This is a genomic window from Epilithonimonas caeni DSM 17710, assembly GCF_000426465.1.
GTDB classification, from domain to species: Bacteria; Bacteroidota; Bacteroidia; order Flavobacteriales; family Weeksellaceae; genus Epilithonimonas; species Epilithonimonas caeni.
Genome location: NZ_AUFK01000014.1, coordinates 173,015 through 288,357, shown reverse-complemented (window position 1 = coordinate 288,357; position 115,343 = coordinate 173,015). Strand labels below are relative to the sequence as shown.

Genomic DNA, 115,343 nt, shown 5'->3' with positions numbered 1-115,343 from the left:
TATCCTACATACAAATTGTCCTGAAAATCGTTTATCAAGGTCAGTCTGCCGGCATTGCCCTGTGAGATGCCGGCCGAACTACCTACTGATTCCCAAACCTGCGCTCTTACATTATTCATCAATAAGAAGAGCAAGCAAGAAAAAATAAATAATTGTCTTTTCATAAAGTTACTTTAAAATTTGAATTAATTTGACTTGACTGCCATTACAAATGTAGAAGCAGTAATACAATTTTTACCAAAAGTAACTACATCATTGCTTACTTTTGAAATAAAGTAACCTACACAACAGATACTTCGTCTTGATAATCAGTTAGTTAAAATGACTTAAAAATTTGTGTTAAACCAATTATAAATATCGACAGATTGTGGGATGTTCAGACGTTTCCGGATTCGGTACTTTTTATTTTGGACGGTTCGTGGTTCTATGAAAGTAATTTTTGCGATATCCTTGGTTGAAAGATTGAGCTTAAGAAGTGCACAGAACTCTATTTCTGACTTCTGAAGCTCCGGGTTGATTTTTAAAAGTTTTTCGGAAAAATTTGGAAAAACTTGCTCAAAAGTGAACATAAAGGCAGGGTCACTATTTCTGGCCAATTCTGTAAGCATCGAGTAAGATTCGTTCAGAGTGCGGGGAATAACCTTTGGCTTGTTTTTTTTTAAAATGTAAAAAATAAAAACGCCAGCCACAATTACAATAATGAGAAGTATATAAATCCATTTAAAATTATTATGACTCTTGGTCTTCTCATCTACTTCAATAACCTTCTGCAAAGAATTATACTTGCTTTCCAGAATGGAGATTTCCAACTGCTTCAGCTTATTTTCATAAATAATGGCACTGTCTTTTTTATTACTTTTTTTGTACAGTTCTACCAATGAATTATAGACCTTCTTTTTGTTGAGCTCGGTTCCTGTTTTTTCACTGGTTATGAGAGCTTTATGGAAGTACTTCATTGCCTCTTCAATATTGCCTGACTTCTCGTAAGCTTGTCCTAATATGAAATAATTGAGCATCATGATAGAATCATCATCCTTACCCAGAGGCTTTAGCACAACCGATTTCAATGCAAAATATCGGGCAGAATCAATATTATAATCGGCGTAGATGCTGGCCAAGTTAGAATAGTTGACATATTGAAATTGATCAATTTCCTTGTCATTCTTTAATTCGTTATAGCTCTTTATCACTTCGCGTAGTTTTTGCACGGCTTTTCTAGGTTCTCCTTTATCAGAATAGATATTGCCATAACTTATAAGCACATTGGCTTTTGCAAAGAATATTTTTTTCTGACCGCTATTGTCGGCCTTCAGTATAGAATATGCTTTGTCTAGATAGCTTAGGGCTCTGTCATTCAATCCATTGATGGAAAAGGCTTCTGCAAGATAGATGTTAGCCATTCCTTGATAATAACTATCATTATATAAGAGGGATTTTGAATCCAATTCTTCTGCAGATTCAATCAGATCATCAATTTTGTTCTTACTGTAGAAATATCTGCATTTTCTATCTAATAGTGTTAACTCAGCAGAATAATTCTTTTGCTCCCTTGAGATTTTCAAAAGTCCGTCAATCTCACGAAATGCCTTGTCAAGATTCTCATTAAAGAGAACGCCGTTTTGCTTGATATCATTTTTTAGTTTAGCCGATTTTTGAGCATAGAGTGATTGTGAATAGCTTATGCAAAGAAATAAAAGTATAGTGTTGAAAGTAATTTTTAATGCCGTAATCATTCTTCAAATTTATTAAGAATATTTTGCGAAATGACTTTTTGCGATAAAAATAATTAACAAGTTTTTATTGAAAGTAATTGATATTGAATTTAGATAAGCATACTAAGGCTGATTTAACTTCAATTAATGCTTAAGCGAGGTTTTATTAGGAAAATTTTCAGGATCAAACTAAATTAATTAGGGGATATTCCCCGTTACAGTCTTTTGGTGCACTGATTATTTGGCAGGATTGGTTTCCTCAGATGACGATGAGAACGTCACCCTTTTTTTATGATGGAAATGTTTTGGAGCGGGTTCCGGACAAAAAAGAAACGCTGCTTCAATAAAGATGCAGCGTTTCAGAAATTTTCAGGTCTTTTTTATTTCGCGTGATTCATCGCATTAGCGTCAATGTTGACTCCAAGTCCTTGTGCGACTCTCATTCCTAGTTCAATATTTGCTCGGAAAAAATGGCAAAGCTGACGGTTGATAATTTCGTCTCTCTTTGGTCCATCGATTCCGCTCATATGACCAACGATGTTGTTGACCAAAGCTGTTCTTGCTTCTTGATTCAAAGCTTTTGTATAGAATAACCCAGGTTGTGTGTAATGGTCATCATCATTTTGATTTCTATCGTAATTGGCAACATGAGTATTGTCTAGATCGTATTCCAGATTTTTGTAAGATTCTGTTGGTTCTACATCGCTAAAGCTGTTTGGATAGTAATTCGGTTTGTCGCCATAATCAGAATCATCCGCCATAAAGCCGCCTCTTTGGAAATTATTGACAGCAAAAGGACATCTGTTAACTTCAAGTTGGTGAGAATTGACGCCCACTCTGTATCTGTGTGCATCGGCATAGGAAAATAATCTTCCCTGCAGCATTTTGTCCGGAGAGAAGCTAATGCCATCGATCAGATGACTTGGCGCAAAAGCCGATTGTTCTACGTGAACGAAATAATTTCTGGGAACTTCATTAAGTTCCATTACACCAACTTCTTGTAACGGAAATTCATCCTGGAACCACACTTTTGTTACATCGAATGGATTCCAACGCCATTCTTTGGCCTGTTGCTCGGTCATTGTCTGGATGTAAAGTTTCCATTTCGGGAAATCACCTTTTTCAATAGAGTTGACCAGATCTTCCTGAGAAAAATCCGGATTTTCGCCTTTCATTTTTGTGGCTTCGTCATCAGAAAAATTCTTGATGCCTTGTTGTGTTTTGAAATGAAATTTAACCCAAGTTCTCTCATTATTTTCATTGATCATGGAAAAGGTATGAGAACCGAAACCATGCATATGTCTGTAACCATAAGGTGTTCCTCTGTCAGACATCAGAATTAAGACCTGATGAAGAGATTCCGGATTAAGAGACCAGAAATCCCACATCATTGTCTTGCTTTTCAGATTGGTTTTCGGGACACGTTTCTGAGTGTGGATGAAATCCGGGAATTTTTTTGCATCCTTGATAAAGAAAACCGGTGTGTTATTTCCTACCAGATCCCAGTTTCCGTCTTCGGTATAGAATTTCAAGGCAAAACCTCTCGGGTCTCTTTCTGTATCGGCACTTCCCATTTCTCCGCCGACTGTAGAGAACCGGGCAAACATTTTACAGGAATTCCCAACTTTGGAAAAGAGCCTGGCTCTGGTATATTGACTAATATCGTGCGTCACCGTAAAAGTTCCATATGCACCAGAACCTTTTGCGTGAACAATTCTTTCAGGGATCCTTTCTCTTACAAAGTGGGCAAGATTCTCCTGAAGAACAAAATCCTGTAACAAAACCGGGCCTCTTGGTCCGACAGTTTGCGAATCCTGATGCTCGTAATATGGTGAGCCAACGGAATTTGTGAGTTTTTTCTTGTTTTCCATATTTCAGATTTTATGATTTAATTCATTTATTGAGATGCTAAATTCGATAAAAAAACTTATTTATGAAACAAATTAATAATTATATTTGTAATAGATAAAATTAATTAGAAATCGTGAATATCCAACAACTAGAATATCTGATTGCAGTAGATAAATATAAACATTTTGGTAAAGCTGCACAAGCTTGTTTTATCACTCAGCCAACACTCAGTGCAATGATTCAGAAATTTGAAGATGAGCTTGATGTGAAGGTTTTTGACAGGACAACGCACCCGATCAGAACGACAGATGCAGGAGCAGAAATCATCAAGGAAGCTCAGAAAGTCATCGATTCTGTAAATGAACTGAAGAATAAAGCTAATTTCCTAAACAATATCCTTGCAGGTAAACTGAATCTCGGGATCATCCCCACAGTTTCAAGTTATATTCTTCCAAACGAGATCTTCAGATTCCTTCAAAATAATCCACAGATCGAGTTGAATATCAAGGAAATGACTACTGAAAGTATCATCAAGTCCCTGAAATCCGGAGAGTTGGATGCCGGAATTATTTCTACACCATATTCTGCAGCAGACGAATTCTATCAGGACTTTCTTTTCAATGAGGAATTAATGCTCTATTCAGCAAATCAGGAAGCAGGTGTTAAAAAAGACTGTTTTGTTGTTCCGGAAGACATTGACGTGGACAAAGTTTGGCTTTTGGAGGAAGGGAATTGTCTTAGAACCCAGTTCGAGAATATCTGTCACCTGAAAGAGAATTCTTTGAAACCAAATAACTTAGAGTTTTTGGCCTCCAACATCAATACATTAATTCAGATGGTTGATAAAGTGGGGGGAATTACCATTCTTCCGGAAATGGGAGTTGAGCAATTGTCTTACGAACAGAAACAAAAAGTTTCCAGATTTATCAAACCGTTTCCTTTCAGAGAGATTAGTCTGATATATTATAAGCCAACTTATAAACAAAAGATCATTGATGAATTAATTTCAGAAATCAGAGGATCGATGTCTCAAAGGCTTAATTATTATAAGGATTCTGAAAATTATGTCAGTATCAAACCTGAATAAATTCATACTTGATCAATAGGAATTGATTTTGAAATCTAAAAAATAGTATGTATTTTTGCGGTCGAATTTTGAATAAAGGAGGAAAACTTTGACTGATTGCAACCTCAATAAAAAATGCTAAAACAGATTTTTCTCTTTTAGTTCCTTTTTACAATCGTCATTTTTTAGACTTCGAAATATAAAATACAAAAGGAATAATTTATGTCTTATTTATTTACGTCCGAATCAGTTTCTGAAGGACATCCGGATAAAATCGCAGATCAGATCTCTGATGCGCTTATCGATCATTTCTTAGCATACGATAAAAACTCGAAAGTAGCTTGCGAAACTTTGGTTACAACTGGTCAGGTTGTTTTGGCAGGTGAGGTAAAATCTGAGGCTTATCTAGATGTTCAGCATATCGCAAGGAATGTGATCAACAAGATCGGTTACACGAAAAGCGAATATATGTTCAACGGTGATTCTTGTGGTGTCATTTCTGCGATCCATGAGCAATCTCCGGATATCAATCAAGGTGTGGACAGAACATTGGACGAAACCGATTTCGAAACCAGGGCTAATGCTCAAGGAGCCGGAGACCAGGGAATGATGTTCGGTTATGCAACCAACGAAACAGAGAATTATATGCCTTTGGCTTTGGACCTTGCACATCAGATCCTGAAAGAATTGGCGGATCTAAGACGAGAAGGGAATGCTATTCCTTACCTTCGTCCAGATGCAAAATCTCAGGTGACAATAGAATATTCCGACGATCACAAGCCGGTAAGGATCGATAGCATTGTAGTTTCCACACAGCACGATGATTTCGGGAGTGAAGATGCCATGTTGGCGAAGATCCAAAAAGATATTATAGAGATCTTGATTCCTAAGGTGAAAGCTAAACAAAAACCGGAGATTCAGGAATTGTTCAATGGTGATATCAAATATCATATCAATCCGACCGGAAAATTCGTGATCGGTGGTCCTCATGGTGATACAGGTTTGACGGGAAGAAAGATCATCGTTGATACTTACGGAGGAAAAGGTGCTCACGGAGGTGGTGCATTCTCTGGAAAAGACCCTTCAAAAGTGGATAGGAGTGCAGCTTATGCAACAAGACATATTGCGAAAAACCTAGTTGCAGCTGGTGTCGCAGATGAGGTTTTGGTACAGGTTTCCTATGCGATCGGTGTTGCCGAGCCTTGTGGACTTTATATCAATACATATGGAACTTCAAAAGTTGGGATCAATGATGGGGAATTGGCTAAGAAGGTTCAGCAATTGTTTGATCTACGGCCTTATGCTGTCGAGAAAAACCTTAAATTGAGAAATCCTATCTATTTGGAGACTGCAGCTTACGGACATATGGGCAAAGATTATTACGTAGCTGATAAAACCTTCAACAAAGGACAGAAAAATGAATTAACTTTGAAAGATCTGGAATTCTTCACTTGGGAGAAACTTGATCGAGTAGATGATATTAAGAAAGAATTCGGGTTGTAAGACCCAAAATTTTAGAAATCTTGAAACTGCTTTGTCTTTGGATGAAGCAGTTTTTTTAAATTTGAACTTTAAGATCCAAACAGAATGAAATCAATTATTTATTCTATACTTTTTGTGCTCCTATTTTCTAGTACAATGAAATCGCAATTGACGATGCACAAATTCATAAACGTAGGCTATGTCTATCAAAACCAAAGTTTTGGAGAGGTCGGAGGGAAGCTGCTTTTCTTGAAGACTGATGATGTGCTTTTTAGAGTTGGGGCTTCAGCTTTGATGGGTTCCTCTAACAATGAGTTCGTAATAATGCCAAAGGTGAACGCAGATCTTTTACTGAATTTTCAGAAGAACGTCGATTTTTATCATGCCCACTATTTTATTTTGGGAGCAGAAGCAACGAATAAATATATTGCACCAAAGGCTGGTTTTAGCCTTTTTGGAATTTTGGACCTGACCGGCGGATATGGATTTTCAATTGATAAAGATGGAATAAACGGTAAGGAACTGAAAGGGCTTAATGTCAATTTCACAATAAATATCCCTTTGGTTGTGATAAAATGATTTAACTTTTTGGAATTATTTGAATCAAATTAAAGAAAAATGAAAGTTTAACAATTCATTAACATTTCGTTTTAAGTTTTTTATTATTTTTACAAACCTAAATTAAAGCGTATAGAATAAATTTACTTCAGAAAAATAAAATAGATTGAATCTCTCCAAATTAATTATCTCTATAATTAATATCTGGTCTGGTTCTATACTTAATGAAGTAAAGTTATGAAAACGCAAACTGATAGCCAGCTGATTCTACAATATCAAAACGGTGATGAAAACTCACTTTCTTATTTGATAAACAGGCACAAGAAAGATCTTTTCAATTTTATCTATTACAAATTGATGGATGAGGACCTTGCAAATGACATCTTTCAAGACACGTTCATGAAAATAATCGTAACTCTTAAAGAGAGACGCTACAAAGAAGAAAACAAATTCATCCTTTGGGCAAAAAGAATTGCCCATAATTTGATAATTGACCATTACAGGTTGCAGTCTAAAAACATCAAGATCTCTGAAACGTCTTTTGAGAATGAAGAGTTCTCTATTTTTGATATCATAAAAGAACCTGAAAATAATATTGAGGACAAGTTAATTGATAATCAAATTAATGAAGACCTTTTAAAGATGCTGGTAATGCTACCAGATAACCAGCAGGAGGTTATCAAATTGAGATTTTTTGACGGGCTAAGCTTCAAGGAGATTGCGGATCATACAGATACAAGTATCAATACCACTTTGGGCAGAGTGAGATATGCGCTGATCAATCTTAGAAAAATAATGGAGGAGCATAAAATTATTTTGACAAAATAATAATAAAGTTTTTTTTTTGGCGTTATTCTTGTAAAAGTCTGCCTATGAAAAAAAACGACACTTTAACTAAAAAAGCTTTGATGCCTAAAAAAGAAATAATTGATTTTTTGTTGAATTATTCCAAGAATATTCACACACTCAAAACTAAAAACAGAAAAGCTATTTTGGTTTCGAAAAATTAAAGTTTTTTAGATTTTAATAATTGATTTATGATTTGAACTTTCCTACGTGGATCAGAAAATGATTAGATTTGTGCCTTATGAAAAACATAAGGCACATTTTTTTTGATCTGGACAATACACTTTGGGACCACCGCAAAAATGCATATTTAACAATCAGGGAGTTATTCGGTCAGCAGAAAATTGCTGAAACCTATAAAATCGATTTCGAAGAATTTCACCGTACTTATCATATCATCAATGAGAGACTTTGGGAGCAGATCAGAGATGAGGAAATTGATAAAGAATATCTTAGGAAACATCGTTTCTATGATACATTTTTGAAATTTGGAATTGACGATCGGATTCTTGCCGACTACTTTGAACATCATTTTTTAGACGAAATTCTAAAGTATAATGAACTGGTTGACGGAGCATTGGACCTACTCAATTATTTGAAATCAAAGAATTACAAGATGCATATCATTTCCAATGGTTTCCAGGAAGTAACCGAAAGAAAATGTATTTTGTCCGGAATTGCTGATTTCTTTGAGACGATTACCAGTGCGGATTCTGTCAACATCAGAAAACCAAGACCAGAGATTTTTGACTATTCCTTAAATCTTGCAAAAGCTAAAAAAGAAGAAAGTATATTAATTGGAGATGATTGGATCGCAGATGTGAAAGGAGCCCAAAACTTTGGAATTGATGTCATTTTCTTTGATGTTTTAGACGAAAACCCTCAAGAAGAAAGTTTGACGTTTATCAAGCATTTGTCAGAAATCAAAGAGTATTTATAAAAGAAAGCCCTTTCAAGATCTTGAAAGGGCTTCTATATGATTAAAAGTTTGAATCAAATTCCCAAACTTTCTCTGACTCTTTTTATGGTTTGAGTGGCAATAACTCTGGTTTTTTCTGCACCTTCCTGTAATTTAATTTCCAGCTCATCAAGATTGTTCATGTAGTAATTAAAAGTTTCTCTTTCTTTCGCAAACTTTACTAAGATCAAATCCAGAAGTTCCTTTTTCGCATGACCGTAGCCATAATTTCCAGCCAGATATTTTGCTCTCAATTCTTCGGTTTGTTCAGGTGTCGCGACCAATTCATAGATTGCAAAGGTCTTATCCGTTGAAGGGTCTTTTGGCTCCTCCAAAGTTTTGGAGTCAGTTTCAATGGACATAACCTGCTTCTTCAATTCTTTTTCCGGTAAGAAGATATTGATGATATTTCCTCTGGATTTAGACATTTTATGCCCGTCGATTCCCGGAACATATTTGGTGTCCTCCTGCAGTTCTGCTTGCGGCAAAACCAAAACTTCGCCCATCTGATTATTGAACCTCGAAGCAACATCACGTGCAATTTCCAAATGTTGAAGCTGGTCTTTCCCAACAGGAACAATCTCTGCATCATATAATAAGATATCTGCGGCCATCAGTATCGGGTAAGTGAAAAGTCCTGCGTTTACGTCCTGCAGTCTGTCCGCTTTGTCTTTGAAAGAATGCGCCAACGTCAACCTCTGGTAAGGGAAAAAGCACGACAAATGCCAGGATAACTCACAAGTTTCCGGGATGTCACTTTGTCTGTAAAAAAAAGTTTTTTCTGTGTCTAGTCCACAGGCAAGCCAAGCCGCAGCAATCTCGTAAGTGTTTTGTTTCAGTTCTTTCGCATCTTTGATCTGAGTTAAAGAATGCAGATTGGCGATGAAAAGAAAGGATTCGTTCCCTGCTTTTTTTGATAATTCGATCGCTGGGATTATTGCTCCCAAAAGATTTCCCAAATGTGGGGTTCCGGTGGCTTGTATTCCGGTAAGGATTCTAGACATTTTTTAATTATAATTTGTACAAAAATAGACAAAATTTAGATTTTATCTTGTTTTTAGACGCATTAAGAAATTAATATCAGAAATTAAATTCCATAGATCTCTTTGAATAGAACGGCTTGCCTGCGGGAGATTTCCACTTGATTATCATAAGGGAGTTTTATCATCAAGTTGCCACTGAACCAATTCTCGATATTCTCTATATAATTGATATTGAAAATGGTATTTCTGTTGGCGCGGAAATATTTTTCCTGAGGAAGTTTCCTTTCAATGAGATTCAGAGAACGGTTTAAAACGGCTTTTTCATTACGAAAAAATACCTTCGTATAGTTGCCTTCTACTTCGAAAAGGTAGATTTCGGACATTTTTACCATCCAGCATTTTTCACCATCTTTAATGAAGATCTGATCGTCAAAATCAAGTTTTTTATCTTGCTTTTCTGTAGTATCGGCAAGTTTTTGTTTTACTTTTTCGATGGCTAATGAAAGTCTTTTCGGATTAATGGGTTTCAAAAGATAATCCAGAGTGTTGTACTCAAAAGACTTTATGGCAAATTCATCAAAAGCGGTTGTGAAAATGACCATCGGAACATTTTCCAGCATTTCCAGAAGCTGAAACCCATCTTTTTCAGGCAACTGAATATCCAGAAAGATCAGATCCGGTTGATGGGAGTTGACCAATTCAAAAGCGACATCGGCATTCTCTGCTTCGGCAAGAATTTCGATTTCAGAGATATCATTCAATAAATCCTTCAATTCGTTCCGTGCAAGTCTGGAATCTTCTACGATGATAGCATTGATCTTCTTCATTTGTCAAATTTAAATATTAATATTTCCCGAATTGATGCTGATCTCTGCAATCACTTCATCATTGTTTTCGGATAATTTGAACGTAGCGTTCTCATCATAAAGAAGCTTCAGACGTTCTTCGATGTTTTGTAGGCCTATTTTTGTTGAACCTTCAATTTGAGAGATCTTGCCCGTATTTTTTACAATAATTTGAAGGTCATTCTTATCCAAATAGGTTTTTATCAAAATATTACCACCGTTTTTCAATGTAGAGATTCCATGTTTTACGGCATTTTCTACCAACATCTGCAAGATCATCGGCGGGATCTGGATGCTTTTTGTTTTGTCCAAAATATCAAACTGAAAACTTAATCTATCTTCATACTGGATCTTAGAGATCTCCAAAAAATTCTCAACCGTTTCCATTTCTTGTTCTACGGTTACAAAATTGGTTTTTCCCAAAAGTAAAGACGATCGCAGCAATTCTGAAAGTCTTGTGATCATTTCTTTTGATTTCAAAGGGTCTTCCTGTACCAATCCTCGGATATTGTTGAGACTGTTGAAAATAAAGTGCGGATTGATCTGCCCTTTCAAGGTGTTGAGATGGGCATCTTTCAGATTTTTTTCAATAGATAATTTTTGTTTTAAATCCTCCTGTTTGCTTTTATAGATCTTGTAGGCACAGATAAAGACAAGCCAATTGATTGTGATAAAGAGAAAATAAAAATAATTAACAATTCTTTTGTCAAAAGTCTGATCGGCTGTATACTCAAACCGGGCCTCGGATTCTACTAAGAAATTTTGTGCATAGATCAGAAAAGGCCAAAGCATTATTTGGAAAATAACGTGTAATATCAATACAATACCGATGATCAATGCTATGTTTCTAAAACTGAAAAGTTGTTTTAATGAAAAAAGTTCAATAAAATAGATAACAATATTTGAAATGATATAAAGTAAAAATGTGACAAAGAATAATTCGAAGATGTAAAGGCTTAAATGTTTTTTTGAGTATAGTTCTGTATAGATCAATTTTTTGAATGTCAAAAAAAAGAAAATTGTACTTAAAAGATAAGTTATTGTAAAAACGTGATATTTCCAGTTTTTAAGTAAGGTCACAATGATATTTTGTTGATTGATTCTACGAATTTACTTTAAACTTTATTTAGAAAACTGCTTTTTGTTTTTAAACTTAAGTAATTTATAAATTAAAATAATTGAGTGAAAAAGTCGATAATTCTAAAGACGATCTCGAGAACAAATGTTACCATAATTATATAGTTTTTGATGATTTTCTTAAACAAATATAGAAGACAAAAAATAAAAAGCCCATCAAAATATGACGGGCGGTAAATTGTAAACATTGAAAGGTTTTTTCTAAGGAATTAAGATTTTCTCTCCGCCGAATTTCGGTTCTACATGGAACCAAATATCCAGATAGGCTTTGGCTTTTGCAAGATATTCACGGAGATTGGTTTTCAGTCCCGCATATTTGTCCACATCTTTAGCATTGTAGCCAAAAGCTTCTATTCCATGATTTTTAGCGAGAAAAACAGCCCGTTCGTTATGGAATTTCTGAGAGATGAAAATGACTTTGTTTTGTCCAAAGATTTCTTTAGCCCTTACAACGGAATCCAATGTCCTGAATCCGGCGAAATCTTCGTAGATCTTTTCTGCCGGGATCCCGTTTGCTATGAGGTCTAGTTTCATCTGTTCCGGTTCATTGTAACCTTTTACAGAATTATCGCCACTTACAATGATGGTTTGTATTTTGCCGGATCTGTACAGTTCCGTAGCAGCATCTATTCTGTATTTGAAATATGGATTAGGTCCCCCGTTGCTCAGACTTTTGTTTGTTCCCAAAACGACGGCGGTTTTTACCTTCGGAATTTCAGAAATCGCATACGAAATAAAAGGATCACTTTCTTTCGTGATAGAGTAATTGGCAAAAACGATAAAAAGAAATCCTGCTACGAAGAGCAGCAGGAATATTTTGATCAAGTTCTTAATTATTTTCATTTGTGTATTTTGATCTTATTTCTAAAAATCTAATCCGTTTGGAAAAGCTTTTTTCCTAAAAATGTAAAGGAACAATGCACCGATCGTGATAGAACTATCGGCAACATTGAAGATATATTTGAAAAACTCGATTCTGTTTCCTCCAAGAACCGGAATCCACTCTGGCCAGGTTGTATCTACCAGAGGAAAATGCAGCATATCTACCACGCAGCCTTTCATGAGGTCAGAATAGCCGTGACCGAATTGCGTGAGTTTGGAAATTCCGCTATAATCGATCCATGTTCCAGATTCTGCATCATAGAAAGTTCCACTGTCAAAAATGACACCGTAGAATACGCCATCAAAAACATTTCCGATAGCACCTGCAAATATCATTGCCATTGGAATGATGAGGTAGTTGGAAGCACCTTCTTTCAGCCATTTCTTAAAAAGCATTATCATACCGATTGCCAGGACTATTCTCAGTATAATCAAAGCATATTTCCCCCACAATCCACCGAAATGTAATCCGTAGGCCATCCCAGGGTTTTCAACAAAGGTCATCTTGAACCAGCTAAGTCCAAAAACATTTACACTTTCACCAAGTTGGAAATGGGTTTTGACATATATTTTGGAAAATTGATCAATGAGAAGAATCAAGAATGTGATCGCAACTATTTTCTTCATTACAGTCCTTTTGGTTTTGGTGTTCTGGTGATTTTTTTATCTTTTCTGTCGCTGATCTTTTGGATGGTTTTCTTATTATGAAAATTGTTTTTTGTGTGAAATTTTTCAAACTCGATATTCATGTCCTTCAGCACGCTTTTCAGTGCGGTAAGCTCCATAGAGTTTTTGGTGTGTACAATTATAGATTCCATTTTTTTTGATTTTTTTGAGACTGATCTTTCTTCAAAAGGTTTTGCAAATGTAATTCAAATTACTTATTTCTTGGATAATTCGTCCAGCCTTTTACGTTCTTTTTCGGTAAGGTCGTTCAAGCCGTTTTTTCCGATCTTGCTGAGGAGTTCATCGATCTCATCCTGTCGTTCTTTACGTTTTGCATTATACTCGTCATCGATGGTGTGGTATTTCTGCTCAGGTTTAAAAATGTTTTTGACCGACTGGCTTCTGCTAAGGGCAAAACCAATTACAGCGATCAAAAGTAAAATAATAGTCAATATCATCATTATAAGAAAAAAGCCCCAATTCCCAATCTTTAGAATCGGAAATTCGGACTTTGTATTTTGAAGATCAGTTCTTTATCTCTGCATGTTCTTAGCCTCGATACTAAGTGTTGCGTGTGGAACAGCTCTCAGCCTTTCCTTTGGGATTAGCTTTCCGGTTACTCTACAAATACCGTAAGTCTTGTTCTGGATACGGATCAATGCATGTTTCAGGTCACGGACAAATTTTTCCTGTCTCGATGCCAAGATCGCATTTTGTTCTTTGCTGAGTGTTTCTGCGCCTTCTTCAAAAGCCTTGAAGGTTGGCGAAGTGTCGTCCGTCCCGTTATTTTGATTATTGATAAAACTTTCTTTTATAAGACCAAGGTCATTTTCTGCTTTTGCAATTTTTTCTTGGATCAATTGCTTGAATTCTTGCAGCTCAGCATCGCTATATCTTAATTTTTCGTCTGCCATTTCCATCGTTGTTAATTGTTCAAATTTTTATTTTTTTAGCTTATTATTAGCAGCTACGCATTTTTTAATTAACAAGAATAAAGATAAAATTTGAAATATTTCAATAATGATGTTTAATTAACAAATCCTTAATGATAATCAATTAGTGCTATTTATTTCTCAATTTTCACCTTGAATTTTTCTTCATCTATCTCTATTTCTTCGAAATTTGAAAGTGAATTTACAAATTCTATTTTATCCGACAATACTTCTGCAGAAATATATGCATGATTGTTGATAAATTCTTGTTTGAAAGGGCAGGATTCTTCCAATTGGATTGATATTCTGTCCGTTAATTCAAAATCTTTTTCTTTTCTCAGATTCTGAACCCTGTTGATGAACTCTCTTGCTACACCTTCCGCCTTCAATTCATCCGTCAATACCAAATCTAATGCCACAGTTGTTTTTCCTTCACTTGCAACTGTCCAGCCCGGGATATCTTTTGTGGAGATTTCCACATCTTCGATTGTTATTTCGTATCCGGCAACGGTTGCTTTTCCTGTTTTTTCCAGTTCAGCAATTTGTTCGGTTGTGAAGTTTGAGATCTCTCCGGCAACCGTTTTCATGTCTTTTCCTAGTCTTGCGCCAAGGGTTTTGAAATTCGGTTTTATTTGTTTTACAATAAGATGTGAGGCTTCTTCTGCGTTTATCAATTGTAATTCCTTAACATTAACTTCTTGTTTGATCAATTCTGAAACAGCCAAAATTTGCTCCTCGGTTTTCTTATCTAAAACAGGAATCATCACTTTTTGCAAAGGCTGACGAACTTTTATGTTTTCTTTTTTTCTCAATGAAAAAACCATAGAAGTAATTTGTTGCGCGAGATGTGTTTTTTCAACCAGATCTTGGTCAATCAATGATCCATCCGCAACAGGGAAATCTGTCAAGTGAACAGAATTTACCAATTCTTTACCTGTTACTTTGTTCAAATCCTGGAACAATTGGTCCATAAAGAATGGCGCAATTGGTGCTGAAAGTTTCGCAACAATTTCCAGACAAGTATAAAGAGTTTGGTAAGCTGAGATCTTGTCATCGCTGTAATCGCCTTTCCAGAAACGTCTTCTACACAATCTCACATACCAGTTGGACAAGTTGTCATTTACAAAGGTATTGATGGCTCTTGCCGCTTTTGTCGGTTCGTAATCTTCGTAGAAAGACTTAACTTCTTTGATGAGAAGATTCAATTCAGATAAAATCCAACGGTCGATTTCCGGACGATTTTCAACGTTGCTCTCAAGGTATTTGAATCCGTCAACATTCGCATACAAAGCAAAGAAAGAATAAGTATTATAAAGCGTTCCGAAGAATTTCCTTCTCACTTCATCAATTCCTTCAATATCGAATTTCAGGTTTTCCCAAGGATTCGCATTGGAAATCATATACCAACGCGTTGCATCTGGGCCATAAACCGCTAGAGTTTCAAATGGGTCAACTGCGTTGCCAAGACGTTTGGACATTTTTTGTCCGTTTTTATCAAGAACAAGACCATTGGAAACAACATTTTTATAAGCTACAGAATCGAAAACCGCTGTTCCGATAGCATGCAAAGTATAGAACCAGCCACGAGTCTGATCAACACCTTCCGCAATAAAATCTGCAGGGAAAGCATTGTTGTTATCAACTAATTCTTTGTTTTCGAAAGGATAATGCAGTTGAGCATAAGGCATTGAACCTGAATCGAACCAAACATCGATAAGGTCGCTCTCACGTTTCATTTCTTTTCCTGAATCAGAAACCAAAATGATTTTGTCAACCACATTTTTGTGAAGGTCAATCAAGTCATAATTTTCCTCAGACATATTGCCTATTTTGAATCCTTTGAACGGGTTTTCTTTTAGGAAACCTGCTTTTATGGATTTCTCGATTTCGTTATATAATTCCTCAACAGAACCGATGATCTTTTCTTCTTTTTTGTCGTCCGTTCTCCAAATTGGCAATGGAATTCCCCAATATCTTGAACGGGAAAGATTCCAGTCGTTGGCATTTTTCAGCCAGTTTCCGAAACGGCCTTCCCCGGTTGATTTTGGTTTCCAGTTAATGGTTTCGTTAAGGTCGAACATCCTGTCCTTCAAATCCGTCATTTTGATGAACCAGGAATCCAATGGATAATACAACAACGGCTCATCTGTTCTCCAGCTGTGCGGGTAGCTATGGACATATTTCTCAACTTTGAAGGCTTTGTTTTCCTTTCTCAGTTTCAAAGCAATTCTTTCATCTACAGATAAATAAACCTTTAGATCCGAAATTATTGATTTTAATTTCTCCTTCTGAATGTTAAATTCAGCTGCTTTTTCTTCATCATTCAGATATTCAGCCTTCACGTATTCATTCGCAAAACCGTACGTTTCATCATTGATGATTGATAAAAATCTACCCTGCAGATCCACCAAGGGAACCGGATTTTCATATTCATCCAGAACCAACATTGGCGGAACTTCTGGCGACGCTTCTTTCGCCACTTTCGCATCATCAGCACCAAAAGTCGGCGCGGTGTGTACAATCCCGGTTCCGTCTTCTGTTGTTACAAAATCTCCTGAAATCACTCGGAAAGCGTTTTCCGGATTTTGGTAAGGTTTTGCGTAATCTAAAAGTTGCTCATATCGGATTCCAACCAGATCAGCACCTTTGAATTCTGCTAAGATTTGATAAGGAATTGTTTTGCTTTCAGAAGTATAATTTGTAAAATCGTCATCAGTCCCTTCAGTATATCTCTTCCCGAATTGTTTTCCAGTTAAAGCTTTCGCCAAAACAATATTGATCGGCTCAAAAGTATATTGGTTGAAAGTCTTAATCAAAACATAATCGATTTTTGGACCAACTGTCAAAGCTGTGTTGGAAGGTAAAGTCCAAGGTGTAGTCGTCCAGGCCAAGAAATGTACATCGCCAAAACCTTGTAAAAACGAAGGCAAAGTTTCCGGCAACGATTTGAACTGAGCAACAACCGTTGTGTCGGAAACATCACGATAAGCGCCTGGTTGATTAACCTCGTGAGAAGATAATCCTGTTCCTGCTTTTGGAGAATAAGGCTGGATGGTGTAACCTTTATAAATCAAACCTTTGTCATAGATTTGTTTCAAAAGCCACCAAACCGTTTCCATATATTTTGGTTTGTAAGTGATGTAAGGATTATCCAGATCCACCCAATATCCGATTTTCTCGGTCATATCATTCCAAACATCGGTGTAACGCATTACGGCATTTTTACATGCCTCGTTGTATTCTTCGATCGTGATTTTTTTTCCGATATCTTCCTTAGTAATTCCGAGTTCTTTTTCAACGCCTAATTCTACAGGAAGTCCGTGCGTGTCCCAGCCAGCTTTACGAAAAACCTGCTTCCCATTCTGAGTCTGGAAACGACAGAAAATATCCTTGATAGCTCTTGCCATAACGTGATGGATCCCCGGCATTCCGTTTGCGGAAGGTGGTCCTTCATAAAAAACAAACTCCGGTTGTCCTTCTCGGATCTCTACGGATTTTTTGAAAGTATTGTTGTTTTTCCAGAATTCTGCAACGTTCTTTGCAGTTTCAGTAAGGCTAAGGCTTTTATATTCAGTGAACTTGCTCATTTTCAAACTCTAAAATCTGTTTCTGATGGATTAAGTTTGCGAATTTAGTGATTTTTGTCGATTTTTAAAGCATATTTTATAGCGTTTCTGAATGATAAAAACTTCAAATTCAGAATTATAAAATTTATAAATTTGTGCAAAAGATTAAAACCACAAAAGTCACAAAAGAATTGTTTGGTTTAAACACTTAAGCCACTTTAGAAAATCTATTATTATCAAAGTTGAAGTTCACTTTAGATAAAACCGAAGATTTTAAAACTTAGGTGCTCATAAGCAAACTATTTTATACTTTTTTATTAAACTTAAGTGCATAAAAAACTTTTTGTGGTTAATGTAATTTGAATTAAAAACCATTATCCTTGGAACTATACCCAAAAATTGAAACATCCAGCCGAGATACTATCAAACAATTTCAGGAATCGAAACTGAAAGAGCTTTTGATTTACCTGCAAGATCATTCACCTTTTTATCAGAGATTATTCAAAGAAAACAATCTCGATATTAATGATATCAAGACTTTGGAAGATCTACAGAAAATCCCGACGACTTCTAAAAATGATTTGCAACAACATAATCACAATTTTTTCTGCGTTCCATTTGATAAGATTGTAGATTATAGCACAACTTCCGGAACTTTAGGCGACCCTGTAACTTTTGGATTGTCTGATAATGACCTTGAAAGATTGGCTTATAACGAAGCAATTTCTTTCGCTTGTGCAGGGGTTCAAAAAGGCGATGTTGTACAGATGATTACAACGATTGACAAAAGATTTATGGCAGGTTTGGCCTATTTTCTTGGGCTTAGGAAAATGGGAGCAAGTGTTGTGAGAATGGGACCCGGGATTCCGGAATTGCAGTGGGATTCGATTTTCAGATATAAACCGAAATATCTGATCACAGTTCCTTCGTTTCTTTTGAAAATGATAGATTATGCTGAGAAACACGGGTTAGATTACAAAAATTCCAGTGTTTATGGGGCGATTTGTATTGGGGAAGGACTTAAAAATCAAGATTTCGCAGATAATATTCTTTCAAAAAAAATCAAAGAGAAATGGGATATTCAACTTTTCTCAACTTACGCTTCTACCGAAATGAGCACGGCTTTCACAGAATGCGAATTTCAAGTTGGCGGACATCAGCATCCTGAACTCATTATTACAGAAATCCTTGATGAAAATGAAAATCCAGTACAAGAAGGTGAAAGTGGAGAATTGACAATCACAACTTTAGGCGTTGAAGCAATTCCTCTGTTAAGGTTCAAAACCGGAGATCTGGTAAAAGCACATTATGAACCTTGCCAATGTGGACGAAATACAATGAGATTGAGCCCTGTTATCGGACGCAAACAGCAGATGATAAAGTATAAAGGGACGACACTTTATCCGCCGGCGATGGGTGATATCCTGAATGATTTTAATAATATTTTGTGTTATCAGATCGTTATTCAGTCGGATGAAATCGGCTTGGATGAAATCATTATCAAACTAAGTACAGACAATGAGAATGAGAATTTTGTAAACGAAGTGCGGGATCATTTCCGGGCAAAACTGAGAGTCGGACCAAAAATTGAAATTGTAGATTTTGATATTTTATCAAAAATCGTCTTTAATCCAATTAGTAGAAAACCGATTAATTTTATAGATTTACGAGCTTAAAATTTTAATTAATAACTAATGAAAAAAATACTATTAATGTTTTTTGTGGCAATTACAACAACTGTGTTTGCTCAAAAGCTTAAAATTGAATCAGGTAATTTTGATTTTTTAAAGGACCAAACGCAAGTAAGTGTTGAACTGAAATTTGATAATGTGTTGTTCTTGAAAGAAAAAATGACTGAGTCTCAATATCTAGAAAACAGAAAGCAAGAGCTTTTGTCAAATCCAAAACGAAGTGAAGCCGGATGGAAAAAGTGGAGCGATGAATGGGAAAAATATAAGTCTGTTTATCTGGATGATTTTTTAAAAGCGCTAAATAATTCAAAAAAAATAGAATTTAAAAAAGATATTAATTCAAAATATAACCTTGTTGTTGATGCGAAATGGATATCTCCTGGATGGCACGGAGGATTTGTAATGCAACCAGCAATATTGTCTGCTAATATAAGATTTGTTGAAACAGATAATCCAGCAGTTACTTTACTTGACATAAGTGCTAATGAAGTGGTTGGAAAGTTGCCAGCAGGAATGAGCGGAGATGTGATGGAATATGATAGGATTTCGGCTGCATACGAAAAATTAGGGAGGCTGTTGCTGAGAGAAATTAATAAAGAAATTAAATGAAAAGACCGCAGTTTGCGGTCTTTTTTTATTGTTGTTGTTCCAGTTTTTCCACTTTGATGTAATTTGCAAGATTGATAACTGCGGAATCATGCAATCTCACAAACGGATTTTTCTTGTTCCATACATAGCCTGCCAAGACAGCACATATCTTTCTTTTTACATCGGGATTTTCTGGCTGGTGGAAAAATAATTCCTGAAGATTTCCCGTGTACCATTCTTTTACATAGGTTGTGAAAACATTGACGCCATATAAAATATGATCAGAATATTCTTTTTGCCAATCGATGGTTTCTCCGTTGAGTTGTCTTAACGCTAATTTTGCGGCTAACATTCCGGATTCTGTGGCGAATGCCATTCCTGATGAGAAAACCGGGTCAAGGAATTCTGAAGCATTTCCTGTTAAAGCAAATCCGTCTCCGAATAAACTTTTTACCGAACAAGAATAATCTTTCAGATGTCTTGGTTCAAACAAAAATTCTACATCACCAAAACGTTTGACATAATAATCGGAAAGTGAGATCGCTTTTCTTAATGCATCGGCCGTGTCTCCGTTTTCAATCAGTTTTTCAATATATTCAGTTGGACCAACAATCCCTAAACTTGTATTCCCGTTTGAGAAGGGAATGACCCAAAGGCAGACTTCGGTCTCAATAATATCAAATGAGATCAACGTTCCTTCTACGCCTTCTTCTCTGTTGATATCATCAACATGAGAGAATATTGCTGAATGGGGAGATAATTTTGAAGGTTTTTCCAGATTCAATAATCTTGGTAAAACCCGTCCGTAACCACTGGAATCAATCACAAATTTGGCGTGGATCTCTTTCGTTTCTCCGTCTTTATTTTTTACAGTTGTGACAGAATCTGTCCCATTGAATTCGATTCCGATAACTTCGGTTTCAAATTCGAGGTCGATTCCTTTATTTATAACTTCTTGAGCTAAGGTGTTGTCGAAATCTGCTCTAGGAACTTGCCAGGTCCAGTCCCAGCCTTCTCCGAATTTGTTGCTGAAATCGAAAATACAGACTTCATCACCTCGCATAAAACGTGCTCCCAGTTTCTTTTCAAATCCCATTTTGTCCAAAGCTGGGAAAAGACCGGCTTCGTCAAAATGGTCCATTACTCTTGGAATTAAGCTTTCGCCAACAACAATTCTTGGGAATTTTGTTTTTTCAACAACTTTTACATTGATGTTATTATTTTTTAGGAAAGCAGAGGAAACACAACCCGAAGGTCCGGCACCAATGACTAGAACATCAACAAATTCTTTACTCATTTGTTTAATAAAACTTTTATCTTTGCGCAAAATTAATGACAAATATTCAATTATATAAGAAATTTGTATTTTATCACTATAATTAATGAAAATTAGCAACCATTTAAACATTCAGGATTTTCAAAAAATAATAATTGGAAACCAAAAAATAGAGCTGGATGAAGAACTATTACAAAGAGTGGATAAAAGTTTCCAGTTCCTGAAAGAATTTTCAAAAAATAAAGTCATCTATGGTGTGAACACGGGTTTCGGACCAATGGCGCAATTCAAGATCAATGATAATGATACACATCAGTTACAATATAATCTGATAAGAAGCCATTCTTCGGGAATCGGAAATCCTTTGCTGGCATCAGAAGTTAAGGCTTGTATGTTAGCAAGGTTGAACACGTTGTCTCTTGGGAATTCCGGTGTTCACAATTCGGTCGTTAATTTGCTTAAAGAATTAATTAACAGAGATATTACGCCGTTGATATTCGAACATGGCGGCGTTGGTGCAAGTGGAGATCTGGTTCAGTTGGCGCATCTGGCTTTGGTGCTTATTGGCGAAGGTGAAGTTTTCTATAAAGGTGACAGAAAATCAACAAAAGAAGTTTTCGAAATTGAAGGACTTGAACCGATCAATGTTGAGATCCGTGAAGGTTTGGCTCTTATGAACGGAACTTCTGTGATGTCCGGAATTGGTATTGTAAACGCTTACAAAGCCAGTCAGTTAACAGAAATTTCACTTAAGCTTTCCTGTGCGATCAATGAGATTGTTCAGGCTTATGACGACCATTTGTCCGAAGCTCTCAATGGAACAAAACTTCACGCAGGCCAGCAAAAAATTGCAGCAAAAATGCGAGCTCATTTGTCTGACAGCAAATTGGTAAGAAAAAGAGCTGACCATTTGTACACCCATTTTGAAGAGCAAGATAAAGTCTTTAAAGAAAAAGTTCAGGAATATTATTCCATCAGATGTGTTCCGCAGATTTTGGGACCTGTTTTGGATACTCTGGAGTACACAGAAAAAGTGTTGGAAAACGAAATCAATTCGGCTAATGATAACCCAATCATCAATGTTGAGGATCAACACGTCTATCACGGCGGAAACTTCCACGGCGATTATATTTCTCTCGAGATGGACAAGCTGAAGATCGTTGTTACAAAGCTGACAATGCTTGCCGAAAGACAATTAAATTACCTTCTGAATTCTAAGATCAACGAAATCCTTCCTCCATTTGTAAATCTGGGGAAATTAGGTTTCAATTTTGGGATGCAGGGTGTTCAGTTCACGGCAACTTCTACAACGGCGGAAAGCCAGATGTTGTCCAACCCGATGTATGTTCACAGTATTCCTAATAATAATGATAATCAGGATATTGTGAGTATGGGAACCAATGCAGCTGTGATTTGTAGAAAAGTTATCGAAAATGCTTTCGAAGTTTTATCAATTGAATTAATTACAATTGTTCAGGCGATTGAATATCTTGGTTTTCAGGATAAGATTTCGTCATCAACTAAGGAGTTGTATGATGAGGTCAGAAAAATAATTCCTGCTTTTTCCGATGATATGGTGATGTATCCGTATTTGGAGAAAGTGAAACAGTATTTGAAAAAATAATAATATCAATTGACGAACCCAAAGGGTTCAATGTTAATAGCCGTAGGTGAAACCTATGGAAAAAAATGATTAAACATCAAAGAACCCGAAGGGTTCAATATCAATAACCGTAGATAAAAACCTATGGAATAACGAATAAAACATAACCAAATGAAATGTGCAATTATAACAGGCGGTTCCAGGGGAATTGGTAGGGCTATTTGTCTAAAATTGGCAGAAGAAAAAAACTATCATATTTTAATCAATTATACATCTAATCAATCTGCTGCGGAAGAAACTCTTGCTAAAGTTCAGGAATTGGGTTCTACGGGCGAAATTCTTAAATTTGATGTAGGAAACTCTGAAGAAACGCAAAAAGTTCTTGGCGATTGGCAGGAGAAAAATCCTGATTCTGTAGTAGAAGTCATTGTAAATAACGCTGGCATTACACGAGACGGATTGTTTATGTGGATGAAACACGAGGACTGGAACAATGTTATCAATACAAGTCTGAACGGATTTTTCAATGTGACCAATTTCTTTATTCAGAAGTTGTTGCGTAACAAATATGGCAGGATCATCAATATGGTTTCTGTTTCCGGCGTGAAAGGAACGGCAGGACAAACCAATTATTCTGCCGCAAAAGCAGCCGTGATCGGAGCGACTAAAGCTTTGGCTCAGGAAATTGCTAAAAGAAATATTACAGTGAATGCTGTTGCGCCGGGATTCATCAAAACCGATATGACCCAGGATTTTAATGAAGATGAGTTGAAAGCAATGATTCCGGCAAACCGTTTTGGCGAAGCGGAAGAAGTGGCAGATCTGGTAGCATTTTTGGCATCAAAAAAATCATCTTACATCACAGGTGAAGTGATTAATATTAACGGAGGAATTTATTCATAAAATAATCTGGCAATGTAAAAATTTAACAATATGCCAATGTGTTTAGATTTTAAATTGCTAAATTGTTATATTTTCAAAAATGGAAAATAGAGTTGTAATTACCGGAATGGGAATTTATTCCTGCATTGGGATTTCTTTGGATGAGGTCAAAGAATCGCTTTACGAAGGAAGATCCGGAATAGTCCTGGACCAGGATAGAAAGGAATTTGGATACAGGTCTGGACTTACAGGTCGTGTTCCAAAACCGGAATTGAAAAGTCTTCTCAACAGAAGACAGCGCATTAGTATGGGTGAAGAAAGCGAATATGCTTACTTGGCTACAATCGATGCTTTAAAACAAGCTGGAATAGAGCAGGATTTCTTAGATAAGAATGAAGTCGGGATTTTATATGGAAACGATAGTGTTTCACAGGCAGTTATAGAAGCTACGGATATTGTCAGAGAGAAAAAAGATACACAGTTGATGGGTTCCGGTGCGATTTTCAAATCGATGAACTCCACTGTCACAATGAACCTTTCCACGATTTTTAAACTAAGAGGGATCAATCTTACGATCAGTGCTGCCTGCGCAAGTGGCTCGCATTCGTTGGGATTAGCTTATTTATTGATTAAAAATGGATTGCAAGATATGGTAGTTTGTGGAGGAGCTCAGGAAACCAACAAATTTTCAATGGCAAGTTTCGATGGATTAGGCGTTTTTTCTGCAAGAGAAGATGACCCGACGAAAGCTTCCAGACCATTTGATTCCGCAAGAGATGGATTGATTCCAAGTGGAGGCGCAGCAACTTTGATTGTTGAAAGTCTGGAATCTGCACAAAAACGAGGCGCCAATATTATTGCGGAGATTGCTGGTTACGGCTTCTCGTCCAACGGAGGACATATTTCTACGCCCAATGTTGACGGACCGGCTTTGGCAATGGAAAGGTCTTTGAATCAAGCTGGATTAACGGCGAAAGACATCGATTATATCAATGCTCACGCCACTTCCACACCTTTAGGAGATGCCAACGAAGCAAAAGCGATTTACGAGATTTTCGGAAACGAGGTTCCTGTAAGTTCTACCAAATCTATGACCGGCCACGAGTGCTGGATGGCTGGTGCAAGCGAAATTATCTATTCTATCCTCATGATGCAGAATGATTTTGTAGCTCCAAACATCAATCTGGAAAATCCGGATGAGGACTCGAAAAAGATAAATCTCATAACAGAAACAAAAAATCAAAAAATTGACGTATTTTTGTCGAATTCTTTTGGTTTTGGAGGAACCAATTCAGCACTAATTGTTAAGAAATTTGTTTAAATAAAATTATGGAAAAAGATAAAATTATTACGATTGTTAATGATTTTCTTGTCAACGAATTTGAGGTGGATAGAGATGATATCGCAAACGACGCCAACCTCAAACAAACGCTAGGCCTAGACAGTCTGGATTACATCGATATGGTTGTCATTATCGAGTCCAATTTTGGTGTGAAGTTAGGAGAAGCTGATTTCAAACAGATTGTGACGTTCGATGATTTCTATGATACGATAGAGCAAAAAATTTCTGAAAAAACGGCATAACCCGAGAAGATGTTATTAGTCTAATATCTAGTATCTAAAATCTAACATCTGCGCTATGAACAAATGGAAAGGCAAATCCAAAGGAACGATCTTAGGTTATCAGATTTTCGTTTGGTGCATTAAGAATCTCGGCGTTCGCAGTTCCTATTTTGTTCTTTATTTTGTTGCGACTTACTATTTCATTTTCGAGAAGAAGAGCAATCAATACATTTCATATTATTTCAAAAAAAGATTAGCTTACAGTTCTTGGAAATCGAAGTTGTCTGTTTTCAGAAGTTACTTTGTTTTTGGTAAGATTTTGATTGATAAAACAGCTATTTCTGTAGGATTGCGCAATCGATTTACTTACGAATTTGACGGGATAGAAAACCTCAAAAACCTTTTAGCTCAAAAAAAAGGAGGCGTTTTGATTAGCGCACATATCGGAAATTTTGAAATCGCAGAACACTTTTTTGCCGACATCGATTTTGATGCTCAGATCAATTTGGTAACTACAGACCAAGAAGTTACGGTTATTCGGGAATATATGGAAAGTATTGCCGTTAAGAAAAGCAATATCAAATTTATCTACGTCAAAGACGATATGTCCCACATTTTTGAGATCAATGAAGCATTGTCCAAAAACGAACTGATCTGTTTCACGGGCGATCGCTATTTCGAAGGCTCCAAATTCCTTGAAACTGAATTGCTTGGTAAATCTGCGAAGTTTCCCGCTGGGCCATTTCTGATTGCTTCCAGGTTGGGCGTTCCCGTGGTCTATGTTTATGTGATGAAGGAAAAAAATCTCCACTATCATCTCTATGCAAGAGTTGCTCAGAACATCAAAAAACGTGATTCTCAGGGCTTACTCAATTCTTACGTTCACAATCTGGAATCGATGATAAAAAGATATCCGCTCCAATGGTTCAATTACTTTGACTTTTGGGACGATATTGATTAATTTTCAATATTTTTATGGCAGCTTAATCCACCTGTAGTTTATCCTGAGCGAAGTCGAAGGACTCCCAATCTTTTTTGCAGACGATTTCAGTTTAAATAGAATTGAAGTTTACACAAAAAGGATTTCCGCTCAAGCCGGGCTGCGAGCGATTCAACGTTTAAAGCATACTTTTTAATCTAACATCTAAAGTCTAACATCTCACTTCTGTAAAAATTGGAAAAAGAATACGACATATTGGTTATCGGAAGCGGTTTGGGAGGACTTGTTTCGGCCCTCGTTTTGGCGAAAGAAGGTCTTAAAGTATGCGTTCTGGAAAAGAATAATCAATACGGCGGAAACCTCCAGACCTTTTCCAGAAACAAATTGATTTTCGATACAGGCGTACATTATTTAGGGGGACTTTCCGAAGGACAGAACCTTAATCAGTATTTTACCTATCTTGGAATAATGCAGGATCTGAATCTAAAGAAACTGGATGAAAATGGTTTTGACAGGATCACATTCGATAATGATGAAATTGAATATCCACATTCCCAGGGTTATGAAAATTTCGTGGAACAACTGTCCAAAATATTTCCCGACGAAAGAGATAACTTAACCAAATATATTCAGGAAATTCAAAATATTTGTAATGAGTTTCCACGGTATAATCTTGTTGGAAAAGGAAAATATAATGATGATATTCTCTACATCAATGCTCAGAAATTTATAGAATCCGTCACGCCTAATAAAAAACTTCAGGCTGTGCTTTCCGGTTCTAATTTCTTATATGCTGGTGTTGCTAACAAAACACCTTTGTATGTTCACGCGCTGACGGTTAATTCCTATATCCAGAGTTCTTACAAATGTATCAATGGCGGAAGTCAGATCTCAAGATTGATCATAAAAGAACTCCGAAAATATGGTGCGGAAGTTTATAAACATTCTGAGGTTAATGAATTTGTTTTCGATGACGAGAATATTCTGAGATCGGTCAAGACCAAAGTTGGTAAAGAATTCTTTGCCAAGAAATTCATCTCGAATATTGAGATCAGGACAACTTTGGATCTGGTGGGACAAGAGCGATACAAAAAGTCATTTACAAAAAGGATCTATGACCTTGAACCGATCAGTTCGTGTTTCAGTGTTTATATTGTTTTGAAACCTAATGCCTTTAAACATTTTAATCATAATTATTACCATTACAGGTCAGAAGATATTGTTTGGGAAAAGTCTTTGCCGGAAACGGTAAAATGGCCGGAATGTTATATGCTTTCGTCTTGTTCTTCAAACCAAGATCCGGAATTTTCTGAAAGCCTGACTGCCATTACCTATATGGATTATGATGAGGTCAAAGAATGGGAAAACTCTTTTAATACAGTTGCGGAACATTACGAAAGAGGATCGGGATACGAAGATTTCAAGCAAAAAAAAGCCGAACAATTCATTGCCGAAATAGAGAAGAAATTTCCTGATTTACGTTCTTATATAGAGGCGGTCTATACTTCGTCGCCATTGTCTTACAGAGATTACATCGGCGGTTACAAAGGCAATATGTATGGTTATGTGAAAGATTCCAGCAACCCTCTGAAAACCATTATTTCTCCAAAAACTAAGATTGGTAATTTGTTTTTAACCGGGCAAAGTATCAATATGCATGGTATTCTTGGCGTTACGATCGGGGCATTTGTTACTTGTTCGGAGATTCTTGGAAAAGAAGTTATCGATGAAAGATTAATGGAAGTCATAAACAAGAATTGATGAAAAAAGTTTTGCTTTACTTTTTATTGATTGTAAGTCTTGTGTCTTGTGGGATCTCAAAATCGGTTCATCATGTTCCGGAAGTTGGTCAATACTCACTTGAAATTCCAAAAGTTGATAAAATCAATGACTCAACTTTTAGCTTTGATCAAAATTATCTAACTAAGAACAAACAGCAGCTTTGGGAACTTTATATCAAGGGAAATCCACTGCAGTTGGGTTATAACAATGGTGCCTTGACACAAGATCTGATGCAGAAACAGGAAGACATCTTCTTTTCCAAGATAGAAGGTTTTGTTCCGTCAAAATTCAAACAAAAATTATTAAGAAGTTTTCTGAAATGGTATAACCGGAAAATGTACTTGAATGTCCGTGAAGATTTTCAGGCAGAATTATTCGGGTTATCTCAGTACTCATCGGATAAATATGATTTTATTGCACCGAAATATCTTAGAAGCTTGTATTTGCACGGCGCTCACGACATTGGTCACGCGATGCAGGATCTGATGATGGTTGGCTGTTCTTCTTTGGCCGTTTGGAATGAAAATACGGAAGATGGCAATCTGTTGATCGGGCGGAACTTCGATTTTTATGTTGGAGACGATTTTGCTAAAAATAAGCTAATCGAATTTGTAGAACCGGAAAGCGGAATCCCGTATATGTCCGTAAGCTGGCCGGGAATGATTGGCGTAGTTTCCGGAATGAATAAAGAAGGAATTACGGTTACAATCAACGCTGGAAAATCTAAAATTCCTTTGACTGCAAAAACGCCGATTTCCTTTGTAACAAGAGAGATTCTTCAGTTTGCAAAAAATATTGACGAAGCGATTGCGATTGCGAAAAAGAGAAAAGTATTCGTTTCGGAATCGATTCTGGTGGGAAGTGCAAATGATAAAAATGCAGTGATTATAGAGGTTTCTCCGGATAATTTTGGTGTTTACAAAGTTGAAAATTCAAGTATGGTTGTTTGTACCAATCATTTTCAGTCGGAGGCTTACAAAAATAATAAACGAAATCAAAAACAGATTTTAGAAAGTCATTCGGAGTATCGATATGAAAAACTTCAGGAACTTTTAAAAGAGAATCCAAAGCTCAACCCTGAAAAAATGGCTTCAATCTTAAGAGATCGATCGGGTTTGAAGGGAGAAAAAATCGGTTATGGAAATGAGAAAGCGCTTAATCAGCTTTTGGCGCATCACGCTGTGATTTTTTCGCCTCAGAAAAAACTGGTTTGGGTTTCTTCCAATCCTTATCAGTTAGGAGAATTTGTCTGTTATGACCTGAATGACATTTTCTCAGATAACCGATTGAAAACAGGAGAGTTTGCAAAGTCAGAATTGAATATTGCTAAAGACCCTTTTATAGATTCTCAGAAGTTCAAGAATTATGAAGAATACAAAAAATTAAGTTCTAAATTTGATCATAGTGAAATTCTCTCAGATGAATTTATCATTCATTATCAATCTCTGAATCCGGATTTTTGGTGGGGCTATTATCAATCCGGGAAATATTATTATAAAATTAAAGACTATTATAAAGCAAAAATTGAATTCGAAAAAGCTTTGACCAAAGAAATCACAACTGTTCCGGATAAAGAAAATGTTGAAAGATATCTTAAGAAAACCTTGAAAAAATTAAAGTGATTTAGCTAGGGCAAACGCATTTAAAAATTAAAAATGATAAAAATATTGATTATCAGTATAATATGGATTTTGATTTTTAGCACTCTCGCAGATTTTGCAAATTTGGCAGATGATTTCTCAAAAATCTGCTTAATCTTTAAAATCTGCGAGATTCAAATATTAATAAAAGAGAATTATGATGCATATTCCCCGGCTTTAGCCGTTTTTCGGATCTATCTTTTTCAAAAGTACATAAGACCCAATTCCAATAATTAAAGAAGCTGATGTTGCCAAGATAAAACTTCCAATGATGTATTGAAGGAGATTGGTTTTAACCAATTCAAAATTCAGGTCCTGATTTAAAAAATTACTTTCGCCGCTTACAAACGGAGCTCCAATAAATAATGAGCCAGCAATAATAAACGGAATAAAAGGCGGCAAACTGATATTTGAGGCAACAAATGCCAAAACCTTATTCAGCTTAAAAAGGATTGACAGGGAAATTACAATCGCAGTCTGAAATCCCCAAAACGGAGAAAGTCCGAAAAAAATCCCCAGAGCGATAGAAAAAGCTTTGTTACGATTGCTGCCATCGCTTTCCAGGACATCTTCTTTTATAAACTTTCTAAGACTTTTTTTTTTGAAATTCCTGATGAAGTTTCTAGGAATTATGTAGGTCAAGGTTATGAAAACCAGTATTGTATTCAGAATACTGATCCTGGTGAAATCCCGAAACGGGCGGAAATGAGAAACACGTTCAGCCGGGTCGTACAAGACTTTCACCGGAACATTCTTCACAGGAATATGCTTCCACGCTGTTCTTACGATGATCTCGATCTCAAACTCAAATTTTGGTGTGAAATATTTTTTCGGAATCTTTCTCAAAGGATAAAGCCTATAACCTGATTGCGTGTCTTCCAACTTAATGCCGGTCTCGAACCAAAACCAAAAATTAGAGAACTTGTTTCCGAAACTGCTTTTTTTGGGAATGCCGTTCTGCGACATATTCCGGTTTCCGATCAGAAGGACATCTTTTTTCTCGGCAAGTAAAGCTTCTACAAAAACCGGGATGTCATCAGGGTAATGTTGTCCGTCAGAATCTATTGTAACGGCATAATTGTAATCCAATTCCTTTGCCTTTCTGAAGCCGGTTTTAAGTGCATTTCCTTTTCCCTTGTTTTCGGGTAAAGAAACAATTGTGATCTCATGATAACTATTAAGGATCTCTGTTGTAGAATCTGTTGAACCATCATTTACCACAATAATGTTTGCGGTGTAAGTCAATACACCGTCAATCACTCTTTTTAAAGTTTTTTCATTATTGTAAGTAGGAATTAAAATACAGATTTTCTTTTCAGAAACTGCATTTTTTACTTCTTGGATGATCATTGTTTTATTTTAATATTGCTTTTTCTGTGTTAGAAAAAGTTTTGGACTGACTGGCAAATTCCTTAATATAATTTTTCAGCTCTTCATTTTGCTTGTTGTAATTGCTTATCAGGAATGCTTTGTCCTCTTTCAGATTCTTGGAGTAACCAACGACTTTGGGAATATTTTCCTGAACGCTCATTCTTATGACCCGCAACTCTGAGTTATTAGGATTATTTCTAATGATCTCTTCCAAACTGAGTGCTCCTGTTTTTACGAGTGCCTTTTTCTTTCCTATTCCGGAAGTTATTTTCGCTTCCAGTATTTTTGCAGCCGCCTTGTAAGCAGAAATTATAGGACCGGAAGACGTTTTCTTTTCCGCGGTTTTGATAAACTTCTCCGCATTTTCTTTGGATAGGTTGGCGACAGCATAACTGCTCCTCAAAGCTTCCAGATCCGAAGATTGAAAGAACATAACGAAAGCTGCAAATATTGATAGCATCAGTTTCATAACTATATTTTTTTATAGGTAACTGAAAGTTTCAATGCAATAGTTTCGCCAAAGGTGGTGGTGTTTTTTACTTTTATTTCGTCTTCGTTTTCGTTGATGTCCAATTCTAAAATCAAGTCAGGCGTTTCAAATGGATTGATGATTGCCATAAACTTAACGTTTGAAGCTGTTTTCAGAAACAATTTTGAACCAGTGAATTCTTCTGTCAGGTCTTTCACGATCTGCATCATACAAACGCCGGGTGTTACGGGATTTCCCGGAAAATGGCCTTTAAAAATATTATGGTCTTTGTTCAACAGTATATTGGCCGAGAAATTTCCGTTATCGGTCTTTTCATAAGACTGTAAGGTGTAAAAATCTGTAAGCATGGTTTTCATGGTTATTCTGTTTCTTGTTCTGTTTCAGTAATTTGATTCAGTTTGATATTGATCTTAAAATCTTTGTGCTGAAGATTGATCGTTTCTGCAAAAGTAGTTTTTTTCGCATCAAAAGTGAAATCGATTTTTTCTCTGTTGTTTTTGGTGTAAATGATCTGCGTGAGATTATCACTTTTCTTATCAAAAAACAGATAGTAGATCTTTTCATCGATCTTAGAAATATCAATGATAGATTCGCTGTTCTCAAACCTTTCAGAAACAGGATAATTTTTTCTTAGTAATTCCTGGAAATCATTTTTAAGGAAATTGATAACCATTTTTTTGTCCAAATCTGCCAAAACGTAGTTGAGTTTGAAATAATCATTTTCACCAATCTCAAAATCGATCATTTTGTTTCCAAAATCAGAGGTCATCACAATACGATGCGTGGTTTCAGATATTTTTTTGATGATGAGAATTCCGCTGATGTCATTACCATAGACTTCCATCTGGCATTTATAAACATAGTCCTGAGATGAAGTGAAGTATAGATTTTCAGAAGGCTTTTGATTTCTTGAAAGAGATAGTGGTTCTACATTTTCCAACTTGTAGGTTTTACAAGAAGCCAATAGCAAAAAAAGCAGACTATAAAGAAAACTCTGAAGCAGAAATCGGCGCATTGATCTTTGTGTTTTTGAAAACAATATTGGTTGTATCTCCCGAAGCTTCCGTCATATTGACCTGAGAAACCGTCGATTCGTTTTTCGGGAATTGCAATTCGATTTGTTTGATATATTTCAATAATTGAGCAGATTTCGGAGTGAATTTAGCGATGTTGAAGTTCGCATTTTTGAAATAACTTACAGAAAATTCTGGGTCATTGAACATTTGTCCATTGGAACTTCCGACAATCAGTTTATTGATTTTTTCAAAAGTTTTACTTTTTGCATCAACAGAAGATTTTTTTCCTTGGTCATTGATAAAGATTTTGTTGTCCTTGAAAACAATGCTGTATTGATAAGGTTTTGTGTATTTCCAACTCAACATATTCGGAGATCTTAAAGACATTTTTCCGTAAGTTACGATGCTTTTATCCAGAAAATCCATTTTTTTTGTTTGGGTAAAATCTGCCTGTAAGGTTTTGATCTCCTTTGTTTCAGCTGAAACTTTGGTCACGAATGCTTTAGATTCTGCAGAAGACATTGTGGTATTTTGTGCAAAGACGAAACCTGAGATCAACAAAACTGCGCCTAAAACTATATTTTTAATCATTATTTGTAGAATTAATTATTGAATCCATTGTGAAAGTCGAATACTTTTCACGTTCCAAAAATAGCAATAAATCTACCAAAACGTTGCAGGTTTTCTCCGAAGTGTCATGTAGAAGCACAATACTTCCCGGTTTCAGATTTTTGGTAATTCTATTATAAATTTTCTTTTCGTTTTCAATAACTGTATCTAATGAGCGTACGTTCCAGCCGATACTTTTTTTCCGAGTTTTTTTGATGGCTTTTGCTATATTCGGATTGGTTACTCCGAAAGGCGGACGATACAAATCGGTTTTAATATTCCCGATTTTAGAAATTACTTCATCACATTTTTTGATTTCCTCAATCATTTTCGAACTCGATAAAAATCCGGTGTTCTTGGAATGAGAATAAGTATGATTCCCTATTGTGTGGCCTTCAGCAATAATTCTTTGAAACGCTTCGGGATATTTTTCAATTTGCTTTCCGATGCAGAAAAATGTCGCTTTGATGTTTTTTTCTTTTAATAAATCTAAAAATTTCGGAGTAAATTCAGTAGGACCGTCATCAAAAGTCAATGCAACTTCCTTGATCTTCGTTCTTTTTTGAGTGGTGGAATCAATGAAATATTTTAATTGAATATCAAACGAACCCCAAACCACAGTTACTGAAAAGAGAATGAAGCAGAAGATATACATCCAGACACTTCCGTTGAAGACATAAATAAAGACGTTCCAGAAAAGATAAAATAGAATAAATAAATAATGTTTCATCTTTATTCTTGAATTTGATTCAAATATTCAGTTGCATTAAGACGGAATAATACAGAGTGTGTTAAGCTTCTCCCAACAAAACCAGACTATGGTCTTTTCCTCCAAGATGATTATACAAAAGAATGCTTTTAATTGCTGATTTCTTTGCGGAATTAACCATCATCACTTCCGGGATCTCTTGTTTTTTTAAAATATGACAAGCCATAAACGTAGAAAATCCACTCGTTGTATTGAATTCGCCACTCAAATGCTTGTAATATAATAACATAGAGTCTTGGAAGAGATCCATTGCTTTTTTATAATACACATCAGATTTTGAATCTCCACTGAAACCTAAAATCACAGCGTCAACATCATTGTTTGATAAATTATTTTTAGCCAAAAATTCTTCGATAAATTGCCGAGTTTCTGCTAAATCTAAAGTACTATTTATTTTAATATCTTTCAATTGGGCATAAGAATTTTCCGTTTTATCTTTTCCTAAAACAAAAAAACTTGCTCCTTCTCCCCAGATTACACCGTCAGTAACTGAGTTTAGATAATCAACGGGAAGATTTTCTTCTTTTTTAATGGTTTTGTTTAATTTATACAATTCCATTGTTCGGTCGGTTTGTTCATCTGTTGAACCTACCAGAACGTTTTCTGCTTCGCCATCATTAATCTGCAGTTTTGCATCCAAAAATGAGAATTCCAGCGACGACGAAGTGTTTACGTAAGTGAAATTGTACGCATGACACTGCAAACCTAAAGCGATTTGTCCTGCCACAGTATTGTGAGTGGATTGAATAAAAAATGTAGGAGTCAGGAACTCTTCATTATTATCAATCACATTTTTTAAAAATTTTTCAGAATCCTGGGAGCATCCCATTCCTGTTCCTACAATGATGGCGTCAGGATTTTCGATTCCGGCTTCCTTTAAAGCATATTGTGATGCTACGGAGCTCATTTTTACCGTTTTAGACATTCTTCTGCTCGCTGCGGGCGGAATGAATTCTTTGTAATTGGGTTCTATTGCTTTTAAAACCTGAGTCGAATTTTCAGGTTGTAAATTTTGGAAAAAATTTTCATTTAAAGTGTCCTGAACCGAGATGCAGGCTGCACTGTTGATGTAAACTACACTCATGGTTTTGAGAAAATTAAGGTTGAACAATTTCCTCCAAAACCAAATGAATTGGAAAGAACATGGTTAATATTTTTCTCTTTGAGTTCTGTCACAGGTGTCAAATCAAATTCTTCCATTTTTGTTTTAAAATTCAAATTTGGGAAAATGATATTATTTTGAATGGCTAATAAGGAATACACCGCTTCAATTCCCGCCGCAGCCGCCAAAGTATGGCCAGTAAAGGCTTTCGTAGAGCTGAATTCCGGCACATTGTTTTCTCCAAAAATTCGAATCATGGCAATTCCTTCAGACAAATCATTATTCGGAGTTGCAGTTCCATGAACGTTGATATAATCGATTTGTTCTTTATCTAAACCAGAAACTTTCAACGCTTTTTCCATCGCTAAATAGGCACCTTGTCCGTTTTCCGAAGAAGCGGTCTGGTGATGCGCATCATTTGCATTTCCATATCCTGAAAGATAACCTAAGACTTTTTTATTTTCTTTTTTCACGACTTCATCAGATTCCAAAACGATGAAAGCAGCTGCTTCACCCAAGTTCAGTCCTTTTCTGTCGTTGTCAAACGGCGTATTGTAAGAATCAGTAAGAATCATCAACGTGTTGAAACCATTCAAAGTAAATTTTGAAAGAGAATCTGTTCCGCCGACAATTACCCTGTCTAAAACACCGTTTTTAATGAGTTTTGCCCCCATCATAATTGCGTTGGCTGCAGACGAACAGGCTGTACTGATGGTCGAAACCATACCTTTTAAACCCAAATAATCAGCAATCAGCAATGATGAGTTTCCCGCATCGTGAGCGTCAATATATTTTTGCTTTTCAGGGAAATCTTCGTAGGTGTAGAAATATTTTTCGGTGATATCCATTCCGCCAACGCTGGTTGAGGAAATCAAGCCGGTTTTATATTCGTTAATGTCTAAAATTCCGGCATTTTCTACGGCTTCTTTTGCTGCAACCATTCCTAATAAAGTGGTCCTTGTTGCATTATTATCTTCGTTTAACCGAAGTTTTTGTATAAGCTCTTCATTAGATAATTTGATTTCGCCCGTCTTAATATTTCCTTTATGGCGGGTTTCAAACAGGTTAATATCTGAAATTCCGTGTTTTCCGGATTTCAGCGAACTCAGATTTTCCTCCACATTGTTTCCAATGGCGGAGATGATGCCCATTCCTGTTATGGCAATTCCTTGACTCATTAACTATTTTGTACGATTTTCTTCAATGAATTTCGCCATCACTTCTATAGATTGAAAGATTTCTTTCCCTTTTTTCGGGTCAGATAATTTGATTCCGTATTCCTTTTCAAGAAGGACGATCAGTTCCAAAGCATCGATGGAATCCAATCCAAGACCTCCTCCGAATAATGGATCTGTATCTTTGATCTCGTCTACAGAAACATCTTCCAGGTTAAGAACTTCTACGATTTTGTTTTTTAATTCTAATTTTAAGTCGCTCATAATTTTTATTTGTCAATGTATAGATTCTTGGTCTGATACACTTTGATATTGATAGTTTGATTTTTTACTTGTTTAGCAAATATACAAAAGCATTATAACTTTCCTGATATAGCTCTACCCAGCCGCATAGTACTTTTTCGGCTTTTCCAGACTGCAAGATCTGTTCCGCATAATTGTTTAAAAATTCTTCATCCAATTCGTCTAAAACAAAAAAAGCATTCTCTGTCTGCATTTTATGTTTAATACTGATTTCACCAACGCAAATGTTTGGTAAAGTATAGACGAAAACTGCAGGACTCGGAAAATAATTTTCCTGAGAATTGATGCTTTCCTGATATTTAAAATCGGTGTCTAAACTTGATGACTTATTGGCGAAAACCAATGCCGTTCTGCTATGATCGCCATTTTTTAAAATCATTTCAGAAGCAAGAAAAGCGAGTTTACTTAAGTTATCCATTTTGTGAAATTTCGGATAATTCAATTCTAAAGTTTTATAAGCTTCTTTCGCAAAATCTGAAAAGCTTTCAGTTTGGGTTTCAAAAATAATCTCGTTGTTGAGATTGATTTTTGAATGTTCTATGGTGCAGATGTCTGTTTTTTTCATGGGTTTCATTTTAACATTTTTCCAAAACAATTGCTGCATTACACCCACCAAAACCTGAAGCCGTTTTCAAAATATATTTGATTTCTGCGGGTTGGTTTTCTTTAATAATATTTAACGATTGAGAAGTTCCCGTTTCTTCGAAATTTTTGGATGGAATTAACGTGTTTTTCAAAGCACTTTCCATAGAAATGATACTTTCCAATAACCCGGAAGCTCCCAAACAATGGCCATAATAGCCTTTCATGCTGTTCAGTGGAACATTCTGTAGTTCCATTCTGTTGAAAGCGATGGCTTCCATTTCGTCGTTGTATATTGTCGCCGTTCCGTGTGCAGAAATAAAATCAATTTTTTCTACCGGAATATTGGCTTCTGTCATTGCATTTTTGATGCTTGCAAATAATCCGTCACCGGTTCTTGAGGGGCCTGAAATATGGTTCGCATCATTAATTGCTGAATCTCCTAAAACTTTAAAACTAAATTTTTCGTTTTGATTCAATTCTGAAGTTATATAAACAGCCGCCGCCGCTTCACCAATATTGATTCCGTCGCGGTTTTTATCGTAAGGTCTGCAAATTTCAGTTCCGATTGCCTGGAAAGAATTGAAGCCTGAAACCACAAATTCTGAAATTTCATCTCCGGCAATTACAAAAGCATCTTTATACTTTCCTGCCTGAATCATGTTCTTTGCGACGGCAATCGCCATCACTCCGGATACGCAAGCATTAGAAACAACAATCGGTTTAGTTTTAAATCCGAAAAAATCAGCTAATTTTTGGGCTAAATTTGAAAGAAAAACACCCTCTGGTAAAGCTGTCTTATTTTTTAATAAACTAATGTTCCCTTTTGTGGTTGATAAAATAAAAGCCGTTTCATCTGAAATAGAATGTCTTTCAACCAAAGGCTTTAAGCTTAATAAAAACATTTTTTCAAGCCTTGTGAAATTTTTTTTCTGAGTTTCGTCAAAGCATAGGTAAAATTCTTCTTCCAGTTTTTCAGAATCAATCATGGAAGCATAAAAAGGTTCCTGATTTTCTATGATTTTATGTAAAGCTACGCCTGATTTTCCTTTCAAAAGGGCATTCCAGTTTGAAGAAACATCAAAACCTAAAGGCGTGATGCAGTTGTAATCTGTGATGTAAATTTCCTTCCTCATGATAATCCCATTTTATCTTTCCAGGCCTGAAAAAACTCAGGATTATATAAGCATAAATTGTTGTCGGAATCCAAGAAAACCTGTATCGTTTCTCCTGAACAGACCAATTTATTTTCTTCGTTAAAAAGTTCGTATTTATAAATTAATTTCGCTGAAGTTGAATTCACGAAAGTTGTTACAATTTTAAAGGTCTCTCCATATTTTAATGGTAAAAAATGTTCGCAGGTGCTTTTCACAATGGGTGTGACATAACCCGCTTTCTGGATATCAAGATACGTTAGGCCATGCTGTCTTCCAAAAGCTTCTCTACCGTCTTCAAAATACACGATGTAATGCCCGTGCCAAACAATTCCCAAAGGGTCTGTTTCGTTGAACCTTACACGAACTTCTTCTGTACAAGTTAAATTTTCCTTAGACTGCATTCTGTTTTCTTTCGTAAATTAATGATATTCCAACCATTGCAAGATAGAACAAAAATAAGAAAATCAGTTCTTTAGCAATTCCACCGATTCCGCTGTTTCGTAATATGATGTCGTAGTAGGCATTCAACCCCCAATTCATAGGAGAGAACTTTGCTATAGACTGCATAAATTCAGGCATTAAAAATACCGGAACCCAGATTCCTCCGATCGCTGCCAAAACAACTACGGAAGTTGCACCAAACGGGGCAGACTGTTCCTGAGTATCGGCAACGGTTCCCAGTAAAATCCCGAAGCCAATGGCTGCTAAACCTGCAAACAAAGTGACGATGAGGAGATTGAACATTTTTCCGGTCACGTCAAATTGTGGTAAATCCATATACGGAAAAAGGCAGACTCCAACGGCTACCATCAGTAAAAACTGGATGACGCAGATAATCAGATACGTAAATGTTTTTCCTAAAATATGAATATAATACGGCGTCGGACTTACACGAACTCTCACGCTCGTTCCCTGACTTTTTTCTTTAACTAAATTAATCGACAAAGGCACGACAATGAAGAAAATCGCAAACAACGCCCAAGCCGGAACATTGTGCTGAACCGAGTTGGGTTTGACTTCAAAAGCAGATTTCGGAACGATTTCTTTAAAAGTGATCAAACTCTTGTTATCCAAATCTTCCGTTGTTCCCAGTTGGTCTTGAAACGCTTTGTAGATTTTTTTATTCTCGATCTCAAAAACCATTTTGTTGATGGCATTCATTACCGAATTTTTGAATCCGGCATTGGTTGCAGGGTCAAAATATAAATGAATATCCTTGGCTTTTGAGGCTACGGGTTTTGTTGCTGTCGAATCCGTTTCCAAACCAAAAGAACTTACAATCGTCTGAACTTTTGAATCGATATTTGAATTGATATCTTTCGTCAGATTCTGAGGAATCACAATCGCCATCTGATAATCACCGGAAAACACAGCTTCTTTAGCCGAATTTTCGTTATAATTGGGCAAAAGCTGGAAACTTTTGCTGGCTTTCAGTTCGGATTCTATTTTTTTTGAAATTTCAGAATGGTCGTTGTCGATGAAAATAATCGGAATTTTTGAGCCTTCCAGATTTTTAAACGTCGAATCCTGAATCAATGTAATGGTTATGATCAGCAGCAAAGGCATTAGAAATATAATGACAATTCCTCCGATATCGCGCTTAAGTAAAAGGATTTCCTTAAAAAAACTTCTCCACAGTTTATACAACATCTCTCAGTTCTTTTCCGGTTAATGATATGAAAACGTCTTCCAGGTTTTCTGCATTGGCAACTCTTTGCACCAGTTCTTCAGGTGTTCCGGTTGCGTGAATTTTTCCGTGGTCGATAATCGCGATTTGAGTACAAAATTCTTCCGCTTCCGATAAGTGGTGCGAAGTGTAAATAATGCACGTTCCTTTTTTATTTAAATCTAAAAGATAATCAATAATCGCTTTTTTGGATTGTACATCAACACCAACTGTCGGTTCGTCCAGAAACAGAACTTTCGGATTGTGAAGCGTTCCTGCAATCAGGTTGCAACGGCGTTTCATTCCTCCTGAAAACTGGTCGACTTTTTTATCTGCAAATTTTGATAAGCCCATCAATTCTAAAGATTCATCGATGGTATCTCTTAATTTTTTGTGACTTAAACCATACAAGCTTCCAAAAAACATCAGGTTTTCTTTAGCGGTCAAAGTCGGATAAAGCGCATATTCCTGTGGAACAACGCCAATAATCTGTTTCAGTTTTGTGCTGTTTTTCTGAGGAGAAAGTCCGTTGATGGTAAAACTTCCTGAAGTTGGTTTGATCAAACCGGAAAGCATAGAAATCAACGTAGTTTTTCCGGCTCCGTTGGGACCGAGAATTCCGTAGATCTCGTTTTTAGATATATTTAAAGAAATATCATTGACAGAAAATTCTTCTGCATTTTGATATTTCTTGTAAAGATTTTTTATTTCTATAATATTCTCCAAACTAAATCGCTTTTCTCAGTTTCTTATAAAAAGCTTCTTCCAAATCAGCAATATGAAGCATCGATTTTGAAAGCTGATTATAAATATCACTTTTCGAATTTCTATTCTTGTAAACTCTCGCAATATCCACCGCGAAATCTCTCCAAAGGTCGCCGATTGTTGTGATTTCCTTTGAAAGTTCTTTCAGCTCATCATTTTTAAGAATGACAGCAGCTTCCTGTAAAAAAGCACCATAAATAAACCTGAATCCGCCACCGCCGGTTCCGATTTCCTCCTGCATTCTGATGAGCTGGCCAAGATAATGATTGGTTACTTTCGTTCCTTTTTTCTCTGCCCATTTCGGGATGCTTTTTGCCACCCAACGCATCGCTTTTACACCAATAATCGGAACGGGAGCCAGCATATTTTTGCAGGTGTCTTTTATTCCTTTTTTGATGGCTTCTTCAAGGTTTACCGTTTCCGGAATGTGAGTCGGAAAATACATATGACCTTTCGGTGGAAGTGCCCCTTTTGCGTAACGAACTTTTTCCAGTTCGGCTTCGGAAAGGGAAGTTGCGAAATCCATTACAGGGTCGCTGATTAAAAATCTGCCGTTTTCTTTGCCATAAACCACAAGGTTGTGTGCGTTGAAATGAAATTTATATTCTTCAGGAAAATAAGTCAGGTTGAAAACTCCAACCTGCAATCCTGTCGGGATATTCTGTTCTAAATTTTTCTCTAAAGCGGTTTGTGCATCTTTGGGATTGGAGAATTTCTGTCTTTTGATTTTAATGCCCAGTCTTTTTGCGGCTTTGCTGAAAATCGCTCCCGGCATCGGACGATAGCTGAATCCCGGCGCAAAATTCACTTTCAGGAAAGGTAAATACACGAAAAACAATCCGGAACCAATTCCGAAAATCATGGGTTCGCTAAGTTTTAACCCTTTATTTAAAAGTAAGTTGGAGGCAACACCGTTTTCGCAGTGAGCGGTTTGGTGGTGTTCAAAGTTGATCTTCATTGTTATTTACCGTCGAAGTTTTTTAATTCGTCTACCGAAATCCCAAATGCATCTGCATATTTTTTCAGGGTAGAATCGCTGAGTTTTTTGAAATTTTTTGGTTTTGCGTGTCTTTTCACGGTCCATTGCCATTTATCCACATAGGCTGCAAGAACCTGCAGATCCATTTTATTGAGTTCCATAAAATAGATGATGGGACTTACGATTCCATTTGCAACATTCTGTTTAGCTTCTTCGATACGCTCATTGATCAGTGCCATCGATTCGTCAAGGGCTGCTTTTTTGGCTTCCCAACCAATGCTTTGAGCGGTGGTATAATTGTTATTTTCATCCGTCACATATAACATTTCGGTCATATTTGCCGATTGCATACTGCTTTCGTCCTGTGGAATGTCTTGCTTTTTCATCGTTATTGTTTTACTTCTTGAATAAACAAATTGATTTCGGCTCTGATTAATATTTTATCATCAAGAAAAGTTTCGCAAAAAATGTTGCAGATGTTTTCAAACTGAGAGATCAAAGAAGCCTTTGAGATGATGATATCATCAACTTTCGGCAACGCGAAAATCTCTATTTTTTTGATATTCGTAATGAAACCGATCACTTTTGTTTCAACATCCGGATTCTGGAAAAAACTTTGTCCGAGGATTGATGAGCATGTCTGCGCCAGGTTTTCTATTAATCCGGCCTCAATAAATGTGTTGTCTGAAACAAAAATATTGTCTTGGGTAATTTTAAATGATGTGATGACTTTATCTTCCGTCAATTCCAAAATATAATCCGTCATCAGCATTGGTTCGCGATGAGGCAAAAAATTGTGGATGTTGATCAAACTTTCGTCCTTCAGTTCCATTTAAAATTATTTCACTACGGTTTTCATCTGCGATTTTGCAATCACTTTATCATTGATTTTAGTAATGATCTCTACCAGTGTTACGCCCATCATTTCATTAATAATAGTCGCTTCCGATCTCAATACGTCTCCGACTTGAGGTAAACTTTCTGTTTCAAAAGATTTGATAGCGCCTATGTAACCTGTCGGAGATTCTTTGCCTAAAAGAAAATATTTATAACCCGTATGCAAAGCCACGCTCTGAGCCTGATGTTCAATCAAACCAGAAGCCTGAAATGTATTTTCATTAACAAAAATTTGATCTTCCTTAATGACAAATTCGGAAATCAAATGATTTTCCGAATATTCCAGAAGTCCGCTTACCATTACAAAAGGGAACTTTTGAGGAATCAGACTTTCTATGAAGTTTTTGTCAGAATTTGGTAACAAGTTTTCCATTAACAAACAGTCAATAATGCACAAGAATAAGCGAATCTTCCACTTTCCGGAACACAAAGAAGAATTCTTTCTCCTTTTTTAAGTTTTCCGGAATTCATCAATTGTTCCACAGCAATGAAGATGGATCCAGCACCGATGTTCCCAACTTCGGAAAGATTATAGAACCATTTTTCCCAAGGAAAATCTAAGCCAACTTTTGCAAATTCTTCTTTCAATCCATCTTTGAAATAACCGGAAGAAATGTGTGCCAGCACATGGTCTACAGATTCCGGGTCCAGTTCGTGTTTGTCAAAAGATGCTCTCAAACTCTGTGCGCCTTTTACAAGGATGTATTGGTCCAGGATCTTTGTGTCTTGTTTCAAAGCAAAGATCGATTGCTTCAACCACTCGTCAGAAGGATAATCTGCCCAGGATCTCAGACTTCCGTCTTCCTGTTTTTCACATCCGGAATACATACAGGCTTCGATCTCGTGAGCGTAAGAATAGAAATCGATCCATTCGATTTTCAAAGAAGTCTGGTTTTCTCTCGGCTTATTTTCCAACAAAAATGCACCGGCACCATCAGAAAGCATCCATCTTAAAAATTCTCTTTTGAAGGCTACAATTGGTCTTTCTTCCAATAGTTTCAGATTTTCTGCTTCGTGGTCGAATTTGTCCGCTGTCATCCAGGAAGAAAATCTCTCGGAACCTACACAAACAGCATTGTTTTTCACACCAGCTTTTACAGATAAGAAACCGTAGTTCAGTGCGTTCATCCCGGAGTTACAAAGTCCCATTGATGTGTTGATCTCCACAGATTTGTTCATACCCAGTTCACCATGGACCATAGATGCGTGAGATGGCTGAATCTGGTCTGCAGAAGTTGTTCCGCAAGATAGTAGTTCCATATCTTCTTTTTTGAAATTCTCATCGAAAAGACCATTGATCGCATTGGCTGTGATCTGGGCGTTGGTATGAGTTGGGTTTCCATTTTTGTCAAGGGCGTAATATCTGGTTTTGATCTGATTATTTCTCAAAATCAGAGCTCTTGCTTTGGACGGTGTATTGTTTACCAAACCAAGATAGGTTTCCATATCGTCATTGGCTATCGGCTCGTTTGGCAGGTATGTAGAAGATTTGGTGATATAAACGTTGCTCATTTTCTATTTTAAATTAATTCCTTGTAAATATTCTCTTTGTTTTTTTCTTTTAAACCACAATAACGGCGCTAGTAGTATATGGAAAACTAGAACGATTGGAGAGATGATCCAGATCGCTGCCATCAAATATACCTTAAAGAATTTTATCAGCAATGGACGCTTTTCTTTTTTCTTGATGATAAGATTGGACCAGACGGTGAAGATTTTGTTCCCGACTTTTTCTACTCTTACCAGAAAAGGCCTTATCTCTACCGCTCCGTTTTTTACCAGATCGGGCTGGAGATTCTTTAAATTATTATTGCGGAAATGCTCTTCAATAATCTTACCATACTTTACAGAACCGGCAATTTCTTCATCAGAAATTCCGGCTGCTGGTAAAATTCCGGATTTTTCTTTCTGTCCGGTCGTTAGCCAACGTAGAATAGTAAGCACGCTGGTGTAGTTGTCGTGCCTGTCAACCAACGCTATGTTTCCAACTAATTGAGCGCTGAGGTCACGCAGGTAGACTTTCAGTTTTTCCTGAGAAAGCATCCACATATTTCTGGTTCCGGAAATGGTAACAACAGGAGTATCTTTCAAAATATTTTCTGCATAACCGCTTTTCAGAAATGAAATAATCGGAATCGAAGGTGTCAAATACCAAACCTGATATCCAAAAAGGATAAGGTCAAATTGTTGGTTCATAACGTTTTCCGGTGGAGGGAGTATCTCACTTGGGATTTGCAGATAGGATTCTGGAAATGTATTGAAAAAGACATCGCCTGGCCAAGGAAAAGGAAAGTCTTTTTTTAATTTGATGCTGTAATATGTGACCTGATATTCGTCTTTTTTATTTTCAAATGGTCTTGCGATATTCTTTACGATATCTTCTAATTGACCCGTTTGCGAATAATAAATGACCAGTATTTTTTTTGGCATTAGTAAGTAATATTTGATACAAAAATATACTTTTCATATTTATTATTCGTGGCAGAAGATGTTAATTGAGTCCGATCTGAATATTAAATTGAAATCCGAATTTTGAAAATGGGAATTATCAATATTCAGTAAAATGATTTTCTTTGGTAAAATCTCAATTTCATTGAAGTCAAAATTTTTGTCAGATACCAATAGAATATCAATGTTTTTCGAGATCTCGGAAATGTTATTGATGTAATGTATCTTCCTTCTTTTGACAAGATAATTTTGTTCGGCCACTTCTCTTTTTTCTTTGTTTTTTATCAAACTGAATATTTTTCTTCCGGCTTGTTGAAGCGTCATTAAGACGTCTTTTTGACCAAAGTCATCTGCAATGTGCAGGATGTTGGCTTCAGTCGGAAGATGCTTGTCCAATTCGAAATAAACCGATTTGTTTTTGGTGAAATCTTCTTTTACAGGTTTCACAACTTCATTTTCTTTATATAAAAAACTTAAGAATAATTTTTTTTTAAAATAATTTTCATCCTCGATCTCACTTCTCAGTTTGGCAAATTCCTCTCGGAAACAGGCGTTGATCTTCTTCGTTCTTTCGGAGTAATTTTTCCCGAAACTTTGGTCATCTTTCAGGATTCTGGTACCTACTTTAACAGTTATGCTTCCATCATATATGATAAAGTCGCCTTTCGGTAAAACTTCGGAATTTCCGTGGATATAGATCGGAAGAATATCCAGGTCGTATTCTTCTGCCAAGTAAAATGCACCTTTGTGGAATCGTTTTATGTTGTTGGTGTAGGACCTTTCCGCTTCCGGAAAGACCACAAGAGAGTAGCCTTGGTCTATTTTTTCTTTCAGTTTTTCTTTGCCGTTTTCGATACCCTGAGAAACCGGGAAAAACCCAAGAGCTTTAACTAATTTTCCAAAAACCGGAGAGTTCCAGACCCAATCATTGACAAGATAGACGATCTTATGTGTTGCCATTGCAATTGCCAATGTGTCAAGAAAGGAAGTGTGATTGGCAATGATGATCGCGGGTTTGCTGAAATCCTCATTAGGATTTCTGATCACTTTTTTCTTGACAAACGGATTTGAATATAAAACGGATGTCAGAAATTTTGCTAAAATTAATTTGATGAGGTCTAAAGTTCTTCCTTTCGAACGTTTCACGAAGATACTTCCAATCGCTGAAAAAATCGACCCGCCTAAACCGTAATATAAAAATGATAGGACAGAATTTAAAAATAACCTAAAGGTGACCGGCGATAATCCCTTTTTCTGTCGGTTGATAATTAAAAACCTAAACCAGAACGGATATAAAGTTGAGGTAATGACAATCACGGAGAACATTCCGATCAAAGCAACCAGCGCCAAAGAATGCAAAGCAGGATGTTTCGCAAAAATCAAAGAACCAATTGACAGAATCGTTGTGAAAACGGCTAGGATAATCGAAATTCGGTATGTCGGAAGTTCATTTTTTCCAGTCGTATGTTCTTTTTGCATCGCCTTCGTCAGGAAAATGCTGAAATCGTCTCCGACCCCGAAGACCAAAGTACAGACAACGGTGCTGAAAATATTCAATTCCAGACCAAGAAAATAGAGAATTCCGGCAGTCACAACTCCTGTTAAAATGATCGGGAACATTGTAAGGACAGATAATTCAAAATTTCTGAAGAAAACGATGATGGTTAAAATTATCGCTAAAAGAGAATAATTAATTAAGGTGTTGAAATCATTTTTCAGCAAGCCCAAAAAGTTCTCGTTCATCTGTTGGCGGTCGATTGCCAAAGCTTCATGGTTTTTTTCAACATCTTTGATGAAAGCATCTCGTTTCCTTTCGTCAACTTTCACCACATTCGAAACCGTATAAAAACCATTGTCGTTACTTAGGAATTCTGATATCTGGAGGGCCTTTATTTTTTCGTAGTCTTTTAAGCTTAAGGAAGAGTAGGATTTATTTAAATTTTCATTGAACTGGTCAAAAGCAGAAGCGTTGAACCCGAACTTGTTCCCGTTTTGAACTAATGCAGAAATTGTCTGGTTTTTTTTGTTTTGATTCCAGAAGTTATTCCATTTTTCAACCTTTTTTTGCTGGTCTTCTTTCGATAAAACGACATTTCCAAGCGAATTATAGCTCAGGATCTTCCCTTCTTTTTTTTCTTTTTCCAAAAACTGGCTCAACTGAGAATTTCTCGCCAAAGCTTCACTTTCAGAATTTCCGTAAGAAATCGTGTAAATCGATTTTGAAGTAATGTCCGATAATTTCTCAAGCTTGGCTTCGCTGATCTTCAAATCTTTCGGAATGTAATTCAGATCACCAATATCTTCATTAAAACCAACATGACGGAATCCAAAAAGACAGGCAATGATCATCAAAGAACATCCGATGATCAAAGGTTTGTTCTTTTCGTAAGGATAATTTCCGATCTTATCGATGAAATTTGCATTTACATTATCCGTTTTTTCTTTCGGATGATATAATTGCGGTACAATGATCAAAGCGGTAAATGAGGAAAGGAAAACCGTGATCGCAGCAAAAAGTCCGAGATCTTTCAACGCCTCCGAACGTACAAATACCAAACATAAAAATGAAACGGCGGTTGTTGCGCTACTCAGAATAATCGGTTGTGTGATTTCTTTGTAAAGCTCTTCAATATTGTTGTTGTGCTTATAATGTGTCAAAATATGGAGCGCATAATCAATCGTGATTCCAATGAGAATGGCTCCGACGCTGAGCGAAATTGCCGATATTTTATCTTTAATGAAATATAAAACCATCAGCGAAATGAAAACAGCGAAAACGGTCGGTAAAAAAACGATCAGTGGCGTAAAGAAATTCCTGAAATAATACATCAGTAATACCAACAAAACCGTCATCGAAATAATGACCGTATTCTGGATGTCTTTCTTGATTTGTTGCGCATTCGCAACTGCGATTGCAGGTGAACCAAAATAGCTGATCTCCGTTTTTCCTTTGAATTGTGTGTTGAGATCATCTTTTATTTCGTTCAGCTGATTGACGAAAACTTCATTGCTTTTGGTGTCGTTGCTTTTGTTTTTCGGTTCGATGAAAAGCAAGAGGTCCCTTCCGTTTTTGGTAACGATGTAATTGTCTTCCAGCTTGAAATCTTTGCTGATATTCAAAGCATTCAGTTTTTTGATTCCAAGAAAAGTGATCCCGAGAGGGTCTTTTTTAATGAATTCTTTCGTTACAAGACTTGTCGGGGAAACCAGCGAAACATAATTGCTTTCAACCTGTTTTGCAATGCTGTCTTTATTGAGTTTTCTTTCGATTTCTTTGTAATCGTTCTCATCCAGAAACAAAGGAAGATTCTGATTGACAAAATCAAACGTTTCCGAAATTTCGTTATCATTTACTTTCCCCTGGACCGAACCGATGTATTTTTTTAAAGGTTCGATCTTGTTTAGGAAAGTATCGGCAGTTTCCGAAAGCTGGAAATTGTCGTCTTTCGATTTGTTCTCGATGATGACGATGATTTTATCTGAAAAATTGAGTTGCTTCAGAACTTTAGCGGTCAGATCAGATTTGTCGTTTTTCGGAATGATCTGGTTAATGTCTTCCTCGAAATTAATTCTGGAAGCAAAAAATCCGCAAATGAAAAGAATTCCCAAAGCTGTTGCGATGGAAATCAGTCGGTTTTTATAAATAAAATAATATAAGTGGATGAAAAAGCGATGCATTTCTGATTATGATACTGCAATATGATTACAGATATGATGGCGTTAAGGTTTTTGTTTTTTCTAAAATCAACTCAATGCACCATTTTTTGATGGAATGATCATTAAGTTTGCAAATTTAATGATTTTTGACTTGGAAAAGCTTGCGAAATAAGATTAATTATTTATATTAGTAGTCAAAAAACTAAAAATTAATGAAAAAAATTTATTTTCTACTTATTTTATCTCTTTTTTTCTCGATTTCCTGTAAAGATGACGGTGCAGTGATAGAGCCTTCGATTTCGGGACCTGCTGTCAATTTTGATATCAATGCAGTTCCGTATTCCAAATTGTCGACCTATTCATTTTTCAGTGGAGATTTGAAAAATTTGACACCAGTAGCCAAAGTGATCCCTTATGAGCCGGCAAGTTCCCTGTTTACGGATTATGCTCTGAAGAAAAGATTTATTTGGATGCCCGAAGGTACAAAGGCCAAGTACATAGAAGATGGTAAAATACTTGATTTTCCGGTTGGAACAACTTTGATAAAGAATTTTTATTACAATACTTTACAACCCAATAATACAACGAAAATCATCGAAACAAGATTGATGATAAGAAAATCCACAGGATGGATCTTTGCGGAATATATTTGGAACGATGCGCAAACAGAAGCCACTCTTTTAACCGGGGAAGATTTTGAAAGCGGGAGTTCTCAGGAAATCACTTTCAAAAAACCAAATGGCGAAAGTATTACAACAAATTATAGGATACCATCGGAAACCGAATGTTTTGCATGTCACAGATTAGATGGTAAAGCGATCCCGATTGGTACGAAACCTCAGAATTTGAATAATATATATGGTTATTCTACCAATAATATTAAAAACCAGCTTCAAAAACTGGTAGATGAAGGTTATTTGGCAAGCTATCCCTCCACAATTAACTCTACGGTAGATTATCATGATGCAAGTAAACCTGTAGATATCCGTTTGCGTTCCTATCTGGATGCAAATTGTTCCCATTGCCATCAAGAAAATGCACGTTGCGATTATCGTGCCTTAAGGCTGAATTTTAATCAGACCACAAACTTGACAAACCTTGGTGTATGTGTTACAGCAGCCGAGCCTGTGAGTTCAACAATCTCAAAAATTGTTGCTCCTGGAAATTATAACAAATCGGTGATGCACTACAGACTTCAATCTACGGATGGAAGTAACATGATGCCATTGTTGGGAAGAACAGTTGTACATGACGAAGGTTTACTGTTGGTTCAGGAATGGATCAATTCATTAACGCAAACTTGTAATTAATAAAAAACTTATAACAGATATGAAGAAACTATTACTACTTACTTTGATGTGTTCTATCTCTTTTGGAATGGCTCAAACATCCTGTAACAACGCTGTGAATCTTACTGCGGTAGGAACCTATACGGTTACTGGAATTAATGGAATGGCAGCTCCTTCTGCATGTGGGTTGGAGTATGGTATTGGAACAGCCGGAGCATGGTACAAATACACCCCGACCCAAGAAATGAATGTCACGGTGTCCACTGTAATTGCAGGACAGACAAATGATACGAGGATAATGGTGTATTCCGGAAGTTGTACAGCATTGGCTTGTTTAGCTAGCAATGATGATTATTCAGGATATTCTGCGCAGGTAAATTTCAGAGGTTCTGCCAACACTACATATTATATCGTCTTTGATAATAAATGGAGCAGCTCTGGGTTTCAATTCAAATTATCAGAATCTGTAGCCGTACCGGACAGGCTTTCGTTCACTTCCCAAGTCGCAAGTGGTGCTTCTTCGGCATACAACAATTGCATCGTAGATATGAATGGAGATTATCTGGATGATATTGTCTCTGTGGTCAATAAAACAAAAATTGTCATTTCTCATCAAAAACCGGACGGAGGATTTACCGATGTTACTTACACGATTCCAAGTACCATAGTAGAGCCTGAATGGAGTATTGCTGCAGGAGATTACGATAACAATGGTTTCAATGATCTGATCTACGGTTCATCAACTGGCGTTACTTTTGTGAAAGCAAATGCCACAGGAACAGGATACACGATTGAAAGAAAAACCCAAAACTACCTGACGCAGCGTACCAATTTTGTAGATATCAATAATGATGGAAAACTGGATGCTTTTGTGTGTGATGACAATGGCCCTAACAGATATTATCTGAATGATGGCACCAATATGAATCACAATCGTGGTGGCTTAGGCGATTTCCCTTCAGGCGGGAACTATGCTTCAACTTGGACAGATTATGACAATGACGGAGACCTCGACCTTTTCATCGCAAAATGTGGAGAAGGCGGTTCAGGAGTTGGAGGAAATATTGATGAGCTGCACAGAAATAACGGAAACGGGACTTTTACCAATGTAGCTAACACGGCTAATCTGGCCGAGCCCTCCCAGAGTTGGTCAGCAGCCTGGGGAGATTTTAATAATGATGGACTGATGGACACCATGATCGGGATCAATTCTGATACCGATGGACTTAATAAGATCATGAAAAATAATGGCGATGGAACATTTACAGACGTTACCGCAGGTTCCGGATATGAAAACATTATAGACTCTAGCAGGGAATATGTAACATATGACTTTGACAATGACGGTTTCCTAGACATATTAGGCGCAGGAAATACCATTATGTTTGGAGATGGTAACTTCAAGTTCACCCCCAACGGCAATCCTTACAATCTGAATATCTACCGCAGACCGGTCGGAGATCTTAATAACGATGGGTTTTTAGATATCCAAAGTGGAACGAATATCTTGATCAATAACGGAAATAGCAACAAATGGCTGAAAGTTACCTTAAAAGGAGTTGAAAGCAACAGAAACGGAATCGGGGCACGAGTGGAGATCTACGGAACATGGGGAAAACAAATCCGTGATGTGCAAAGTGGAACTGGTTTCGGTAACATGAGTACGCTTAATACCCATTTCGGGATTGGCCAGGCATCTGCCATTGCCAAGGTTGTTGTAAAATGGCCATCCGGAAAAGTTGATACTGTCGAAAATGTAACGCCCAATACAACATTAAATATCGTAGAAGGTTCTACATTAAGTGTTTCCGATGTTCAGGATGGTAAAGGATCATTTACCGTTTATCCCAATCCAAGCAGTGATATGGTTAACTTCAAAGCTAAGAAAGGATTTGTACCTATTGAGGCCAAATTGTATGATATGAATGGGAAAATTGTCTTACAGAAAGAAATTATTGAAAATTCAATATCGATCAAACAATTAAGCTCAGGAACATATTTGCTTGTTGCAAACGATAAAGCAGGAAATGCTTATTCTCAGAAAATTATAAAAAAATAGACCTTACTTCATAATTAGGGCTCAAGCCTGCATCAATTGATGCAGGCTTTTTGAGTTAGAAACATAGTTCTTTTGGACCAATAGTTTTTTTGAATCATTACAAATACGCTATATAAAATAAAAAACTCCTACTTTTGCAAAAATTTTTCAGGATGCCAAAAAATTTAGTGATCGTCGAGTCTCCGGCAAAAGCAAAAACAATTCAGAAATATTTAGGATCGGATTTTGAGGTCAAGTCCAGCTTCGGACACATCCGTGATCTGCCTAAAAAAGGGATGGGAATCGACTTGTCGAGTTTCACGCCTGACTATGAAGTTTCTGCAGATAAGAAGAAACTGGTGACAGAACTGAAAGCTGCTGTTAAAAAAGCAGAAACGGTTTGGCTGGCTTCCGATGAGGACCGCGAGGGAGAGGCTATCGCTTGGCACTTGGCAGACGAACTGAAACTGAAACCTGAAAACAGAAGAAGGATCGTCTTCCATGAGATCACAAAGAATGCAATCCTGAAAGCTATCGAGAATCCTAGAGATATTGACCAGAATCTTGTCAACGCTCAACAGGCAAGACGGGTTTTGGACAGGATCGTTGGTTTTGAGATGTCACCGGTTCTTTGGAAAAAAGTGAAAACAGGCCTTTCTGCAGGGCGTGTCCAATCTGTTGCAGTGAGATTGGTTGTGGAAAGAGAAAAAGAAATTCGCGAGTTTGTTCCGAAGCCAAGTTTCAAATTAGAAGGTATTTTCCTTAATAATGCTCAACAGGAGATCTTGGCAAAACTGAAAAAAGATTTCGATAAAGAATCTGATGCAGAAAGCTTCCTTAATTTGGCAAAAACAACAGACTTCAAAGTTCTGAATGTTGAGACCAAACCCGGAACTCGCACGGCTTCTGCTCCGTTCACAACATCAACCTTGCAGCAGGAAGCTTCTTCCAGATTGGGTTATGGCGTGACGACTACGATGCGTTTGGCGCAAAGACTTTACGAGGAAGGATTCATCACCTATATGAGAACGGATTCCGTGAATCTTTCCCAGGAAGCCATCAATGGAGCAAAGGCACAGATCATCTCAGAATATGGCGAGAATTATTCCAAGCCGAGAAATTATACTACCAAATCATCTTCTGCTCAGGAAGCGCACGAAGCCATCCGTCCAACGGATTTTTCTGTTAAATCTATTGGTGATGTTCAGTTGAACAAATTATATCAATTGATCTACAGAAGAACTTTGGCTTCGCAGATGGAAAATGCTAAAATTGAAAAAACGGTCATCGAAATCGGGAATGCAAAATTGCCGCAAAATTTCGAAGCTCAGGGTGAAGTGATTGTTTTCGATGGTTTCCTAAAAGCTTATGGAATTGTTAAAACTGAGGATGACGATGAAGAAAACAACGAAAAATTATTACCAAAAGTAACTGTTGGCGAAGCTCTTGACTATAAAAAAATTACAGCTACAGAAAAATTTACGAGACCGTCTGCAAGATTTACCGAAGCCGGCTTGGTCAAGAAACTGGAAGAACTGGGAATTGGTCGTCCATCGACCTACGCACCAACGATCCAGACGATCCAAAATCGTGAATATGTTGACAAAAGAGAAATAGAACCACAAACAAGAGAAATCGTAAAAATGACTTTGGGCAAAACCGGCGTCAAAAAAGAAGTTCTCGAGGAGAAATTTGGTGGGGATAAAAATAAATTCGTTCCGACGGATATCGGTGAAGTTGTGAATGACTTCCTGATCAATAATTTTGCCGAGATTCTTGATTATGGATTCACGGCAAGAGTAGAGGAGGGATTTGATGAGATTGCAAATGGCGACCAGAAGTGGAAAGAAATGATGACGGATTTCTACTCCAAATTCCATCCAAGGATCGAAGATGTTGAGGAAAACGCCGATCGTGCCAATGGCGAAAGAATCCTGGGCGTAGACCCGAAAACAGGAAAGAATGTTCACGCCAGGATCGGAAGATTCGGGCCGATGATACAGATCGGGGAACAGGACGATGAGGAAAAACCAACGTTTGCATCTTTGATGGCGAATCAGAATATTGCGACCATTACCCTGGAAGAAGCTTTGGAGTTGTTCAAGCTTCCTTTTGATCTTAAAGAAGTTGATGGGCAGCCGGTTTCGGTCGGTGTTGGAAGATTTGGTCCTTATGTAAAATGGGGAGAGACCTACATCAGTATTCCAAAGGGCGAAGATCCATTGTCTGTTGACCAAAACCGTGCAGAAGAGATCATCAATGAAAAGAAAGTGGCAGATGCACCAATTGCAAATTATAAAGGCGAACCTGTAACCAAAGGAACGGGAAGATTTGGACCTTTTATCAAGTACAAAAGTATCTTCGTGAATGTTCCCAAGAAATATAATTTCGATAATCTTTCTCAAAGCGATATCAACGAATTGATCGATGCGAAACTGGAAAAAGAAGCCAACCGGTACATCCAGCAATGGGAAGCAGAAAAGATCTCTATCGAGAATGCAAGATGGGGACCTATCGTAAAACACGGCAAGAACATCTACAAGATCCCAAAAAAGAAAGATGACTCCAAATACGAGGTAGAAGACCTGAAAGACGTTTCTCTGGATGAGGTAAAAAAATGGATCACAGCGCAAGACCCGAAAGCCTTTGCTGAGAAAAAGAAACCAGCCGCTAAGAAAGCAACTACTGCTAAAAAGCCTGCGACGAAAAAAGCGCCGACAAAGAAGAAGTAATTAGACTTTTATAAAATAGAAAGCACAGATTTTGGTCTGTGCTTTTTTTGTTTGTTGTCAAATTGGATAGCGCGGATTTGCAAATCCTCAACATCGGATTTTCCTCACGATGGAGCAAACATCTTGCTTGTGCCTATAGAGATACGAGCGTGACGCTCGCACCAGCGGGGCAAGCATTTTGTGCTTATTTGTTGTTAGTGGCGGTTATTTCATCAGCAATTTTAATTTTAATTGAGCATCAGTATCTTCCGGTTCTTTTTCAGTATATAACTTTAGATATTCAATCGCTTGTTTCTTTTGACCAGAAAATCGATAAGCTTCACTCAAATAATAATAGCTATAAGTTGAGTTTGGAAAAAAGCGAATAATTAACTTAAATAAATCTATTGCTTGTTCATTCTTTTTTTCGAACAATGCCTTATAACCATATCGCTCGATAAGGTTTTCTCTTAATGTATGTGTCTTTGAATTACTTTCTATTTCCTTAATGCCAGCTTCATAACCCTTGTTGCAAACAGTCATGATGATATCTTTAGTGTAAAAGAAATTGTCAATTGATGGTGCTGAATCGACTAATTGTTTTTTAATCAGATTACTCGCTTCCCAATAATTCTCGACTTCTCCATTGGTTAGAATAACGACTGTGTAGCCCAAATCCGGATAGATCATCAGTTCACAAGCGATGCCATCGTGTCCACCGGTATGTCCAATAATGCGATGTCCGTTTATGTAGTTTTCTTCAGATCCATAGCCATATTTTCTTTCTCTATACTTCACTTTGCCTGATGTAGAAAGAGCTGTGCTTTCTTTGCTCAATAAAATATTGTTTTGTAAAGCATTGGCAAAATTCAACAAATCATCAACTGTAGAATAACCACCACCAGCAGGAGTTCCTTTGGCTACGTTTGAGAAAATGTTGTTTTTCCATTGTCCCGGTTCTTCCAATGACATTGTATAGCCAGTCGCCAAATTTGGAATAGCATTAGCCAATTCGTAAGCATCGGTATTCATCATTTTTGCAGGTTTGTAGATGTGTTCCTTTACGTAATCAAAATAATTCTGACCCGACACCTTTTCAATGATTAATCCTAAAACCATATATCCGGAATTGCTGTACAAGAAGTCGCTACCCGGAGCAAATACAAGTTTTTTATTAGCAAACAACGGAAGATAATCAGAAACTGCTTTGAAGTTCACTTTCGCAAGTTTGTCGTATTCTTCCCAAAAACTTTGCATTCCTGAAGTGTGCGTCAATAAATGATGGATGGTCACTGAGTCGGCAACCGTTTTATTAGGATAATCCAAAAGATATTGACCTACTTTATCCTGAAGCGAAATTTTTCCAGATTCTACCAATTGCATAATAGCCGTTGCTGTGAACATCTTGTTGATAGAAGCTAAGTTGAACTTCGTGTCCGGTTTATTTTTTATACGGTCCGGCAAATTGGCGAAACCGAATGCTTCTCTATAGATTGGTTTACCATTTTTTGCAATAAGAACAACTCCGCTTAAGTTATTTTCTTTTTCAAGTTTTTTTAGATGAGACTTAATGGGATTAACGATGTTTTCCAGGTTTTGGGATTGTACTTTGATTGGTTGGAAAAAAGCAATCAGAAAGATCGCTATAAATAAATAGACTTGACGGGTTGTCATATTCGGTCATTTTATGATTAAAGGACAAAAGTAATTTAATCATAAAACGAAAAATTGTACAAGTGTAAACCCATCTATAAAAACAGCCAATGAATTTGTTTTTTTTCCAGTGCAGTCGTTTTGTTAAAGAAAACCTTTGGAGAAAACCCGGTCACTGATTTGAATTCTCTTGTCATGTGAGACTGGTCAAAATAATCAACACCGTATGCGATATCCGTTAAGTTGTTTTTGGTATTATCTGATACGTATTTATTAACCGCATTTCTAAATTTCAGTATCTTTTTGAATTGAGATGGTGTTTTGCAGATATGTCTGTTAAAGTGCTTGTTCAATGTGGTGCGTGAGATAACATTCTTTTCGCACAGTTCTGTAATGGTCAATGCGTCATTTTCCTCATCCATCATTTCAGATAAAACGGTTTCAAGAAAGTTATGTTCAAATCCTATTAATTTGGATAACCAATAACTTTCAATACCTTGAACTTTTTCGACATCATTTTGCAAAGAAAGAATTTCCATCATCGCTTTTTTATAATCTTCAAAAGGTGAAAATTCAGAAAAGTTTGAACTGTTGTAATGGTTTAAGTCATTCTCCAAAAATGCATTAATGGCTAAGGGTTTAAAATAAATCGTGATTTCGTTTATTTTCCCTTCGTACTGTACATACACAGGCTTATTGAAATCAGATACCAAATTGGTTTCAACATCATTGTCATCGTATTGCTGGATGATTAATTTATTTCCTTTACTAATCGATTTTGATTTTTCACTGATCGATACAATGGTAAAAATAGATGGAAAGGTAATATATTTGGTAGGTTTTTCTTCCGATGTATGGGTGAGAATATAAATACACTCTATGTATTTTTTCAGGATAGGGTTTGAAGGAGAATAAACTTTTATTTGCATAAAATTGGATTCTTTACTGGCATGAGGTTTTGGTCTTCTTTTTTAGTGCTGGCGCAGGCATCTTGCTTGTGCCTATTGCAAGTACGAGCGTGACGCTCGCACCAGCGGGGGGTGTTTGTTACCGTTGCAAGGGTATTACTGCCCAAATTGTCAACGATTATTACACTATCAGGCACATTGTGTTTAATCAAATATTCTTTCATTTTGTCTCCTTCGTAAAATCCTTCTTTTCCAAGTCCACCACTAACCAATATTTTTTTTACTCGTCCAGAATTGTAAAGATTAAGTCCACATTCCATACGTTTTTCAAGTCTTTCTGAAAGTGTCCCATCTTCATTTACCTTATTGCCTAAAACGACAGCAATGTCTGCATTCATTTTTTTGTCTGTCAAACCGTCAATAGTTATATAAATCAAATGTCCACAAACCCATAAAAACACTATGGAAATAAATATTTTGAATGTTCGTTTACGGTTTTTCATAAAATGTCTGCTAACGTTTCGGGGCTTTGCGATGGTGGGGCAATCGAAGCACAAATCTTCAATTTTGCACAAAAGTTGAACCGAAGAATTACCGTTGAACTTTGTAGTTTCGCCCCACTATTGCAAAACCCTTGTTAGTGGCAGTTTTTTTATATGTTATTTAATATTAATTCTTCAAAATTTTCAGCAAGTTTTTCAATTTCGTTGTTGTCGTGATAATATATTTTTACATTTCCATTTTGTGTAATAAATATTGGGTCTCCTGAACCGTCAATAGAAATTACATAGCTTGATTGGATTTCATTACAAACCTGAAATTCTAAATAAGTACTTCTAAATGATTTTGTAATTTCAAGAATGGTTTGTTCTGCTTTTTTTGAACCTCTTTTTGTGCAAGGAAGCAAACCAATTCCTACATAAGCATCTCCATAATTTAAAAGTAAATACTTATAAGAATTGTCAAACGTTATGTTTAACTCTTTTTCTGTTTGTTGAATATCTTTTTCTTCGTTTCTCTCTTTCAGAAAAATTTTGGTTTCTTCTGATGAAAAATATTTATCTATTGCATTTTTAAACTCACTTGTCATTTGCTTATATTTCAAAGGGATAATTTTCTAATAAATTTTCGTCTATTGAGTGAAGTTGTTTTTTAAACTCAATTTTTGTTTGGTTGTCTAGTTCCCCAATTGTATCATAAATTTCATCAAGTTGTTTGTTTAAAAACGAAAATTGCAACCATTGTTGAAAATTAATGCCAAGGTTTATAAAATTTATTGGGTTTAATTCTTCCTGGTTATGGTCGTAAAATAGGATTCTATTATTCTTGTCAAATAGCCAAAAATCTCCTTGTCCGTTTTGACCGAAGAACCAAAAATTTTCTATTTCAGCAGAAGTTATGTTTTCTGTCCAATAGATTTTGTCTGAAAATTCTTTTGTCGTATTATGAGCTTCAACGCTGTTGAATAAAATGCACTCAGATGAAATTTCAATTGTTTTGATTTGAGTTACAATTTCTGAATAGAGCGTGTCAAATTTATAATTGACAGTTTTAGGAAAATTATGTTTAATAGAATTCTCAACTAAAAGCATCGTTCTTATTTCTTCTATTGGAATGATTTTCATTTTTGGTAGTGTGTTATTTTAAAATTGCCACTAACATCCAAATATACGCATTGCGCCAATACAAAATATATCCAGTTGCGCTTATCCTAAAAGTATAAGACGCTAAACGCAATTTACCTAAAACTTTTTTTAAGTTTATCCATCCAAAAAAACACCCAAAAACCTTCACCAACCACCCTTTCACCATCATCATCCAACCAATTAGCATCAAAAACCACCCTTTTTGCATCGTTTATTATCCTTTTAGGTTCATTGGTAAGCCTTTTTGGTTGAGAATCCACCTTTTTGCAGGACAAACGACCCTTTTTGGCTGGTTTTTGAGCCTAAAAGGGTCGTTTTGAAACGTGAAGCTTGGAATGATTACGCTTTAGGCGATGGTCTGTTGCCTTTTCTCGTAAACCTCTTGCTGAGGTCTTCATATATTGGTTTTGCCGTTGCAACGCCTTTGCTGGATGCTTCTTTTACAGACCCGTAATATAGGAGAGCAGAGAGAAGGGCTTCATTTCCTGCTAGCATAATAGTGTCACTGAGATCTGATACCAATTGATTCGCCAGATTGCGAAGTGGAGAAAGGCCGTTGACCACAGCCACATCTTTGTGAAACTCCGGCTGATCCATATAGCTTGGTGCAAATTCAGGATTCGTTTCTGTGTAATCTTCCACTTTTTGCACAGTAGCTACTGTTTTGTCTCCCATTTTGAAAATACTTTCCCTTTGCTCTGGAGTCAATCCCTGCAGATAAGGCGCAAGAAGTGACCGGCACTCCTGTAATTTTTTGTTGACATCTGAGATCACTGTTTCTGGGATCTCTACACTGATTTGATTTTTTGTACTCATCGTTTGTGAATTTAATTTGTTAAACGGATTAAAAATAATCATATTTTATACATGATGGTATTTTTTGGTTGAAATTATTGCATGAAAACAATATCAATAGGAATGGGCTTTAGCCCATTCATTCGGAAAATAGAAAAGTGGGCTTTAGCCTAAATTTGGGCTAAAGCCATTGGGATTTTTGGGACATCGGGCTAAAGCCCGACGCTATTAATACCCTCAAACCGCAGGACACTTCCTCAACTCAATTCCTATAACTTAGCTGAAAATCATACAAAATGAGTACATCCAAAGACTTTAGCCGAAAAGATTTTCTCCAAACCACTGCTCTGGGAATGGCTGCTGTGTTTTTTGGTTCGTCATTTACCAAAGGATTTGTTTTTTCTGATAAGCCTTATTTCAATTTGAAACCCATTGGGCGACAGTTTTCTTTGGAGGGTTATTATATCTGGTGTAGCTCTCCAATCTGGGGAGAGGACGGGAAGGTTCATCTGTTCTACTCCCGCTGGAAAAAAGAAAAAGGAATGGGTGGCTGGCTCAATGGTTCAGAGATATGTCGTGCAGAAGCGGATTCGCCGTTTCATCCATTCGAGCATAAGCAGGTCGTGCTTTCTCCGAGAGGTGAAGGATTCTGGGATGCAACCACTTGTCATAACCCGCTGATCAAGAAAGTGGGAGAAGAGTATCTGTTATTCTTTATGGGAAATTCCAATGGGAAAACCAATACCAAAAGAATCGGTCTGGCAACCTCGAAAAACCTCGATGGCGATTGGATCCGGCCAGACAAACCATTACTTCTTCCGGGAAAAGAAGGTGCCTGGGATGATCATTGTACCACCAACCCTGCTTTTGTGAAAGGCAACGATGGAAAATATTGGCTGTTCTACAAATCCTGGAACACGCAGGAATATGAAACGCAAAAAGGCTCCGTCCGGGGTAACCGAAAATACGGACTGGCAAAAGCGGATTCCCCAACCGGACCTTACGAGAAAGTGTCTGAGAATCCTGTCATCGATTTTTCTAACCAGCCGGATAATGCTCAGCTGGAAGATGCTTTTGTATGGAAAGAAAAAGGGAAATTCCATATGATAGCAAGGGATATGGGATTCTATAATCATGAGTATGGTTTGCATCTCACCACAAAAGATGGCATTAAGTGGACAAAACCGGAGATCGCCTATCTGGATATGAAAAGCTATATCAATGAGCCCGCTCCGCCGAAACATCTCAAGCGTTTTGGCAGATTGGAGCGCCCAATGCACCTGCTGGATAAAGATGGGGAAACGCCCCGGTTCTTATTTGGAGCGACTCAGGGTGGGGAATTCGAGACTTCTACTACTTTTGTGTTTGAGATTTTGAATAAGTAATTTTTAACGCAAAGGCACGAAGGTTTTTATAAAGAATGCGTTTTTAAGGCGGAAGGTTGACTTCGTTAAAATTCAATTACTTATCGTGTTTTTTATGTTTTAAGCCGAATAGATGGCAGACACTTCGACTACGCTCAGTGTGGCATTCCGTTAACCATCCGGTGTAAGAGTTGTCAGGCTGAGCATAGTCGAAGCCTTTTGTAAAAACTTGGATAATCACAAAAATTAATGAGCATTCTGAAGTTTTATTAATATTTTTGACAATTAAAATAAGAAAACACATTTTGAATGGGAGAAAAATTACAATGGGCCAATCTTAAAAGCTTTCCTTGGCTTGTCTTTTTTGTTGCGATATTCATTTGGGTCGCGATCGCTGGTGCTAATTTTTATTATCAGAACAATGGCGGTTACACAGGAACAGGTATTCTTTTCCCTATTTCTGTCATCTATCCCAATCAGTTTTTGTGGAGTGGATTTGTCTTTGCTTTTCTGTTTTTAGTTTCCGGTATTTTTGCTTTTAAGTATGCCGAAAAACTGAATGTGTATCTTCTCTTTTTTATTGCTATTGTTTTGGTTTTATTAGGGAATCTGAGTCAAGGAGATTTTGATATTGCTTTCCTCCGGCCATTTTATTTTAAAGGAAGACAATATTATGCGGATGCGATCAACATTACCGACGGACAGATTTGGCTGAGAGATTTTTCGAAGAATCTGGAGCAGTTTCAGATGCACACCAAAACGCATCCGCCGTTTGTAACCCTTCTCCATTTTTGGATCCTGAATATTTCTAATATAGAGACTTTGGCCATTGTATTTTTTGCGATTGGATGTTTGTCGTTTCCTTTGTTTTATCAGGTTTTAGTCTGTCTCGGCTTCGAGGGAACAAGAAGGAAATGGATGTTGCTTTTGTTTGCTGTCATCCCTTCTGTCAATATTTATCTTTTGGTTTCGATAGATGCATTGGTTCTGACCTCGACCTTGATCTTCCTTTTAGGATTTGCAAGGATATTCCATCAGAAAAAAATTGATGCGATCTCATTTTTATTGATTTCTTCAGGATTGATCCTGACCAATCTTCTGACCTTCTCCGGATTGTTCCTGTTTGCATTTTTGGGATGTATCAGTTTCTATTTTTTATTGAAAGGAAAATGGAATTTTGTTTGGCTGAGCCTGATGGGTACTGTTGTTTTTATTCTGGCTTTTGCAATTATTTATGTAACGACGGGATATGATCAATTAGAAACATTTTTATTGGCATCACAATCCGAAAACCCTGATGGTTTCAGACTGTTTCATCAGCCATTTGTTTATGTGATGACAAGGCTGGAAGATATCGGCGAGATATTTTTGTTCTTGTCTTTCGGATTTCTGGCGGTTTTGTTTTCTAAACGACAAGGGATCGAAGTTTTTGAAAACCGAAATATTAATATCCTCTTTTTTTCAGCCATAACAGCCATTTCCGCAATGTTTTTGACCGGCGCTTATGGAACTGGCGAAACGGCGAGAGCTTGCCTGTTTTTGGTTCCTTATTTTTTGATTTTATTGAAGGATATTGGCTCAGACCAATTCAAAATTCTTTTTTACCTATGTATTTTCCAGACTTTCGGGATGCAGATGATCGGTAATTTTTATTGGTGATTTTTACCTAAATTTGCAAAAAACAAACGAATGATGAAATTTTACACTGTAGTTATAGTGTTTTTTGTCTTATTTCTGTGTGGGCAAAGACCTGTTCCTGGATCTTCTGATAATAAGATTCCTGCTTCTTGCACCAACAAAGCTATACGACCTAGGTTCTCTCCCTTATCGACTTTTGTGATCTGGGTATTCTCTCTTTTTGCTAATGTAAATTCAAATAATAAGTTATCTTTCTCCCAAAGATGATCTGGCTATCTAAAAAATGAAAGAAATATTGCTCAATTTGACAGGTTTACGCTTTTATGCTTCCTTGTGGGTATTCCTATATCATGCAATAATTTATGTTAATGAGTTGGACTGTCTTTTTTTGCAACATGGTTATATCGGGGTAGATTTTTTTTTCATTCTAAGTGGCTTTATCCTGACATACGTTTATTATGATAGTTTTTTTCTAGGAGAAATTACATTAAGAAAATATTGGAATTTTATGGTAAAAAGATTTGCTAAAATATATCCAATGCACATTATAAGCTTTATAATGGTAGCAATAATGTTATATGTAGGCAAGTATGTTTTCCATCAAGATCTGAAATTGTCCCCGGAACTTATTCCTTCAATTCTGCTGATGGTCCATTCATGGGGTTTCAATGCGGAACATAGCTGGAATGTCCCTTCCTGGAGTATATCTTCGGAATGGTTTGCTTATCTGTTTCTGTTCGTGCCGTTCGCTTTTGTTTTTAAACAGAGCAAAAAAATATTTTCACTACTGATTATACTAGTGATCGCATTTTTCTTGTTCAAATGGAGTAATACAACGGATTTTAGTCTTGATAACCCGGAAAAACTAACTAATTTTGGATTGGAGAGATTGTTCCCCGAGTTCATTTTCGGAATGTTACTCGGATATTTTAGAATAAAATTGAAAATATCCAAAATTATCTCCACTGTAGTGTTTTCCATAAGTTTTCTTTCGTTTCTGTTGTTGATGTATGGAAATCTGGGGCTTAACCTGGATGCTTTTTGTATTATTCCCTTGGCGGGTATTATTTTTTCTTTGTCTTATAGGACATATTTGGATTTCTTTTTTGATAACAGACTTTTGATATATCTTGGTAATGTTTCTTTTGCTTTTTACATACTTCAACTTATTTCATTTTTTGTATTCAAGATTCCTTTTAAATGGCTGGATGCGAAAGACCTTCCTTCGTATCCTTTGGCTATTTTCAAAACGGTTACCTTAATAGGTGCCAATTTGTTATTAGCATCATTCTTTTACAAATATTATGAAGAGCCGATGAGAAAATTTATTGTCAAAAAAATATCTGATAAATAATATAGAAATGGGGAAGCTCTATATTTGCTACGTTTGTAGATTGTAATTTTTATATTGGAAAAGAGATAATAGTGGTCATAGTTCCAACGTATCATTTTTTACAGGTGGCGAGGGTACTAAATTTAAATATTAATACATGCTGAACAATTTGACGGGTTTAAGATTTTATACTGCACTTTGGGTGTTCTTATATCATTTTGGAGTTTATATTGACGGGGGAGAAAACTTTTTACTGAAGAAGGGATATTTAGGAGTAGACATTTTCTTTATTCTAAGCGGATTTATTTTAACTTATGCATATTATGATCAATTTTTCTTAACAAAGATAACAGGTAAGACCTATTATAACTTTATACTCAAAAGATTTGCAAAGATCTACCCACTTCAGATATTGACCTTTATTCTGGTCGGTATTCTTTTATATGTTGGGAAATACCTGTTTCATCAAAAAGATTTGATCATAAGGAATGATCACATTATTTCAAACTTATTGATGGTCCATGCATGGAACCTCAATGATGCGCTTAGCTGGAATACCCATTCGTGGAGCTTATCGGATGAATGGTTTGCCTATCTTTTTCTATTTGTTGTTTCAGCTTTTGTAGTTAAAGTAAATAAGATGATCGGGAAGGTCCTGCTAAGTTCGATAGTTGTTTTTTTTATTGTTAAATGGTTCAGAACAGATGGATTTGACCTTAATAATTATACCTACAATGGTTTGGAAAGAATTGTTCCGGAGTTCTTTCTGGGTGTTATAGTTGGGTTGTTAAGGGTTGATCTTCAAATCTCAAAAAAAGCCGCAAGTGTTATTTTTATTTTGAGTCTTGCCCTATTACTTTTTATTGCCGGTATCGATTATCATATGGATGCCTTGTGTATGATACCTTTTGCGGGAATCATATATTCTTTGTCATTTAATACTATTTTTGACCGGGGTTTCAATTCAAAAAAACTGGTTTACATGGGAAATATTTCTTTTGCATTTTACATGTTGCAACTTACTGCTTTCTATTTGTTCAAACCTGTTCAGAATTACATGGGACAGATGAACCTGCCGGAATATGTCAGTATTGCCTTGGAATTGCTTGGGTTAATCGCTATTAATTTGATAATGGCTTCTACGGTCTATAGATATTTTGAAGAGCCGGTCAGGTTATTTCTGGTAAGAAAATTATCAAAAAGATGAATATGGGTAAATTAAATCAGAAGTGAAATCACGATCTGATTCGGATATCTTAAAATAAGAATTACCTTTGTAAAAACTAAAATATTTTAAACTAAAAACATTCATGATATTTCTTCACCCTGTATTTACAATTCTATTCCTTTTGCTAATATTATTTAGTTTTTTAGAGGTATATGGCAAGGATGGAGAAAAAAAATCATTTGCAATTTGGCTGATAGGTGCCTGGATGGTAATTATAATTGGTTTTAGGGGGAATGTAGGTGCGGATTATCCAATATATCGGTCGTTCTATTCTTTATACTTCCCGGCGGTGGATTACTCGCAGATATTTGACAGAATGCTTTTTCGTAAATCATCAATAGATATAGAATGGATGTATGTATTACTAAATAAAGTAGTTTTTGCATTTGGAGGTCCATTCCAATCCTTTACTTTTGTAAGCGCTTTGATCACAATAGGATTGAAACTGAGGGTGTTTTACCAAAATTCTGCTTTTCCGGTTTTTACAGTTCTCCTGTTCTTTATTCCAGGCTTTTTCATTGCGGATAGTGGACATATGAGACAGGCATTGGGTATGACGGTCTGTATATTTTCTTACCAATTCATAAAAGAGAGAAAGGTATGGTGGTTTTTGTTATGTCTATATGTTGCCTATGGCTTTCATAAGTCTGCCATTATATTTTTACCAGCTTATTGGCTTGTTACAGTTCCGCTCAATTCCGGCAGGATCTTTTATGCGATCATAATAAGTGTTATACTGTCACCATTTCATGTCTATAACTTATTCTCCTCTTTTCTTGATGGTCTTAACCTGCAAGATGTTTCCAATGGTTATAACGGATATATTGGTTACGAGGACAAAGCGTCCAGTTTTATGGATGGGACGATGGTCTTGAATTCTTTTTTATTAATAGCATATGATAAGGCGGCGTGTAAGAAGATCCTGTATTACGAATATATGCGTAACATTGTGATAGTGGGCATTTGTTTGTATTTCATATTTAGGGATAACCCTGTGTTTTCTACCAGGCTAGTAGGTGTGTATATAGGTTTCATACCTTTGGTGGTAGCTAATATACTGGCCTCTCTTGACCTGAATATTAAGCGTTTTTGGCATCTGTTTTATGTCTTATTCATGGTATTCTATTATTTTGTATTTGCAAGATACCAGGGCAATGCAGGCCGTTTTACACCGGAGACCTATAGGAATTTCCTTTGGAACAATTAATTTGGAATGATGAAAAAAAGCATCGCACTTATAATATTATTTCTGATACTTGGATCGTTGATCTTTTTCAATATTCAGGTCGTTGTGGAATTTGCGGGAAGGTATATTTATCCCTTGGATGACGCATACATTCACTTGTCAATGGCTAAAAATTTTGCCGAATTTCAAACCTGGGGAATTACGCAATATGAGTTTTCCTCCACAACATCTTCTCCACTTTTTACATTTTTGTTGGCGATTCTAATCAAAATTTTTGGAAATTGGGAGTGCATCCCGTTGGTTGCCAATAGTATCGCAGGAATTGGTTTGATATTAGTTTTTCATCGATATCTCAAACAGTTTTCTCAGTCAACCTATATCATCATATTATCATCTGTCGTTTTATTAATGCCTCTGCATCTGATGATTATGACAGGGATGGAGCACGTTTTCCATACACTGGCGATGATTTTGGTTTTACTCGGATTCCAAAAATATCTTGAAGATAAAGCACCGAGAAATTTCTCAAATCTCGCTTTGTTTTCCATTATTGCCGTAGGTTTCAGATACGAGAGTCTATTTTTCATTTTCTTCATTTGCGTTTACCTTTTCTTTGTTAAGAGAGATTATGTTATAAGTATTGCTTTAGGACTTTTTGCGATCACTCCGGTTTTGGTTTACGGATGGATTTCTATTGACCACGATTCATTTTTCCTTCCGAATTCTTTGATTCTAAAAGGAAATACTAATGACGGAATTATAGGATTTTTAACAAGAGTTGCCGGAAATGCCTATCGTGGAATTTCAGTTCTGATATTGGTTTTGATTTTGTTGATTCAGATTTTCAGAAACTTAAAAACTCAAAAACTGCCAAACCCCGAAACTCTCCGACTCTCAAAAAATGCCATTCCGTTTATGGTATTTTGCGGATTTGTAGTCCATCTTTTATTTGCAAATTTCGGTTGGCTGATTCGGTACGAATCTTATCTGGTCGTCGTTATTTTATTTGCGATCACACCTTTCGTTGATGAGGTTTTTCAGAAAAATGTGACCAACAAAATTCTAAAATTCGGAACCGTTTTTCTTCTGCTGATTACGCTTTATATGAGATTTGGAACAATGTTGGAAAAGCAGCAGCTTGCTTCCAAAAATATCTTTGACCAGCAGATCCAGTTGGCAGATTTTCTTCATCAGTATTACAGAAACTCGAGAGTTGTTGCCAATGATATTGGTGCGATCACTTACTATAATAACATACATCTTTTGGATACTTACGGTTTGGGAAGCATAGAAGTGGCAAAACTTAGAAAGAATGACCACGGTAAGTTTCTGGATAATAAGAATCTTCAGAATTATGTTGCAGAAACTGCAAAAAATGAGATGTTCGATGTTGCTTTGGTTTTTGATGAATGGGTAAAAATGCCGGATTACTTCTCAAAAGTCGGGACGCTTACGATTCAGAATAATTATATGTCCGGCGGAACTACGGTTTCTTTTTATTCTGTACAGAAAGAAAATACGCTTAGACTTAAGAATCAATTAATTCAATTTTCTAAGGAAACGCCAAAAGATGTTATTGTAAAAATTGTAAAATAAATTGAAACGCGAAGTCGCAAGATTTTAATAATATTATAGAAATAAAGTCGCTAAGTTTAATAAAAACGGGAGTTGGTTTTTGCGACTTAGAAACGACTGAGATAAAAAAAATTCCGCCTTTGCGATAAAAAATAGATTATGGAATTCGAAGACTTTATCATTGCGCCAAAAAAAATCCGAACCGAGAAATGGCAGATCGGAGACAAGATCATTAATGAAATCAAAGAAGATAGTATTGTTTTGCTTTTCGTTTCAGATTACAGAGGTGCCGACGGAGACGCAGAAAGTCAGGATTTTACAGGGATCCGGAGAGAGTTTTACAGATTATCTCAACTTGACTTTGAAATTCCGATAGTGGATCTGGGCGATCTGGTTTCCGGAAGAACACCACAGGATTCGCATTATATTTTGCAGGAAGTTCTCTCCGCTTGTCATTACAAAGGAGCGATTCCGGTGATTGTTGGCGGGAGCAATGATTTTGCTTTTTCGCTTTTTTCTGCGCTTAATTTTCATCAGAAAGATATCAATTATACTCAGGTCAGCAATGTTGTTTCGTTGAAACAAGAAGAAGAGATCCACGAATCCAATTTCCTAAGCAAAATACTAGGTTCCAAAAATTTCTCTATAAAAAATTATCATCATCTCGGATATCAGAAGCATCTGAACGAAATGGATTCTGTAAAACTCATCAAAGAAGTTCAGTTCGATATTATCCGATTGGCAGAAATGATGAATTCTACAGAGAAAACCGAGCCTTATTTCCGAAAAGCAGATCTGGTAACAATCAATTGCGATGCAGTTGAAAGTTTTGCCGAAGCTTTTTCTATGAACCCACAAGTGAATGGACTCAACAGAAGGGAAATTTGTGCTTATATGAAAGAAATAGGATTGAGTGAAAGACTGAAATCTGTTGGGATCTTCAATTACAATATCTATTCTGATTCTCAGCTCAATCACCAGCTTTTGGCACAGATGATCTGGTATTTGGTAGAAGGGATCAATATTCAGAGATCGCATCCGAAAGAAAAATCTTACGAGACCTTTTATGTTTTGATCAATGATTCTCAATATGCTTTTAAAAGAGAGGTTTTCAGCAATCTTTGGTATTTTGGAGAAGATGAGGATATTGATAATTGCATCCCTTGTTCGCGTTCTGATTTCGACGAAGCCAAAAGAGGTTTCCTGAGTCCTAGATTTACAAGAAATTAAAAAAAATAAATATTTTCTTACAGATTTTGCTGATTGCGCAGATTCGAAGAAATGAAAATTTGTGACTTATTACTTATTGTAATTAAAATTGATTTGCGCCTTTGCGATAAAAAATAACATTAATGACTCAAGTTTCTGCTATCAAAGTTTCAATCATTGTTCCGGTTTATAATGTTGAATTATATCTGGAAAAATGCCTGTTGTCATTGGTCAATCAAACTTTACAGGACATCGAAATCCTTGTTGTGAATGACGGAAGCAAAGATAATTCTCAACAGATCATTGAGAAATTTCAGAAAGATCATCCAAACAAGATTTTTGGTTTCATAAAAGAAAATGGAGGTTTGAGCGATGCCAGAAATTTTGGGATAGACAGAGCAAAGGGGCAGTATCTCGGTTTCGTTGACAGCGATGATTATGTTTCTGAAACGATGTTTGAAGAGATGTATGACCTGGCTGAAAAACATCAAGCTGAAATGACAATTTGTAACCTTCAGAAGGTTGATGAAAATGGCAATATTACTCAAAAATTGACACAGCTTCCTGGTTTTCCGGAGAAAATAGTTTTAGAGGAGAATCTCTCAGTTTTCTCTGATATTTCTTATTTTGCATGTAATAAACTATTTAAGAAAGAACTTTTTCAAAATATTAGATTCAAAAAAGGAATTCATTTTGAAGATATCGAACTGATTCCGCAACTTTTACTTGATTGTAATATTTTGGCCTTCATTCCGAATTATCATTATCAATACCTGGAAAGACAGGATTCTATCAGCAAAAGTCATACGACGAAAGGTTTGGATATTTTGAGAGCTGTGGAAACTGTGGGCGAGAAATTTGACCAAAGCAGATTTTCTGATCAAAAAAATGATCTGAAAGGTTTTCAAATTCTGGAAGGTGTTTATACTTTTCTCGCTTATCAGGCATTTGTAAAAGATGAAGGCGATTTTTATAAAATGTCAAAAGAATTGGATAGATTTATAGCACTCAATGATTTAAAAATTAAAGATATATTGGAATATAAGCGGTTTGGTAAGAATTATCTATTATCTTTGCCCCTGAGAAAAAAAATTTATTACATCCTTAGTCTTTTCAGGCTTAGGAGAATTGTCAGGCTATTGACAAAATAATAAGTAAAAGTCAAAAACACTAGATGAATAATAATTTCGAAACTTTTATAGAAAGCACCGGAATCTCCTTTTTTTACTTTAAGCTTTTGTTGGGCTTTGCATTTTCGTTTTTGATAACATACACGGCAATACCTACAATTATAAAGATATCCAGAAGAAAAAATCTGATGGACGAGCCGGGTGCAAGAAGCTCACATCTTAGAAAGATACCTAACCTGGGAGGTATTGCTATCTTTTTTTCTTTGGGTGTTTGTGCTCCCATTTTTGCCTACGAATTATTCGATCGCTATAAGTTCTTGTTTGCGTCTTTCATAATCCTGTTTTTTGTGGGAGTGATGGATGATATCATGGTTTTACGTGCATATAAGAAGCTTCTAGCTCAGATCTTGGTCTCCTCGCTGGTTGTGATAGGCTCTGATGTAAGGATAAGAAGTCTGTTCGGCGTATTCGGTATATATGAGGTCAATTATTATCTAAGCGTAATATTCAGTATTATGACGTTTATTATTCTGATCAATGCATTCAACCTTATCGATGGTATCGACGGTCTTGCTGGCTGCTATACGATAGCCACGAGCATATTGTTTGGTATAAGCTTTTACAGATTAGGGCCACATAATGATCCGCTCGTCATCCTTTGTGCTATTATCATTGCTGCGTCTTTAGGTTTTTTGATCTACAACCTTTCCAATAAGAGAAGCACAAAGATTTTTATGGGGGATACTGGTTCTATGATATTGGGGTTTTTGTTGGCTTTCACAGGGATTTCTTTTATAGAGATCTTTATCGCAAAGAATGATGATGTGTTTTACTACCTGCAGACAGCACCTGTAATTGCGGTTGCTATTCTGATCTTACCAATTATCGATACACTCACGGTTATTATTACAAGGATCTATCATAAAAAGTCTGTATTGTCCCCGGACAAAAATCACATACATCACAAACTATTGAATCTGGGGCTTACGCACCGTCGCTCAACAGCATATATTGTGACCTACTACATTTTTATCATTGTCGTAGTTTACTTTTTGAGACACTTGAAAATCAATCAGCTATTGATTGTTGTGATGGTGTTGGGTTTTTTAGGGGCTTATTTGCCGATTATTTTATTGAGATTTAAAAAAGATTAAAATAATTTACTTTTGTAAAAAAAAAACATTAATGAGAAAGAGTTATTCATTTAACATATTTTTATTGTTCATATTGGTTGGATTTTCTTCTTGTGTGTCAAAAAAAGACATTAGATATCTGCAACCTAGTGAAAGTTTAACCATCAATGAGGAGGGTCTGGTACCTTATAATGTCCCAGAATATAGGGTCACAAAGGGAGATATCCTGAAGCTGAATGTGGTTACTACACCTAATGGCGATGCTGCCCAATTTTATTCTTCTTTAAATGCATCTGCTGCTGGTACTACTGGAAACGGCAGCGTTTCTGGAGGCAATAGTGCAGGCCAGGCAGGAAGTGGGCATGGAGGTACCGCAACATATTACTTAAATGGATTAAAAGTAGACTCTAATGGGGATGTCAATATCTTTGGAATAGGATATATAAAAGCGGAGGGCAGGACCTTGGAAGAAATGACAAGAGAGATCCAGGAACGGGTGAATGAGAATTTTCTACAAGGCAAATCTGAAGTTAGACTCAATCTGGATGGTCTGAGGTATTATTTCCTTGGAGATATGGAAACAATAGATATCACTGGGGAAAAAGTGGCATATACAAATCAGCTTAGTATCATGCAGGCGATTGCAATGAATGGGGGACTTAATCGTACCGTTGACAGAAAAAATATTACTATCCATAGAAAATATCCTGAAGGAATAAAGGTGGCTAAACTAGATCTTACTAGAGAAGATGCAATGAATTCACCTTATTATTGGTTGCAAAATGGAGATATTATCTATCTGAATACCAATGCCAAGAGTATCAATGGATTTGGAAAAGAACCTTTGCAGGCAGTTACTACAGGAGTATCTCTTCTTACAACAGTAATGTCTATTTATCTAATTCTTACGAAGTTATAATAATGATTCCGGATAAAAATAACAGTAAACAGGGCGCAGGACAAGAGGCTGAAAAAATTGGGTCATTTAATTTATTTGATCCCGCCCATTTTGTTCAGAGGGTCATCAAAAACTGGTATTGGTTTGTGATCTTGGGATTTATAGGTTACTGCATATCATTTGTGTATAGCAAATATTATGCACAGAGAATTTATGCCTCTAGCTTGTCCTTAAGTATTTCAAATAACACGGCTAGTTATTTTACGCCAAACCAATCAATTAACTTTATATGGGGGCAAGGAGGCAATCAAGATGGAGTTTATCTGAAAAAGATACTATTGTCCAGAAGCCATAATGAATATTTGGTCAAAAAATTAGACCTTATAACAAATTATACAACGAAAGGGTTAATTAAAACCACCTATCTGGATAAAGAAGATAGTCCCGTTTTTCTGGAGATTGATAAAGGGCATCTTCAGCAGGTGAACTATAATATAAACATCATTCCCAAAGGGAAAAATAATTATGAAGTCGTTCTTCCGGAAGAAGGATTGTCCAATTATCTCTATAACTATAATACCGAAGCCTACGAAACTGTTCCTTCCTATTCTAGAAAAAAGAACACTATTCTTAAAATAAACGAATGGTATGAATCTCCTAATCTGAAATTCAGATTGGTTCCAAATCCCACTCCAAATCCTAATGTGGAACTTCAGAATATAATAATAAATCTTATTCCTGTAAACCAGGCTGTTAACAGTATCGTGAGTAGCTTGACCGTGGATTTTGATAAAGAGCTTTCTTCTATTATGATCATCAGTAAATCAGGATATAATCTGAATAATACGATCAATTTTCTGAATAATTCTGTAACCGAGCTGAAAAAAAAGAGATTGCAGGATCAGAATATTGTAGATCAAAATACGGTAGAATATCTTAGTAATAATCTTATAAAAATCAGAAAGAAGCTTGATTCCAGTGCTACTGTTCTTAACAACTTAAAGATTAACAATCGTCTTTTCGATATGGAAAATATCGATGCGAAAACATTAGAAAAGCTTACTAATCTGGAAGCTCAAAAAGCTGAGCTTGTAACAAAACTTAATTCTCTTACTGATATAAGAAACTCTGTAGATGCAAACAGTATAGAGAAAATGATCAATCTAAATTTGGCGGGGATAGAAGATGGTGGTTTTAATGCCTCTATTTCAGAACTCAAGGCTCTTTATGCTAAACGGAGAGAGATGGCGCTGATATATACGCCTAATTCTGAGCCAATGAGGGAAATCAATAGACTGATCAACGAAGCAAGAAATGTTTCGCAAGGTGGGCTCCGGAAATATTTCCAAGGTTACTATGATAAACTTGCTGATCTGAATTCTCAAATCGGAGTGATAGACCACGATCTGATTACCCTACCGGAAAAGCAAAGAATGTTTCTGGATGCACAGAGAGGTTACGATATGATAGAAAGTACCTACAATACTTTACTGGCAGAACAGTCAAAATCTCAAATGAGAGTGGCAACGAATCAAAGTAATCTCAATATCATAGATCCGGCCAAGAATCTTGGGCAAGGACCTATCGCCCCCAACGTTAATGCTACCCAAATGCAGATCATGGGAGGTTTGTTGCTGATTCCTCTTATCTTCTTGGCAATTGGGGAATTGCTTGATAATAAAATTAGAAGTATAAAAGAATTGTTAACAGTTACCAAAATTCCATTATTGGGAGTTGTAGGACATAACAATTATGATAATAACCTGACTGTGCTGGAAGAACCAAAATCGTCCATATCAGAGGCCTTTAGAGCCGTAAGGGCCAATCTTCGGTTTTTGTTTGATGAGGAACAAAAAAGCAAGGTCATCTTAGTGACCTCGTCTATCAGCGGCGAAGGTAAAACCTATGTGTCGATCAATATTGCATCGGTATTGGGATTAAGTGGTAAAAAGGCTGTCCTTCTTGGGATGGACCTTAGGAAACCCAAGATTTTCGGAGATTTCAAGATCAATAATAAGAATGGGATATCCAATTATCTTACAGGACAGGTAAAACTTGAAGAAATCATCAATAATACGAGTATCCCTGGTTTGGATGTGATCACATCAGGGCCGATTCCTCCAAATCCTTCTGAATTATTGATGAGCGATAGCAACATGCAGTTCATAGATAAGTTGAAGGAGATGTATGAATATGTTATCATAGATTCTCCACCGGTTGGTCTGGTTGCCGACTCTTTTGAGTTGATCAAGAAAGCTGATACCACAATATATGTCGTTCGACATGAATATACGGAAAAGCATATGCTGAAAATGATAACAGAAAAATATTTTAACAAAGAAATTTCCAATTTAGGATTTGTTTATAACGATTTTGTGGTCAAGCAAGGTTACGGCTATGGTTACGGCTACGGCTATGGTTACGGCTACGGATATGGCTACGGTTATGGATATTTCGAGGAAGATAAAAATTATACTGAACCTACTATTATCAGGGTTAGAAATAAGCTGAAAAAGTTTTTTGGTAAAAAATAGGAGCCTTTATTAAGGCTTTTATTTTTTTTAAAGACTATTTTGATAATATGTTCGTTTTTATAACAATAAATTATATTTTTTCGATCTTATTTAACTAAACTTTAAGAAGTTCCTTAAACTAAAAATGTTTTATATTTGCACCAAATTTTTGAATAATAGACGTTTCAGTATATTGAAAATGAAGAAAGAGTCAACTTATATCCTTATCGCCCTATTTTGTTTTCTTGGCTTAAAAGCTCAAAGACATGAGATTGGAGTGCAGATGGGTATGAGCAACCTTGTAGGCGATATAGGAAGGACAAACTATATCCTGCAAAAACCTATGGCTCCTGTGTCTGATTATGGACTGCCGTTTTACGGTGGAATAATGTATAGGATGAATTTTAACCCGTATCAAACGGTAAGGCTTAATTTAGGATTCAATAATATCCAGTTTGATGACAGGTATGCCAAAGAAAATTACAGAAGAATGAGGAAGCTTTGGGGAACCAATTCCGTATTCTCTGCCGACCTACTTTTTGAATATAACTTTTTACCAGTGAATGAGGAACAGCGTAGTATGATCAGTCCTTACATATTTGCTGGGGTTTCTGGTTTATATATGAATGCTTCCAAACCGGAACTTACGATTGCATCTGCTACAGATGTTAGAGTAAATTATGCTCAGGAAAAAATATTTACAATGGGTCTGCCATTTGGAGTAGGATTAAAGTATAAATTCAATTACAATTGGGCAATATCTGGGGAATTCACTTTCCGTCCTACATTCTCCGACCAAGTGGACTATAGCATGCTGAAGGATGGAGATGTCAGCGTTGCAAAAACAGCTCTTGACAAAGAACAGACAAACGCTGTGGTTCAGGATTTTATAAACCAAAGAAATATAGGGAATCCAAACTCAAAAGATTGGATCAATTCCGCAACTCTTATCTTGTCTTATTCTTTTGGAAGACCACCTTGTTATTGTAAATAATGATCATGCAGGATTTAAAAAAACTCATAAATAAGGATAAACTTCCAAAACATGTTGCCGTCATCATGGATGGTAACGGAAGGTGGGCCAAGTCCAGAGGAGAAGAAAGGACATTTGGTCATAGAAATGCTATCAATGCCGTGCGTAATGTGATCAATGCATGTAACGAGATCCATATTCCGTACCTTACACTTTATACTTTTTCTTCTGAGAATTGGAACCGTCCAAAGGATGAAGTAGATACCTTGATGTCCCTTCTGTCAGAAACATTATTGTTGGAAGCCGAGGAGATCTTTACAAAAGGACTGAGGATGCATGTCGTAGGAGATATAAGCCAACTGCCAGATCTGGTAAGAGATCAGCTGGTCAATGTTATTGAGCTTACAAAACATAATAAAAACGGCAATTTGATTCTTGCTTTGAATTATGGCTCTCAAAAAGAAATATTGAAAGCCGTAAAAGAGATCAGCCAGGATGTAAAAGAAGGGAAAATAGATGTAGAGGATATTGATGAAAAGATTTTCCAGAATCATCTTTACACCAAAGACTTCCCCGAGGTGGACCTTATGATAAGAACAAGCGGAGAGGTCCGTATCAGTAACTTTCTGCTTTGGCAGATCGCATATGCGGAACTGCAGTTTTTGGATGTACTTTGGCCGGATTTTACAAAAGATACATTCTTCCAGTGTGTAATAGATTATCAAAATAAAGAAAGACGATATGGGAAAACAAGCGAACAGCTGATTCCATAAAAATATTTAGAAAAGAGAACTTCAAGAATGAAATTAAGAATTATACCCATTATTTTGTTGACAGCTTCAGCATATTTCCATGCGCAGGTTGTTCCACAGGGTAACAATGCAGAAAACACAGAACTTGTTGCAGGCCAGAATGGAGAGTATGTTTTGAAAGATATCGTGGTAGACGGTGTCAAAAGATATACACCAGCTCAGATCTTGCGTTTTACAGGTCTTGTGAAAGGAGAGAAGTTAGAAATTCCCGGGCAGAGAGTTAGCAATGCTATCAAAAAGCTTTGGGAAACACAGTCTTTCTCAAAAGTGGAGGTTTATATTCAGGATGTGGATGGGCAAAATGTCGTTCTACAATTCCAGTTGCAGGACCTTAAAGAACTTGGAGAAGTCAAATTCACGGGAAAAGGTATCGGGAAATCCAAAAATGAGAAACTCATCAAGGAAAATAACCTGAAACCAGGAACCAAGATCAATAATAACCTTATATCCAGCTTGCAAAACAAGATCCCGCAGGAATATGTTGCGAAAGGCTTTGCAGATGCAAAAATTACCATTCAGGAAAAGGCCAATGGTAATGATGCTAATCTAGTAGATTGGACAATAGAAGTCGCAAAAGGCAAAAAAGTAAAGATCGACAAGATCGAGTTTGATGGCAACGAGCAGGTTTCAGACAGAAAGCTTAGAAATAACGGTTTCAAAGACACCAAACAGAAGAGATTTATAAAAGGAATTTTCAAACCTTCAAAATTTGTTCAGGATAAGTACGATGAAGATAAGAGAAACCTGATAAATTATTATAACTCATTGGGATTCAGGGATGCGACAATTGTTTCAGACTCGGTTTCCAGAAATAAGAAAGGTTACAACATCAAGGTAAAACTTAATGAAGGTAAAAAATACTATATCGGTGATATTAACTTCATCGGAAATACAACCTTTTCTACTGAGTTCTTACAGAAAATATTAGGATATAAAACAGGTGATATTTATGATGCAGTAGGATTCAACAAGAAAGTAGGGGAAGATGGAGGAAAAGAAGACGATTCCGATCTTAAGTCCATTTATATGAACAATGGATTCCTTTTCTCTAATGTTACGCCTATTGAAAAATCCGTAAAGGGGGATTCTATTAATTTGGAGATCAGGATCAATGAAGGAGAAAAAGCAACCTGGAACCGTGTAACCTGGTCAGGAAATACGACTACCCATGATCACGTTATCCTAAGGGCACTTAGGACAAAACCAGGGACCTTGTTTGCCAAATCGGATATCAAGAGAACCTATTTCGAATTGGCAGGTATGCAATTCTTTGATCCTCAACAGATCGGAACAGATGTGAAACCTAATCCACAAGATAATACGGTAAATATGCACTGGACATTGGTAGAGAAGGGATCTTCACAGGTACAGTTGCAAGCTGGTTATGGTGGAGGATCATTTATCGGGACGCTTGGTCTGACTTTCAATAATTTCTCTTTGAAAAACTTCTTGAAATTCAAGGATTTCAAACCGGTTCCTCAAGGTGATGGACAAACTTTGTCACTTCAGGCACAGGCAGGACAATATTTTACCAATTATGGAGTTTCTTTTACAGAGCCTTGGGTATTTGGGACAAGACCGACTGCTTTGAGTGTTGGGTTGAATTATTCCAGAGTAAATTATTCCTATTCGACAGGAGATCAGACAATGAATATATTCTCTGCTACTGCCGGTCTTACAAGATTATTGAAATGGCCGGATGATTACTTCTCACTCTATACGGGGATACAGTTTCAGAGTTATAATTTCAGTAATTATCCTTTCTATTTTGGAGATGCGCTGGAATATAATGGTAGTACGAAATCATTCAGTTTCAATATCGGTTTGAGTAGAAACTCTGCTGGTTTGGATCCGGTTTTCCCTACGTATGGTTCCAATATAGAAGCATCTTTGAAGTTTACGCCGCCTTACTCTTGGTTCAGTAACAAAGATTACTCTACAATGAGTACCTTGGACAAATATAAATGGATGGAGTTCTACAAAGTAAAATTGAAGGCAGATTTCTATAACGAGGTAATCGGAAAACTAGTCCTCAGAACAACTGGGGAGATGGGATTCCTGAATGGATATAGTAAAGAATTAGGTCCACCACCATTTGAAAGATATTATGTTGGAGGTGTTGGTTTGTTCAATGGTCGATTTGATGGTAGAGAATTGGTTCCGTTGAGAGGTTATGAAAATGCTTCTTCCACAGGATTCAGCTCATCATCTACTTATGATATCACGCCTTACGGAGGAGCAACAATTTATAACAGATTCGCTGCGGAATTGAGATATCCGGTCTCTATGAATCAGACAGCAAAGATATTTGCGTTGACATTCGTAGAAGCAGGAAATGCCTGGAATAGTTTCGGGACATATAACCCTTTTAAATTGAAAAGAGCTGCAGGATTAGGCATCAGAGTGTCTATGTCTGCTTTTGGATTGATAGGATTTGATTTTGCTTACGGATTTGATAAAACCTTAGGAAGCTCTGAACCATCAGGATGGCAAACGCACTTCTTGATGAACCAACCATTATAAAAATAAATATTATTTTTGTCAGATGAAAAAAATTGCATTAATTGTAACATTTCTTTTTACCACTACACAAATCTACGCACAGAAGATCGGTGTAGTAGATACCAATTATGTATTAAGTAAATTGCCTCAGTATAAGGAAGCTGAAAACAGACTTAATACCCAGATTGAACAATGGCGGTCTGATTTACAAAAATTACAGGCAGAGTACGAAAGAAAAAGAGAAGCTTTCGAAAATGAAAAAGTTTTACTTGTTGGTGATCAGTTAAAACTTAGAGAAAAAGAAATCGTAGATTTGGAGGCTAGCGTACGTAATACAATTGGTGCAAGATTTGGCTCAAACGGGGAGGTCAATCAGCTTAGGTCCAATCTTACAAAACCTTACCAAGACCAGATATGGAACGCTATTAAGACCGTATCTACCAAAAATAACTTGGGCATAGTTCTTGATAAAAGCAACAACATCAGTGTAATATTCTTGGACAAAAAATACGATTATACAGAAGCTGTGTTGAATTTACTTGTAAAAACGTTGCCTAAAGCAGAAGAAAACAAAACTAATGCTCCATCTAATAGCAATGGGAAAACAGGAGGTAAGATAACTCCGAGAGCCAAAGCGCAGAAACGAGGAGGCGTAGAAGCTTCAAAATAAGATAATTAAAATTAAATATTAAATAAACATAACTTTTTAAAATGAACAAATTAAATGTACTATTAGTTGCAGTTGTAATGGTTTTTGCAACAGGATTTGCAAAGGCACAAAAAATTGCTTCTGTAGATGTAAATGCAATTTTCTCTGCTATGCCAGAGGCAAAAGCTCTTGATCAGCAATTGCAGAATTTGCAAACTGCAAAAACAGCAGAATTAGAGAAACAAGGTAAGTCTCTTCAGGACTTAATGAAAAAATATCAGGAAGAAGCTCCAAAGCAAACTCAGGCTATAAATGAACAAAGAAGCCAGGAAGTTCAAAAACTTCAGGACAATCTTCAGCAGGTTTATGCTGCAGCTCAGAAAGATATTGCAGAGAAAAGAGAGGCGGGCTTAGCTCCACTTGAGAAAAAGATCAACGATGCTATCTCAAAAATTGCCAAAGCAGCAGGTTACGAGTATGTTTTTGATGCTTCTACACCGGCATTACTTTACAAAGCAGGGATAGATGCTACACCGGCAGTTAGAAAAGAATTAGGTCTTTAATTGATACAGACTTTTTAAAACCGCTCTTTTTCGGAGCGGTTTTTTTATTTTTGTACTATGGAAAAAGAATTTTCATCTACCGTAAAGATCCGTTTTGCAGATTGCGACCCCATAGGGCATCTCAATAATGTGAAATATCTGGAATATATGCTCAATGCAAGAGAAGACCATGTGGAAGAAAACTATGGATTCACCTATGAGCAATATACGAGAGAAACAGGTTGTACCTGGGTTACGATCCAGAATGAGATCGCTTATCTGAAAGAAGTAAGATATAATTCAACTGTTGAAATTACGAGCAAAACTATTTTTGTAGATGATATCACTGCTGTTGTAGAATTGCTGATGAAGGATGAAAATGGAGTCGTTCATGCTGTGTTTTGGCTGACGGTCATCTATTTCAACATGAAGACCAGAAGAGCGGAAAAAATGCCTGATGCCACATTGGAAAAGTTTTCTCAATTTCTTGTCGAGATCGGTCACAGAACATTCAAAGAGAGAGTGGCTTATTTAAGGCTTCAGAATAAATCAAAATAATATGGAAAGAATACTTGTTATCGGAGGTAATGGCCAGTTGGGACATTGTCTGCAGAAATTGGCACCAAAATATCATGATCAGTATGATTTCAATTTCACCGGCTCATCGGTTTTAGATATTACAGATTATGAGCAAGTTGATACTGTTTTTGCAGAATATCGACCTGATTTTGTCATCAACGCTTCTGCTTATACAGCAGTAGATCTGGCAGAGAAGGAAATAGAAAAAGCCTTTGCCATCAATGCGGAAGGTGTTGGTAATCTGGCGCGCGTTTGCAAAGACAATAATGCGATCTTGATCCATGTTTCTACAGATTATGTTTTTGATGGAGAAACTAATTTAAGTTATTCGGAAGATGATTTTACAGCCCCGATCGGGGTTTATGGTGCGTCTAAAAGAAAAGGAGAAGAACTGGCGTTGGAAAACAATCCGGAAACCGTGATTCTCAGAACATCATGGCTGTATTCTGAGTTCAATAAGAATTTTGTGAAGACCATGTTGCATTTGTTCGAGATTAAGGATGAATTGGGAATCGTAGGCGATCAGTTCGGACAACCAACCAATGCAAATGATCTTGCGGAAGCTATTATGGAAATCATAGACTCCGAAAGGAAGACTTTCGGTATTTACCATTTTTCAAATTATCCGGAAACCACATGGTTCGATTTTGCAAATAAGATAAAAGAATTCTCCGGTTCTTCCGTTGTATTAAAAGCAATCACTACAGAAGAGTTTCCTACGCCTGCAAAACGTCCGAAAAGAAGCACGATGTCTCTTGATAAAATAGAGAAGGATTATAAAATAGAGCCTAAATATTGGGAAAATAGTCTTAGGGATTGTGTAGAAATTTTAAAGATCACACATGCATAAATTATTATTTTCAATTTGCATTTTTTGTTTTCAGTTCTTTTATCTTCAGAGTATTACACTTAACAAAGTAGATAAGGTCAATGAAAACAAAGACAAATTTTTTTATGAAATATCAGAAACTTCAAAATCGGAATTTCTGGGAGAGATTCTGGTGAATGGCTTCTCCAATGATGACGTTAAAGTATTTGGGGAGATCTATAAGAAAGCTAAACAAGTCGGCGCCAACACATTTTCTTTGAAACCAATTGAAAGTGTGGATGGAACTTTCCAGAAATTTGATCCGGCCTATTATATCCTGAATCTGTATTATACTGGAACAGACGATATTTCCAGTGAAGAGAATGTGGCTTATTTGGTTTCCTCTTCAGATAAAAAGCAGAAGATCACCATAGATAATAAGACCCTGGAAATGCAGCCAAGGCATTATTTGAAAATTAAACTGGTCGATAATGAAGTTCTGACAGTTTCTACCAGAAAACTATTGGGATCTACGGTAAAATTGGCAGGAAAAGCAGGGCAACAGCCTCAGTACTTTTCTTTGTCGAATTTCAAAATTCGTAGCAATGATAGTATCTACGGAGGTGTGAACCTAAAATCAGGCGATATTACCGGCTTAGAAAAATCGTTTGGTATGTTTTTGACTACAATATATTCTGAACAGAAAAACGATTAATGTTAATAAGTTATGACATGTAGTTGACTTATTTTCAGAATAAAATTGATTAACTTTATAAAAGAAGATTTAAGGACCGGCTAATTGTAATTGATTTACAGACCTCACTTGTGCTGAAGCATAACTGAGCGGAGCTAAATCTCAAATCTAAATCACACATATTGGAAGAATTTTTTGAAAACGAACTTGCAAAAAAGTTCGAGGACATGATAGAAAATAATGAAGAGTTCTATTTCGATACGGAGGAATATGTAGAGATCATTATTTATTACTTGGAGTTGGGGGATTTCAGTTATGCAGAAATGGCCGTAAACCATGCTTTGAAAATTCATCCGAATTCCCTGGAAGTAAAAACAAAACAGCTGGAAGTTTTTCTAGAACTGGAGCGTTATGCAAAAGCCAAGGAACTGATCGATGAGCTACATCAGTCATCTTTGGAGGAAACGGACTTTTTGGTTTGTTGCGCAAAATATTATTCTAACCTGGGAAATCCTAAAAAATCCATCGAATATTGCATGAAAGCATTGGAACTGGAAGAAGAGGAGAATTTCCTTCACAATTTCATTGCGGATGAATATGTCAATCTGGACGACCCTTTCAATGCGTTGAAGCATTATACTTCGGCGTTGGAGCACGACCCTTACGATGATTACTCTTTGGAGAATGTAATGCTATGTTACAACAAGCTCAATCGTCCTCAGGAAGCCTTGGATTTCATCAATCAATATCTGGACAGATTCCCTTTCTCCGAGACCGCATGGTATGAGTATGGACAGTTTTTCTTCAATAAGAAGAATTATGACGAGGCGATAAGGGGATTCGATTATATTCTAGCGATCAACTCCGGAGCAGTGGGTGTCTATGCAAACAAAGCCGCTTGTTACGAGGCGATGAGTGAGTGGGATAAAGCCATTGCTGTCTATGAGGAAATGCTGGATCTGGAGTATACAAAAGCATTCACCTATTACAAGATCGGATTGTGTTATAAGGAAGCTAAAAAGTTGGTTCCTGCGCTGACATCTTTCCAAAAGTCGTTAAGAGAGGATCCCCAATTTTATCTGGCGATGATGGAGCAATCCAACATCTATGAAGAAATGGGAAACCCAAAAGAGGCACTCTATTTTGCTCAGGAAGCAGTTGCTCTTAATGAAGGTAATTTGGAATACCAGAAAAGATTGGCCTTTCTTTACATCACTTGCGGAGAGTATGAGGAAAGTCTAGGTTGTCTGAAAAAATTGATAGACGCAGAGCCCAACAGGTTTTATAATTGGTATGCCTATTCAGAGGTTCTGATGTTGATCGGTGATTATGAAGAAGCTATACCGATTCTTGAAAAAGCATTGCAAATGCATCAGAGAGCAGAGTTATACTATCAACTGAGCAATAGCTATTTCAATCTGAAAAATGATGCCGAAGGAGTTCTTGCTTTGGAAAAGGCTTTAGAATTGGATTCTTCTCTTATTAAGGATATGCAGCAGAAATATCCGTTCATAAAAGAACAGGTCAAAAAGATCAAGACCAAGAAAAAATAATAAAAGCTCAGAGTAATCTGAGCTTTTTGTTTTAAGGTCATTTATTCAAAATGAATTGTTTGATCACGGGTTCAAGATTGCTTGGAAGATCCGCCGATTTTATTTGAAATTTTTTAATCTTCATTTCTTTAAACCAGTTTTCCCAGTATGCTTTTATTACTGCTTCTTCAAAAGGATTGCCCTTTTCCGGATTGATTCCAAGGACCATAACTTCCAGATTACTCAGATTATCGTTGGCTTTGACAAAACCAAACTTGCTTTTTTCGATTATAGCTTTAAAATTGGAAGTTGAAAGATTGTTTGATTTTATCAATTTGGTGGTCAGATAAGAAGTTTTATTTTCTTCTTCAAATTTTGTGTTCTCATGATACATATATCCATCAGTCAAGATGAAAAGGATGTTTTTTCTATCGTTTCTGATGCAATAATCATTAACTTTATTTTTAAAGAACTCCCAAATATCAGAACCTACGTAATGTCCGTCATGAATTGCTGATTGATAGATATTCAAAGGTAACTCAGAATATTTTTTGTCAACAAAAGCAAAGTGATCTTTGCGGGTATTTTTATCAAAGGACACTTTAAGTTGTTTTGTAAATTCATTCGTTTTCGGATCAGAAGGTTCAGGATTGAAGAAAACCTGCATCTGGTCATCGTAAGTAATGATCTTTTTTGATTTGATATGATCTAGAAATCCTTTTTCGATTGCTTTGATATATTCTGTATCCCGTTGGAAATATTCCATTGTCGGGTTTGGATTGATTTTCGGAGCAATTCTATCCGATAGATCGATCAAAATACTGACATTGATATTATTTGAATCAACAATTGGTTTACAATCCGTACAATCTGGCATTTCTGTTTTACAACAAGAAGTTACAGAAATGATCATTAATAGGTAAAATATTCTTTTCATAATACGTTTATAAGGATGATAGGTAGACCAGGTTTTGATTATCAGAGTTTGCGCCAACATTTTCCAGGTTTGCATTGTAAGTTTCAATACAGCTGTCAATCATTGTCTGTTTTTCCGTTTTGGAAACTGCTATTTTTTCACCGATAAAAGTGATCCAGCCTTGCACATATTCAGAAGCATAAAGTTTGTAGTCTTTGGTCGGGATGATCACTCCATCGATAATATTTTGAAGTTCTTCGATCCTACCTCTTGTTTTGATGGTCAGTTCTTTTGTTGTTCCGATGCTGGCTAAGATTTCTTCAATATCTTTTTTCAAAACATTTATTTTTTCTAAAAGAGAGAGAACATTTTTCTGCCTGATCTCCTGTTCACTTCTGATCTTATCTTTTTCTCTGTGTTCTTTCATTACAAAGTCAAAGACCAATCCCCATATGATATAAACAATGAACCCTGCGAAGATAATTCCCCAAAATTGATTTTTGGTCAATGCAATTTGAAGGTCAAACTCTGGGGAATTGAAGGTTTTATTCAATTCGTACAATCTCGCTTCAATTTCATAGGCTAAAATGGCATCGAAAATAAATGTTACGATGAAGAGTAAACCCAGTTTGATGTGATTTGCTCTGGATTTGTTTTCGCCAAACATATGGATCAGAAATCCCAATCCAAGAAATACAAATGGAATTAAAGTAACGAAAGCTCCTTCAATCAGTCCTTCGTTCCAGGCTTTGCTGAAAGCTTGCGCATCGAAGACACTTTGTATAACCGTACTTTTTGCATCAAAGTTTTTAAAAAAAGCAGAATAAGAAGTCGAAACATAAAATGTGAATAGATATAGACTTATCGGTAAAAGAAGAATGCTACCAATCCAGAATTTTGCAGATGCGCCTCTGGTCGCTTTTACATTATATTTTTCTGGATTTCTTGGCAGATCAATGATCTCTGCTTTAAGGGCTTCAATTTGATTTTGGTGGATTTCAACTTCTGAGTTTTTGCTTTTTAGCTGTTCCTCTTTGGTTTCTTGTGAAACTGTTAATGCTTTTATCTCAGTTTCTTTGTTCTTTTGCTCGTTGATGTAAGATTCTTTCAGTTTTTGCTGTTTTTCAACCATCTCTTTTTCCTCATTCTGGAATTTTGAATAAACCGCATCCAGACAAATTGAGAGGGTAGAGTGGTTTCCGCTGGTTCTGGAACTATCTCTGTATCCGGATTCGTGATAGGTTCTTTTCCTGCTTTCTTCGGGAGATTCTTCGCTAGAATCTATTTCAACTTTTGGAAGTTGCTCTTGCTTAGGTTCTATTGCAACAGACTTTAATTTAAATAAATTTTTTATACTTGTAGTATCCATAATACATCAGTTTTTTAATTCAAATATGATCTCATTTTTATGTTTTCCGACTTTTACAGCTTCAATCATATAATCTACGATTGCCATTGCATTTTCTTCTAAGAAACCGAACATCAGAACATATTTTTGCATTGCAGAATATTCATCCGGAGAAACGATTCCGTCTGCCCAGATCATGATGGTAAGATCATAGAGATAGTCGATTTTTTCTTCGATGGTTTGTGGTACCAATGATTTTATGTTGATAGGATTTAAAAGGATATCGTCTAGATTTTTAGATGAAATCCCCCTTTCTTCGGCGCATTTGTATAACATCTTCAATTCTAAAGCACTGAAATCATCATCGCAGATTGCCATCTGATAAAGCCTTAAAAAATGAGCTTTGAGTTTTTCTGTTATTTGATTCTTCTCCATAACCTTTATTCTTCTTTTGGTTTTTTAGGATTAATGATTTTATCTCGTGAAGGAGAGCTTTGATATGTTGGGTATTCTGAAGTTTCTTCGATGATTTTGTCTTCCTCTTTTTGTTCCTGCTTTTCAAGAAAAGTAATTAACAGAAATAGTATTCCTGTAATTGTGTCAATCGGGATCCATAAACTTTTCCGGTATAAATAAACGGGAAAAACAGGATTGAAAAGAATAAGGATGATAAGAAAAATTATACTGAAATAATGTTGTCTAAAGCTTAAAGTATTATATAAAATAATTAAAGCACCAACAGAAACAAGCGTTCGGAGAAAAGTATAATATTCTATGGGAAGTTTGAAAATACCGATGAAACAACATATCGCACAGAGGGAGAGAAATGGTTTCATCTTTTCTGATTTTAAAATCCTGTCCGGATATTATATTTATAATTAAAATTATCTTCTGACATAAAAATGAAAATGAAGAAATCGAAGAGCGCAATCAATGCAGGTATAAAAGTCCAGCAGAACAAAAGATAAAGCAATCCGAGAATGTTCTGTCCCAAATAGAATCTGTGAACGCCTATTCCTCCCAGGAAAAAAGCAAGCAATACGGTAGTAGATTTTGATTTCATAATATTAAACTCTTGATAAGATTTCATTTTTTTTAATTTCGAATTCTTCAGGCGAAATGATGCCGTTTTCCATTAATCCTTTTAATTTTTGCAAGAGAGCAAATGGATCTTCATTTTCTATCTGCAATGCTGGTGGCTGCTGATGAAATTGTTGAGGATGCGTAATAATTGGTGTCGCATTATTTACGGTGACACCTCCTGCTGAAGCTCTTCGGACCTCAAGCTCTTTTTCTCTTCTTACACCTCTCATTTGTTCCTCGATTTCCTGAGCGTATTGATAGAGCTTTCTTGCCTGAGCTTTTGGGAGATAATCCATCATATTGGTGAAATTTCTTGTAGTTCTCATCATAAAAGTAGCGCCAATAATCCCTTCTTTGATATGACAATCAGCAACATCTATCCAGCTGTAATCTTGAAAATCCATTGAAAGGCCAAATGTTTTTGGTCGGCAGAAAATAATTCTTCTGTTAGTGAGGGCAATGCAGTCCGGCGATAGATTGAGAGCTGGCTTTTTCTGGACAGCAATATATTCTACAAACTCCTGAGAAGTAAGAAGGCTTTTGATTCTTTCCAGAAGCTTTTCTACAGCCTTGGGGTCTTGTTCTTCGTTTAAAAATTTCTTTAAATTCATAATGTTTTCATTTTTAGGTTGTAACTCTATATGGCGAAATTGCCCATGTTTGTTTATAAAATGTAAAGCAATTTGTAGAGTTTTATTGGATTCTTTTTTTATTTTTTATTTGCTTGAATAAGCCTACCAACGCTATACACTAAGGGAAAAATAAAGCTATTATTTTTGAAGACCGGATCATGATTTTACATCCTTGTAATAAATAAATCCTATTTTCCCGCTACTTTTAACTTTTATTTTATACCAGTTATCTAATTTTGAGATTTGGATTAACTTTTCATTTTTGGAAATATTTTCTACTACTTTTGACTGGAAAGATGGTTTTTCAAAAATATTTGTGGAACGTTCGGATATGATAAGAATTGTAATGTCAGAATGGTCAATGACAGCATTTGGAGTTTTCTGAAATCCACTTTTTCTACTGGCTTTATAAGACTTAGAAGTGTTCGGTTTTTCTGCTGAATGATCAGTAATACTAATATTTCTTTGTCCTTTATTACTGCAAACACCACAAGTTCCACCAGCGCCACAATGTCCGCATCTGGAACAATTGGAACAGGCAGTGCAGTATGCAGAACCTGTGCATCTTCCGTTATGTCCATTATTTTCAGATTTCGAAAAGGAAAATAATGATAACGTCATTAAAAATATACTTGAAACTAAAAGCAAAATATTTCTCATTTAACTATAATTTTCAATGGTTTTATGAAGTTCGTTTCTATAATTGTAGATATCATCCAGAGAATCAAGATTTATTTTCTCTCCGGCATCTTTTCCATTGTGGAAGAGTTCAACAAGGTTTCTGGTAGCTCCGAAATAGAATCTGCAGATCGGTTTTCTATTGTTATCATCCAGTAGGATCCCGAAATAAGATTGTGTGTCCCGGTAAGCAATTCTTTCTGCAGGGATTTTTTCACGCAGAATGGCTTTCACGATTTGGAAAGCTTCCAATTCTTCGTCCGTTGTTATAACTTTTGGAGTGTCATTATTCTGGTCAATGTTTGTCGGGACCGTTGTTTTTTCAGTTTCGATATTATCATTGATGACCAGAGCAGATTTTAGACGGGAGCTGATGGATTCCGAGATCGAAATGCTTAAAGCTCTTTTGGTATATTCTTTAAAAGAGACCATTCTATTGGCCGTAAGCGGTCTTTCAAAAAATCGGTTGACCAGTAATCTCACCATTTCGTCAGATGGATTTTCGATCTCTTTTTCGAATTCCTTTCTGACGGCTTTGATATACTTTAATGCTTCTGCAGAGTCTAAGATCGATTCCAGATTATAACCTGATTTTGTAAAACTTTCAAGAACTTTGATAGAGCTATCCTTCAAATCATCAAGATTGATGGTGAAGAAAGGCTTCTCGTCCATAATGTTTGGTTTTTCCAGATCAGTATAGAAATTGTAAACAATCCCGTTGGTCAAAACTCCGAACCTCGCTTTGGAAACATGATAATACCGATGAAGCTGTGAATTGTGGGCATCTGCATTTTCTTTCCAGCTTTTACATTCGATAATGAAAATGGGTTCATTGTCTTTCTTAATAACAAAATCAACTTTTTCTCCTTTTTTGGTTCCAATATCTGCGATGAATTCCGGAATCACTTCTGTGGGATTGAAAATATCATAGCCCAGAATCTGAATAAAAGGCATTACAAAAGCCGTTTTCGTAGCTTCTTCCGTCTGGATCTGGTCTTTAAGGCCATTCACTCGCTGATGCAGTTGTTCAAGTTTTAATTTGAGTTCCATGGTTATTAGTTAATTTGTTTCGTCAATGATTTCTGCGGTTGGAGCATTATCTTTTACGGATGCTATTCCGTTTTCCATTCCTTGTTTGGAGCTATATAATTGGCTTTTACCGATTATTTCACCATTTCCGGCTTTCAGAACAAAGTAATCTTTATCATTCGTAGAAGTTCTTCTCTCAAATCTGGAGTCGATTTGGGAATTGACTTTTACGGATTCGATTCCATTTTTGCATCCTGCTTTTGTGGTGTACCCTTCACTTGTAAGGATGATCTCTCCGTTACCGGCCTTGAGATTGAATTGATATTCTCCGTCTTTTCTTTTTGTGATGATGAATTTTCCCATTGTTGTTTTTCATTTGTTTAACAATCCAAAATTACTTCTGCCTGATATTCTTTTTTTACGGAAATCCGTAAAAACAAAAAACTTTCGAAAATATTTTCGAAAGTTTTTAAAATAATCTGTTTATTATTGAATTTTATATAATCCCAAAGTCTTTGCAGAATGCAATCAGTTGTTCATTGCTATTGATGTTTAAGGATTCTTTGATTTCCTTCAGTCTTTTTTCCACAGCACTCATACTGACCGGCTTTATTTGATTTTCTTTCAGATAATTGGGAATGTCTTTTAAAAGGGTTCCATTAGCCAGCAAAGAAACCAGTAATGTGTCGTATTCGGAAAATTCGAAGGAATTTCTTTCCTCGCTTTTACCTTTTAATTCGTACGAAAGGTATTTTTCACCATTAAAAACTGCTCTTATCGCTTTTTTCAGGTCTTTCACATCTTCACGCCCCTTTTTTACATAACCGTTTATTTTTTGCTCATTGAAGAGCTTCTCAATGATAACTTCTTTTTTTTCAACAGAAAAAACAATCACTTTCAGATTCGGATGAAGTTCTCTTGCGGCAGAAATAAGTTGCTGACCATTTTTAAGATTCTGTTCCCTGTGGTCTTCGTCAAAAGAAAGGTCTGTTATTAAAAGTTCGAAAGGATTGTTTTCCTGCAAACTCATTTTGATTCTGCTAAGGGCATCATCACAATAGTTGACATATTTTGGATTCGCAATTTTAAGGTCTTCCAAAGTTTTTTGAACAGAGATATTGGAGCTTTCGTAATCTTCAGCGATAAGGATTTTTGTAAACATAAGTGTTATTTTAGACTGGAAATGAAATATTGATTTTCAATAGATTATTGGTTTCTGTGTCAAAAATAATTGTTCCGTTGATAGCATTAATACGGTTTTCCATATTTTGAAGACCATTTTTTGGTGAAAGTTGTTTTATTCCGATGCCGTTGTCTGTATATGAGATGTTTATCTTTGAGTTTTCTCTGGAAAATTTAATCGAAACGATATTGGCCTGGCTATGTTTTTTCATATTCGTCATCAGTTCTTGAAGAACCAGATAGACTTCTGTTTTCTGAAGCAAGTTGGTGTTTTGCCATATTTCGTCATCGTTTCCAGTAATGATGACCTGCACAGTTTTAGGCGAAGAGTAGGAGCCAAGCATTTGCGAAAGTTGGTCGCGATAATTTTGTTTCTCGCTCACATCCACATTTTCATATGAAATGTCACGTGACGTTTCGTATACATTTTCCAATGCAAAAAGAATAGAATTTTTATCCAGATGCAGGGTGTTTTCTATGAAAGATATAATTTGATAGATTCTGTTGGCAACACGGTCGTGGACTTTTTTGGAATATTTAATTTCGGTGTTTTTAGCTTCAATAATTTTTTCTTGTTGAAGTCTTTTTTTGTAGTAGAAAAAGGCAATAATAAATAATACAATTAGTGAAATCACTATAATGTTCCGAGCGGTGATTTTATTTTGTCTTTCAGTGCTTTCAGCTTTGGCTTTCAGAAAGTCTGCTTTATTCTTTTCGGTTTCATATCGGATCAGGGCAAACTGATTTTTCGCTTTGTTTCTTGCGGTTTGAAGACTGTCATTCAACGCTTGATATCGGCTGAAGTGTGATGCGTAATTTTTGGAATCCAGAACAATGAGCTTCTGCAATGCTTCGATCTGGTCGTCCGGACTTTTAATTTTATTGGAAACATCAAACATTTTTTTCGCATAAAACAATGCTGAGTCAGATTTTTTTCTTGAATAATAATCTGCGAAATGAGCATAGCTGGCATTTTGTCCCCAAAGATCCTTCTCTTTAATCCTAATATTGAGAGCCTGTTTAAATTCGGGAATAGGATTGAAATTTGAATTTTGAAGCCATTTGCTATATGCAAAGTTTGATAAGGCTCTCGAGTATTCCTTATCTTTTTTAGTGTTATTATCTAAAATGGATTGGAATATTTTAGAAGCAGAATTATATTTTTTTTCTTTTCTGTAAGAATTTGCGAGATTGTTTCTATAAATATTTTTATTTATAGAATCATTACTAAATTTTATGGACTGTAAATAAAATTCGATAGCTTTTTTATAGTCTTTTAATCTACTTGAAACAATGCTTAGAGTGTTGTAATTTATTGAGATATAATTATATTCGATACTATCTCTTTGATTGAAATAATCCAGTGCAGAAAGTCCGCTTTCTTGGCTGCCAAAGTAATCGCCTTTGGTTTCCTGTATTATTGCAAGATTTGCAAGACATTTTCCAACTCCAAAACTATCTTTTTTCTGAAGGAAAATATCTTTTGCTCTGAAGAAATACAGAAATGAACTGTCTAATTCGTTTTTTTCTCTGAAATCGAACGCTTTGTCATAAAATGCATTGTCAGTTGTCTTTTCAATTTCCTTGATTGAATGTTCAGAGCAGCCTATAAGAAATGATAATCCGAGTAAAAAGTATAAAAATTTCAAGACAATCAGTTTTTATACCAAATTAAAAAAAAATAGCGAAAGAATAATCTTTCGCTAGCTGATTTTAAGTAGTTTATCAACCACCAATAATTTTTGGAGGCACTGGATGTCCTTCTTCTCCACCCGTATCACCCGGATTTGGTTGTGCAACAGTTGGCGTTGTGCTGCCGTCATTACCACAGTTGGACGTATTGTTATTTGAACTTGAAGGATTTGAAATTAATCCCAATAATATTAAAAGAAATTGTAACATGATTTTAAAAATTTAAAAATTGACATTCGTGTTCTTCCCTGCGACACAGGTCACAAGCATGTTTACACATTGTTGAAAAAAGAAGCGCTTCTTAAATTTTTGGGAAGTAAACCTTCAAAAACGGAAGAGAGATTTCTGCTTCCCAAGCCAGAGATCTTCCTCCGTCTTATCAGGTTGTTTTTTGAAACCAGTTTTGTAACTTTGTTTTTGTAATGTTTTGTTTATCACTGATTTCTGATTACAAATTTCAGTTAAAGTGATTGTCCAATCCCAGACACACGATGGACATGAGAAGGACGTGAATATGATATGTTTTATGGAAATCCGTAATTTTTAGGACAAGCATTTGTCTAATTTGGACAACGATTTAATTCTTCAAATAAATTATATGTATGAAAAGAAGAAAATTTTAGTCAAAACTGTTTTTGATGAGACAAAAAAAATGCTTCCGAGAGGAAGCAAAAGTTCAGTTGCGGCTTATCTAAGTTTGGAATTTGAAAAAAGATTTGGCTTTTCAAAGGACGAAAGGACGTTTGTTAGATTCTATACTTCGTTGGTAGAAAAGGGTAAAGATTATGATATAGATGACGTTACTTTGGACTGGTTTAGCGAATCTCTCGGCTATAAAGATTATAAAACTTTTTGTAGTACACATAACTTCAGTAAAGTCAATGATGATTCATCCATTACCAATGTTAATGTCACTTTTGATGACGAAGCAAAATCTTTAGTGGAAAAGCTATCCCAGATTGTGGTGAATATAACAACGACCCCGGTTTTTAAACTTCCTGAGTTTCTTACCAAACAAAGTAATCTGGGAATAATGGGTGCCATAATTTGCGGAACCTTCGTCGTGGGAAGTAAAATGTATAAAGCTGATGAGAATGTTCCTGAAAAACAGAATATAGGAAAAGGATTGGGACTGCTTCAAACTTTGTCAAAGCAATGCATGTATTGGAATGGTAAAGAGTATATTCCGGAAGATTGTAATAATACCAGAAACGGACTAATTGCTATTGATGCAAAGCTGATTGCCAATTTCAAAAGAATTACCCAACCTGATACGATCAGGTCAACAAAAGGGATTTGGTACTCGAAGTATCAAAATGAGGTGGAGTTTTTTACTGCAGATGGAAAAAATCCCGATAATAATACAGAACTTCATCAATTGACAGATCATATGCTGAATAAATATATTTTGTCAAAGGATTCTATTGAAGAATAGTTTAATTTAAACTGTCTTAGGCTTGCTCCTCAAAAATATCAACCCAGCCAGAATGATCAATGCTCCAATAGACTGAAGCATCTTCAAAGTCTCGCCATCAAGAATTCCCCACATTACCGCAACAATCGGCATCAGTAAAGTGACTGTGGAAGCGAAAAGTGGAGTAGAGACGCTAAGAAGCTTATAATTCATCATCATGGCCAAACCTGTCCCAAAAACAGATAACATTGCTACAAATCCTAATCCGGTCAGGTTGTCTTGATTCATTTCAAAATGTTGGAAAAATCCTGAAAATACCAAAGCGATTAACGATGGAAGAAACAACACGAAGGAAAATACGAATGCTGACATTATTGTCGCCGGAACTTCATGAAGTTTTGATTTTACCGTCGTTGTACTGATTGCATATAATAACACTGCCAAGATCAATAACAGGATTGGATAGATTTTGACCTCACCACTTTCACCACTTCCGAGAGCCAGAATACATGCGCCGACAAAACTGATCATTACTCCGATAATTTGTTTTCTGGTGGTTGAAAATTTCCAAACTAATGAGCCAACGATAATTACAAAAATTGGCATCATAGAATTGATGATTCCAGCAATACTACTGCTGATTTCGGTTTCTGCCAAAGGAAATAAGAACATCGGGATAAAGTTGCCGGAAAGAGCTGCGATGATCAGCCATTTCAAATGTTGTTTCGGGAATTGCCTGATCTTGGAGATCGCATAAGGCATGAGAACGATCCCGGAAATCAAAACGCGTAATGCGCCAACCTCATAAGGATTGAAGTGTTCCAGAGATTTTTTGATCAATATAAATGATGAACCCCAAATGACAGACAATGCTATCAAAAGGACCCATTTTTGTTTTTCAGTATTCAAGACTGTTGTCGTTTTAAAATGTTAAGATAAACTTGTTTCGGGATCATCTTTGCGCCCAGGCTTTCCAGATGTTCGGAATGGATTTGGCAATCGATCAGTTCCCATTCGTTTTGGTATTTGGTTGTGAAATGTATAAATCCTGCTTTCGAGGCGTTGGAAACTTTGGAGAACATACTTTCGCCACAGAAAATATTCCCGACCTGCACACCATAAAATCCGCCAACTAATTCTCCTTTTTGCCAGACTTCAAAGCTTTTTGCCTTCCCGAATTGATGAAGTTTCACAAAAGAATTGATGAGTGCTTCATTGATCCAGGTTCCGTCCTGTCCTTTTCGTTCGGCCATTTTGCAGTGTCTCATTACCTCCTCAAAACAGTCATTTTCTGTGAATGTGAAAATTTCATCTCGCAGAATCTTCTTCATTGATTTTGAGATTTTAAGTTCAATAGGAAACAGGACAAATCTCGGATCCGGACACCACCAAAGAATTTCCTCGCCTTCATTATACCAGGGAAATAATCCCAATTGATAAGCAAACCAAAGCCGTTCAGGTTTCAAATCACCACCGATTGCTATCAGTCCATCTTCCGGGTTATAAAGTTCCGGGTCGGGAAAAGAAATATTATCAGGGTCTAGCCAAATCATTTTTTTATTGTCAAATAGTTTATTTTTACTGATGGCTTCGAGAATCCTTCGAGAGCCTCAGGATGACAAAAGCCTGACATTGTTTTAATAGTTACAGTTTAGTATTAGAGTTGTCAGGCTGAGGTTCTCGAAGCCTATTTCAATTTCATCTAATCTTGATTTCATTAATAGACTTAACAAAACCTCGTCGAACATCTTCGTAATTCTGGTGCTTCCCATTTTTCACCACCCATTTTCCTGCAACCAAAGTTCCCAAAAGATGTGACGAATCTGATGAATAAACAATTGTGTTACAAAGATTTTTAAGAGAAGAAGTAGCAATCAAAGGCGTTTTTGCATCAATCACAACCGCATCAAAACTTTGTCCGATTTTGAAGAACTTCTCATTCTCATATCCCATAGATTTCCGTCCGGATTTCCAGGCTGTCTTCAACGCATTGAATCCACTATCTCCCAAATTTGACTGAAAAAAAGTATCACGCCTGTGCGTGTGGATTCTTTGTCCGTAATCCAAAATTCGAAGGTCTTCCAAAGGATTCACGCAAATCTGGCTGTCTGTTCCGATGGACCAGTTCCCACCAAAATTCTGATAGTCTTTGAACCGGAATCTTCCGTCACCCAGATTTCCTTCTGTTGATGGACAAAGAACGATGTTCGCACCAGATTTGGCGATACCTTCAACTTCATTATCTTCGAGATGTGTACAATGGATGAGGTTAAAATTTTCATTCACATCACAATGTTCCAGAAGCCATTCTGCAGGTCTTTTTCCGTAGAAGTCAATGCAATCTTTGATTTCTTTCGATTGTTCTGCAATGTGGATATGAAACGGATAATCTTTTGAAAGCAACGAAGATTCAATCAAATCCTCTTTGGCGACCGCTCTCAAAGAATGCGAACCAACAGCCAGATTCGCTTTGTCATAAAACTGAATCGATTTTTTAGAAGCTTCCAGCAATTGATAATAATCTTCAATTGTTTTAGAAATAAAACGTCTCTGCAGATCATAAGCCTCTGTCCCGAAATTTCCTTTCTGATAAAACATCGGGATCAACGTGATCCTGATTCCTGCTCTTTTCGCCGCGGCTACCAGTCTTTCACCCAATTCCGAGAGATTTTGATAAGCTTTCCCTTCTTTATCATGATGCACATAATGGAACTCCGCAACCGAAGTGTAACCATTTCTCAGCATTTCTGCATACAACATCGCTGCAACATCTTCCATTTGTTCGGGCGATAATGAAAGCGCAATTCTGTACATCGCATCGCGCCAGCTCCAGAAATCATCGGGAACTTCCGAACCTTCAAAATATTCTGCCAATCCGCACATCGCATATTGGAAAGCGTGTGAATGCGCATTCTGAAGTCCAGGTAAAACATAGCCGTCAACATATTCGCCTTCGGGGGTTTCCACGGTTTTCAGTTCAGAGATATTTCCGGATTCGTCCAGCTTTACAAAAACGTTTTCCAACCATCCGTTTTCGGTTAATAATCCTTTGAATGTGTACATTTTTAGTTGTCAGTTGTTAGTTGATTTGTGTCAGGCTGATGCTCTCGAAGCCTTTTATATTTATTTGGGCAGCTAATCCGCCTTCCGCTCCCAATCTTTTTTGCATAACATTTCCAATTTAAATAGAACTTTAGTTTAAGCAAAAAAGGATTTTCGCTCAAGTCGGGCTGCGAGCGATTCTCTGTTTCAAAATCAATCTTCAAACATAGAATCTGCAAAATCTGCTCAATCAGCGAGAATTTATATTTTGTTAATCGTTTCAATAAGACTCACCAGTGTTTCATTCAAAACCTTTTGAATTCGTTCTGCATTTCCGTTATCATAAATCATTTCCGAAGAATCCATATAATTGGTCTTGCACATTTCCAATTGCAAAGCGTGGATATTTTCACTCGGATTTCCAAAATTTCTGGTAATGAATCCGCCTTTGAAAGGGTAGTTGTGAGAAAATCCGTAACCTTTGTTTTGGAGAGAATTAACAGCTGTCCTGACCAATTCCGGATGAGCGGACGTTTCATCATTATCACCGAGAATCAGGTCAGGGAAATCCTCAGAACGGATTCCGGGAACAGATTTCCTTATCGAATGGGCATCAAACAACAAAACTTTCCCGAACTCTTTTCTAGTTTCATTTAAAAGCTCAGCCAGTTTTTCCTGGTAAGGTTTGTGATACAGTTCAACTCTTCTGGAAACTTCTTCTTCGTTTGGAAGATGATCATCGTTATAGATCTTATTTCCATTGAAATCTGTGATGGTCACAACGTCTGTAATTACTCTTCCGTCATTATAAAGCGGCTGGTTTCCCGGATCTCTATTAAGGTCGACAACCCATCTGCTGTAATTAGCAACGATGATTGTTATTCCAAGTTCGCCTGCAAAACTATAAAGCTTATCGATAAACCAATCGGTATCGTCCAGTTGATCTGAGATCCCGGGATCCATTTTGGATCTTATATCTTCCGGAATAAAGGTTCCGGCGTGCGGGACACTAATGACAACAGGGACTTTCGCAACCGTTGGCTCAATGATTTTAAAGATTTCCATGATCATTTATAATGACCCCGAATTTATAAAAAAATCCCTGCACAAGAGAATGTACAGGGAAGTTTATTTTAATTAAATTCTATAAATTAGAAAGGTAAATCGTCATCTTCATCTTCTGCGAAAACATTCTTGTTTTCAGTTGCAGGAGATTGACCTTGATTTGGGGCTGCTTCAGTTGGCTCATTGAAGTCAGAAGAACCGTCTTTCTCCATTCTCCAGGCTGTAATAGAATTGAAATATTTTACTTCACCCTGTGGACTTGTCCACTCTCTCCCTCTGATATTGATATGGACTTTCACCTTATCACCAACTTTATATGTATTGAGAAGGTCAACTTTTTCCGATAAAAATTCAATATTAATAGGTTGTGGGTATTGCTCTTCTGTCAAAAGAACCAGTTCTTTCTTTTGAAATCCGCTGCTAAAAGTTTGTAAATCAGAAATTTTCTTTATCGTTCCTGTTAATTCCATATCTCGAAAATGTTTTAAGTCTGTAAAGGTAATAAAAAGTATTGATGTTATTCAAAATCATACAGCCAAAAAACTTGAAAAAAAGATTGAATTTATTTTGGAGGAAATATAAAAGTGTTATATATTTGCACTCACCAAAACAAAAGAAAAGGAGTTCTTAGAAAATGCGGATGTGGTGTAATTGGTAGCCACGCCAGACTTAGGATCTGGTGCCGTGAGGCGTGGGGGTTCGAGTCCCTTCATCCGCACAATATTAAAAAATTTCTAAGAAATTAGGAATTTTTTTTATGCGAAAATAGCTCAGTTGGTAGAGCACAACCTTGCCAAGGTTGGGGTCGCGGGTTCGAGTCCCGTTTTTCGCTCAAGTTCTACTTTGCCCTGGTGGTGGAATTGGTAGACACGCAGGACTTAAAATCCTGTATCCGCAAGGATGTACGGGTTCAAGTCCCGTCTGGGGTACTTAAAAAGCTTTCTTAAATCTAAGAAAGCTTTTTCATTTTTAAACGGAAGAAGGAATTACAGCCGATTCATGTAATAATTCCATCATGATGTTTCATGTCTGATCAAATTTTATTTTCTTCAGGTTCAGGCCTGCAGAATTTGGATTCAAATTTCTGCTTCCACATTTCCTTGAACTTGTCTTTATCCTCTTCTGTTCCGAAAAATTTGGATTCCAGTTTCTGTTTCCACATCTCTTTGAATTCCTCACGCTCTTCTTCGGTTCCGCAAAATCTCGATTCAAACTTGTGTCTCCAATTCGCTCTCATATCATCTCTTTCTACGAAATGATTTCTTTTTCCGAATTTCTTCCCGTTAAAGCCGCCAAATAAGATCTTGGACAACAATAATATTCCAAATGCCTGCCAATAATTAATCGCTTTCACTCCCAAAATATCTGGTAATAGTGTATTCCAAAGCCATTGGAAAAACCAAATGAACAATCCCATTGCAGCAATCACGCAAGGGAATATCAGCCAAAATTTCTTTTTATTCTTTTTCATCTGTACCTACTTATTATTTTAATTGTCAGATGGAACGCCAAAGCGTTTCATTTTTTAAATATTAATCGTTCAAATCGTTGTAAAGTGTCTGCAGTTTTTTTCGCAAATGTTTTACGGCATAAGATTTTCTACTGATTATTGTTTTTATGTTTTCGCTCTCTTCATCTGCAATTTCCTGCAGTGTTTTGTCTTCGAGCTCATTTTGGATATAGACACGCCTTTGCTTTTCCGGTAACTCATCCAAAGCTTTCATCAACTCGTTCCAAAACATTTCTTTGAAAACACCTATTTCGGGATTATTGCTATCATCGGCCAAAAGGATATCCTTCACATTCAGCTCGCCATCTTCGTCCTGATAGACAAAATCTTCCAGTGATTCAGTTTTCTTTTTCCGGTAACTGTCGATGATCTTGTTTCTGGTGACCGAATATAACCAGGCTCCGACATTCTCCAGCTCGTCCAGATTGGTCAATCTACTGGTCTGAAACCAAACTTCCTGCAAAATGTCTTCCGCATCTTCTGTCTTTGCAACTTTGGAATTGATAAAGCGCAAGAGTTGGGAGCCGTAATTTTTCACGACTTCCGTAATCGATGCAGATTTTTTTTCGGCCATTTGCTGTAAAGATAGCGACTCCATATGAATATGACGCCACAGATTTTTTTTTACCTTAAAAAGTTTTTATTTTTTTTCCATAATATTTTTTAAAAACGGTGAATCTCTCGCAGCCCAACTTGAGTGGAGCTCTTTTTCTTTTTTGATAAAAAAGAAAAAAGCGGGAACGGAAGGCGGATCAAGCTGCCCTGATAAAAGATGGAAATTACATCAAAGGTAATCTCACCAACTCATGTTTTCCGAAGATGATTGAATTGGCAGGAATGTTCCTTGAAATGACGCAGTTTGCTCCAATGATAGAATTATCACCAATTGTTACACCTTTGAGAATGGTAACATTACTGTAGATCTTGACATTTTTGCCAATAATGATCGGTGCTGTATTGAATTTGTCTTTATGCCAGATATATTCCGGTTTTGTGTCGAAAGCATGGTCGTGGTCATAGAACTTGCATCCTTCTGCAACACAAGTGTTGTCTCCAAAGGCGATTTTATCAAGGCAATTGATAGAAATATAATGACTGAGATCCACATTGTTTCCAAAAATAAGAGTGCCTCCTTTTCTGATCCTGATAGCGTTATGATCTCTCCAAATGACGTTTTTTCCAATTTCAAATTTGGCGTTATCATCCAATTCAAAAGCTGTTGCCTTACCAATCTTCAAGTCAGAATGAAGCCTGACCCCGGAATGAGAATTGAGGATGCTGAAAGAATAAAGTTTTTCAATCTTTACGATTGTTTTTGGTATGATGTTAAGCGCTTTATAAATTAGATTGATCATAGTTTTAAATTTTATAACGTTCCAGAATCTACAAAGATCTCTTGCCCGGTAATCGAATTAGATTTTTCTCCTGCTAGAAACAAAACTGTTTCTGCAACGGATTTCATATCGGTTTCTTTTTTCAAAGCTGTTCTTTTGAAGATCCTGTTTTTGTGTTCCTGAGTCAGTTTTGCATTCATCGCAGTTTCCATATAGCCGGGAACGATGATGTTGGAACGGATACCACGCTCGCCCCATTCTCTGGAAATGTTTTTGGAGAAAGATTGTAAAGCACCTTTGGAAGATGCATACATTGATAGTCCTTTGTACCCCGTATGGGCACTGATGGAGGAAATATGGATAATGCTTCCGGAAACCCGGTTATAGATCATGTTCCGAATCACATATTTTGTCAAAAACATTGGCGAATAGAGATTGACATCAAACATTTTTCTCAAATCATCGATATGAAGATTGGTCACGATATCATCGTAAGCGACTGCCGCATTGTTTATCAGAACGTGAATCGGGATATGGTTGCTCACAAAATCTTTGAAAACAGATTGTTTGATATCCTCCGGATTCGACAGATCAAAAGCTTTGAAGAAAAGATTATTGGGGTATTGTTTCTCCAAAATTTTTAATTCTTCGGATTCTGTTCTGCTGATTCCGTAAACCGTGTGTCCATTTTCCAGAAATAATCTGCTGATTTCCAAGCCAACACCTCTGGAAACTCCTGTGATCAATACATTCATATGTAGATTATATTTTTTTTTAAGGTCATATGTTATCGCTTTCATTAGTTACAATTAAAGTTTTTACATATTAGAGCAATTTCATACTATTTTCTTTTTTCCGGTCCTGGTTAATTCTATTTTGTCTACAAAAGTTATTTTTCTCGGAATTTTAAAGTTTTGAATTTTCTCATTTAAGAAAGATCTTACATCCTCTTCTTTCAGTTCAGAATCTGGATGTAATTCAATCTCACAACAGATGATATTTCCTAAAACTGCATTTGCTTTTCCGTAAACTCTTACATTCCGTATTTTGGAATGCTGTGTGAGTTCATCTTCAACTTCGTATGGATTTACTTTATAGCCACCAACGTTGATCAACTCATTTTTTCTTGACGTAAAACGGAATTTTCTTTGCTCATCATTGATCCATTCTATCAGATCTCCTGTAGGATAAAAGTCATCAATCAAATTCAACTGGGTTGTTTTTCCAAAAAGATCTTTATGGATGTATAATTCGTCATCCACAACTTTTATAAGACCGATATGCTTTTCCTGAACAAAGAATTCGTCATCCTGAGACGAGAACAAAGGTCCGGTTTCAGTAGAGCCATAAACATTGTTGATTCTTGCATTTGGAAAGGTATTCTTAATTTTTGAGATCAGATGGCTATCGGATTTCTCTCCGCCAACTGTGATTTTCTTCACCGAATCAAATGACTTTTTCAACGGTAATAGTAATCTGTAAAAAGTCGGGGTTGATGAAAGATTCGTTATTTTATATTCATCGATAGCATTGATCACAAGATCTTTCGGAGCCAGAAAGACATTGACCAAAAGATTCTGATTCAAAATAGCCTGGAAAAAGACCTGGACGCCGGCAACGTGAGTCGGATTAAAAGCAAATCCCCAAACATCATTCTTTCTTTCGACAGAAATATTGATTTTTCTGATAAGATTTTTCAGTGGATGTGTGAATTTTCTTGTAAATCCCGTTGTTCCGGAAGTGAAAAGTGTAATTTCAGAATTTGAATGACTGATAAGATTTACCAATTCCTCAACCGAATTAACCTTAATTGGATTCCCAATCCTAATTAATTGATCGACCTGTAGATCATTTGATAGGATCTCTTTTTCAGAAATATCAGAATCTATTAATGCAATACTTTTTTGATTGACCAATGCAAAGATCCAGTTCAGAAAAAATGACCTCAGGTCAGGATATATATAGCAATCGATGTAAGAATTTTGGGAATTCACATGTTGCAAGATTTCTTCGTATGAGAGAGAAAAGTTGCGGTCTATCAGGAAGAACATTAGAGTTTTGCGAAGATTTCATTAACCGAATTCACCAGTCCGTGTTCGAATATATCTACTCCAAATTCCTCTTCAATTTTTACGGTAAGTTCGGCTAGGTCAAAAGAATCGAAGTTGAGATCTTCCCTGAGTTTTTGTTCAGGAGTGATCTCTGAAAGTAATTCCTCAAACTTATTCTTTTTGATAGAATTGATAATTGCTAATAATTTTTCTTGCATCGTCTGTGTGTTTGATGCAAATTTAACATTATTTCTTAGTAAGGGCGCAAGATAATAAGCATAACTTAGCATATGCTACAGATAAGCTATTATTTCCTGATTTTCAGGAAGAATTCGGATTTGTAGGTTTCGCCGATCGGGATTTCTTTTCCGGAATTGAGGAAGACGTTTTTCACGTCGATTTTTTCGATTTTTTCAAGATTAAGAATGAAAGATTTATGGACTCTTGCAAAATTTTCAGGAAGCTGACTTTCGAGAGATTTCAAAGTTTCGAGAACGATATATTCCTGATTTTCGGTTTTGATGCTGACATAATCTTTGATGCTTTCAACGTATAGGATTTCATCAAAATTAATTTTATGTTGCAGTCCTGAGGATTTGACGAAGAAATAAGAATTTGCCGAAGCTTCACCAGATGGAAATCGTTCCTGGGCTTTCCATGCGCTTTTCTCGAAACGGCCAAACGAAATTGGTTTCAGAAGATAATCGATAACGTTGTGTTCGTAACCTTCCAATGCGTATTCGGAATAGGCTGTTGTGAGAATATATTTCAATTTATCACCAACGATTTTCATAAAATTGATTCCGGACAATTCGGGCATTTGAATATCGAGGAAAATCAAATCGGTTTCGTTTTTTTGAATATATTCCAATGCTTCAATCGGGTTTTCGGAAGAGAAAACAAGTTCCAGGAATGGGACTTTCATCACATAATTTTCCAGAAGCTGGATCGCCAAAGGTTCGTCATCCACAACGATGCATTTAATTTTCCTCATTATTTCAGATCAATTTTCAAATCTACGGAAAATTCGGTTTCGGTTTCGCTGATGTTCAGTTCGTATCTTTTGGGATAAAGGATTTCCAGTCGTTTTTTCACATTGCTAATTCCAATTCCGGAAAGCGAGTCTTTTGACCTTTGCTTTTTGAAGTTTTGCAGATGAAAATTCAGAGTTTGATGGTCGTCCGAAATACCCAAAGTGAAACCTTTCCCACTGAAATCGCCATGTTTGAAAGCGTTTTCTACAAACGGAACCAAAAGCATCGGTGTAATATCAAGGTTGGGGTGATCGATTTTTTTTTCAATGATCAATAATTCCGGATTTTTGATTCGGAGTTTTTCCAGCTCGATTAAGCTTTCCAAATAGCCAATTTCCTTTTCCAGTGGAATGAAATTTTTCTCCAGATCTTTCGTGCTATATCTTAATAGTTGGCTCAATTCTTCAATCGCTGGCAAAGCTTTTTCTGAATTCTGATAAACCAGAGAATATATATTATTAAGTGTATTGAAAATAAAATGCGGATTGATCTGGGTCTTCAAAGCCTGGATTTTCGCTTCGTTTCTTTCCTGCTCCAGCTTTTGCCTTTCATTTTCGATCACTCCAAATCTTTCCAGCAACCATAATATTCCGGCGATAAATACATTGACACAGCCGTAATAAATGTTATCAAAAAAGTAATAAAGCAACCCGGTTTCCTCATTGTAATTTCTAAATCCAAAAGTCGCGGGCAGTAAAACTTCTTCCAGCAAATATCTGACTGTGGCAAAACAAAGAATCGACAGGAAGAACGAAAGAATAACCGTATAAACTTTCTCCTGTCGGAAAACTTTCGGAATGATTATCAAATAACAAATGTAAAACGTGATAATCCCTGCAAGAAAAAAGGTGATCCTCAAAACCGTACCCTGTAAGTCGTCCTCTCTATCCAGAAAATACAAAGGTGTGATCACGGTCCCAAAAAAGTTGAGACTCCAATAGATGATTTGAAGCCAGATGATTTGCTGTTTTTTCATCGTAGTTCTTTGTTATTAATTAAAACAGGTCTTGAAGAAGAATAGTGCAAATGTATTGAAACCGAATCTGAATTTGGATTCTCCATTGTCAATCTGCTCTTTTTCGGTAACCTGTATTGGAATTCGGAGTTTGCGATGATGGTTTTCGGTATATTCAGTTCCGAGACCAGATTTATCGTTTTGTGTGAAAGATTTTTGATTTCTACGGTTGCGGGCGCTTTTAACCTTTGTAAGACAATGCTGTCTCCGGGCGCAATAGCTACCGTTTTCCAAACATCTACCCGATGTGTTCCATTGCAGGATATCATTGATGCTAAAATAAAGATGAGGATTATTTTTTTCATATTCCAAAAATAAGGACGGCAAAAATATCCAAAGCACCAGATTCTATGAACGCCTGTTTTTTACCGATGAAAATAATTGGTCGGATTAAAACCTCATCAAATCTAAACGCTATTTCAAAGGCAAGACTTTGAAAATACATTTGCATCAAGATTTTTACAACTATCAAATAAACTATTATGAAACTGAAATATCTATTTGTCGCAACAATCCTGTCGTCAGCAATTTTCGCTCAAACTCAAAAAGACAGTCTGAAGCAAATTGAACAAGTCAATATATTGGTCAAGAAAAAACTCCTTGAAAGAAAAGCGGACAGATTGATCTTTAATGTCGAAGCATCAATCGCTTCGCAAGGAATGGATGCTGGCGAGACTTTGGCGAATGTTCCGATGCTGAAAGTGGATGAGAATCTTGGAACGATTTCTATCACAGGAAAAAGCGGCGTGAATGTCATGATTAACGGGAAAATGCTGAATCTTTCCGGAACCGCATTATTAAATTATCTCAAATCTATCCGTTCAGAGAATATTTCGAAAATCGAAGTGATTACGACTCCGCCTTCAAAATATGAAGCGCAGGGGAACAGCGGACTTATCAATATTATTCTTAAGAAAAACCCGAATCTTGGTTTCAGCGGCAACATCAGTACAGGATTGACACAAAGAACTTATTTCAACGGAAGTACTAACGGAACTTTGAATTATCAAACCGAAAAATTAAGTTTAAGCTTAAAAACATCTTATATTGAAGGTGCAAAACGGGCGGATGAAAGATTTACGATTCTTGGCGCATCGCAAAATTACAGCAGATCTGTCCGAAAAGATATGTGGCAGGATTTGACCCCGAACTTGAGCGCTTCTTATAAAATCAACAAAAACTCTGAAGTTGGGATGGAATATATTTTCGATAACGGGAAAAACGGGATGGACATCATGAACACGACGAGAAACATCAGCCCGGAACTAGATGAAAAATACTTTCTGACCAACACATATCACAGAGAGAAATCGCCGACACATACTTTCAGCACTTATTATGATTTGAAGTTGGATTCGTTAGGAAAAAAATTGAGTTTCGCTGGAAATTTCTACAGAAATGATAATGATACGGAAGTTAATTTCTCAACTTTGACACTTCCGGAAAATACGGTCCAGGATGTGAAAACTTTGTCGATGATCAAGCCTCAGATTTTCTCTCTTCAAGGTGATTTGGAACTTCCATTTTCATTTGGGACCATTGAAACCGGAGTAAAATTCAATCAATTCAGAAATTCAGCAGATTTGAGATATCTTGATCGGGAGGGTCACCAGTTTGTCATGGATAATGAGAAAAGCAGCACTTTCAATTACCGTGAAGAAAATTATGCGGCTTACGCAAGTTTTGGCAAAAGTTTCGGGGAACATTGGGAAATGAAAGCAGGATTACGATATGAAAATACGTTTGTGAAAAGCACTGCGAATAATTTCAGTTATGGACAATGGTTTCCATCGGCTTTTGTTTCATATAAGGAAGAAAAAAATGTGTTCAGTTTGTCTTATTCCAGAAGGATTAACCGACCAAGTATGAGCAATCTCAATCCCTTCAGATGGTATGAAAATCCGAACTCTTATTCCACAGGAAATCCGCTGTTGACACCTTCTTACATTAATAATTATGAATTGGGTTATACTTATAACAACAAACTCTCGACAAGCATCTATTATTTAAAATTAAAGAATGCCTTTGGCCAGCTTTCCTATCTTGATAAAGAATCTCAAACAGGCGATTACCAGAATTATTACAACAATGATTTCTATGGAATGAATGTTTCTTACACAGACACTTTCTTCAAATTCTGGGAGGCCAATATTACGGCCAATGCTTCTTATCAGACTTCGGAAGTTTTCAATATCAATGCTCAGACTTTTAAAGGTTATTCCTTGAGTTATTCCATTAATAATACTTTCACTCTGAACAAAGCTAAAACGGTTGCTCTTTTCCTTAACTACGACCAAAACCTTCCTTACAAAAATGTGAATTACCGTTTTGAGAATTTCTCCAATTTTAATTCCGGGTTTAAAATTTCGTTAATGGAAAAACAGCTTCAAATCAATGGGACGGTTACCAATATTTTTGGACAACGATACAAAGGCGAAATGTATTTTGAGGACAGCAAGCAACTGATGAACAATTATTGGGACGGCAGAAGTCTGCGTTTGAGCGTGAATTACACTTTCGGAAACAAAAAGCAGATCAATAAAAAGAATATCAATTTCGAAGAAAAGGACAGGGCTCAGTAGTTTATTGATGTAACAAATCCAAGTTTTGGAAGTCTAATCAATTACAAACTAAACTATGAAAGTAAAATCTATTCTTCCGATCTCTGTTTTATTTTTAGGTCAAATTTACTTTGCCCAGGAAACTCCTAAAAAAGAAAAAGACGACAAAGAAAAACAAATAGAAGCAGTAACGATCACCAAAACTAAAAAAGCCGTTGAACAAAAAGCAGACAGAACTGTCTATGATTTCTCGGAGCAGCCACATCTTAATTCCGGTAATACCTTAGAAGGATTACAAAAAATCCCCGGTTTGGTTGTTTCTGAAGTGGCAGGCATGGTCTACCAGGGAAAAGCTCTGGATGTTTATATGGACGGAAGACCTTTGAATATCTACAGTACGCAATTAACGGCTTACCTGGAAGGGCTTCCTGCAAACAGCATCGAAAAAATAGAGATCATCACGCAGCCTGGCGCAGAATTTCCGGCAACTTCTGGTGGTGCGATCATCAACATCGTTACCAGCAGAAATGCGAGATCGTATCTATCTGCAACCTATGCAGGAGGTTATCGTTTTAGCAATTATGAACATTTCAGAAGTAAATTCAATAATAGTTTAACGCTCAACTCAAAAAATAAATGGTTTGGCTGGCAGTTAAATGTCGGGCAGTCTTACAACGAAAGCGAAACCAGATCTACTATTGATGAAATATCAAGACTGTACAATGATAATTATAACCGTAATCAATATTTGAGAAGTGCTTTTACATTTGATGTTGGACAAGACCGTTTGCTGTTGAATTATAATCTGACTTTTGGTTCATCGGACCGCTATGTTGACGGTTACTCTTTGTTTGAGGGAAAAGAATCAACTACTAAGGACAAAACGGATCAAAGCAACACCCGAAACGAAATCACGGCAACTTATCAGAAAAAATTTGATGATAAAAACAAAAAATTAGAATTCAAAGGGGCTTATACCAACTTCAATAATGATTTTGGACAGGCTAGCCAGGATGTTTTGCCTCTACCTTCAGAAATGAAAAACGTTCTGAATAACGGTTCAAACCAAAATGTATATAACTTTAGAGTGGATTACTCCCAGCCCATTAAAATTTTAGACGAAGGAAAAATAAGTTTGGGTGCTTATTACGACCAATTGGAACTGACTGCGGAAAATTTTAATGTTGAAAACCTGGATTACAAAAGCAAAACCACTGCATTCTATTCTGAGGCCAGCGCAACAAAGGGAAAAATGGATTTTGTCCTCGGTCTTCGTGGAGAATATTACAACATCAACGGAACAAGCCTAAATCCAGATAACGGAAATTATGATCATTTGAGATCTTTTGAAAAATTCAAACTGTTTCCAAATGCAAGTGTGCAATACAACATTATTCCGAAAATAGCTTCCTTCAATATCAATTACAACAAGAAGATCACTTTACCCAACGTTGCTAACCTAAACCCGAACAACAATAGATACAGCAATGACAATATCGATTATTCGGGAAACCCAAATCTTCAGCCAACCATTTTCGATAATTTCGAAATTAAATTAAGTGCCTTGAATTATGCTTTCATTGGTTATAATTTCACCAACGCAAAAAATCAGGTGGTACAAAAAGTTTCCAGAACTGGAGATGTGATCTCTCAAACCAGTGATAATATTGACCGTATGAAAACGCATAATTTCAATATTGGATTCCCGATCCCGTTAGCTGTTTTCAATACGCCGTTCAAAGAGATCATGAAAATGGATATGAATCCAGACAAAGTAAGTTTTATCTTTCTATATGGGTCATATCAATTACAGCAAATTGATGAGGTTATTGATCCCAAAGGTTATTGGACCTATAATGTGACGGGACAATTTATTTTACCCTTTGGTGTGAAATTTATTGCCAATTACACTTATTTAACAAAAGGGAACAGCGATTTTTTCTACCCAAACAAATCATTTTATAATACATTGAATTTATCCTTGTCAAGAAAATTCAATAATGACAGAATGACGCTTACATTGTTTGCCAACGACGTTTTCAATACCAATGAAACGAATCTGAGGACAATTAATGCAATTCCGAATGTTTTTATTCGCAACAAAAATGACACTAGAAATTTTGGTCTTTCATTCAATTACAAGATCCCGACAAAAAACAAGTTGGCGAAAGAATCTCCAAACTTGCTGAATCAGGAGAAAAAAGAAGAAACGTCCACTTTATAAAAATTAAAAACTCGAAAGGATTTCTTTCGGGTTTTGTTTATTCTTCGCAAGCTCTCCAAACTGCATCATTCTGCGGAACTGGTGCCGTAATTTCTATGTTTTCTTTGGTCACAGGATGTATAAATTCAAGCTTCCTGGCATGAAGAGAAATTCCGCCATCCTGATTGGAACGTGGCGAACCATACTTCAGGTCACCTTTGATCGGAACTCCGATCTTCGAAAGTTGCGCACGGATCTGATGATGCCTTCCTGTTTCCAGATCAACTTCCAAAAGAAGATAATTGTCCAAGGTCCTGATCAAATTATAAGTCAAGATCGATTCTTTCGCACCTTCTGTCGCTTTTGGATAAACAATCGCTTTGTTATTTTTTTCGTTTTTCTTGAGGTAGTGGACCAATCTTTGCGAACTCGGAATAATTTCCTTAGCAACAATGGCCCAATATGTTTTTTTAACTTCCCTATTTTTAACCATTTGAGTCAATCGGGAAAGTGCTTTGGATGTTTTGGCATAAATAACCAATCCGGAAGTTGGCCTGTCGATCCTGTGAACCAGGCCCAGAAAAACATTACCGGGTTTATCATCTCTTTTTTTGATGAAATCTTTGATCAATTCCAGCAGAGATAAGTCACCGGTTTTGTCGCCCTGAACAAGCTGTCCGGCTTTTTTGTTGATGACCATCATGTGGTTGTCTTCGTAAACGATTTGGGATTCAGAAAAACTTCGATTCATTTTTAATTAGTAATATTAAAGCAGATGTTTTAATGGTTTCCACATTTCTTCATCATATAAGCCATGGCTTTTTAAATACTTCACAATTTCTCGTAAGTCAGTCAGCACTTCATCGGAAAGAGATATTTCTTTAGAATCACTTTTTAAAAACAATTCTTTCATGGCTTCTATTTTCCTTTTCAAAGCTTCTATTTCATCGAATTTTTCCTGTTTCGCGGCATATGTATCAATAGTGAAATTTTCGATTTTATCTGCCAATTCATCTAATTCTTGTAACTCCTCTAAGCTTTTGAAATCTCCAATTTCAATGGCATATTTCTGCATAACTTTTTTATATTCGAGAATCAAATTGGGACATTCTTGGATTGGATAACGAGAAAGCCAAGTTTCGAATTTCATATTCTCGTCATCAAGTAAAATTTCTAATTCTGCACGATAATCCATTTTTGTGTTTTTAAATGTTTTATTAAAATTAATAAAAATATTTAAACTTCCTTATGCTGCTTCAGCAGCCATTTCGGGATTTCGTCCACGAGTTCTGAGGACAAAATATTGTTGTGATATTTGTCTTTATATTCCCAAAGAAAAACTTTGCCTTTGGATTTCATTTCATCGAAAAACTTGAAATTACTTTGAGGAAAATTATCTGTATCCAGACTTCCGTGAACAATCCAAATCGGCATATTCAGAAGTTCATCCATTTTATCAAATTGTGAAATTCCCGAAACATTGATTGCGGCCGCAAATAAGTCCGGTCTTTTGGAAATCGCATTAGAAGTTGTTGCACCTCCCATTGAGAATCCCATCACATAGATTCTGTCTCGGTCAATACTTTCATTAATAACTAATGAATCAATGGACTTTAAAACCAGATCCAGATATTCATTAGATCCAGAAACTTTGACATTTCTGGTTTCATCAAGATGATAATTGGACGAACGAACGGGAAATTGCGGAGACAGAACATAAACAGGATAATTCTCTCTGTTTTCAGGAAGAAGCCACATCTTAGACAAAACGCCCATTTGCGAGGTATTATTAGTTCCAATTGCTCCTGAACCGTGAAATACTAAAACCAAAGGATATTTTTTATTCTGTTCAACTTTCTTTGGTTTCAGAAAACGATAGTTCACAGCTATTTTTCCGTTATCAAATTTCCCCGCTTTGAAATCAGAATAATCCAAACTCTTTACGTATTTGATTCTGGCTAATGATTGTAAGGAATCGGCTTTATCGTGAAATTCAGTTTTAGTTCCATACTTCATTTTCTGTGAAGTGCAGGAAAATAGAAATAGAACAGAAAATAGAATTGTAAGAATTTTAGAAATCATTCTTATTATTTTAACCACAAAAGTCACAAAAGAAATATACATTAATTTGCGACCTTTGTGGTTTATTTTTAAAGTTTAATAACTTTCCTTATCATTTGGGAAATCAGCATTTTTCACATCCTTCACATACTGAGAGACTGCTCCGGTAATTTCAGAATAAAGGTCAAGATATCTTCTGAGGAATTTCGGAGAAAAACCTTGATTCATCCCAACCATATCGTGATAAACCAAAACCTGTCCGTCACAATCCGGGCCAGCTCCAATCCCGATTGTAGGAATAGAAATGCTTTCCGACGCTTTTTTCGCCAATGCTGCAGGGATCTTTTCCAAAACAATTGCAAAACATCCGAGTTCTTCCAACAATTTGCAGTCAGAGATCAATTTTTCAGCTTCCGCATCTTCTTTCGCTCGTACTTTATAAGTCCCGAATTGATAGATACTTTGAGGCGTCAAACCCAAATGCCCGCAAACAGGAATTCCTGCATTCACAATTTTCCTGATAGATTCTTCAATCTCTTTTCCGCCTTCTATTTTAATCGCGTGAGCGCCACCTTCTTTCATCATTCTCACCGCAGAATCCAAAGCTTTTTCAGGATTGCTCTGATATGTTCCGAATGGCAAATCTGCTACAACCAAAGCTCTTTCCACACCACGAACAACGCATTGTGTATGATAGATCATTTGGTCAAGTGTAATCGGCAAAGTGGTTTCGTGACCAGCCATTACATTTGCCGCAGAATCTCCAATTAGAATTGAATCAACACCACCGGCGTCAACCATTTTTGCAGTTGTAAAATCGTAAGCCGTCAGCATTGTGATCTTTTCCTTATCGAATTTCATTTTTCGTAAGGTCTCAGTTGTGATTTTTTTAATTTCAGAATGTACAGACATAAGAATTATTAATGATAATTTAAGTGATAAATGATTAAAAATGAAAATGATGATTGGAATCAATCATCACTTATCTTTTATCGTTTATATCACCACGTGACCAAGCTTGATCAATTTTTCTCTGTTAAGGATTTTGATATTTCTACCTTCTACAGAAATCAAATCATCTTGTTTGAATTCGGAGATCAATCGGATTGCGCTTTCTGTTGCAGTACCGATCAGGTTGGCAATTTCTTCTCTTGTTAAAGAGATCTTGATGAAACCTTCCGGGTCAGTGCCTAATTTTTGTTCCAGCAAAATAAGAATCTCTGCCAATCTTTCTCTTACTGTTTTTTGAGCAAGGAAAGTCACTGTGTTTGCAGATTCACCCAATTCATAAGCAATTTTTTGAAGCATTGCGTAAGATAATTTTGGGTCAACTTCCAATAATTTTAAGAAAACATCAGAAGGCAAAAACTGAACTTTCATTGGCGTCATAGCTTCCGCTTTCGCTTGGAAATTCTCACCGCAAAGTAATGAACGATAGCCTATTAAATCATTTTCTTTGCAAAATCTAAGAATCTGGTCTTTACCGTAAACACCTGATTTTGATAATTTGGCCGTTCCTTTTTCGATAAAATAAACACCTTTGGGCGATTCGCCATCGTCGAAAACGACATCACCTTTTGAGAATTCCAGAACTTTGAGCGCATTGTTGTAAACTTCGAAATCCTCGGAATTTAAACTTTCCTTCAAGGATTCGCGATTAAATGCTTTTGAGAAATTTTCTTCTATAACCAATTGTTGTTCAAGAGACATACCTATGACATTTGTCAGCAAAAATAAGACTTTTTAACACTACATACCAAGATTTTTGACGTAATTTTGCAATCCAAATATCTGAGAACTTTTTAATGGCAGAACAATGCTTTCATTGCGGTCAGAAAATCGACAAAGAACGCCTTCTTTTTGACGACAAAATCTTTTGTTGCAACGGCTGTCAATCCGTTTACGAGATTCTGAATTTTCACAACCTTGATAATTTTTACAATATCAACCAACGTTCCGGGATAAGACCAAGCAACGAGAATAATTCACAATTCGATTATCTGGACACACCGGAGATCTTCACCAAAGTTGTAGATTTCTCCGAAGGCGGAACTACACTTGTGACTTTCAAAATCCCGGTGATTCATTGTTCTTCTTGTATTTGGTTATTAGAAAGTCTTCATACGATCAATAGCAAAATCAAATATTCTCAGGTTAATTTCACAAGAAAAACGCTTCAGGTTTCTTTTAAAGAAGAGGAGTTGAAACTAAGCGAATTGGCAAAATTCCTGACGAATCTTGGATACAAACCAATCATCAACCTTGAAACTGCCGAAAAAAAGCACGACAAATTGGACAAAGGTCTTCTGATAAAATTGGCAGTTGCAGGATTTGCTTTCGGAAACGGAATGTTTTTCAGTTTTCCGGAATATGTTTCAGGCGATGACGTTTGGTTTCATTCATATAAACATCTATTCAGAATTATCTTATTTCTGTTAGCGACAGCAGTTGTGTTTTATTCGGCTTCAGATTATTATAAATCCGCCTGGTACGGTTTGAAGAATAAAATCATCAACATCGATGTTCCGATTGTTTTAGGAATATTCGTGCTTTATGGACGAAGTGTCTATGAAGTAGTAACAGATTATGGTCCGGGTTACTTCGATACGCTTTGTGGATTGTTGTTCTTTATGCTATTGGGAAAAACCTTTCAGAAAAGGACTTACAACACACTTTCGTACGACCGGGATTACAAATCTTTTTACCCGATTGCGGTAACAAAAATTGATTTTGACGGAAAACAGGAGAATATTCTGCTTTCAGATTTGGCAGTTGGTGACAGGATTATGGTCAGAAATCAGGAAATCATTCCCGTGGATTCGATTTTGATTAAAGGCGAAGGGAATATCGATAATAGTTTTATCACAGGTGAATCTGCTCATATTTCTAAAAAACCTGGCGATAAAATCTTTGCCGGAGGAAAACAAACAGGTTCGATTCTGGAACTTGAAGTAATTAAAAGTGTCGACCAAAGTTATCTGACACAGCTTTGGAACAAAGAAGCTTTCAAGAAAATGGACACCGGCCTTGATACTTTGACGAATACAATCAGTAAATATTTCACATTCATCATTTTAGGAATCACATTGTTTGCAGGGATTTATTGGTCAAGAATCGATACGGAAAAAATGTTCCAAGTCGTTTCTGCGATTCTGATTGTGGCTTGTCCGTGCGCCTTGGCTTTATCCGCGCCATTTACGTTCGGACATATTATGAGGATTCTTGGTCGAAATAACTTCTATGTAAAAGACACTTTAACTATTGAAAGGCTAGCTAAGGTTGACACATTGGTTTTTGATAAGACCGGAACTATTACAGAAAGTAAGAAATCGAATATCAATTTTATAGGTAGCGAAATTGAGGATTTTGATTTGAGAAATATTAAATCTTTACTTAAAAACTCAAACCATCCGCTTTCCAAGTCGCTTTATAATTTTATCGAAGTGAATGATGATTATTTTGAAGTGGAAGATTTTGAGGAAATCTCAGGAAAAGGTTATCGGGCAAAAGTTAGAGGAATTAATTACAAAATTGGTTCTGCAGGTTTTGTCGGAGAGAAATCCCAGGATCTGGAAACTGCAGTTTACATCAAGAAAAATGAGACTTTCATTGGAAAATTCACGTTTAAAAATGAATACAGAAATCATCTTTCCCAACTTTTCAAAAACCTAAAAAATTACGCTATCAATATTTTAAGTGGTGATAATCCTTCAGAAAAAC

113 protein-coding genes and 3 tRNA genes (2 of these 116 running past the window's edge) are annotated in these 115,343 nt (G+C 36.4%); 45 read left to right on the top strand and 71 right to left on the bottom strand.

The genetic code is table 11. The features are described from left to right. From K319_RS0109570 to K319_RS0109555, 3 genes are all read right to left on the bottom strand, one after another. On the bottom strand, positions 1 to 164 hold the start of the coding sequence (locus K319_RS0109570; protein ID WP_084403430.1) for an Ig-like domain-containing protein. Its footprint begins 2,989 nt before the window's first position; 164 of the gene's 3,153 nt are visible here — the first part of the coding sequence; its start codon is at positions 162 to 164; the stop codon falls past the left edge of the window. Between the two features lie 162 nt (positions 165 to 326). Beyond that, complete coding sequence (locus K319_RS0109565; protein WP_027383464.1) at positions 327 to 1,733, bottom strand: tetratricopeptide repeat protein; 1,407 nt, start codon at positions 1,731 to 1,733, stop codon at positions 327 to 329. Between the two features lie 359 nt (positions 1,734 to 2,092). Next, positions 2,093 to 3,583 carry a catalase gene (locus tag K319_RS0109555; protein WP_027383463.1) on the bottom strand — a complete coding sequence of 497 codons (1,491 nt, stop codon included), beginning with the start codon at positions 3,581 to 3,583 and terminating at the stop codon, positions 2,093 to 2,095. A 113-nt stretch (positions 3,584 to 3,696) separates the two neighbouring features. Between K319_RS0109555 and K319_RS0109550 the strand changes: the two genes are divergently transcribed. From K319_RS0109550 to K319_RS0109520, 6 genes are all read left to right on the top strand, one after another. Further along, positions 3,697 to 4,650 carry a hydrogen peroxide-inducible genes activator gene (locus K319_RS0109550; protein WP_027383462.1) on the top strand — a complete coding sequence of 318 codons (954 nt, stop codon included), beginning with the start codon at positions 3,697 to 3,699 and terminating at the stop codon, positions 4,648 to 4,650. 201 nt (positions 4,651 to 4,851) lie between these two features. Further along, a complete protein-coding gene (metK, locus tag K319_RS0109545) occupies positions 4,852 to 6,132 on the top strand; it encodes a methionine adenosyltransferase (protein ID WP_027383461.1) in 1,281 nt (426 codons plus the stop codon). 153 nt (positions 6,133 to 6,285) lie between these two features. Next, the gene (locus K319_RS0109535; protein WP_316930924.1) at positions 6,286 to 6,690 is read left to right on the top strand and encodes a hypothetical protein; all 405 of its coding nucleotides are present in this window, start codon (positions 6,286 to 6,288) and stop codon (positions 6,688 to 6,690) included. Between the two features lie 216 nt (positions 6,691 to 6,906). Beyond that, positions 6,907 to 7,497, top strand: a complete 591-nt coding sequence (locus K319_RS0109530; RefSeq protein WP_027383459.1) for an RNA polymerase sigma factor — start codon at positions 6,907 to 6,909, stop codon at positions 7,495 to 7,497. Between the two features lie 44 nt (positions 7,498 to 7,541). Further along, positions 7,542 to 7,679 (top strand): hypothetical protein, encoded by a 138-nt coding sequence (locus K319_RS21640; RefSeq protein ID WP_169712661.1) that lies wholly within the window; start codon positions 7,542 to 7,544, stop codon positions 7,677 to 7,679. A 77-nt stretch (positions 7,680 to 7,756) separates the two neighbouring features. After that, positions 7,757 to 8,455 carry a YjjG family noncanonical pyrimidine nucleotidase gene (locus K319_RS0109520; protein WP_034671620.1) on the top strand — a complete coding sequence of 233 codons (699 nt, stop codon included), beginning with the start codon at positions 7,757 to 7,759 and terminating at the stop codon, positions 8,453 to 8,455. A 53-nt stretch (positions 8,456 to 8,508) separates the two neighbouring features. Here K319_RS0109520 and trpS read toward each other — a convergent pair whose 3' ends face one another. The 9 genes from trpS to ileS form a co-directional block, all read right to left on the bottom strand. Continuing rightward, positions 8,509 to 9,477, bottom strand: a complete 969-nt coding sequence (gene trpS / locus K319_RS0109515) for a tryptophan--tRNA ligase (RefSeq protein WP_027383457.1) — start codon at positions 9,475 to 9,477, stop codon at positions 8,509 to 8,511. 83 nt (positions 9,478 to 9,560) lie between these two features. Then, positions 9,561 to 10,283: a LytR/AlgR family response regulator transcription factor gene (locus tag K319_RS0109510; RefSeq protein WP_027383456.1), complete on the bottom strand. Its 723-nt coding sequence runs from the start codon at positions 10,281 to 10,283 to the stop codon at positions 9,561 to 9,563. Positions 10,284 to 10,292: 9 nt separating this feature from the next. Next, positions 10,293 to 11,381 carry a sensor histidine kinase gene (locus K319_RS0109505; protein ID WP_027383455.1) on the bottom strand — a complete coding sequence of 363 codons (1,089 nt, stop codon included), beginning with the start codon at positions 11,379 to 11,381 and terminating at the stop codon, positions 10,293 to 10,295. 258 nt (positions 11,382 to 11,639) lie between these two features. After that, positions 11,640 to 12,281 carry a SanA/YdcF family protein gene (locus K319_RS0109500; protein ID WP_027383454.1) on the bottom strand — a complete coding sequence of 214 codons (642 nt, stop codon included), beginning with the start codon at positions 12,279 to 12,281 and terminating at the stop codon, positions 11,640 to 11,642. A gap of 21 nt (positions 12,282 to 12,302) precedes the next feature. After that, positions 12,303 to 12,947: a lipoprotein signal peptidase gene (locus K319_RS0109495; RefSeq protein ID WP_027383453.1), complete on the bottom strand. Its 645-nt coding sequence runs from the start codon at positions 12,945 to 12,947 to the stop codon at positions 12,303 to 12,305. Continuing rightward, on the bottom strand, positions 12,947 to 13,138 hold the full coding sequence (locus K319_RS0109490) for a DUF2683 family protein (RefSeq protein WP_027383452.1): 192 nt from the start codon (positions 13,136 to 13,138) through the stop codon (positions 12,947 to 12,949). The genes K319_RS0109495 and K319_RS0109490 overlap by 1 nt, the downstream gene beginning before the upstream one ends. A 63-nt stretch (positions 13,139 to 13,201) precedes the next feature. After that, the gene (locus tag K319_RS0109485; protein ID WP_027383451.1) at positions 13,202 to 13,447 is read right to left on the bottom strand and encodes a DUF6576 domain-containing protein; all 246 of its coding nucleotides are present in this window, start codon (positions 13,445 to 13,447) and stop codon (positions 13,202 to 13,204) included. 72 nt (positions 13,448 to 13,519) lie between these two features. Continuing rightward, positions 13,520 to 13,900 carry a TraR/DksA family transcriptional regulator gene (locus K319_RS0109480; protein ID WP_027383450.1) on the bottom strand — a complete coding sequence of 127 codons (381 nt, stop codon included), beginning with the start codon at positions 13,898 to 13,900 and terminating at the stop codon, positions 13,520 to 13,522. A gap of 152 nt (positions 13,901 to 14,052) precedes the next feature. Further along, positions 14,053 to 17,505, bottom strand: a complete 3,453-nt coding sequence (ileS, locus tag K319_RS0109475) for an isoleucine--tRNA ligase (RefSeq protein ID WP_027383449.1) — start codon at positions 17,503 to 17,505, stop codon at positions 14,053 to 14,055. Positions 17,506 to 17,864: 359 nt separating this feature from the next. On the opposite strand from ileS, the gene K319_RS0109470 reads away from it, so the two are divergent. Both K319_RS0109470 and K319_RS0109465 read left to right on the top strand, forming a co-directional pair. Next, positions 17,865 to 19,160 carry a phenylacetate--CoA ligase family protein gene (locus K319_RS0109470; protein WP_027383448.1) on the top strand — a complete coding sequence of 432 codons (1,296 nt, stop codon included), beginning with the start codon at positions 17,865 to 17,867 and terminating at the stop codon, positions 19,158 to 19,160. 18 nt (positions 19,161 to 19,178) lie between these two features. Further along, entirely contained in the window at positions 19,179 to 19,784 is a 606-nt protein-coding gene (locus tag K319_RS0109465; protein ID WP_156907085.1) for a hypothetical protein, read from the top strand. 25 nt (positions 19,785 to 19,809) lie between these two features. On the opposite strand, the gene K319_RS0109460 is transcribed toward K319_RS0109465, so the two are convergent. Continuing rightward, a complete protein-coding gene (locus K319_RS0109460) occupies positions 19,810 to 21,060 on the bottom strand; it encodes an NAD(P)/FAD-dependent oxidoreductase (RefSeq protein WP_027383446.1) in 1,251 nt (416 codons plus the stop codon). An 85-nt stretch (positions 21,061 to 21,145) separates the two neighbouring features. Here K319_RS0109460 and K319_RS0109455 point away from each other — a divergent pair, with 85 nt between their 5' ends. From K319_RS0109455 to K319_RS0109425, 7 genes are all read left to right on the top strand, one after another. After that, on the top strand, positions 21,146 to 22,663 hold the full coding sequence (locus tag K319_RS0109455; RefSeq protein WP_027383445.1) for an HAL/PAL/TAL family ammonia-lyase: 1,518 nt from the start codon (positions 21,146 to 21,148) through the stop codon (positions 22,661 to 22,663). Between the two features lie 150 nt (positions 22,664 to 22,813). Then, the gene (gene fabG, locus K319_RS0109450; RefSeq protein WP_027383444.1) at positions 22,814 to 23,545 is read left to right on the top strand and encodes a 3-oxoacyl-ACP reductase FabG; all 732 of its coding nucleotides are present in this window, start codon (positions 22,814 to 22,816) and stop codon (positions 23,543 to 23,545) included. 79 nt (positions 23,546 to 23,624) lie between these two features. Then, the gene (locus tag K319_RS0109445; protein ID WP_027383443.1) at positions 23,625 to 24,845 is read left to right on the top strand and encodes a beta-ketoacyl-[acyl-carrier-protein] synthase family protein; all 1,221 of its coding nucleotides are present in this window, start codon (positions 23,625 to 23,627) and stop codon (positions 24,843 to 24,845) included. Positions 24,846 to 24,853: 8 nt separating this feature from the next. Further along, positions 24,854 to 25,108, top strand: coding sequence for a phosphopantetheine-binding protein (locus K319_RS0109440; protein ID WP_027383442.1), 255 nt, complete (start codon positions 24,854 to 24,856; stop codon positions 25,106 to 25,108). Between the two features lie 55 nt (positions 25,109 to 25,163). Further along, a complete protein-coding gene (locus tag K319_RS0109435) occupies positions 25,164 to 26,048 on the top strand; it encodes an LpxL/LpxP family acyltransferase (RefSeq protein ID WP_027383441.1) in 885 nt (294 codons plus the stop codon). Between the two features lie 213 nt (positions 26,049 to 26,261). Continuing rightward, the gene (locus tag K319_RS0109430) at positions 26,262 to 27,788 is read left to right on the top strand and encodes a phytoene desaturase family protein (protein ID WP_027383440.1); all 1,527 of its coding nucleotides are present in this window, start codon (positions 26,262 to 26,264) and stop codon (positions 27,786 to 27,788) included. Continuing rightward, a complete protein-coding gene (locus K319_RS0109425; RefSeq protein WP_027383439.1) occupies positions 27,788 to 29,431 on the top strand; it encodes an acyl-CoA--6-aminopenicillanic acid acyl-transferase in 1,644 nt (547 codons plus the stop codon). The genes K319_RS0109430 and K319_RS0109425 overlap by 1 nt, the downstream gene beginning before the upstream one ends. Positions 29,432 to 29,626: 195 nt before the next feature. Here the strand turns inward: K319_RS0109425 and K319_RS0109420 are convergent, their stop codons facing one another. The 21 genes from K319_RS0109420 to K319_RS0109320 form a co-directional block, all read right to left on the bottom strand. Next, entirely contained in the window at positions 29,627 to 30,799 is a 1,173-nt protein-coding gene (locus tag K319_RS0109420; protein ID WP_027383438.1) for a DUF2062 domain-containing protein, read from the bottom strand. A 4-nt stretch (positions 30,800 to 30,803) separates the two neighbouring features. After that, positions 30,804 to 31,289, bottom strand: coding sequence for a hypothetical protein (locus tag K319_RS0109415; RefSeq protein WP_034671618.1), 486 nt, complete (start codon positions 31,287 to 31,289; stop codon positions 30,804 to 30,806). A 2-nt stretch (positions 31,290 to 31,291) separates the two neighbouring features. After that, positions 31,292 to 31,657, bottom strand: coding sequence for a 3-hydroxyacyl-ACP dehydratase (locus tag K319_RS0109410; RefSeq protein ID WP_027383436.1), 366 nt, complete (start codon positions 31,655 to 31,657; stop codon positions 31,292 to 31,294). A gap of 11 nt (positions 31,658 to 31,668) precedes the next feature. After that, complete coding sequence (locus tag K319_RS0109405; RefSeq protein ID WP_027383435.1) at positions 31,669 to 32,325, bottom strand: hypothetical protein; 657 nt, start codon at positions 32,323 to 32,325, stop codon at positions 31,669 to 31,671. Next, positions 32,291 to 32,917, bottom strand: a complete 627-nt coding sequence (locus K319_RS0109400; RefSeq protein ID WP_034671617.1) for a LolA family protein — start codon at positions 32,915 to 32,917, stop codon at positions 32,291 to 32,293. The genes K319_RS0109405 and K319_RS0109400 overlap by 35 nt, the downstream gene beginning before the upstream one ends. After that, positions 32,910 to 33,665, bottom strand: a complete 756-nt coding sequence (locus K319_RS0109395) for a polysaccharide deacetylase family protein (RefSeq protein ID WP_027383433.1) — start codon at positions 33,663 to 33,665, stop codon at positions 32,910 to 32,912. Before K319_RS0109395 ends, K319_RS0109400 begins: the two co-directional genes overlap by 8 nt. 61 nt (positions 33,666 to 33,726) lie before the next feature. Further along, entirely contained in the window at positions 33,727 to 34,788 is a 1,062-nt protein-coding gene (locus tag K319_RS0109390; RefSeq protein ID WP_027383432.1) for a beta-ketoacyl synthase N-terminal-like domain-containing protein, read from the bottom strand. Then, positions 34,785 to 35,984: a beta-ketoacyl-[acyl-carrier-protein] synthase family protein gene (locus K319_RS0109385; protein WP_027383431.1), complete on the bottom strand. Its 1,200-nt coding sequence runs from the start codon at positions 35,982 to 35,984 to the stop codon at positions 34,785 to 34,787. Before K319_RS0109385 ends, K319_RS0109390 begins: the two co-directional genes overlap by 4 nt. Positions 35,985 to 35,987: 3 nt before the next feature. Beyond that, the gene (locus K319_RS0109380; protein WP_027383430.1) at positions 35,988 to 36,245 is read right to left on the bottom strand and encodes a phosphopantetheine-binding protein; all 258 of its coding nucleotides are present in this window, start codon (positions 36,243 to 36,245) and stop codon (positions 35,988 to 35,990) included. Between the two features lie 64 nt (positions 36,246 to 36,309). After that, a complete protein-coding gene (locus K319_RS0109375) occupies positions 36,310 to 36,849 on the bottom strand; it encodes a 3-oxoacyl-ACP synthase (protein ID WP_084403434.1) in 540 nt (179 codons plus the stop codon). A gap of 10 nt (positions 36,850 to 36,859) precedes the next feature. Continuing rightward, entirely contained in the window at positions 36,860 to 38,002 is a 1,143-nt protein-coding gene (locus tag K319_RS0109370; RefSeq protein ID WP_027383428.1) for a beta-ketoacyl synthase N-terminal-like domain-containing protein, read from the bottom strand. Continuing rightward, positions 37,999 to 38,424, bottom strand: a complete 426-nt coding sequence (locus tag K319_RS0109365; protein ID WP_027383427.1) for an acyl-CoA thioesterase — start codon at positions 38,422 to 38,424, stop codon at positions 37,999 to 38,001. The genes K319_RS0109370 and K319_RS0109365 overlap by 4 nt, the downstream gene beginning before the upstream one ends. After that, on the bottom strand, positions 38,414 to 39,673 hold the full coding sequence (locus tag K319_RS0109360) for an ABC transporter permease (RefSeq protein ID WP_027383426.1): 1,260 nt from the start codon (positions 39,671 to 39,673) through the stop codon (positions 38,414 to 38,416). Before K319_RS0109360 ends, K319_RS0109365 begins: the two co-directional genes overlap by 11 nt. Next, a complete protein-coding gene (locus tag K319_RS0109355; RefSeq protein ID WP_027383425.1) occupies positions 39,663 to 40,415 on the bottom strand; it encodes an ABC transporter ATP-binding protein in 753 nt (250 codons plus the stop codon). The genes K319_RS0109360 and K319_RS0109355 overlap by 11 nt, the downstream gene beginning before the upstream one ends. A gap of 1 nt (position 40,416) precedes the next feature. Next, on the bottom strand, positions 40,417 to 41,412 hold the full coding sequence (locus tag K319_RS0109350) for a BtrH N-terminal domain-containing protein (protein ID WP_027383424.1): 996 nt from the start codon (positions 41,410 to 41,412) through the stop codon (positions 40,417 to 40,419). A gap of 2 nt (positions 41,413 to 41,414) precedes the next feature. After that, positions 41,415 to 41,819: a hypothetical protein gene (locus K319_RS0109345; RefSeq protein WP_027383423.1), complete on the bottom strand. Its 405-nt coding sequence runs from the start codon at positions 41,817 to 41,819 to the stop codon at positions 41,415 to 41,417. 2 nt (positions 41,820 to 41,821) lie between these two features. Next, positions 41,822 to 42,265: an ABC transporter permease gene (locus K319_RS0109340; RefSeq protein ID WP_027383422.1), complete on the bottom strand. Its 444-nt coding sequence runs from the start codon at positions 42,263 to 42,265 to the stop codon at positions 41,822 to 41,824. A 6-nt stretch (positions 42,266 to 42,271) separates the two neighbouring features. Beyond that, positions 42,272 to 42,703, bottom strand: coding sequence for a hypothetical protein (locus tag K319_RS0109335; protein WP_027383421.1), 432 nt, complete (start codon positions 42,701 to 42,703; stop codon positions 42,272 to 42,274). After that, complete coding sequence (locus K319_RS0109330; RefSeq protein ID WP_027383420.1) at positions 42,703 to 43,842, bottom strand: beta-ketoacyl-ACP synthase III; 1,140 nt, start codon at positions 43,840 to 43,842, stop codon at positions 42,703 to 42,705. Before K319_RS0109330 ends, K319_RS0109335 begins: the two co-directional genes overlap by 1 nt. A 3-nt stretch (positions 43,843 to 43,845) precedes the next feature. Beyond that, positions 43,846 to 44,760 carry a hypothetical protein gene (locus K319_RS0109325; protein WP_027383419.1) on the bottom strand — a complete coding sequence of 305 codons (915 nt, stop codon included), beginning with the start codon at positions 44,758 to 44,760 and terminating at the stop codon, positions 43,846 to 43,848. Between the two features lie 42 nt (positions 44,761 to 44,802). After that, positions 44,803 to 48,456, bottom strand: coding sequence for an MMPL family transporter (locus K319_RS0109320; protein ID WP_027383418.1), 3,654 nt, complete (start codon positions 48,454 to 48,456; stop codon positions 44,803 to 44,805). Positions 48,457 to 48,647: 191 nt separating this feature from the next. Here K319_RS0109320 and K319_RS0109315 point away from each other — a divergent pair, with 191 nt between their 5' ends. The 3 genes from K319_RS0109315 (at position 48,648) to topA (ending at position 54,494) form a co-directional block, all read left to right on the top strand. Further along, positions 48,648 to 49,745 carry a hypothetical protein gene (locus K319_RS0109315; RefSeq protein WP_027383417.1) on the top strand — a complete coding sequence of 366 codons (1,098 nt, stop codon included), beginning with the start codon at positions 48,648 to 48,650 and terminating at the stop codon, positions 49,743 to 49,745. A 19-nt stretch (positions 49,746 to 49,764) separates the two neighbouring features. Then, on the top strand, positions 49,765 to 51,783 hold the full coding sequence (locus K319_RS0109310; protein ID WP_084403429.1) for an FG-GAP-like repeat-containing protein: 2,019 nt from the start codon (positions 49,765 to 49,767) through the stop codon (positions 51,781 to 51,783). A gap of 152 nt (positions 51,784 to 51,935) precedes the next feature. Beyond that, positions 51,936 to 54,494, top strand: coding sequence for a type I DNA topoisomerase (gene topA / locus K319_RS0109305; protein ID WP_027383415.1), 2,559 nt, complete (start codon positions 51,936 to 51,938; stop codon positions 54,492 to 54,494). Positions 54,495 to 54,698: 204 nt separating this feature from the next. Here the strand turns inward: topA and K319_RS20110 are convergent, their stop codons facing one another. The 6 genes from K319_RS20110 to K319_RS0109270 all read right to left on the bottom strand — a co-directional run bounded on the left by K319_RS20110 (position 54,699) and on the right by K319_RS0109270 (position 59,496). Further along, positions 54,699 to 56,147: a serine hydrolase gene (locus tag K319_RS20110; protein ID WP_051230561.1), complete on the bottom strand. Its 1,449-nt coding sequence runs from the start codon at positions 56,145 to 56,147 to the stop codon at positions 54,699 to 54,701. 74 nt (positions 56,148 to 56,221) lie between these two features. Then, positions 56,222 to 57,055, bottom strand: a complete 834-nt coding sequence (locus K319_RS0109295) for a helix-turn-helix domain-containing protein (RefSeq protein WP_027383414.1) — start codon at positions 57,053 to 57,055, stop codon at positions 56,222 to 56,224. Then, positions 57,046 to 57,537: a YdcF family protein gene (locus K319_RS20105; RefSeq protein ID WP_084403428.1), complete on the bottom strand. Its 492-nt coding sequence runs from the start codon at positions 57,535 to 57,537 to the stop codon at positions 57,046 to 57,048. Before K319_RS20105 ends, K319_RS0109295 begins: the two co-directional genes overlap by 10 nt. A gap of 149 nt (positions 57,538 to 57,686) precedes the next feature. Continuing rightward, positions 57,687 to 58,124, bottom strand: a complete 438-nt coding sequence (locus tag K319_RS21015) for an SMI1/KNR4 family protein (RefSeq protein ID WP_051230559.1) — start codon at positions 58,122 to 58,124, stop codon at positions 57,687 to 57,689. Positions 58,125 to 58,128: 4 nt separating this feature from the next. Beyond that, complete coding sequence (locus K319_RS0109280) at positions 58,129 to 58,659, bottom strand: hypothetical protein (RefSeq protein WP_027383413.1); 531 nt, start codon at positions 58,657 to 58,659, stop codon at positions 58,129 to 58,131. A 360-nt stretch (positions 58,660 to 59,019) separates the two neighbouring features. Beyond that, entirely contained in the window at positions 59,020 to 59,496 is a 477-nt protein-coding gene (locus tag K319_RS0109270) for a hypothetical protein (protein WP_027383412.1), read from the bottom strand. Positions 59,497 to 59,771: 275 nt separating this feature from the next. Here K319_RS0109270 and K319_RS0109265 point away from each other — a divergent pair, with 275 nt between their 5' ends. From K319_RS0109265 to K319_RS0109170, 20 genes are all read left to right on the top strand, one after another. Further along, positions 59,772 to 60,860, top strand: a complete 1,089-nt coding sequence (locus K319_RS0109265; RefSeq protein ID WP_027383411.1) for a glycoside hydrolase family protein — start codon at positions 59,772 to 59,774, stop codon at positions 60,858 to 60,860. Between the two features lie 288 nt (positions 60,861 to 61,148). Continuing rightward, positions 61,149 to 62,498 carry a hypothetical protein gene (locus tag K319_RS0109260; protein ID WP_034671614.1) on the top strand — a complete coding sequence of 450 codons (1,350 nt, stop codon included), beginning with the start codon at positions 61,149 to 61,151 and terminating at the stop codon, positions 62,496 to 62,498. A 262-nt stretch (positions 62,499 to 62,760) separates the two neighbouring features. Then, a complete protein-coding gene (locus K319_RS21010) occupies positions 62,761 to 63,831 on the top strand; it encodes an acyltransferase family protein (protein WP_027383409.1) in 1,071 nt (356 codons plus the stop codon). A 136-nt stretch (positions 63,832 to 63,967) separates the two neighbouring features. After that, positions 63,968 to 65,017: an acyltransferase family protein gene (locus K319_RS0109250; protein WP_027383408.1), complete on the top strand. Its 1,050-nt coding sequence runs from the start codon at positions 63,968 to 63,970 to the stop codon at positions 65,015 to 65,017. A gap of 142 nt (positions 65,018 to 65,159) precedes the next feature. After that, positions 65,160 to 66,245, top strand: a complete 1,086-nt coding sequence (locus K319_RS0109245; protein ID WP_169712660.1) for an EpsG family protein — start codon at positions 65,160 to 65,162, stop codon at positions 66,243 to 66,245. Between the two features lie 6 nt (positions 66,246 to 66,251). Continuing rightward, positions 66,252 to 67,820, top strand: coding sequence for a hypothetical protein (locus tag K319_RS0109240; protein WP_027383406.1), 1,569 nt, complete (start codon positions 66,252 to 66,254; stop codon positions 67,818 to 67,820). Positions 67,821 to 67,958: 138 nt separating this feature from the next. Beyond that, positions 67,959 to 69,029 carry a formimidoylglutamase gene (locus K319_RS0109235; protein ID WP_027383405.1) on the top strand — a complete coding sequence of 357 codons (1,071 nt, stop codon included), beginning with the start codon at positions 67,959 to 67,961 and terminating at the stop codon, positions 69,027 to 69,029. Between the two features lie 122 nt (positions 69,030 to 69,151). Next, entirely contained in the window at positions 69,152 to 70,159 is a 1,008-nt protein-coding gene (locus K319_RS0109230; RefSeq protein ID WP_027383404.1) for a glycosyltransferase family 2 protein, read from the top strand. A 23-nt stretch (positions 70,160 to 70,182) separates the two neighbouring features. Beyond that, entirely contained in the window at positions 70,183 to 71,292 is a 1,110-nt protein-coding gene (locus K319_RS0109225; protein WP_034671610.1) for a glycosyltransferase family 4 protein, read from the top strand. A gap of 31 nt (positions 71,293 to 71,323) precedes the next feature. Then, positions 71,324 to 72,190 carry a polysaccharide biosynthesis/export family protein gene (locus tag K319_RS0109220; RefSeq protein WP_027383402.1) on the top strand — a complete coding sequence of 289 codons (867 nt, stop codon included), beginning with the start codon at positions 71,324 to 71,326 and terminating at the stop codon, positions 72,188 to 72,190. Between the two features lie 2 nt (positions 72,191 to 72,192). Beyond that, complete coding sequence (locus K319_RS0109215) at positions 72,193 to 74,703, top strand: exopolysaccharide transport family protein (protein ID WP_027383401.1); 2,511 nt, start codon at positions 72,193 to 72,195, stop codon at positions 74,701 to 74,703. 178 nt (positions 74,704 to 74,881) lie between these two features. Beyond that, positions 74,882 to 75,676 carry a type IX secretion system protein PorG gene (porG, locus tag K319_RS0109210; RefSeq protein WP_027383400.1) on the top strand — a complete coding sequence of 265 codons (795 nt, stop codon included), beginning with the start codon at positions 74,882 to 74,884 and terminating at the stop codon, positions 75,674 to 75,676. Between the two features lie 5 nt (positions 75,677 to 75,681). Then, the gene (locus tag K319_RS0109205) at positions 75,682 to 76,428 is read left to right on the top strand and encodes an isoprenyl transferase (RefSeq protein WP_027383399.1); all 747 of its coding nucleotides are present in this window, start codon (positions 75,682 to 75,684) and stop codon (positions 76,426 to 76,428) included. A 27-nt stretch (positions 76,429 to 76,455) separates the two neighbouring features. Further along, a complete protein-coding gene (gene bamA / locus K319_RS0109200) occupies positions 76,456 to 78,990 on the top strand; it encodes an outer membrane protein assembly factor BamA (protein WP_027383398.1) in 2,535 nt (844 codons plus the stop codon). 22 nt (positions 78,991 to 79,012) lie between these two features. Beyond that, positions 79,013 to 79,639 carry an OmpH family outer membrane protein gene (locus K319_RS20090; protein ID WP_084403427.1) on the top strand — a complete coding sequence of 209 codons (627 nt, stop codon included), beginning with the start codon at positions 79,013 to 79,015 and terminating at the stop codon, positions 79,637 to 79,639. A gap of 41 nt (positions 79,640 to 79,680) precedes the next feature. Continuing rightward, complete coding sequence (locus K319_RS0109190) at positions 79,681 to 80,181, top strand: OmpH family outer membrane protein (protein WP_027383397.1); 501 nt, start codon at positions 79,681 to 79,683, stop codon at positions 80,179 to 80,181. Between the two features lie 57 nt (positions 80,182 to 80,238). Next, a complete protein-coding gene (locus K319_RS0109185; protein ID WP_027383396.1) occupies positions 80,239 to 80,718 on the top strand; it encodes an acyl-CoA thioesterase in 480 nt (159 codons plus the stop codon). Position 80,719: 1 nt separating this feature from the next. Further along, entirely contained in the window at positions 80,720 to 81,589 is an 870-nt protein-coding gene (gene rfbD, locus K319_RS0109180; RefSeq protein WP_027383395.1) for a dTDP-4-dehydrorhamnose reductase, read from the top strand. Then, a complete protein-coding gene (locus K319_RS0109175) occupies positions 81,582 to 82,262 on the top strand; it encodes a hypothetical protein (protein ID WP_027383394.1) in 681 nt (226 codons plus the stop codon). Before rfbD ends, K319_RS0109175 begins: the two co-directional genes overlap by 8 nt. Positions 82,263 to 82,423: 161 nt before the next feature. Further along, a complete protein-coding gene (locus K319_RS0109170; RefSeq protein WP_027383393.1) occupies positions 82,424 to 83,794 on the top strand; it encodes a tetratricopeptide repeat protein in 1,371 nt (456 codons plus the stop codon). Positions 83,795 to 83,831: 37 nt separating this feature from the next. Here the strand turns inward: K319_RS0109170 and K319_RS0109165 are convergent, their stop codons facing one another. The 12 genes from K319_RS0109165 to K319_RS21515 form a co-directional block, all read right to left on the bottom strand. Beyond that, positions 83,832 to 84,710: a hypothetical protein gene (locus K319_RS0109165; RefSeq protein ID WP_027383392.1), complete on the bottom strand. Its 879-nt coding sequence runs from the start codon at positions 84,708 to 84,710 to the stop codon at positions 83,832 to 83,834. A gap of 7 nt (positions 84,711 to 84,717) precedes the next feature. Further along, the gene (locus K319_RS0109160; RefSeq protein WP_027383391.1) at positions 84,718 to 86,058 is read right to left on the bottom strand and encodes a coiled-coil domain-containing protein; all 1,341 of its coding nucleotides are present in this window, start codon (positions 86,056 to 86,058) and stop codon (positions 84,718 to 84,720) included. A gap of 6 nt (positions 86,059 to 86,064) precedes the next feature. Continuing rightward, positions 86,065 to 86,472, bottom strand: coding sequence for a hypothetical protein (locus K319_RS0109155; protein ID WP_027383390.1), 408 nt, complete (start codon positions 86,470 to 86,472; stop codon positions 86,065 to 86,067). 5 nt (positions 86,473 to 86,477) lie between these two features. Continuing rightward, positions 86,478 to 86,873, bottom strand: a complete 396-nt coding sequence (locus K319_RS0109150) for a DUF6804 family protein (RefSeq protein ID WP_027383389.1) — start codon at positions 86,871 to 86,873, stop codon at positions 86,478 to 86,480. A gap of 11 nt (positions 86,874 to 86,884) precedes the next feature. Next, positions 86,885 to 87,100, bottom strand: a complete 216-nt coding sequence (locus K319_RS0109145) for a TM2 domain-containing protein (RefSeq protein WP_027383388.1) — start codon at positions 87,098 to 87,100, stop codon at positions 86,885 to 86,887. Positions 87,101 to 87,104: 4 nt separating this feature from the next. Further along, the gene (locus K319_RS0109140; protein WP_027383387.1) at positions 87,105 to 87,731 is read right to left on the bottom strand and encodes a PH domain-containing protein; all 627 of its coding nucleotides are present in this window, start codon (positions 87,729 to 87,731) and stop codon (positions 87,105 to 87,107) included. Between the two features lie 177 nt (positions 87,732 to 87,908). Then, on the bottom strand, positions 87,909 to 88,373 hold the full coding sequence (locus K319_RS0109135; protein WP_027383386.1) for an SH3 domain-containing protein: 465 nt from the start codon (positions 88,371 to 88,373) through the stop codon (positions 87,909 to 87,911). Positions 88,374 to 88,412: 39 nt separating this feature from the next. Continuing rightward, positions 88,413 to 89,480 carry a type I restriction endonuclease gene (locus tag K319_RS0109130; protein ID WP_027383385.1) on the bottom strand — a complete coding sequence of 356 codons (1,068 nt, stop codon included), beginning with the start codon at positions 89,478 to 89,480 and terminating at the stop codon, positions 88,413 to 88,415. Positions 89,481 to 89,489: 9 nt separating this feature from the next. Then, a complete protein-coding gene (locus K319_RS0109125) occupies positions 89,490 to 89,822 on the bottom strand; it encodes a YegP family protein (RefSeq protein ID WP_027383384.1) in 333 nt (110 codons plus the stop codon). 133 nt (positions 89,823 to 89,955) lie between these two features. Beyond that, positions 89,956 to 90,621: a response regulator gene (locus tag K319_RS0109120; RefSeq protein WP_027383383.1), complete on the bottom strand. Its 666-nt coding sequence runs from the start codon at positions 90,619 to 90,621 to the stop codon at positions 89,956 to 89,958. A 10-nt stretch (positions 90,622 to 90,631) separates the two neighbouring features. After that, entirely contained in the window at positions 90,632 to 92,290 is a 1,659-nt protein-coding gene (locus tag K319_RS0109115; RefSeq protein WP_051230557.1) for a tetratricopeptide repeat-containing sensor histidine kinase, read from the bottom strand. Positions 92,291 to 92,366: 76 nt separating this feature from the next. Beyond that, positions 92,367 to 92,543 carry a hypothetical protein gene (locus K319_RS21515; RefSeq protein ID WP_156907081.1) on the bottom strand — a complete coding sequence of 59 codons (177 nt, stop codon included), beginning with the start codon at positions 92,541 to 92,543 and terminating at the stop codon, positions 92,367 to 92,369. 388 nt (positions 92,544 to 92,931) lie between these two features. Here K319_RS21515 and K319_RS0109100 point away from each other — a divergent pair, with 388 nt between their 5' ends. Then, positions 92,932 to 93,768, top strand: a complete 837-nt coding sequence (locus K319_RS0109100) for a hypothetical protein (RefSeq protein ID WP_027383381.1) — start codon at positions 92,932 to 92,934, stop codon at positions 93,766 to 93,768. Between the two features lie 6 nt (positions 93,769 to 93,774). Here K319_RS0109100 and K319_RS0109095 read toward each other — a convergent pair whose 3' ends face one another. The 5 genes from K319_RS0109095 to K319_RS0109070 all read right to left on the bottom strand — a co-directional run bounded on the left by K319_RS0109095 (position 93,775) and on the right by K319_RS0109070 (position 98,324). After that, entirely contained in the window at positions 93,775 to 94,656 is an 882-nt protein-coding gene (locus K319_RS0109095; protein WP_027383380.1) for a DMT family transporter, read from the bottom strand. Beyond that, entirely contained in the window at positions 94,653 to 95,300 is a 648-nt protein-coding gene (gene aat / locus K319_RS0109090) for a leucyl/phenylalanyl-tRNA--protein transferase (protein ID WP_027383379.1), read from the bottom strand. The genes K319_RS0109095 and aat overlap by 4 nt, the downstream gene beginning before the upstream one ends. 145 nt (positions 95,301 to 95,445) lie before the next feature. Next, entirely contained in the window at positions 95,446 to 96,810 is a 1,365-nt protein-coding gene (gene hutF, locus K319_RS0109085; RefSeq protein ID WP_027383378.1) for a formimidoylglutamate deiminase, read from the bottom strand. Between the two features lie 240 nt (positions 96,811 to 97,050). Continuing rightward, the gene (locus tag K319_RS0109075) at positions 97,051 to 97,854 is read right to left on the bottom strand and encodes an N-formylglutamate amidohydrolase (RefSeq protein ID WP_027383377.1); all 804 of its coding nucleotides are present in this window, start codon (positions 97,852 to 97,854) and stop codon (positions 97,051 to 97,053) included. An 86-nt stretch (positions 97,855 to 97,940) separates the two neighbouring features. Continuing rightward, complete coding sequence (locus K319_RS0109070) at positions 97,941 to 98,324, bottom strand: DUF3127 domain-containing protein (RefSeq protein WP_027383376.1); 384 nt, start codon at positions 98,322 to 98,324, stop codon at positions 97,941 to 97,943. A 166-nt stretch (positions 98,325 to 98,490) separates the two neighbouring features. On the opposite strand from K319_RS0109070, the gene K319_RS0109065 reads away from it, so the two are divergent. The 3 genes from K319_RS0109065 (at position 98,491) to K319_RS0109055 (ending at position 98,783) form a co-directional block, all read left to right on the top strand. Then, positions 98,491 to 98,572, top strand: a tRNA-Leu gene (locus tag K319_RS0109065). A 41-nt stretch (positions 98,573 to 98,613) separates the two neighbouring features. Then, positions 98,614 to 98,686 (top strand) — tRNA-Gly (locus K319_RS0109060). 13 nt (positions 98,687 to 98,699) lie between these two features. Further along, positions 98,700 to 98,783 (top strand) — tRNA-Leu (locus K319_RS0109055). A 104-nt stretch (positions 98,784 to 98,887) separates the two neighbouring features. Here K319_RS0109055 and K319_RS20080 read toward each other — a convergent pair. The 9 genes from K319_RS20080 to K319_RS0109010 form a co-directional block, all read right to left on the bottom strand. After that, positions 98,888 to 99,325, bottom strand: a complete 438-nt coding sequence (locus K319_RS20080) for a hypothetical protein (protein ID WP_051230555.1) — start codon at positions 99,323 to 99,325, stop codon at positions 98,888 to 98,890. 61 nt (positions 99,326 to 99,386) lie between these two features. Then, a complete protein-coding gene (locus K319_RS0109045; RefSeq protein WP_235696096.1) occupies positions 99,387 to 99,938 on the bottom strand; it encodes an RNA polymerase sigma factor in 552 nt (183 codons plus the stop codon). A 205-nt stretch (positions 99,939 to 100,143) separates the two neighbouring features. Beyond that, the gene (locus K319_RS0109040) at positions 100,144 to 100,719 is read right to left on the bottom strand and encodes an acyltransferase (protein ID WP_027383374.1); all 576 of its coding nucleotides are present in this window, start codon (positions 100,717 to 100,719) and stop codon (positions 100,144 to 100,146) included. 11 nt (positions 100,720 to 100,730) lie between these two features. After that, positions 100,731 to 101,498: an SDR family oxidoreductase gene (locus K319_RS0109035; protein ID WP_235696095.1), complete on the bottom strand. Its 768-nt coding sequence runs from the start codon at positions 101,496 to 101,498 to the stop codon at positions 100,731 to 100,733. Positions 101,499 to 101,534: 36 nt separating this feature from the next. Then, positions 101,535 to 102,749 (bottom strand): ANL family adenylate-forming protein, encoded by a 1,215-nt coding sequence (locus K319_RS0109030; RefSeq protein WP_027383372.1) that lies wholly within the window; start codon positions 102,747 to 102,749, stop codon positions 101,535 to 101,537. Then, entirely contained in the window at positions 102,749 to 102,967 is a 219-nt protein-coding gene (locus tag K319_RS0109025; protein ID WP_027383371.1) for an acyl carrier protein, read from the bottom strand. The genes K319_RS0109030 and K319_RS0109025 overlap by 1 nt, the downstream gene beginning before the upstream one ends. Positions 102,968 to 103,056: 89 nt before the next feature. Beyond that, a complete protein-coding gene (locus K319_RS0109020) occupies positions 103,057 to 103,743 on the bottom strand; it encodes a LytR/AlgR family response regulator transcription factor (RefSeq protein WP_027383370.1) in 687 nt (228 codons plus the stop codon). Then, positions 103,743 to 104,759, bottom strand: coding sequence for a sensor histidine kinase (locus tag K319_RS0109015; RefSeq protein ID WP_027383369.1), 1,017 nt, complete (start codon positions 104,757 to 104,759; stop codon positions 103,743 to 103,745). The genes K319_RS0109020 and K319_RS0109015 overlap by 1 nt, the downstream gene beginning before the upstream one ends. Beyond that, positions 104,756 to 105,103 carry a hypothetical protein gene (locus K319_RS0109010; protein WP_027383368.1) on the bottom strand — a complete coding sequence of 116 codons (348 nt, stop codon included), beginning with the start codon at positions 105,101 to 105,103 and terminating at the stop codon, positions 104,756 to 104,758. The genes K319_RS0109015 and K319_RS0109010 overlap by 4 nt, the downstream gene beginning before the upstream one ends. A 177-nt stretch (positions 105,104 to 105,280) precedes the next feature. Between K319_RS0109010 and K319_RS0109000 the strand changes: the two genes are divergently transcribed. Together K319_RS0109000 and K319_RS0108995 are read left to right on the top strand one after the other, a co-directional pair. Beyond that, positions 105,281 to 107,380, top strand: coding sequence for a TonB-dependent receptor domain-containing protein (locus K319_RS0109000; protein WP_027383367.1), 2,100 nt, complete (start codon positions 105,281 to 105,283; stop codon positions 107,378 to 107,380). A gap of 55 nt (positions 107,381 to 107,435) precedes the next feature. Then, positions 107,436 to 109,583, top strand: coding sequence for an outer membrane beta-barrel family protein (locus K319_RS0108995; RefSeq protein ID WP_027383366.1), 2,148 nt, complete (start codon positions 107,436 to 107,438; stop codon positions 109,581 to 109,583). A 37-nt stretch (positions 109,584 to 109,620) separates the two neighbouring features. Here K319_RS0108995 and K319_RS0108990 read toward each other — a convergent pair whose 3' ends face one another. The 5 genes from K319_RS0108990 to K319_RS0108970 form a co-directional block, all read right to left on the bottom strand. Continuing rightward, the gene (locus tag K319_RS0108990; RefSeq protein WP_027383365.1) at positions 109,621 to 110,313 is read right to left on the bottom strand and encodes an RluA family pseudouridine synthase; all 693 of its coding nucleotides are present in this window, start codon (positions 110,311 to 110,313) and stop codon (positions 109,621 to 109,623) included. Positions 110,314 to 110,328: 15 nt separating this feature from the next. Next, on the bottom strand, positions 110,329 to 110,757 hold the full coding sequence (locus K319_RS0108985; protein ID WP_027383364.1) for a hypothetical protein: 429 nt from the start codon (positions 110,755 to 110,757) through the stop codon (positions 110,329 to 110,331). A gap of 41 nt (positions 110,758 to 110,798) precedes the next feature. Beyond that, positions 110,799 to 111,644 (bottom strand): carboxylesterase family protein, encoded by an 846-nt coding sequence (locus K319_RS0108980; protein ID WP_169712659.1) that lies wholly within the window; start codon positions 111,642 to 111,644, stop codon positions 110,799 to 110,801. A 75-nt stretch (positions 111,645 to 111,719) separates the two neighbouring features. Continuing rightward, positions 111,720 to 112,535 carry a 3-methyl-2-oxobutanoate hydroxymethyltransferase gene (gene panB, locus K319_RS0108975; protein WP_027383362.1) on the bottom strand — a complete coding sequence of 272 codons (816 nt, stop codon included), beginning with the start codon at positions 112,533 to 112,535 and terminating at the stop codon, positions 111,720 to 111,722. Positions 112,536 to 112,619: 84 nt separating this feature from the next. Continuing rightward, the gene (locus K319_RS0108970; protein ID WP_027383361.1) at positions 112,620 to 113,333 is read right to left on the bottom strand and encodes a Crp/Fnr family transcriptional regulator; all 714 of its coding nucleotides are present in this window, start codon (positions 113,331 to 113,333) and stop codon (positions 112,620 to 112,622) included. A gap of 95 nt (positions 113,334 to 113,428) precedes the next feature. Here K319_RS0108970 and K319_RS0108965 point away from each other — a divergent pair, with 95 nt between their 5' ends. Continuing rightward, positions 113,429 to 115,343: the 5' portion of a heavy metal translocating P-type ATPase gene (locus K319_RS0108965; RefSeq protein ID WP_027383360.1), read on the top strand. It continues 464 nt past the right edge of the window; only the first 1,915 of its 2,379 coding nucleotides appear in the window; it begins with the start codon at positions 113,429 to 113,431; its stop codon lies beyond the right edge, outside the window.

Bases quoted from the DNA above. Each gene is read 5' to 3' on its own strand.
- K319_RS0109020 (WP_027383370.1), bottom strand. From the start codon at position 103,743: ATGAGGAAAATTAAATGCATCGTTGTGGATGACGAACCTTTGGCGATC.
- K319_RS0108995 (WP_027383366.1), top strand. From the start codon at position 107,436: ATGAAAGTAAAATCTATTCTTCCGATCTCTGTTTTATTTTTAGGTCAA.
- hutF (WP_027383378.1), bottom strand. From the start codon at position 96,810: ATGTACACATTCAAAGGATTATTAACCGAAAACGGATGGTTGGAAAAC.
- K319_RS0109100 (WP_027383381.1), top strand. From the start codon at position 92,932: ATGTATGAAAAGAAGAAAATTTTAGTCAAAACTGTTTTTGATGAGACA.
- K319_RS0109225 (WP_034671610.1), top strand. From the start codon at position 70,183: ATGAATAATAATTTCGAAACTTTTATAGAAAGCACCGGAATCTCCTTT.
- metK (WP_027383461.1), top strand. From the start codon at position 4,852: ATGTCTTATTTATTTACGTCCGAATCAGTTTCTGAAGGACATCCGGAT.
- fabG (WP_027383444.1), top strand. From the start codon at position 22,814: ATGAAATGTGCAATTATAACAGGCGGTTCCAGGGGAATTGGTAGGGCT.
- K319_RS0109425 (WP_027383439.1), top strand. From the start codon at position 27,788: ATGAAAAAAGTTTTGCTTTACTTTTTATTGATTGTAAGTCTTGTGTCT.
- K319_RS0109400 (WP_034671617.1), bottom strand. From the start codon at position 32,917: ATGATTAAAAATATAGTTTTAGGCGCAGTTTTGTTGATCTCAGGTTTC.
- aat (WP_027383379.1), bottom strand. From the start codon at position 95,300: ATGATTTGGCTAGACCCTGATAATATTTCTTTTCCCGACCCGGAACTT.
- K319_RS0109325 (WP_027383419.1), bottom strand. From the start codon at position 44,760: ATGCCAAAAAAAATACTGGTCATTTATTATTCGCAAACGGGTCAATTA.
- porG (WP_027383400.1), top strand. From the start codon at position 74,882: ATGAAGAAAGAGTCAACTTATATCCTTATCGCCCTATTTTGTTTTCTT.
- K319_RS21640 (WP_169712661.1), top strand. From the start codon at position 7,542: ATGAAAAAAAACGACACTTTAACTAAAAAAGCTTTGATGCCTAAAAAA.
- K319_RS20090 (WP_084403427.1), top strand. From the start codon at position 79,013: ATGAAAAAAATTGCATTAATTGTAACATTTCTTTTTACCACTACACAA.
- K319_RS0109235 (WP_027383405.1), top strand. From the start codon at position 67,959: ATGGAATTCGAAGACTTTATCATTGCGCCAAAAAAAATCCGAACCGAG.
- K319_RS0109485 (WP_027383451.1), bottom strand. From the start codon at position 13,447: ATGATGATATTGACTATTATTTTACTTTTGATCGCTGTAATTGGTTTT.
- K319_RS0109015 (WP_027383369.1), bottom strand. From the start codon at position 104,759: ATGAAAAAACAGCAAATCATCTGGCTTCAAATCATCTATTGGAGTCTC.
- K319_RS0109280 (WP_027383413.1), bottom strand. From the start codon at position 58,659: ATGAAAATCATTCCAATAGAAGAAATAAGAACGATGCTTTTAGTTGAG.
- K319_RS0109360 (WP_027383426.1), bottom strand. From the start codon at position 39,673: ATGTTGTATAAACTGTGGAGAAGTTTTTTTAAGGAAATCCTTTTACTT.
- K319_RS0109000 (WP_027383367.1), top strand. From the start codon at position 105,281: ATGAAACTGAAATATCTATTTGTCGCAACAATCCTGTCGTCAGCAATT.
- K319_RS0109380 (WP_027383430.1), bottom strand. From the start codon at position 36,245: ATGAGCGACTTAAAATTAGAATTAAAAAACAAAATCGTAGAAGTTCTT.
- K319_RS0109420 (WP_027383438.1), bottom strand. From the start codon at position 30,799: ATGATCATCCAAGAAGTAAAAAATGCAGTTTCTGAAAAGAAAATCTGT.
- K319_RS0109120 (WP_027383383.1), bottom strand. From the start codon at position 90,621: ATGTTTACAAAAATCCTTATCGCTGAAGATTACGAAAGCTCCAATATC.
- K319_RS0109145 (WP_027383388.1), bottom strand. From the start codon at position 87,100: ATGAAATCAAAATCTACTACCGTATTGCTTGCTTTTTTCCTGGGAGGA.
- K319_RS0108990 (WP_027383365.1), bottom strand. From the start codon at position 110,313: ATGAATCGAAGTTTTTCTGAATCCCAAATCGTTTACGAAGACAACCAC.
- K319_RS0109185 (WP_027383396.1), top strand. From the start codon at position 80,239: ATGGAAAAAGAATTTTCATCTACCGTAAAGATCCGTTTTGCAGATTGC.
- K319_RS20110 (WP_051230561.1), bottom strand. From the start codon at position 56,147: ATGACAACCCGTCAAGTCTATTTATTTATAGCGATCTTTCTGATTGCT.
- rfbD (WP_027383395.1), top strand. From the start codon at position 80,720: ATGGAAAGAATACTTGTTATCGGAGGTAATGGCCAGTTGGGACATTGT.
- K319_RS0109010 (WP_027383368.1), bottom strand. From the start codon at position 105,103: ATGAAAAAAATAATCCTCATCTTTATTTTAGCATCAATGATATCCTGC.
- K319_RS0109330 (WP_027383420.1), bottom strand. From the start codon at position 43,842: ATGAGCAACGTTTATATCACCAAATCTTCTACATACCTGCCAAACGAG.
- K319_RS0109335 (WP_027383421.1), bottom strand. From the start codon at position 42,703: ATGGAAAACTTGTTACCAAATTCTGACAAAAACTTCATAGAAAGTCTG.
- K319_RS0109295 (WP_027383414.1), bottom strand. From the start codon at position 57,055: ATGCAAATAAAAGTTTATTCTCCTTCAAACCCTATCCTGAAAAAATAC.
- K319_RS0109370 (WP_027383428.1), bottom strand. From the start codon at position 38,002: ATGAGGAAGGAAATTTACATCACAGATTACAACTGCATCACGCCTTTA.
- K319_RS0109135 (WP_027383386.1), bottom strand. From the start codon at position 88,373: ATGACGTTATCATTATTTTCCTTTTCGAAATCTGAAAATAATGGACAT.
- K319_RS0109340 (WP_027383422.1), bottom strand. From the start codon at position 42,265: ATGGAACTGAAGGACGAAAGTTTGATCAACATCCACAATTTTTTGCCT.
- K319_RS0109565 (WP_027383464.1), bottom strand. From the start codon at position 1,733: ATGATTACGGCATTAAAAATTACTTTCAACACTATACTTTTATTTCTT.
- K319_RS0109410 (WP_027383436.1), bottom strand. From the start codon at position 31,657: ATGCTTACAGATTTTTACACCTTACAGTCTTATGAAAAGACCGATAAC.
- K319_RS0109215 (WP_027383401.1), top strand. From the start codon at position 72,193: ATGATTCCGGATAAAAATAACAGTAAACAGGGCGCAGGACAAGAGGCT.
- K319_RS0109240 (WP_027383406.1), top strand. From the start codon at position 66,252: ATGATGAAAAAAAGCATCGCACTTATAATATTATTTCTGATACTTGGA.
- K319_RS21015 (WP_051230559.1), bottom strand. From the start codon at position 58,124: ATGACAAGTGAGTTTAAAAATGCAATAGATAAATATTTTTCATCAGAA.
- K319_RS0109445 (WP_027383443.1), top strand. From the start codon at position 23,625: ATGGAAAATAGAGTTGTAATTACCGGAATGGGAATTTATTCCTGCATT.
- K319_RS0109220 (WP_027383402.1), top strand. From the start codon at position 71,324: ATGAGAAAGAGTTATTCATTTAACATATTTTTATTGTTCATATTGGTT.
- K319_RS0109025 (WP_027383371.1), bottom strand. From the start codon at position 102,967: ATGCAAGAAAAATTATTAGCAATTATCAATTCTATCAAAAAGAATAAG.
- K319_RS0109500 (WP_027383454.1), bottom strand. From the start codon at position 12,281: ATGAAAATAATTAAGAACTTGATCAAAATATTCCTGCTGCTCTTCGTA.
- K319_RS0109480 (WP_027383450.1), bottom strand. From the start codon at position 13,900: ATGGCAGACGAAAAATTAAGATATAGCGATGCTGAGCTGCAAGAATTC.
- K319_RS0109250 (WP_027383408.1), top strand. From the start codon at position 63,968: ATGCTGAACAATTTGACGGGTTTAAGATTTTATACTGCACTTTGGGTG.
- K319_RS0109315 (WP_027383417.1), top strand. From the start codon at position 48,648: ATGAAAAAAATTTATTTTCTACTTATTTTATCTCTTTTTTTCTCGATT.
- K319_RS0109490 (WP_027383452.1), bottom strand. From the start codon at position 13,138: ATGGAATCTATAATTGTACACACCAAAAACTCTATGGAGCTTACCGCA.
- K319_RS0109035 (WP_235696095.1), bottom strand. From the start codon at position 101,498: ATGAAAGCGATAACATATGACCTTAAAAAAAAATATAATCTACATATG.
- K319_RS21515 (WP_156907081.1), bottom strand. From the start codon at position 92,543: ATGTTACAATTTCTTTTAATATTATTGGGATTAATTTCAAATCCTTCA.
- K319_RS0109520 (WP_034671620.1), top strand. From the start codon at position 7,757: ATGAAAAACATAAGGCACATTTTTTTTGATCTGGACAATACACTTTGG.
- K319_RS0109125 (WP_027383384.1), bottom strand. From the start codon at position 89,822: ATGGGAAAATTCATCATCACAAAAAGAAAAGACGGAGAATATCAATTC.
- K319_RS0109405 (WP_027383435.1), bottom strand. From the start codon at position 32,325: ATGCGCCGATTTCTGCTTCAGAGTTTTCTTTATAGTCTGCTTTTTTTG.
- K319_RS0108980 (WP_169712659.1), bottom strand. From the start codon at position 111,644: ATGATTTCTAAAATTCTTACAATTCTATTTTCTGTTCTATTTCTATTT.
- K319_RS0108970 (WP_027383361.1), bottom strand. From the start codon at position 113,333: ATGTCTCTTGAACAACAATTGGTTATAGAAGAAAATTTCTCAAAAGCA.
- K319_RS0109175 (WP_027383394.1), top strand. From the start codon at position 81,582: ATGCATAAATTATTATTTTCAATTTGCATTTTTTGTTTTCAGTTCTTT.
- K319_RS0109155 (WP_027383390.1), bottom strand. From the start codon at position 86,472: ATGGAGAAGAATCAAATAACAGAAAAACTCAAAGCTCATTTTTTAAGG.
- K319_RS0109455 (WP_027383445.1), top strand. From the start codon at position 21,146: ATGAAAATTAGCAACCATTTAAACATTCAGGATTTTCAAAAAATAATA.
- K319_RS0109075 (WP_027383377.1), bottom strand. From the start codon at position 97,854: ATGGAAATCTTTAAAATCATTGAGCCAACGGTTGCGAAAGTCCCTGTT.
- K319_RS0109460 (WP_027383446.1), bottom strand. From the start codon at position 21,060: ATGAGTAAAGAATTTGTTGATGTTCTAGTCATTGGTGCCGGACCTTCG.
- K319_RS0109390 (WP_027383432.1), bottom strand. From the start codon at position 34,788: ATGAGTGTAGTTTACATCAACAGTGCAGCCTGCATCTCGGTTCAGGAC.
- K319_RS21010 (WP_027383409.1), top strand. From the start codon at position 62,761: ATGAAAGAAATATTGCTCAATTTGACAGGTTTACGCTTTTATGCTTCC.
- K319_RS0109190 (WP_027383397.1), top strand. From the start codon at position 79,681: ATGAACAAATTAAATGTACTATTAGTTGCAGTTGTAATGGTTTTTGCA.
- panB (WP_027383362.1), bottom strand. From the start codon at position 112,535: ATGTCTGTACATTCTGAAATTAAAAAAATCACAACTGAGACCTTACGA.
- K319_RS0109320 (WP_027383418.1), bottom strand. From the start codon at position 48,456: ATGCATCGCTTTTTCATCCACTTATATTATTTTATTTATAAAAACCGA.
- K319_RS0109415 (WP_034671618.1), bottom strand. From the start codon at position 31,289: ATGAAACTGATGCTATCAATATTTGCAGCTTTCGTTATGTTCTTTCAA.
- K319_RS0109160 (WP_027383391.1), bottom strand. From the start codon at position 86,058: ATGGATACTACAAGTATAAAAAATTTATTTAAATTAAAGTCTGTTGCA.
- K319_RS0109260 (WP_034671614.1), top strand. From the start codon at position 61,149: ATGGGAGAAAAATTACAATGGGCCAATCTTAAAAGCTTTCCTTGGCTT.
- K319_RS0109045 (WP_235696096.1), bottom strand. From the start codon at position 99,938: ATGGCCGAAAAAAAATCTGCATCGATTACGGAAGTCGTGAAAAATTAC.
- K319_RS20105 (WP_084403428.1), bottom strand. From the start codon at position 57,537: ATGAAAAACCGTAAACGAACATTCAAAATATTTATTTCCATAGTGTTT.
- K319_RS0109495 (WP_027383453.1), bottom strand. From the start codon at position 12,947: ATGAAGAAAATAGTTGCGATCACATTCTTGATTCTTCTCATTGATCAA.
- ileS (WP_027383449.1), bottom strand. From the start codon at position 17,505: ATGAGCAAGTTCACTGAATATAAAAGCCTTAGCCTTACTGAAACTGCA.
- K319_RS0109130 (WP_027383385.1), bottom strand. From the start codon at position 89,480: ATGGAACTCAAATTAAAACTTGAACAACTGCATCAGCGAGTGAATGGC.
- K319_RS0109070 (WP_027383376.1), bottom strand. From the start codon at position 98,324: ATGGAATTAACAGGAACGATAAAGAAAATTTCTGATTTACAAACTTTT.
- K319_RS0109440 (WP_027383442.1), top strand. From the start codon at position 24,854: ATGGAAAAAGATAAAATTATTACGATTGTTAATGATTTTCTTGTCAAC.
- K319_RS0109265 (WP_027383411.1), top strand. From the start codon at position 59,772: ATGAGTACATCCAAAGACTTTAGCCGAAAAGATTTTCTCCAAACCACT.
- K319_RS0109365 (WP_027383427.1), bottom strand. From the start codon at position 38,424: ATGCAGTCTAAGGAAAATTTAACTTGTACAGAAGAAGTTCGTGTAAGG.
- K319_RS0109530 (WP_027383459.1), top strand. From the start codon at position 6,907: ATGAAAACGCAAACTGATAGCCAGCTGATTCTACAATATCAAAACGGT.
- K319_RS0109535 (WP_316930924.1), top strand. From the start codon at position 6,286: ATGCACAAATTCATAAACGTAGGCTATGTCTATCAAAACCAAAGTTTT.
- K319_RS0109510 (WP_027383456.1), bottom strand. From the start codon at position 10,283: ATGAAGAAGATCAATGCTATCATCGTAGAAGATTCCAGACTTGCACGG.
- K319_RS0109350 (WP_027383424.1), bottom strand. From the start codon at position 41,412: ATGAAGATCAACTTTGAACACCACCAAACCGCTCACTGCGAAAACGGT.
- K319_RS0109555 (WP_027383463.1), bottom strand. From the start codon at position 3,583: ATGGAAAACAAGAAAAAACTCACAAATTCCGTTGGCTCACCATATTAC.
- K319_RS0109270 (WP_027383412.1), bottom strand. From the start codon at position 59,496: ATGAGTACAAAAAATCAAATCAGTGTAGAGATCCCAGAAACAGTGATC.
- K319_RS0109375 (WP_084403434.1), bottom strand. From the start codon at position 36,849: ATGAAAAAAACAGACATCTGCACCATAGAACATTCAAAAATCAATCTC.
- bamA (WP_027383398.1), top strand. From the start codon at position 76,456: ATGAAATTAAGAATTATACCCATTATTTTGTTGACAGCTTCAGCATAT.
- K319_RS0109345 (WP_027383423.1), bottom strand. From the start codon at position 41,819: ATGAAAAAGCAAGACATTCCACAGGACGAAAGCAGTATGCAATCGGCA.
- K319_RS0109205 (WP_027383399.1), top strand. From the start codon at position 75,682: ATGCAGGATTTAAAAAAACTCATAAATAAGGATAAACTTCCAAAACAT.
- K319_RS0109465 (WP_156907085.1), top strand. From the start codon at position 19,179: ATGAAAAAAATACTATTAATGTTTTTTGTGGCAATTACAACAACTGTG.
- K319_RS0109435 (WP_027383441.1), top strand. From the start codon at position 25,164: ATGAACAAATGGAAAGGCAAATCCAAAGGAACGATCTTAGGTTATCAG.
- K319_RS0109310 (WP_084403429.1), top strand. From the start codon at position 49,765: ATGAAGAAACTATTACTACTTACTTTGATGTGTTCTATCTCTTTTGGA.
- K319_RS0109230 (WP_027383404.1), top strand. From the start codon at position 69,152: ATGACTCAAGTTTCTGCTATCAAAGTTTCAATCATTGTTCCGGTTTAT.
- topA (WP_027383415.1), top strand. From the start codon at position 51,936: ATGCCAAAAAATTTAGTGATCGTCGAGTCTCCGGCAAAAGCAAAAACA.
- K319_RS20080 (WP_051230555.1), bottom strand. From the start codon at position 99,325: ATGAAAAAGAATAAAAAGAAATTTTGGCTGATATTCCCTTGCGTGATT.
- K319_RS0109150 (WP_027383389.1), bottom strand. From the start codon at position 86,873: ATGAAACCATTTCTCTCCCTCTGTGCGATATGTTGTTTCATCGGTATT.
- trpS (WP_027383457.1), bottom strand. From the start codon at position 9,477: ATGTCTAGAATCCTTACCGGAATACAAGCCACCGGAACCCCACATTTG.
- K319_RS0109395 (WP_027383433.1), bottom strand. From the start codon at position 33,665: ATGAAACATTATTTATTTATTCTATTTTATCTTTTCTGGAACGTCTTT.
- K319_RS0109030 (WP_027383372.1), bottom strand. From the start codon at position 102,749: ATGTTCTTCCTGATAGACCGCAACTTTTCTCTCTCATACGAAGAAATC.
- K319_RS0108985 (WP_027383364.1), bottom strand. From the start codon at position 110,757: ATGGATTATCGTGCAGAATTAGAAATTTTACTTGATGACGAGAATATG.
- K319_RS0109165 (WP_027383392.1), bottom strand. From the start codon at position 84,710: ATGAAAAGAATATTTTACCTATTAATGATCATTTCTGTAACTTCTTGT.
- K319_RS0109385 (WP_027383431.1), bottom strand. From the start codon at position 35,984: ATGAGTCAAGGAATTGCCATAACAGGAATGGGCATCATCTCCGCCATT.
- K319_RS0109140 (WP_027383387.1), bottom strand. From the start codon at position 87,731: ATGAATTTAAAGAAATTTTTAAACGAAGAACAAGACCCCAAGGCTGTA.
- K319_RS0109040 (WP_027383374.1), bottom strand. From the start codon at position 100,719: ATGATCAATCTAATTTATAAAGCGCTTAACATCATACCAAAAACAATC.